Source organism: Streptomyces sp. NPDC033966 (assembly GCF_055575955.1).
Window position 1 is genome coordinate 1 of the sequence record NZ_JBVIRQ010000011.1, and the last position, 113103, is coordinate 113103.

General features: G+C 70.4%; 109 protein-coding genes and 7 pseudogenes (1 of these 116 only partly in view). 56 read left to right on the top strand and 60 right to left on the bottom strand.

Annotated elements, in window-relative coordinates:
* Positions 1 to 604 precede the first annotated feature (604 nt).
* Together ACZ518_RS27890 and ACZ518_RS27895 are read right to left on the bottom strand one after the other, a co-directional pair.
* Positions 605 to 943, bottom strand: coding sequence for a hypothetical protein (locus ACZ518_RS27890; RefSeq protein ID WP_469115761.1), 339 nt, complete (start codon positions 941 to 943; stop codon positions 605 to 607).
* Positions 944 to 990: 47 nt separating this feature from the next.
* The gene (locus ACZ518_RS27895) at positions 991 to 4929 is read right to left on the bottom strand and encodes a polymorphic toxin-type HINT domain-containing protein (protein WP_469115762.1); all 3939 of its coding nucleotides are present in this window, start codon (positions 4927 to 4929) and stop codon (positions 991 to 993) included.
* 354 nt (positions 4930 to 5283) lie between these two features.
* Between ACZ518_RS27895 and ACZ518_RS27900 the strand changes: the two genes are divergently transcribed.
* The 5 genes from ACZ518_RS27900 (at position 5284) to ACZ518_RS27920 (ending at position 10626) form a co-directional block, all read left to right on the top strand.
* Positions 5284 to 5793, top strand: coding sequence for a hypothetical protein (locus ACZ518_RS27900; protein ID WP_469115763.1), 510 nt, complete (start codon positions 5284 to 5286; stop codon positions 5791 to 5793).
* Positions 5794 to 6112: 319 nt separating this feature from the next.
* On the top strand, positions 6113 to 7645 hold the full coding sequence (locus ACZ518_RS27905; RefSeq protein ID WP_469115764.1) for an FG-GAP-like repeat-containing protein: 1533 nt from the start codon (positions 6113 to 6115) through the stop codon (positions 7643 to 7645).
* 203 nt (positions 7646 to 7848) lie between these two features.
* Positions 7849 to 8772 carry a D-alanyl-D-alanine carboxypeptidase family protein gene (locus tag ACZ518_RS27910; protein WP_469115999.1) on the top strand — a complete coding sequence of 308 codons (924 nt, stop codon included), beginning with the start codon at positions 7849 to 7851 and terminating at the stop codon, positions 8770 to 8772.
* Between the two features lie 162 nt (positions 8773 to 8934).
* Positions 8935 to 9543 (top strand): RDD family protein, encoded by a 609-nt coding sequence (locus ACZ518_RS27915; RefSeq protein WP_469115765.1) that lies wholly within the window; start codon positions 8935 to 8937, stop codon positions 9541 to 9543.
* A gap of 393 nt (positions 9544 to 9936) precedes the next feature.
* A complete protein-coding gene (locus ACZ518_RS27920; protein ID WP_469115766.1) occupies positions 9937 to 10626 on the top strand; it encodes a DUF3152 domain-containing protein in 690 nt (229 codons plus the stop codon).
* Here the strand turns inward: ACZ518_RS27920 and ACZ518_RS27925 are convergent.
* The 3 genes from ACZ518_RS27925 to ACZ518_RS27935 all read right to left on the bottom strand — a co-directional run bounded on the left by ACZ518_RS27925 (position 10544) and on the right by ACZ518_RS27935 (position 11810).
* Positions 10544 to 10987, bottom strand: a complete 444-nt coding sequence (locus ACZ518_RS27925) for a hypothetical protein (RefSeq protein WP_469115767.1) — start codon at positions 10985 to 10987, stop codon at positions 10544 to 10546. The two genes, ACZ518_RS27920 and ACZ518_RS27925, sit on opposite strands and share 83 nt — an antisense overlap.
* Complete coding sequence (locus ACZ518_RS27930) at positions 10959 to 11276, bottom strand: hypothetical protein (RefSeq protein ID WP_469115768.1); 318 nt, start codon at positions 11274 to 11276, stop codon at positions 10959 to 10961. The genes ACZ518_RS27925 and ACZ518_RS27930 overlap by 29 nt, the downstream gene beginning before the upstream one ends.
* A 228-nt stretch (positions 11277 to 11504) precedes the next feature.
* On the bottom strand, positions 11505 to 11810 hold the full coding sequence (locus tag ACZ518_RS27935; RefSeq protein WP_469115769.1) for a hypothetical protein: 306 nt from the start codon (positions 11808 to 11810) through the stop codon (positions 11505 to 11507).
* A gap of 90 nt (positions 11811 to 11900) precedes the next feature.
* Between ACZ518_RS27935 and ACZ518_RS27940 the strand changes: the two genes are divergently transcribed.
* Positions 11901 to 12236, top strand: a complete 336-nt coding sequence (locus ACZ518_RS27940) for a DUF6233 domain-containing protein (RefSeq protein ID WP_469115770.1) — start codon at positions 11901 to 11903, stop codon at positions 12234 to 12236.
* A gap of 23 nt (positions 12237 to 12259) precedes the next feature.
* Complete coding sequence (locus tag ACZ518_RS27945; protein ID WP_469116009.1) at positions 12260 to 12409, top strand: hypothetical protein; 150 nt, start codon at positions 12260 to 12262, stop codon at positions 12407 to 12409.
* Here the strand turns inward: ACZ518_RS27945 and ACZ518_RS27950 are convergent.
* The gene (locus ACZ518_RS27950) at positions 12399 to 12752 is read right to left on the bottom strand and encodes a hypothetical protein (protein WP_469115771.1); all 354 of its coding nucleotides are present in this window, start codon (positions 12750 to 12752) and stop codon (positions 12399 to 12401) included. The two genes, ACZ518_RS27945 and ACZ518_RS27950, sit on opposite strands and share 11 nt — an antisense overlap.
* Positions 12753 to 13128: 376 nt before the next feature.
* On the opposite strand from ACZ518_RS27950, the gene ACZ518_RS27955 reads away from it, so the two are divergent.
* Positions 13129 to 13749: a hypothetical protein gene (locus ACZ518_RS27955; protein ID WP_469115772.1), complete on the top strand. Its 621-nt coding sequence runs from the start codon at positions 13129 to 13131 to the stop codon at positions 13747 to 13749.
* Positions 13750 to 13841: 92 nt separating this feature from the next.
* Here the strand turns inward: ACZ518_RS27955 and ACZ518_RS27960 are convergent, their stop codons facing one another.
* Entirely contained in the window at positions 13842 to 14090 is a 249-nt protein-coding gene (locus tag ACZ518_RS27960; protein WP_469115773.1) for a hypothetical protein, read from the bottom strand.
* Complete coding sequence (locus ACZ518_RS27965) at positions 14087 to 14434, bottom strand: DUF6354 family protein (RefSeq protein ID WP_469115774.1); 348 nt, start codon at positions 14432 to 14434, stop codon at positions 14087 to 14089. Before ACZ518_RS27965 ends, ACZ518_RS27960 begins: the two co-directional genes overlap by 4 nt.
* A 449-nt stretch (positions 14435 to 14883) precedes the next feature.
* Here ACZ518_RS27965 and ACZ518_RS27970 point away from each other — a divergent pair, with 449 nt between their 5' ends.
* Entirely contained in the window at positions 14884 to 15015 is a 132-nt protein-coding gene (locus tag ACZ518_RS27970) for a hypothetical protein (protein WP_469115775.1), read from the top strand.
* A gap of 69 nt (positions 15016 to 15084) precedes the next feature.
* Here the strand turns inward: ACZ518_RS27970 and ACZ518_RS27975 are convergent, their stop codons facing one another.
* The 5 genes from ACZ518_RS27975 to ACZ518_RS27995 form a co-directional block, all read right to left on the bottom strand.
* Positions 15085 to 15807 carry a hypothetical protein gene (locus ACZ518_RS27975; protein ID WP_469115776.1) on the bottom strand — a complete coding sequence of 241 codons (723 nt, stop codon included), beginning with the start codon at positions 15805 to 15807 and terminating at the stop codon, positions 15085 to 15087.
* A gap of 11 nt (positions 15808 to 15818) precedes the next feature.
* Positions 15819 to 15974, bottom strand: a complete 156-nt coding sequence (locus ACZ518_RS27980; protein WP_469115777.1) for a hypothetical protein — start codon at positions 15972 to 15974, stop codon at positions 15819 to 15821.
* Positions 15975 to 16239: 265 nt separating this feature from the next.
* The gene (locus ACZ518_RS27985; protein WP_469116000.1) at positions 16240 to 17976 is read right to left on the bottom strand and encodes an immunity 49 family protein; all 1737 of its coding nucleotides are present in this window, start codon (positions 17974 to 17976) and stop codon (positions 16240 to 16242) included.
* Between the two features lie 586 nt (positions 17977 to 18562).
* Positions 18563 to 19366: a hypothetical protein gene (locus tag ACZ518_RS27990; protein ID WP_469115778.1), complete on the bottom strand. Its 804-nt coding sequence runs from the start codon at positions 19364 to 19366 to the stop codon at positions 18563 to 18565.
* Between the two features lie 44 nt (positions 19367 to 19410).
* Positions 19411 to 21006: an ISL3 family transposase gene (locus ACZ518_RS27995; RefSeq protein ID WP_469115779.1), complete on the bottom strand. Its 1596-nt coding sequence runs from the start codon at positions 21004 to 21006 to the stop codon at positions 19411 to 19413.
* A 209-nt stretch (positions 21007 to 21215) separates the two neighbouring features.
* Between ACZ518_RS27995 and ACZ518_RS28000 the strand changes: the two genes are divergently transcribed.
* Positions 21216 to 22598, top strand: a complete 1383-nt coding sequence (locus ACZ518_RS28000; RefSeq protein ID WP_469115780.1) for a tetratricopeptide repeat protein — start codon at positions 21216 to 21218, stop codon at positions 22596 to 22598.
* Between the two features lie 26 nt (positions 22599 to 22624).
* On the opposite strand, the gene ACZ518_RS28005 is transcribed toward ACZ518_RS28000, so the two are convergent.
* The 10 genes and pseudogenes from ACZ518_RS28005 to ACZ518_RS28050 form a co-directional block, all read right to left on the bottom strand.
* Positions 22625 to 22951 (bottom strand): hypothetical protein, encoded by a 327-nt coding sequence (locus ACZ518_RS28005; RefSeq protein ID WP_469115781.1) that lies wholly within the window; start codon positions 22949 to 22951, stop codon positions 22625 to 22627.
* A gap of 45 nt (positions 22952 to 22996) precedes the next feature.
* Positions 22997 to 23812 carry an IS5 family transposase gene (locus tag ACZ518_RS28010; protein WP_469116001.1) on the bottom strand — a complete coding sequence of 272 codons (816 nt, stop codon included), beginning with the start codon at positions 23810 to 23812 and terminating at the stop codon, positions 22997 to 22999.
* Between the two features lie 98 nt (positions 23813 to 23910).
* A pseudogene (locus ACZ518_RS28015) lies at positions 23911 to 24778 on the bottom strand (IS5 family transposase).
* 569 nt (positions 24779 to 25347) lie between these two features.
* Positions 25348 to 26796 (bottom strand): annotated as a pseudogene (locus ACZ518_RS28020) (NF041680 family putative transposase); the annotation flags it as partial.
* Positions 26797 to 26916: 120 nt separating this feature from the next.
* The gene (locus ACZ518_RS28025) at positions 26917 to 28032 is read right to left on the bottom strand and encodes a hypothetical protein (RefSeq protein WP_469115782.1); all 1116 of its coding nucleotides are present in this window, start codon (positions 28030 to 28032) and stop codon (positions 26917 to 26919) included.
* Between the two features lie 331 nt (positions 28033 to 28363).
* Positions 28364 to 29758, bottom strand: coding sequence for an alpha/beta fold hydrolase (locus tag ACZ518_RS28030; protein WP_469115783.1), 1395 nt, complete (start codon positions 29756 to 29758; stop codon positions 28364 to 28366).
* Positions 29759 to 30585: 827 nt separating this feature from the next.
* A pseudogene (locus tag ACZ518_RS28035) lies at positions 30586 to 30981 on the bottom strand (NF041680 family putative transposase); the annotation flags it as partial.
* Positions 30982 to 31248: 267 nt separating this feature from the next.
* Positions 31249 to 32001: an ASCH domain-containing protein gene (locus ACZ518_RS28040; RefSeq protein WP_469115784.1), complete on the bottom strand. Its 753-nt coding sequence runs from the start codon at positions 31999 to 32001 to the stop codon at positions 31249 to 31251.
* Positions 32002 to 32089: 88 nt separating this feature from the next.
* A complete protein-coding gene (locus ACZ518_RS28045; protein WP_469115785.1) occupies positions 32090 to 33007 on the bottom strand; it encodes an ISL3 family transposase in 918 nt (305 codons plus the stop codon).
* 199 nt (positions 33008 to 33206) lie between these two features.
* Complete coding sequence (locus ACZ518_RS28050) at positions 33207 to 33533, bottom strand: TfoX/Sxy family protein (protein WP_469115786.1); 327 nt, start codon at positions 33531 to 33533, stop codon at positions 33207 to 33209.
* Between the two features lie 144 nt (positions 33534 to 33677).
* On the opposite strand from ACZ518_RS28050, the gene ACZ518_RS28055 reads away from it, so the two are divergent.
* On the top strand, positions 33678 to 34076 hold the full coding sequence (locus ACZ518_RS28055; protein WP_469115787.1) for a VOC family protein: 399 nt from the start codon (positions 33678 to 33680) through the stop codon (positions 34074 to 34076).
* 255 nt (positions 34077 to 34331) lie between these two features.
* On the top strand, positions 34332 to 35093 hold the full coding sequence (locus ACZ518_RS28060) for an SMI1/KNR4 family protein (RefSeq protein ID WP_469115788.1): 762 nt from the start codon (positions 34332 to 34334) through the stop codon (positions 35091 to 35093).
* 7 nt (positions 35094 to 35100) lie between these two features.
* Here the strand turns inward: ACZ518_RS28060 and ACZ518_RS28065 are convergent, their stop codons facing one another.
* The 5 genes from ACZ518_RS28065 to ACZ518_RS28085 all read right to left on the bottom strand — a co-directional run bounded on the left by ACZ518_RS28065 (position 35101) and on the right by ACZ518_RS28085 (position 38004).
* Positions 35101 to 35526: a hypothetical protein gene (locus ACZ518_RS28065; RefSeq protein WP_469115789.1), complete on the bottom strand. Its 426-nt coding sequence runs from the start codon at positions 35524 to 35526 to the stop codon at positions 35101 to 35103.
* 94 nt (positions 35527 to 35620) lie between these two features.
* A complete protein-coding gene (locus ACZ518_RS28070) occupies positions 35621 to 35842 on the bottom strand; it encodes a hypothetical protein (protein WP_469115790.1) in 222 nt (73 codons plus the stop codon).
* Positions 35843 to 36080: 238 nt separating this feature from the next.
* The gene (locus ACZ518_RS28075; protein ID WP_469115791.1) at positions 36081 to 36869 is read right to left on the bottom strand and encodes an amidohydrolase family protein; all 789 of its coding nucleotides are present in this window, start codon (positions 36867 to 36869) and stop codon (positions 36081 to 36083) included.
* A 174-nt stretch (positions 36870 to 37043) separates the two neighbouring features.
* Positions 37044 to 37454, bottom strand: coding sequence for a nuclear transport factor 2 family protein (locus tag ACZ518_RS28080; RefSeq protein ID WP_469115792.1), 411 nt, complete (start codon positions 37452 to 37454; stop codon positions 37044 to 37046).
* A 22-nt stretch (positions 37455 to 37476) separates the two neighbouring features.
* A complete protein-coding gene (locus tag ACZ518_RS28085) occupies positions 37477 to 38004 on the bottom strand; it encodes a MarR family winged helix-turn-helix transcriptional regulator (RefSeq protein ID WP_469115793.1) in 528 nt (175 codons plus the stop codon).
* A gap of 343 nt (positions 38005 to 38347) precedes the next feature.
* On the opposite strand from ACZ518_RS28085, the gene ACZ518_RS28090 reads away from it, so the two are divergent.
* On the top strand, positions 38348 to 38830 hold the full coding sequence (locus tag ACZ518_RS28090) for a MerR family transcriptional regulator (protein WP_469115794.1): 483 nt from the start codon (positions 38348 to 38350) through the stop codon (positions 38828 to 38830).
* A gap of 47 nt (positions 38831 to 38877) precedes the next feature.
* On the opposite strand, the pseudogene tpg reads toward ACZ518_RS28090, so the two are convergent.
* Positions 38878 to 39437 (bottom strand): annotated as a pseudogene (tpg, locus tag ACZ518_RS28095) (telomere-protecting terminal protein Tpg).
* Positions 39438 to 39443: 6 nt separating this feature from the next.
* Positions 39444 to 39701, bottom strand: a pseudogene (locus ACZ518_RS28100) (telomere-associated protein Tap); the annotation flags it as partial.
* 127 nt (positions 39702 to 39828) lie between these two features.
* On the opposite strand from ACZ518_RS28100, the gene ACZ518_RS28105 reads away from it, so the two are divergent.
* Positions 39829 to 40377 (top strand): hypothetical protein, encoded by a 549-nt coding sequence (locus ACZ518_RS28105; protein ID WP_469115795.1) that lies wholly within the window; start codon positions 39829 to 39831, stop codon positions 40375 to 40377.
* A 260-nt stretch (positions 40378 to 40637) separates the two neighbouring features.
* Here ACZ518_RS28105 and ACZ518_RS28110 read toward each other — a convergent pair whose 3' ends face one another.
* From ACZ518_RS28110 to ACZ518_RS28125, 4 genes are all read right to left on the bottom strand, one after another.
* Positions 40638 to 41048 (bottom strand): Imm10 family immunity protein, encoded by a 411-nt coding sequence (locus ACZ518_RS28110; protein ID WP_469115796.1) that lies wholly within the window; start codon positions 41046 to 41048, stop codon positions 40638 to 40640.
* A 172-nt stretch (positions 41049 to 41220) separates the two neighbouring features.
* Complete coding sequence (locus ACZ518_RS28115) at positions 41221 to 41793, bottom strand: hypothetical protein (RefSeq protein WP_469115797.1); 573 nt, start codon at positions 41791 to 41793, stop codon at positions 41221 to 41223.
* A 232-nt stretch (positions 41794 to 42025) separates the two neighbouring features.
* Positions 42026 to 43087 (bottom strand): hypothetical protein, encoded by a 1062-nt coding sequence (locus ACZ518_RS28120; RefSeq protein ID WP_469115798.1) that lies wholly within the window; start codon positions 43085 to 43087, stop codon positions 42026 to 42028.
* A 418-nt stretch (positions 43088 to 43505) separates the two neighbouring features.
* Complete coding sequence (locus tag ACZ518_RS28125; RefSeq protein WP_469115799.1) at positions 43506 to 43907, bottom strand: DUF6354 family protein; 402 nt, start codon at positions 43905 to 43907, stop codon at positions 43506 to 43508.
* A 60-nt stretch (positions 43908 to 43967) separates the two neighbouring features.
* On the opposite strand from ACZ518_RS28125, the gene ACZ518_RS28130 reads away from it, so the two are divergent.
* Entirely contained in the window at positions 43968 to 44654 is a 687-nt protein-coding gene (locus ACZ518_RS28130) for a transposase (protein WP_469115800.1), read from the top strand.
* Positions 44655 to 44689: 35 nt separating this feature from the next.
* Positions 44690 to 45085 (top strand): transposase, encoded by a 396-nt coding sequence (locus ACZ518_RS28135; RefSeq protein WP_469116002.1) that lies wholly within the window; start codon positions 44690 to 44692, stop codon positions 45083 to 45085.
* A gap of 206 nt (positions 45086 to 45291) precedes the next feature.
* Here ACZ518_RS28135 and ACZ518_RS28140 read toward each other — a convergent pair whose 3' ends face one another.
* The 4 genes from ACZ518_RS28140 to ACZ518_RS28155 all read right to left on the bottom strand — a co-directional run bounded on the left by ACZ518_RS28140 (position 45292) and on the right by ACZ518_RS28155 (position 49616).
* On the bottom strand, positions 45292 to 45549 hold the full coding sequence (locus ACZ518_RS28140) for a hypothetical protein (protein WP_469115801.1): 258 nt from the start codon (positions 45547 to 45549) through the stop codon (positions 45292 to 45294).
* 180 nt (positions 45550 to 45729) lie between these two features.
* Positions 45730 to 47037 (bottom strand): MFS transporter, encoded by a 1308-nt coding sequence (locus tag ACZ518_RS28145; RefSeq protein WP_469115802.1) that lies wholly within the window; start codon positions 47035 to 47037, stop codon positions 45730 to 45732.
* A 79-nt stretch (positions 47038 to 47116) separates the two neighbouring features.
* The gene (locus ACZ518_RS28150) at positions 47117 to 48511 is read right to left on the bottom strand and encodes a pyridoxal phosphate-dependent aminotransferase (RefSeq protein WP_469115803.1); all 1395 of its coding nucleotides are present in this window, start codon (positions 48509 to 48511) and stop codon (positions 47117 to 47119) included.
* Positions 48512 to 48578: 67 nt separating this feature from the next.
* Positions 48579 to 49616, bottom strand: coding sequence for an NAD(P)/FAD-dependent oxidoreductase (locus ACZ518_RS28155; protein ID WP_469115804.1), 1038 nt, complete (start codon positions 49614 to 49616; stop codon positions 48579 to 48581).
* Between the two features lie 651 nt (positions 49617 to 50267).
* Here ACZ518_RS28155 and ACZ518_RS28160 point away from each other — a divergent pair.
* The 13 genes from ACZ518_RS28160 to ACZ518_RS28220 all read left to right on the top strand — a co-directional run bounded on the left by ACZ518_RS28160 (position 50268) and on the right by ACZ518_RS28220 (position 64746).
* The gene (locus ACZ518_RS28160; RefSeq protein WP_469115805.1) at positions 50268 to 51416 is read left to right on the top strand and encodes a hypothetical protein; all 1149 of its coding nucleotides are present in this window, start codon (positions 50268 to 50270) and stop codon (positions 51414 to 51416) included.
* An 85-nt stretch (positions 51417 to 51501) separates the two neighbouring features.
* Positions 51502 to 52239, top strand: a complete 738-nt coding sequence (locus ACZ518_RS28165; RefSeq protein WP_469115806.1) for a class I SAM-dependent methyltransferase — start codon at positions 51502 to 51504, stop codon at positions 52237 to 52239.
* Positions 52236 to 53525, top strand: coding sequence for a preATP grasp domain-containing protein (locus tag ACZ518_RS28170; protein ID WP_469115807.1), 1290 nt, complete (start codon positions 52236 to 52238; stop codon positions 53523 to 53525). Before ACZ518_RS28165 ends, ACZ518_RS28170 begins: the two co-directional genes overlap by 4 nt.
* Before the next feature lie 4 nt (positions 53526 to 53529).
* Positions 53530 to 54144: an SET domain-containing protein gene (locus ACZ518_RS28175; protein WP_469115808.1), complete on the top strand. Its 615-nt coding sequence runs from the start codon at positions 53530 to 53532 to the stop codon at positions 54142 to 54144.
* Between the two features lie 124 nt (positions 54145 to 54268).
* On the top strand, positions 54269 to 55885 hold the full coding sequence (locus tag ACZ518_RS28180; RefSeq protein WP_469115809.1) for a class I tRNA ligase family protein: 1617 nt from the start codon (positions 54269 to 54271) through the stop codon (positions 55883 to 55885).
* Positions 55886 to 55922: 37 nt separating this feature from the next.
* On the top strand, positions 55923 to 57254 hold the full coding sequence (locus ACZ518_RS28185; RefSeq protein WP_469115810.1) for a lysine N(6)-hydroxylase/L-ornithine N(5)-oxygenase family protein: 1332 nt from the start codon (positions 55923 to 55925) through the stop codon (positions 57252 to 57254).
* On the top strand, positions 57254 to 57598 hold the full coding sequence (locus tag ACZ518_RS28190; protein ID WP_469115811.1) for a cupin domain-containing protein: 345 nt from the start codon (positions 57254 to 57256) through the stop codon (positions 57596 to 57598). Before ACZ518_RS28185 ends, ACZ518_RS28190 begins: the two co-directional genes overlap by 1 nt.
* Before the next feature lie 40 nt (positions 57599 to 57638).
* Positions 57639 to 59021, top strand: coding sequence for a KamA family radical SAM protein (locus tag ACZ518_RS28195; protein WP_469115812.1), 1383 nt, complete (start codon positions 57639 to 57641; stop codon positions 59019 to 59021).
* Positions 59012 to 59935, top strand: coding sequence for a GNAT family N-acetyltransferase (locus ACZ518_RS28200; RefSeq protein WP_469115813.1), 924 nt, complete (start codon positions 59012 to 59014; stop codon positions 59933 to 59935). Before ACZ518_RS28195 ends, ACZ518_RS28200 begins: the two co-directional genes overlap by 10 nt.
* Positions 59932 to 61215, top strand: coding sequence for an ATP-grasp domain-containing protein (locus tag ACZ518_RS28205; protein WP_469115814.1), 1284 nt, complete (start codon positions 59932 to 59934; stop codon positions 61213 to 61215). The genes ACZ518_RS28200 and ACZ518_RS28205 overlap by 4 nt, the downstream gene beginning before the upstream one ends.
* Positions 61216 to 61245: 30 nt before the next feature.
* Positions 61246 to 62916, top strand: a complete 1671-nt coding sequence (locus ACZ518_RS28210) for a serine hydrolase domain-containing protein (protein WP_469115815.1) — start codon at positions 61246 to 61248, stop codon at positions 62914 to 62916.
* Positions 62917 to 63014: 98 nt separating this feature from the next.
* Positions 63015 to 64334, top strand: coding sequence for an aminotransferase-like domain-containing protein (locus ACZ518_RS28215; RefSeq protein WP_469115816.1), 1320 nt, complete (start codon positions 63015 to 63017; stop codon positions 64332 to 64334).
* A gap of 178 nt (positions 64335 to 64512) precedes the next feature.
* Positions 64513 to 64746, top strand: coding sequence for a hypothetical protein (locus tag ACZ518_RS28220; protein ID WP_469115817.1), 234 nt, complete (start codon positions 64513 to 64515; stop codon positions 64744 to 64746).
* 601 nt (positions 64747 to 65347) lie between these two features.
* Here the strand turns inward: ACZ518_RS28220 and ACZ518_RS28225 are convergent.
* Complete coding sequence (locus tag ACZ518_RS28225) at positions 65348 to 66694, bottom strand: hypothetical protein (RefSeq protein WP_469115818.1); 1347 nt, start codon at positions 66692 to 66694, stop codon at positions 65348 to 65350.
* 199 nt (positions 66695 to 66893) lie between these two features.
* Here ACZ518_RS28225 and ACZ518_RS28230 point away from each other — a divergent pair, with 199 nt between their 5' ends.
* Complete coding sequence (locus ACZ518_RS28230) at positions 66894 to 67814, top strand: NlpC/P60 family protein (RefSeq protein WP_469115819.1); 921 nt, start codon at positions 66894 to 66896, stop codon at positions 67812 to 67814.
* Between the two features lie 69 nt (positions 67815 to 67883).
* Complete coding sequence (locus ACZ518_RS28235; RefSeq protein WP_469115820.1) at positions 67884 to 69362, top strand: phospholipase A2; 1479 nt, start codon at positions 67884 to 67886, stop codon at positions 69360 to 69362.
* Between the two features lie 212 nt (positions 69363 to 69574).
* Here the strand turns inward: ACZ518_RS28235 and ACZ518_RS28240 are convergent.
* A pseudogene (locus tag ACZ518_RS28240) lies at positions 69575 to 69799 on the bottom strand (IclR family transcriptional regulator); the annotation flags it as partial.
* 267 nt (positions 69800 to 70066) lie between these two features.
* On the opposite strand from ACZ518_RS28240, the gene ACZ518_RS28245 reads away from it, so the two are divergent.
* From ACZ518_RS28245 to ACZ518_RS28255, 3 genes are all read left to right on the top strand, one after another.
* Positions 70067 to 70591, top strand: coding sequence for a hypothetical protein (locus tag ACZ518_RS28245; RefSeq protein ID WP_469115821.1), 525 nt, complete (start codon positions 70067 to 70069; stop codon positions 70589 to 70591).
* A gap of 171 nt (positions 70592 to 70762) precedes the next feature.
* A complete protein-coding gene (locus ACZ518_RS28250; protein WP_469115822.1) occupies positions 70763 to 71125 on the top strand; it encodes a hypothetical protein in 363 nt (120 codons plus the stop codon).
* A 196-nt stretch (positions 71126 to 71321) separates the two neighbouring features.
* Complete coding sequence (locus ACZ518_RS28255) at positions 71322 to 71957, top strand: VOC family protein (RefSeq protein WP_469115823.1); 636 nt, start codon at positions 71322 to 71324, stop codon at positions 71955 to 71957.
* Positions 71958 to 72350: 393 nt separating this feature from the next.
* Here ACZ518_RS28255 and ACZ518_RS28260 read toward each other — a convergent pair.
* Positions 72351 to 72461, bottom strand: a pseudogene (locus tag ACZ518_RS28260) (dihydrofolate reductase); the annotation flags it as partial.
* Between the two features lie 138 nt (positions 72462 to 72599).
* A complete protein-coding gene (locus ACZ518_RS28265) occupies positions 72600 to 74114 on the bottom strand; it encodes an alpha/beta hydrolase family protein (RefSeq protein WP_469115824.1) in 1515 nt (504 codons plus the stop codon).
* Positions 74115 to 74372: 258 nt separating this feature from the next.
* Here ACZ518_RS28265 and ACZ518_RS28270 point away from each other — a divergent pair, with 258 nt between their 5' ends.
* From ACZ518_RS28270 to ACZ518_RS28285, 4 genes are all read left to right on the top strand, one after another.
* Positions 74373 to 75527, top strand: a complete 1155-nt coding sequence (locus ACZ518_RS28270) for a sensor histidine kinase (protein ID WP_469115825.1) — start codon at positions 74373 to 74375, stop codon at positions 75525 to 75527.
* The gene (locus tag ACZ518_RS28275) at positions 75524 to 76186 is read left to right on the top strand and encodes a response regulator (RefSeq protein ID WP_469115826.1); all 663 of its coding nucleotides are present in this window, start codon (positions 75524 to 75526) and stop codon (positions 76184 to 76186) included. The genes ACZ518_RS28270 and ACZ518_RS28275 overlap by 4 nt, the downstream gene beginning before the upstream one ends.
* Positions 76187 to 76405: 219 nt before the next feature.
* Positions 76406 to 77593: a cytochrome P450 gene (locus ACZ518_RS28280; RefSeq protein WP_469115827.1), complete on the top strand. Its 1188-nt coding sequence runs from the start codon at positions 76406 to 76408 to the stop codon at positions 77591 to 77593.
* A complete protein-coding gene (locus ACZ518_RS28285; RefSeq protein WP_469115828.1) occupies positions 77590 to 77802 on the top strand; it encodes a ferredoxin in 213 nt (70 codons plus the stop codon). Before ACZ518_RS28280 ends, ACZ518_RS28285 begins: the two co-directional genes overlap by 4 nt.
* 165 nt (positions 77803 to 77967) lie before the next feature.
* On the opposite strand, the gene ACZ518_RS28290 is transcribed toward ACZ518_RS28285, so the two are convergent.
* Both ACZ518_RS28290 and ACZ518_RS28295 read right to left on the bottom strand, forming a co-directional pair.
* A complete protein-coding gene (locus ACZ518_RS28290; RefSeq protein WP_469115829.1) occupies positions 77968 to 78426 on the bottom strand; it encodes a hypothetical protein in 459 nt (152 codons plus the stop codon).
* 140 nt (positions 78427 to 78566) lie between these two features.
* On the bottom strand, positions 78567 to 79139 hold the full coding sequence (locus ACZ518_RS28295) for an EF-hand domain-containing protein (RefSeq protein WP_469115830.1): 573 nt from the start codon (positions 79137 to 79139) through the stop codon (positions 78567 to 78569).
* A 488-nt stretch (positions 79140 to 79627) separates the two neighbouring features.
* Between ACZ518_RS28295 and ACZ518_RS28300 the strand changes: the two genes are divergently transcribed.
* Entirely contained in the window at positions 79628 to 80620 is a 993-nt protein-coding gene (locus ACZ518_RS28300; RefSeq protein ID WP_469115831.1) for an SDR family NAD(P)-dependent oxidoreductase, read from the top strand.
* A gap of 20 nt (positions 80621 to 80640) precedes the next feature.
* On the opposite strand, the gene ACZ518_RS28305 is transcribed toward ACZ518_RS28300, so the two are convergent.
* Positions 80641 to 81201, bottom strand: a complete 561-nt coding sequence (locus tag ACZ518_RS28305; protein ID WP_469115832.1) for a TetR/AcrR family transcriptional regulator — start codon at positions 81199 to 81201, stop codon at positions 80641 to 80643.
* A gap of 113 nt (positions 81202 to 81314) precedes the next feature.
* Between ACZ518_RS28305 and ACZ518_RS28310 the strand changes: the two genes are divergently transcribed.
* A complete protein-coding gene (locus tag ACZ518_RS28310; RefSeq protein ID WP_469115833.1) occupies positions 81315 to 81968 on the top strand; it encodes an FMN-dependent NADH-azoreductase in 654 nt (217 codons plus the stop codon).
* On the top strand, positions 81965 to 82288 hold the full coding sequence (locus ACZ518_RS28315; protein ID WP_469115834.1) for a DMT family transporter: 324 nt from the start codon (positions 81965 to 81967) through the stop codon (positions 82286 to 82288). Before ACZ518_RS28310 ends, ACZ518_RS28315 begins: the two co-directional genes overlap by 4 nt.
* Before the next feature lie 124 nt (positions 82289 to 82412).
* Here ACZ518_RS28315 and ACZ518_RS28320 read toward each other — a convergent pair whose 3' ends face one another.
* Positions 82413 to 82820 (bottom strand): hypothetical protein, encoded by a 408-nt coding sequence (locus ACZ518_RS28320; RefSeq protein ID WP_469115835.1) that lies wholly within the window; start codon positions 82818 to 82820, stop codon positions 82413 to 82415.
* Positions 82821 to 82849: 29 nt separating this feature from the next.
* Positions 82850 to 83488, bottom strand: a complete 639-nt coding sequence (locus ACZ518_RS28325) for a hypothetical protein (protein ID WP_469115836.1) — start codon at positions 83486 to 83488, stop codon at positions 82850 to 82852.
* Positions 83489 to 84112: 624 nt separating this feature from the next.
* On the opposite strand from ACZ518_RS28325, the gene ACZ518_RS28330 reads away from it, so the two are divergent.
* Positions 84113 to 85153 carry a beta-propeller fold lactonase family protein gene (locus ACZ518_RS28330; RefSeq protein WP_469115837.1) on the top strand — a complete coding sequence of 347 codons (1041 nt, stop codon included), beginning with the start codon at positions 84113 to 84115 and terminating at the stop codon, positions 85151 to 85153.
* Positions 85154 to 85262: 109 nt separating this feature from the next.
* Here ACZ518_RS28330 and ACZ518_RS28335 read toward each other — a convergent pair whose 3' ends face one another.
* The 4 genes from ACZ518_RS28335 to ACZ518_RS28350 form a co-directional block, all read right to left on the bottom strand.
* The gene (locus ACZ518_RS28335; RefSeq protein WP_469116003.1) at positions 85263 to 85907 is read right to left on the bottom strand and encodes a response regulator; all 645 of its coding nucleotides are present in this window, start codon (positions 85905 to 85907) and stop codon (positions 85263 to 85265) included.
* Between the two features lie 62 nt (positions 85908 to 85969).
* On the bottom strand, positions 85970 to 87157 hold the full coding sequence (locus ACZ518_RS28340) for a sensor histidine kinase (protein ID WP_469116004.1): 1188 nt from the start codon (positions 87155 to 87157) through the stop codon (positions 85970 to 85972).
* A 5-nt stretch (positions 87158 to 87162) separates the two neighbouring features.
* Positions 87163 to 89475, bottom strand: coding sequence for an MMPL family transporter (locus ACZ518_RS28345; RefSeq protein ID WP_469115838.1), 2313 nt, complete (start codon positions 89473 to 89475; stop codon positions 87163 to 87165).
* Between the two features lie 267 nt (positions 89476 to 89742).
* On the bottom strand, positions 89743 to 90861 hold the full coding sequence (locus ACZ518_RS28350; protein ID WP_469115839.1) for an FAD-dependent oxidoreductase: 1119 nt from the start codon (positions 90859 to 90861) through the stop codon (positions 89743 to 89745).
* A 54-nt stretch (positions 90862 to 90915) separates the two neighbouring features.
* On the opposite strand from ACZ518_RS28350, the gene ACZ518_RS28355 reads away from it, so the two are divergent.
* Positions 90916 to 91602 (top strand): TetR/AcrR family transcriptional regulator C-terminal domain-containing protein, encoded by a 687-nt coding sequence (locus ACZ518_RS28355; RefSeq protein WP_469115840.1) that lies wholly within the window; start codon positions 90916 to 90918, stop codon positions 91600 to 91602.
* Positions 91603 to 91727: 125 nt separating this feature from the next.
* Here the strand turns inward: ACZ518_RS28355 and ACZ518_RS28360 are convergent, their stop codons facing one another.
* Positions 91728 to 92234, bottom strand: a complete 507-nt coding sequence (locus tag ACZ518_RS28360; protein ID WP_469115841.1) for a cupin domain-containing protein — start codon at positions 92232 to 92234, stop codon at positions 91728 to 91730.
* Positions 92235 to 92315: 81 nt separating this feature from the next.
* On the opposite strand from ACZ518_RS28360, the gene ACZ518_RS28365 reads away from it, so the two are divergent.
* On the top strand, positions 92316 to 93167 hold the full coding sequence (locus ACZ518_RS28365; RefSeq protein WP_469115842.1) for a LysR family transcriptional regulator: 852 nt from the start codon (positions 92316 to 92318) through the stop codon (positions 93165 to 93167).
* Positions 93168 to 93190: 23 nt separating this feature from the next.
* Here the strand turns inward: ACZ518_RS28365 and yczE are convergent, their stop codons facing one another.
* On the bottom strand, positions 93191 to 93823 hold the full coding sequence (gene yczE / locus ACZ518_RS28370; RefSeq protein ID WP_469115843.1) for a membrane protein YczE: 633 nt from the start codon (positions 93821 to 93823) through the stop codon (positions 93191 to 93193).
* Positions 93824 to 93969: 146 nt separating this feature from the next.
* Here yczE and yczR point away from each other — a divergent pair, with 146 nt between their 5' ends.
* Positions 93970 to 95388 (top strand): MocR-like transcription factor YczR, encoded by a 1419-nt coding sequence (yczR, locus tag ACZ518_RS28375; protein ID WP_469115844.1) that lies wholly within the window; start codon positions 93970 to 93972, stop codon positions 95386 to 95388.
* A 285-nt stretch (positions 95389 to 95673) separates the two neighbouring features.
* Positions 95674 to 95973, top strand: a complete 300-nt coding sequence (locus ACZ518_RS28380) for a DUF6342 family protein (RefSeq protein WP_469115845.1) — start codon at positions 95674 to 95676, stop codon at positions 95971 to 95973.
* A 215-nt stretch (positions 95974 to 96188) separates the two neighbouring features.
* On the opposite strand, the gene ACZ518_RS28385 is transcribed toward ACZ518_RS28380, so the two are convergent.
* On the bottom strand, positions 96189 to 96449 hold the full coding sequence (locus tag ACZ518_RS28385; RefSeq protein ID WP_469115846.1) for a hypothetical protein: 261 nt from the start codon (positions 96447 to 96449) through the stop codon (positions 96189 to 96191).
* A gap of 81 nt (positions 96450 to 96530) precedes the next feature.
* Entirely contained in the window at positions 96531 to 97211 is a 681-nt protein-coding gene (locus ACZ518_RS28390) for an NAD(P)H oxidoreductase (protein WP_469116005.1), read from the bottom strand.
* 114 nt (positions 97212 to 97325) lie between these two features.
* Here ACZ518_RS28390 and ACZ518_RS28395 point away from each other — a divergent pair, with 114 nt between their 5' ends.
* From ACZ518_RS28395 to ACZ518_RS28420, 6 genes are all read left to right on the top strand, one after another.
* On the top strand, positions 97326 to 98255 hold the full coding sequence (locus ACZ518_RS28395) for an AraC family transcriptional regulator (protein WP_469115847.1): 930 nt from the start codon (positions 97326 to 97328) through the stop codon (positions 98253 to 98255).
* 268 nt (positions 98256 to 98523) lie between these two features.
* On the top strand, positions 98524 to 99786 hold the full coding sequence (locus tag ACZ518_RS28400; protein WP_469115848.1) for a phenylacetate--CoA ligase family protein: 1263 nt from the start codon (positions 98524 to 98526) through the stop codon (positions 99784 to 99786).
* On the top strand, positions 99783 to 101075 hold the full coding sequence (locus tag ACZ518_RS28405; RefSeq protein ID WP_469115849.1) for an MFS transporter: 1293 nt from the start codon (positions 99783 to 99785) through the stop codon (positions 101073 to 101075). Before ACZ518_RS28400 ends, ACZ518_RS28405 begins: the two co-directional genes overlap by 4 nt.
* Positions 101072 to 102232: a GNAT family N-acetyltransferase gene (locus tag ACZ518_RS28410; protein ID WP_469115850.1), complete on the top strand. Its 1161-nt coding sequence runs from the start codon at positions 101072 to 101074 to the stop codon at positions 102230 to 102232. Before ACZ518_RS28405 ends, ACZ518_RS28410 begins: the two co-directional genes overlap by 4 nt.
* Positions 102229 to 103377: a LuxE/PaaK family acyltransferase gene (locus tag ACZ518_RS28415; protein ID WP_469115851.1), complete on the top strand. Its 1149-nt coding sequence runs from the start codon at positions 102229 to 102231 to the stop codon at positions 103375 to 103377. Before ACZ518_RS28410 ends, ACZ518_RS28415 begins: the two co-directional genes overlap by 4 nt.
* Entirely contained in the window at positions 103374 to 105968 is a 2595-nt protein-coding gene (locus tag ACZ518_RS28420) for an acyl-CoA reductase (RefSeq protein WP_469115852.1), read from the top strand. Before ACZ518_RS28415 ends, ACZ518_RS28420 begins: the two co-directional genes overlap by 4 nt.
* Positions 105969 to 106059: 91 nt before the next feature.
* On the opposite strand, the gene ACZ518_RS28425 is transcribed toward ACZ518_RS28420, so the two are convergent.
* Positions 106060 to 106773 carry a scabin-related ADP-ribosyltransferase gene (locus tag ACZ518_RS28425; RefSeq protein WP_469115853.1) on the bottom strand — a complete coding sequence of 238 codons (714 nt, stop codon included), beginning with the start codon at positions 106771 to 106773 and terminating at the stop codon, positions 106060 to 106062.
* A 140-nt stretch (positions 106774 to 106913) separates the two neighbouring features.
* Here ACZ518_RS28425 and ACZ518_RS28430 point away from each other — a divergent pair, with 140 nt between their 5' ends.
* Positions 106914 to 107510, top strand: coding sequence for a hypothetical protein (locus ACZ518_RS28430; protein WP_469115854.1), 597 nt, complete (start codon positions 106914 to 106916; stop codon positions 107508 to 107510).
* Between the two features lie 57 nt (positions 107511 to 107567).
* Here the strand turns inward: ACZ518_RS28430 and ACZ518_RS28435 are convergent, their stop codons facing one another.
* Entirely contained in the window at positions 107568 to 108116 is a 549-nt protein-coding gene (locus ACZ518_RS28435; RefSeq protein ID WP_469115855.1) for a hypothetical protein, read from the bottom strand.
* 168 nt (positions 108117 to 108284) lie between these two features.
* Between ACZ518_RS28435 and ACZ518_RS28440 the strand changes: the two genes are divergently transcribed.
* Positions 108285 to 108962, top strand: a complete 678-nt coding sequence (locus tag ACZ518_RS28440; RefSeq protein WP_469115856.1) for a nitroreductase family protein — start codon at positions 108285 to 108287, stop codon at positions 108960 to 108962.
* On the opposite strand, the gene ACZ518_RS28445 is transcribed toward ACZ518_RS28440, so the two are convergent.
* Entirely contained in the window at positions 108855 to 109970 is a 1116-nt protein-coding gene (locus tag ACZ518_RS28445; RefSeq protein ID WP_469115857.1) for a serine hydrolase domain-containing protein, read from the bottom strand. The two genes, ACZ518_RS28440 and ACZ518_RS28445, sit on opposite strands and share 108 nt — an antisense overlap.
* 84 nt (positions 109971 to 110054) lie before the next feature.
* On the opposite strand from ACZ518_RS28445, the gene ACZ518_RS28450 reads away from it, so the two are divergent.
* On the top strand, positions 110055 to 110975 hold the full coding sequence (locus tag ACZ518_RS28450) for an AraC family transcriptional regulator (RefSeq protein ID WP_469115858.1): 921 nt from the start codon (positions 110055 to 110057) through the stop codon (positions 110973 to 110975).
* A 43-nt stretch (positions 110976 to 111018) separates the two neighbouring features.
* On the opposite strand, the gene ACZ518_RS28455 is transcribed toward ACZ518_RS28450, so the two are convergent.
* Positions 111019 to 111618: a CGNR zinc finger domain-containing protein gene (locus ACZ518_RS28455; RefSeq protein WP_469115859.1), complete on the bottom strand. Its 600-nt coding sequence runs from the start codon at positions 111616 to 111618 to the stop codon at positions 111019 to 111021.
* Between the two features lie 84 nt (positions 111619 to 111702).
* On the opposite strand from ACZ518_RS28455, the gene ACZ518_RS28460 reads away from it, so the two are divergent.
* Positions 111703 to 112491: an MBL fold metallo-hydrolase gene (locus ACZ518_RS28460; protein WP_469115860.1), complete on the top strand. Its 789-nt coding sequence runs from the start codon at positions 111703 to 111705 to the stop codon at positions 112489 to 112491.
* Here the strand turns inward: ACZ518_RS28460 and ACZ518_RS28465 are convergent.
* On the bottom strand, positions 112442 to 113103 hold the 3' portion of the coding sequence (locus ACZ518_RS28465; RefSeq protein WP_469115861.1) for an esterase/lipase family protein. 181 nt of this gene lie beyond the right edge of the window; only the last 662 of its 843 coding nucleotides appear in the window; its start codon lies beyond the right edge, outside the window; its stop codon occupies positions 112442 to 112444. The two genes, ACZ518_RS28460 and ACZ518_RS28465, sit on opposite strands and share 50 nt — an antisense overlap.

Sequence of the window (113103 nt, forward strand, 5' to 3'; positions counted from 1 at the left end):
CCGCTACGACAAGCGCGGCCACGTCTACCTCGGCACGGCCACGGCCGCCGCCGTCATCATCTGGCTTCGCACATGATCGGCCGGACAACTCCTAGGGACGGCGCACTGCACCATTGCCTTGCCAACTCGCGAGCCCTGAGCCGCATCCTCAACGGCATCGGCCACCTTCTTGACGAGCTTCAGCTTGCCGACAGAGAGAACACCTACGACGGCCATGGTGCAGTCAACCCAGGCGGGCTCCCTGACGCACCTTTCGATGTCACCTCCGCCCGAAAGCTCCCAAAGCACCTTCCCAGCGAGCTTGGCGGCCAGCTGCGTCTGTTCCCACTCGGGTATGTGGGGAAAGACGATCTCGTCGACGTCGGCGGAGAGGCAGGCATGGTGGCGGAGGTCGGACCGGGTTCGGTACTGGCATCACTGCCAGCCCGTTTCCCGACCCGTCCTCCCAACCCGCCCTGCCCATCACTAGCTAGGAAACGGGCTCCCCACAGACGCATGCCACTGCGGCCGCTTGGGCAGCACCAGCCACTCCGGGAGTGGGGAGCCATCCACGGCGGTACAGACCCAGGCGGACTCACGAAGCTCCATGAACGCAGGGCCCCGGCTAAGCGATTCCGGAAGAATCTTCGACCCCGCCAGACGTCGCCCCGCCGGCATTCATCAGCCCGCCAGCCAGCGCAAGTGCCTGCTCCCGAAAGAAGCCGATTCTCTCATAGAATACTTCCTCAGAGGGCATCAAGACCGGAGCGGAAATCAGTGCCGCAAACAGCACATGAATCTCACTTAGCTGAAATTCCGAATCCGGCCCGCCGACTTTCTCCTTTAGCCGTGCAGCGTTTGCGCGATCGACGCCAAGGCGCACAATCGAAGGGCGGTCCCCTTCGGGACGATCCGCGTGAAACATAAGCGTTTCACAAATTAGCTCTTTCTGCACCTCAGTCAATCTCAAGAGGACTCCAGCGCGAGTCGCTGTGGCTGCGACCTTTATTCTCATGGCGTCACAAACCTCCCACTCTCAAAGGCGCCTTTAGCGTACTTAAATCCGTGGATGTTACGGCCAGTCGTTACGATTAGCACACCCCGATTGGAATCGTACGCCACGCGCGATCCGGTCTTAGTGTCTATATGCGTCATCTTGCCTCGCCACGACGCAAAGTAGGAACCCAGTGCATCAGGGTCATGCCCTATACCGGGAAGGTCGTGATCCGCAGCAGTGGCAGAGCCGTCATGCATCCTCTGCACCTGGTAGTCGACACCGTCGGCTACATCAGGACCGTGTGCACTATCTATTCGGTCATAGGTGTCATCATCGAGCCCACCATTGACAGGGTCCCTTCCGTTGCAATTGTGAACGAGAACTGGCGTGGCGCCTGCCAGCACATAGTACGTGTGGAGGTCGTTGACGGTGAGGTTGTAGGCGGGCTGGAGGCCGGTCCAGTGGCGGACACTGGTGATCTGCGTCGGGTCGCCTGTGGGGGTACGGAGGGTGTCCTGCGGGGTGAGGTCGGCCGCGTTCTTCCACTTCTTGCCGTTTTCGGACCAGAAGGGGTGATGGCCGGTGGTGGTAAGGGAGCCTCCGCCTTGTTTGCTGTCGAGAGTGAGACTGGTGAATTCACGGTCGTCGGGGGTGTAGATGGTCGCGTCCACACGGCGTGCTCTGGTGACCCCGGTCTCAGGGTCGGTGGCAAGGACCTGGTCGCCCACGGCAAGCTGCTCAATCGGGCGAGTCGTGTGGTCGCCCATCAAGACGCGCGTGCCGGCAGGGAAGCTGTGCTTCGGCTCGAGGACGCACTTCGCCGCCTTCTTGCCGGCCCGGGAGCCCTTGGCCGCTTCCTCAATGGCGTCGGCCACCTTCTTGACGATCTTGAGCTTACCGATGGGGGCGACACCTACGACAGCCATGGCGCAGTCGCCCAAGGCGGGTTCCTTGATGCACTTCTCAATGTCGGCGCCGCCGGAAAACTCCCAGGCGACCTTGCCAATCATTACGGCGAGTTCCCAGGAGGGTTTGGCGAACACAATGTCGTCTGCGTCGGCGCCCATCATGCAGGGGGGCAGGCTGTCCCGGTTGAAGGGGACGATGCACTTCGGTCGCTTCTTCTTCGCGGCCTCGGCCTGCTTCTTCCAGTCTTCCTCGGCCTGACGTCGCAGTTCGGCGATCTCCGCCTCACGCTTGGTCTTGACGTCGGCCCAGGCCTGGGAGGCGTAGGCCTCGGCCTCGTCCTTGCTCTTGCCAGCAGCAAGGGCGGAGGCGCGTGCCTCTCCGGCCGCCGCGTCGGCCTCGCGGGCAGACTGGCGCGCGTAGCCGGCAGAGAACTCGGCCTGGGCCGCGGAAGCCTCGGCGGCGTCGGCGTCACGGTCCGCCGCAGTCGCGGCGTTGCGTGCGGTAACGGCCGACTGCCGGGCCTTGGTCGAGCTGGCTTCGGCGGCATCAGCGGACTTCTTGGCGCTGACGGCGTAGCCCGCCGCGGCGTCGGCGGACTTCTTGGCCTCACCGGCGGCCTCGGCAGCCTCGCCGGCGGCCTGCTTGGCCTTGGCGGCGGCTTCTGCTGCGCGCCAGCGGTTGGTCTGGGCCTTGGCCGCGACGATCTCGCCCTCGGTGAGGAGGCGGTCGATCTGTGAGCGGTGGTGGTCGGTGAGGTCGTCCTTGCGTGCGGCCATGTACTGGCCGACGGTGACGAACTCGTGCAGCTTCTCAGGCGGTCCTTCCATGGCGGCCTTGGCTGCCGCCTTGACCTCGGCTCCTCCGCTGTTGACGAGCTTGGAGGCGATGACGTCCTCGTCGGTCCGACGGGCGGAGTACTGGCCGATCTCCAGGAACGTGGCCAGTGCCCTGCCACTGCCGTCGGCCAAGGCTGCCTTGGAGGCCTCCTTGACGCTCGGCCCGCCCGTGTTGTTGATCTTCGAGACGGCGACGTAGAGGTCGTCCTGGCCCGCCTCGTACCGGCCCTTCGCGTAGTAGTCGGCTATCTGCTGCGGGGTGCCCTTCAGCGCCTCAACCGCACCCTGACGCATGGACGGGTACGGGCTTGAGACACTCAGCTGCAGGACCTTGTCCCGCGTCTCCTCCTGGTTGGCCTTCTGCCAACCGGTGCGCAGGTAGTCCAGGACATCCGTGTCCGAGCCGGCCAGAGCTCTGGTGGCGGCCTGCTGGCTCCAGGGGCCACGCAGCTTGAGGGCGTCCAGCGCAAGCTTGCGGCCCTTGGCCGCAGTCGCGGCCACGTCGGCGTCGGGCTTGGCCGCCTCGGTGGCCAGGGCAGCGGCGGTGGCATCGAGGGCGCGTGCTTGGAGGGCGATTTCCGCCGTCTTGGAGACCAGGCGTTCGCTCTGTGCCTTTTCCGACCGGGAGCGCTCGAGTGCGGCCTCAGCTCGGCCGGTCAGTTCCTCGGTCTCGACCTCCAACGCGATCTGGTGGACGTTCTTGGCCGTGTTGACGGCCGTGGTCGCTGCATCGGCCGCTTCCTTGGCCGCGTCGGCGTGCTTGCGGGAGTCTTCTGCCGCGTTGGCAGACTGGCCCGCGTACTTCGCCGCCTGCTCCGCTGCCTGCGCTGCCTTCTCGGCATGATTCGCCGCGGTGTTCGCGGCGTCCCGTGCCGCGAAAGCGGCATCGGCGGACCGGCGGGCAAGCGCACCCGCGTTGTTGGCGGCGCGGTTGGCGGCGTTCGCGTGCCGGCGTGCCTCGGCTGCGGCGTTGCGGGCCTCGGCCGAGTGGACACCTGCGGCGTCGGCGTATCCGTTCGCCGCCTCGGCGGCATCGGCTGCCGCGTTGGCGTTGGCGCTGGCGCTGCGGGAAGCGTCGGCCGCTCGGCCCGCTGCCTGCGACGCCTTGCCGGCCTGCTCAGCCGCCTTGGCCGATTCCCGCGTCAGGAAGGCCATGTTCCGGGCCACGGCCGCGGCTTGCTTGGCTGCTTCGGCCTTGCCTGCGTCGGCGCCGGCGGCGATGGCCGCGTTGTAGGCGTCGTTCGCCGCGTTCGCGGCCTGCGCAGCCGCGTTCGCCGTCTGAGCGGCTGCCAGGGATGCGATGCGGGCCGACCGGCTGGCGGCATTGGCCGAGCCGATGGCCTGCTGAGCAGCCGCAGCCGCGGCCCGTGCCGCCTCCGCAGCCTGCTGGGCCTTCACAGAGGCACGGCCGGCGTCCTTGCGGGCGGCTTCCGTTTCGCGGGCAGCCTTCTGCGCGGCTTCCTTCGCCAGGTTGGAGGCGGCAACCGCGCGTGCGGAGGCCTCTTCCGACTTCTTCGTCGCCTCCTCGGCTTGCTGGCCAGCCTGCTTGGCCTGCTCGGTCAGCTGCTCGATGGTGGCGTGTTCCTGGTCCCGGTTGCGGGCGACGAATTGCCCCACCTCCAGGAACTCGGCGATGTCGTCGGGCGTGCCCTGCAGGGCCGCCTTCCCGGCAGCCTTCATGTTCGGGCCACCGAAGTTGATGAGCTTGGAGACCTCGACGTCGTTGTCGATCTCCCGCTCCTTGTACTGCCCCTCCTCAAGGAACTTCGTGACTGCCGCAGGTCCGGCCTGGAGCGCAGCCTTGCCCGCTTCTTTGACGCCAGGACCGCCGAAGTTGATGACACGGGATGCCTCGACGTCATGGTCCTCCTGCTGCGGCTTCTGCCACCCGCTGTGCAGGAACTCACGCAGCTGCTCCGGAGTGCCCTGAAGTGCCGCCTTCGTCGCCTCACGAACCGCGGGACCACCAACGTTGAAAACCCGGCTCGCCGCGACGTAGTCATCGTCGTACTGGAGCGCCTCGGCCTCATCCAGGAACTTCCGGATGTCATCGGGGCCCCCGAGGAGAGCCCGCTCCGCAGCCTCCCGAACCCCTGCGCCGCCGTTCTGCCATGCGTACACAACCAAGGGGCGGTTTGAGGCGATCTCCTCCTCAGCTGCTGCGGCAGGTGCCCCCAGCAGGCCTACGGTCAACACCGCGGGCAGCACGACACCGCATATCCCGCGGAGTCTTCTTCCCCTCCTTCGGGATGGCGTTGCGGAGCCTAATGCTCCGGAATGGAATGTTCGCCGGTTCATGCGACGGTTCCCCCTTGCTCGATATCGCGCCAATGCACTCGCAATTGGCCATTCGGAATTAATGAATCCACTTAGTCGGCATGCTGAAGTTCACAGACAGACGGTCGACAATCAGCCATTCCCCAAGGAAGGTGCGGCCGAATTCCGTCGATCCCCCGGGATTCAAGACAGCGAGTGGATCATACATGTGGTTTACTTTCGGCAATTCCTGAGGGCTTCCTGCACAGGACCCGCCCTCCTCATTCCTGAACCTGAAGGAAAACCGTGGCGATATCCCGTGCCCGTAAGGCACTGTTCACTGCGTTCGTCGGAGCGACCGCTGCCCTCGGCGCGTTCGCGACTCTTGGTGTGGCCCACGCCGGCCCCCAAGCCCCCTCCAGCGTGGCGGCCGGTGGCGAGATGCCTGACGCCGTCGAGGACTTCGCCTACCCGAACGCCGCGAAGATCCAGGCCGAGCAGCGGATCCTCCTCAAGCGTGGCGACGGTCACATCACCCTCACCGACTGCGCCGCCGGGACGCCGGACATCAAGGTCCGGTCCCGCACCGGCCAGAACTTCTTCTGCTTCGACGTCAACGCTCCCAAGGGCTACGTCACGCTCGAGCTTCCCGCGTCCTACGGCCTGTGGACGGGTGACTACCCGGTCAAGGCCACCATCACCGCCGGCGGCGCCCAGACCGTCATCGACGCGCCAGCCAACGACTACAAGCCGTTCGGCGAAACGGGCAACAGCGGTACCAGCTCCATCCTCGTCGAGCTCCGCGTCACAGGCTGACCAGCGGTGATGCGGCTGCCATTTTTCGCCATAGGAATCAGCCACCATCGTCGGAATATTGAGTTCCTCGGCAGGCTCTGGACGACGCGGCGGAAAACAGCTGTGCCGATAATCTCTGTAGTCGACTAACGCACTCCCCCCTGCGCAGCGTGCGGACATGGGCTGCAGCCTGGCCGAATATCGCGCGCAGCCCGCTCAAATCGCCCCCGGCGAATCTTCGTCGCCAGCTGGTCTTGCGCCACCCGCCGTCCGGACAGATCGTCGCCGACACCCGGCTCTGCGATATCCACGCGCACACTCTCCCGAAAGACATTTACTGATGCCTTCTCACCGTTCCCGTCACCCGCGGGTCGCGGCCGCCGCAGCCGCGGCCACCGCGATCGTGCTCACCGCCACGCCGGCCTCCTCCCTGTCCGGCGTGCCCGTCACCGACGGAAGTCGCGCCTTTACCGCGAAGATCGTCTTCGGTGATCACCTCAAGGGCTGCTCGGGCGTCCTGGTCGACAAGAGCTACGTCCTCACGGCGGCCAACTGCGTTTCGGCCACCAGCGCCAGACCCGTCAGCGGCAAGCTTCAGGACAAGACCACGGTTACCGTCGGCCGTGCGGACCTCAACAACGGCACCACTGGCGCCGTCGTCGAGGCCACCGATGTGATCGTCCACCCGGAGCGCAATGTCGCCCTGCTCAAGCTGGGCGCGCCAGTCGCCAATGTCGCCCCGGCGGTGCTGTCCGGTCAGACGCCCGCCGCTGGGCAAGCCCTTTACAGCGCCGGCTTCGGGCGGACCGCGACCAGCTGGGTTCCGGGGCTGCTCAACAGCGGGCAGTTCAACGTCACCGCCACCACCGCCGACGCCGTCGTCGACCTCGAGCCCGTCGGTGACGCGGCGCTGTGCCAGGGCGACGCGGGCGGGCCGCTCACGCGTGAGAACGCGGGGCAGCAGGAGTTGGTCGCGCTGACCACCGGTTCCTGGCTCGGTTCCTGCCTCGGCGCCCCCGAGGGCGAGACCCGCAGGGGAGCTCGTGCCGTCCGTGTCGACGACCTCGGGCAGTGGATCAAGGCCAGCGTCACCGTGCCCGGGCCCGACACCAGCAACCTGACCGACCACCGTGTCCTGGCCGACTTCAACGGCGACGGCAAGGCCGACCTGGCCGCCGTCGACAAGAACGGCACCCTCCAGGTCTACCGCGGCCGTGCCGAGGGCACTTTCGAGCCGACCTCGACGGCGGTCGGAACCCCCGGGGTGTGGAAGACGGTCCAGCGTGTCTTCGCCGGCGACTTCAACGGCGACGGCAAGCGTGACATCGCCGCCGTCTGGGAGAGCGACCGCATCCTCCTGCACGCCGGCAAGGGCGACGGCACCTTCGCCACCACCGTCACCCTCAGCCCGCAGAACGCCACCTGGGCCCAGCTCAAGCACCTCACCCGCTACAAGCTCGACCCCGCCAGCCCCAAGGACGGCGTCCTGGCGACCCGCCCCAACGGCGAGCTGTACGCCTACAAGGTCGGCAGCAACGGTCAGCTCGACTTCAGCGGCGGCAGGAAGATCTGGCCCGACGCCTCCTTCCAGAACGTCATCATCCTCGGCACCGGTGACTTCAACGGCGACGGCCGTGACGACGTCGTCGGCGTCTGGGACAACGGCGCCCTGGTCCGCTGGACCGGCAACGCCGCCGGAACGCTCGACTCCGGCGGTCTGGCCGCGGCCGGCACCTGGACTGACCTGAAGATCGTCACTGGTGACGTCGACGGCGACGGCAAGCTCGACATCGTCAGCTGGAAGGGCAACAAGATGTCCTTCCACCGTGGCAGGGGCAACGGCACCTTCGAAGGCGTGGGCGTCCAGCTCTGATTCAGGACCGGGCGTCCCGTCGTCCCAGGCAGCCGGTACACCAGCTGCGTGCGGCGACGGGCGCGCCCACCGGATCACGGCGGCTTCGGCTGACAGCAACGCAGTGGTCCGGCGTGCGTTTCCCGGACGGGGCGCCCTTGCGGCACCTCCCGTCCCGTCCGGGTTCTTCAACACGATCAAGGACAGAAGTGATCTCCCACCTGATGCGGCGCGCCAAGGGCGCGCTCGCAGTGACCATCGCCACCGGTGCCCTGCTCACGGCCACGGCACCCGCCCAGGCCGCGCCCGCGCCGACCCTCACCGCGGCCGGCGCGATCGTGATCAACGGCACCAGCGGCAGCACGCTCATGGCCAAGGACGCCGACACCAAACGCCCGATGGCCAGCACCACCAAGATCATGACCGCCGTGGTGGTCACGACCCTGCCGGGTCTCAACCTCGACCAGAAGGTCACCGTCAAGCAGGAGTACCTGGACTACGTCGCCCGCGAGGGGGCGAGTTCGGCGCAGCTCAAGGCCGGGGCCACCCCGACGGTCCGTCAGCTGCTGTACGGGATGATGCTGCCGTCGGGCTGCGACGCCTCGTACGCCCTCGCGGGCGCCCTCGGCACGGGTACGACCATGGCGGCCCGCACGGCGGACTTCATCGCGAAGATGAACGCCAAGGGGCGGGAACTGGGTCTGACCAACACCGTCTTCGACTCCTTCGACGGCATCTCGTCGACCGGCAAGAACGTCTCCACCCCGCGCGACCTCGCCAAGCTCACCCAGTACGCGATGACCGACTCCCTGTTCCAGACGCTGGTGAAGACCACCACGTACAGCACGGGCGGCACGGCCACCGTCGGCAGCTGGAGCAACACCAACCTCCTGATCCAGCCGCGCCCGACCGGCTACGCGGTCCCGGGCGCGCTCGGCGTCAAGACCGGCACCACCACCGCGGCCGGCAAGTGCCTGGTCTTCTCCGTCACCCGCAACGGGAAGACGATCATCGGGGTCCTGCTGAACGACGAGGAGCGGTACATGGACTCCATGGCCCTCTCCGACTGGGCCCTCGGCCCGGCCGCCGGTCCAAAGAACGCCCTCCAGCGCAGCAACACCGACCCGATCCCCGACGTCCTCGACTGACGGTGATGACGTGACCTCCGTGGTGTCGCCGAGGGAACGCTCCTGACGTCGATTCCCACCTCGCCGAGTTCCTGCTGTCGGCCCGGCGAGGTGGGTCTCCGTGCGGTGTGCGTCCCCCTCGGCCCACGTTCTCCCTGAACGCCCAAACGAAGAGATCTCACCATGAGCTTCGGCGACCCGAACAACCCGTACGGCCAGCGGCCCCCACAGGGCCAGTCCGGATACCCGCAGCAGGCCCCGCAGTACGGCTACCCCCAGCAGGGCGTGCCCCCGCAGTACGGATACCTCCAGCAGCACCCGCAGCCCGCTCCGTACCACTCCCCCGCTTCCGGCATGACGGGCGGGATGCCCGAGCAGGCCCACTGGGGGCTGCGCGTCGGGGCTGACCTGCTCGACACCCTGATCATCCTCGGCCCGATGTACGCGCTGGGCCTCATCGACCTCGCCATGGCCGCCGACCCGGACAAGGCCGAACCTGGCGTCTTCTTCGTAGTCGGCCTCGTGTACGCGGTCGCCATGGGCTTCTTCCAGCTCTTCAAGGAGGGCTCTACCGGCCAGACGACCGGCAAGAAGGCGCTCGGCATCAGCCTGCGCCGCGAAGCCGACGGCAGCACCTGCGGATTCGGCCTGGCCTTCGTCCGCAAGCTGGCCCACATCCTCGACAGCCTCCCCTGCCACATCGGCTGGCTGTGGCCGATCTGGGACCCCAAGAAGCAGACCTTCGCCGACAAGGTGTGCAGCACCGTCGTCATCCGAGTCCCCAAGGGCTGAGACCGCTCCTCACCACCGCGCGAGAGCGGCCACGGGCCGGTCCGAGTCGCCGTCCTCGTGGCGGCGGGATCACACGCGACGCACCGAGGCCACGGTCGTGCGAGGTTCCGCAGCTTTCGCACCGCCAGGGGCGCACGCTCAGCAGCTTCGTCGAACAGTGCCGTCTCCTCAGTTCTACGTACCGAGTTTCCAGGGGGAAGGCCGAACGGACACGTTCCGGACGGCAAACGTATGCGCAGGTCGAACAGCACACGCAGCGGGGGACGCAGTTCCGCCCGCATGGCCCGAGCCCGCACCAAGCGCCGCAGACGGCAACGCAGCACACTCCTGGGGCTGGTATGTGCGGCTGGCGGGGCCGGGGTCGCGGTGGTCCTGCTCGGGGTGGACCCGCCTGTGGACGGGTCCGGGGCCCAGGCGGCCCTGCGTCCGGGGCCGTCCTCCCCGGCCCCGCCGCTGCCCTCCACGTCGCCTTCTGCGAAGCCCACGCCCGAACCGAGCCGGACCTCGCACAGCGACGTGCCCCCGTCGGGGGCGGGTACCTTCACCGCCGCCAAGGTCTCGGCCGGCAAGCACGGCAACGGGCCCGTGCGGCGCTATCGGGTGGAAGTCGAGGACGGCTCCGGCCTGGACGCCAACCAGGCCGCGCGGGAGGTGGACACGGTCCTCGCGGACCGGCGGGGGTGGATCCGGGACGAGCGGTACGGCTTCCAGCTGGCCGCGCAGGGCGCGGTGGACTTCACCGTACGGATCGCCACGCCGCAGACCACGAACCGGCTGTGCGAGGTCACCACTCCCGAACTGGTCGGAGAGACCAACTGCAGTACCAACCACACGGTCGTGGTCAACCTCAAGCGGTGGCAGCGGGGTTCGCCCCAGTTCGACGGACCGGTCTCCGAATACCGGGCGCTGATCATCAACCACGAAGTCGGCCACGAGATAGGCCGCGGCCACGAAGCGTGCCCGGCTCCGGGCAAGCCGGCCCCCGCGATGATGCAGCAGCTCAAGGGACTGGCAGGTTGCGAGGCCAATGCATGGCCCCACGACCGCAAGGGCAGGTACCTGTCGGGCCCGGCAGTGCCATAAAGAGCGTTTTCGTCACCGCGGGTCCGGCCGCCGGAACGGCGGCGCCAGGCTGGGCCAGGAGCGCGGCGACCGCCCGGTCGACACCGACACCGTGGCGGTGCGCGGCGGTCAGGAATCCGGCGACATCGACCCCTTGTTGGTCGAGGAGCGCCATGTCCGGCCAGGCCGGGGAGGCCAGCATCGCGTCGCGCACCAGGCCCTCAGGCATCGTCTTCTTGAGCAGCTTCACCCACCGGTCGGTGCCCACCGCGCTGATGCGGGCCCGCTTGGCCTCCACCGCCTGGTGCACGCTCCTGGCCGCCCGCCCGAGCCGGAGCAGAAACGTGCTCAGGTCAACCCAGGCCCTCTGCAGCAGAATCATCTGGCCCCGCCATCGCCCGCCAGTCCGCCCCCGGCACCCGGCTGGCCAGAACAGCAGCGCCACGACCGCGGAGGAGCTTCGCCAGCGGATGGCCCTGCCGGTGGGCATCGTGTGGGTCTGTGGCGCCCGCCAGCAGCAGGGGCACATCGTGCACCCGAGCGTGGACGCGGCCCGCCACGACGCCGGCCGCCACGCCCTCGCCGCCCACGGCGACACCGTCGCCCTCGCGGAAATCGAGCTGCGCCTGGTCGACGCCCACGATGCCGACATCCGCCGGCAGCAGCGCCACCCGGACGCCCGGGTAAGGACCCTCCTCCCGGTCGAGGACCCCTTCACGCCCATGCCGCCGCTGTCGCCGCTCCAGGAGGAACTGCTGTGCGACGCACTCGGGCTGCGACCTCCAAGCCCGACACCGTCGGCGCCGCACAGCCTGACCGGGCCGACAGGACGACGGTGCCGCTCCAGCTGTGGATCACCGCACGTCGCGGCGCACGGCCCGCGCTTCACCCAAGCAGTGCTACTCGTCTTCCGGCCACACCTGAGGGTCTTTCCCGCCCCGCACTTCACTCGTGAGCCGGGCCTCGACATCGATCCGGCGCTGCACACTGTCCTTCGCCCACTTCGCAACAGCCTCCTGGACCACATCCACCGCCTCGGCCCACCGGTTCCGCGCCGCCTCCCACTCCTGATGGGCCTCGGCCGTCCAGCCCTCCCCGGCCGACGGCCAGCCGCGCCGCTCCTGGATCTCACGCAGTCGCGCCCACGCGGTATCCGCACGCTTCCGGTCCCGGATCAGATCGTCATTAAGTGCGATATCAGCCACGAACGGTGCCTAAGACCACCCCGCCCCACGCCACACCGACCCCGGAACCAACCTCGGGCAGGCTCTTCCCTCTGGCCTATAATCGAACTTGTGTCCGAAAGTCATCCGTCGCGTCTCGACCTCCTCCGCTTCCTGGAAAAAGTCCAGGTCAGGGACCTGGAGCGGACACGTGACTGGATCGCCGCCGAGGAGCAGCGCGCAGCATTCGAGGCCGTCCGGCGGCCGGCTCCGCCGCCGCCGGAATGGCTGAACGAGCACGGGATCGGCACCGGCCGGCCCGCCGTCCGCGTCCACGTCGGCAGCTGCTGGGACACCCGGACCCGGTGCAAGCCGGCGTCGGCCGACGCCGCCCGGCGGGCTCTCGCCGAGGGCATTCCCGCCTGCCCGCACTGCCGCCCCGACACCGCCCTCGGAGTGCTGGAATGACCGGGCACCGCCACGGTGGAGGGATGAGCCCTGCCCTGCGCGTCATCGTCTACCCGCCGGACGCCCAGGGCGGGCGCCGCGTACGCGTCGACGGCGAGATCCTCGGCCGCGCCCTCGACCCCGGCCCGGGCATGGGGTGGCGGTCCGCACTGCTGCGCCGGGTCAGACGGTAGGCGAGCCGGTGTAGTCGTGGCGTCCGTAGCCGCGGCCGTCGCCGTGCCAGTCCAGGAACAGCACCGAGTCAGCCAGGGCGCCGGGCCCGGCCCGGTGACGGATGGTCCCGGTCCGGTAGTGACCGTCATAGTTCCCGCCGGACGTGCTGCCCTCCAGCCGGCGCTCGATCTCCGTGAAGTCGTGCTCGATCACCACGGGGTCGGTGCCGTCGCGGGACAGCTTGATCTGCAACCGCAGCTTGGCCCCGTAGAAGATCGTCGGGTCGCCCACCTCGCGGAACCTGGTTCCGTCCCACTTCGCTTCGGCGTAGGCGTAGACCGTGCCCCGGAGCGTGCAGCGCACGTCTTGACCGTGATCTTCCAGTTGTCCGGCCACGGCCCGTCATAACTGCTGTCGTCGATGTCCTGCGCACCGGACACGCACTTGTAGACCGGCCCGGCCGTCGCAGTGGGTGCGCCCGGCGCGGCCACCGCCACGACGGCGAGCACGGTCACGGCCGCGCGCTTGATGATGTTCATGCCCGGTCAATGCCGGTAGCGCCAGGGACGACACGGCCCGGTCCCGAATCCGCCCCCTTCGGGGTCTGCGAGGGCTGTTGCGGGGTGTCCCGGATCCTGACGCCGATCTCTACCGGGATGTCGGGCCCCACGCTGTGCAGGTACAGGTGGTAGCCGTTGTTTCTCGGATTCCGGCGTCAGTCCGGCTTATGCTGGCCGCCATGGGTCTGGATCTCATGCTCTTCATGGCGGACTGGAAGTATTTGAGCGCCATACCCGTCGAGAAGCGGGTTGAGGCGCTGCATGATGCCGTTTGGCCACCGGAGCTTGACGACGAGGACTACCTCAACAGGCCGCGCGGCGGCTGGACATGGCTCCCGGACCGCGAGTCCGCTTGGTGCGCCGAGTACGACTTCTTCACCACCACGGGCGCCTACCGCTACCACGCCCGCGCGGGAAGTGCATGGGCCGACGTACGGCCCCTCCTCGGCACGTACATGCGCGAGACGACGGACATCTTCCTCAGCGGTCTGATCTGGGACGCGGACCCGGCCGACGACCCTGCGCTGACCGGCGGCGGAGGCTTCTTCCCCCCGAACACCGACCGCTGGCACCCATCGCTCCTTCTGGTATGCCCGCCCGAGGCCCTGCCCGCCAAGGCCCGCGCCTGGACGCAGGTGGAATCCCGCCTTGAAGAGCTGCGCGTCCCGTTCGCCGCCGAATGCGAAGGCTGGGCAGGACGCCCGGACACCTTCGAGGACTTCACAGCACTTCTGCGTGAATGGGGCAACGTAATCACCGAGTCTGCGCGCCGCGGTTGGGGACTGGTGGGTCTGCCCTAGCCATCCGCCGCGAAAGGAGCGCGGCCCGCATGTGCAGACGGTCGGCCTTGACCCCCAGAAGTCATCGTGTCCGGTGCGGACCGGCGGGACGGTCAGCCAGCTGTCGCGCGCCGCGCCTGCTGCCGCTCAGTGCAGCGGTGATCCGGCAGCGATTCCAGGTTGCCGCAGCGGACGCGGGTCCCGCAGTCCGAGCACTCCAGCGTCCCGGTCTCAAGCCAGCTCCGGTACCAGGCCTGCTCGCGTTCTGGCAGGTCCTTCGTCGCGGCCATGGGGTCGAGGACCTCCCCGAGGTGGCCGATGCCCGCGGCGAGGGCTTCCTGGACGATCGGTCCTACAGTCACCGGACCTCTCCCGCCGGGACGAGCCGGCGCAGCACGTGGAGGGCCGCGCGCGCGTAGTCGGGCGGGGTGGCCCCGGGGTGGTGGACTTCGGTGAGGGCGGTCAGCAGGGCCAGGTACTGGGGGTCGGCGTCGGCCGGGTCCTCGACGAGCTCGAATGCGGTGGACCGGCGCCGGGCGGAGCTCGCGTGGGTCTTGCGGCCGGCCGGGCCGCCCAGGTCGTGTTCGACAACGAGGTCGGCCCTTCCATTGCGGATCGCGGTGACGCGCAGCCGCCGGTCCCGGTCCTTCATGTCGGGGGCGAGGTCACGGTACAGCTGCCCCTCGACCACAGCACTCCTGCTCACGGGTGACTCCCCTTCTCCGGTACGGGCATTGGGCGAACGTGTCGCGGATGGTACGGGCCGAACGACCGGCCGCGCGCCGTCCGCAGGGTCCTGGTCCGGCGGAAGCGTCCCCAAAGGAGTCACACCTTTGAACCGATCGCGCTGCGCGACGCCGTCCTCGCCGCCCTCCAATCCGTCACCGGGCTGGACGGCCGGGCCACCAAAGGCGGTCCGGGAGACGGCCTGGTCTACGGCCTCGTCACCCGCACCGCCAGCGGCGGAGAGGCCTGGTGGCAGATCTCGGTACGGACCACCCCCGAGTCCCGGCCCACCGTTCCCGAACTCGATCCGACGCCCACTCTGCCGGCCTCCGGACCGGTCCGCGTCGGCGACATCGAGCTGCTCCTCGCCCACGCCGCGATGACGGCCGGCGCCGTCACGCCACCCGCTACAGCACCCGCGAGAACCCGTTGGCGCTCAAGTACGGCGTGCATGCGGAGTTCGAGGACGAGACGGCCGCGTTCCTCCAGCTGCAGTGGGCGCTCCGGCCCGGCGAGGAGCGACGGGACCACACGCAGGGCCAGCACCGCGACGAGGTGTAGGCAGGGGGAGGGCCTCGGTTTCAGCTGGCAGTGTGGATGTCACGGCTCCAAGGGACGCCAAGGCATGCGTCACACCGTGATGGCGATTCCGGTCTGCACCCGCTGTTTCGTGTAGACCTGCTCGGCGACGAGGTACGCCGGGGCTACGACCGACAGGGTCGGCAGATCAGGGTCACACGGGGGCCATGCCTCTTGCCATGCAGGATCGAGAAGATCGCCGGGCACGAGCTCGAAATCCCAGCTGAAGGGCATGCCTGTTCCCTGGGCACGGCGTCGCAGGTCGTTGGCTCGGTCGCACAGCTGCGCAGCAGCGCCGGCCAACGGGTCGATCCGTCCCCGGCCGACGGCTGCAAGCACGGCGCCGGTGGTCGGTGGCTCAACGCCGAAGAGGACGGCGCAGACTCTCCCGATGCTGCGCAGACGGGCGTCGCTGCGTTGGCTGGGTAGTGCTGCTGTGCGGACGAACGTCTGGATGCGTTGCTCCACGCAGACCGAGTACTGACGTGCGATGTCGAGGTGTTCGTTCCGATGACTGCCGTGGGGGGCGCCGCGGGCCGCAAGGAGTGCGTCCAGGCGGTTCTCCATCTGTTCAAGGCGCAGCTGCTGTTCGGCGTACTTTCGGCGGAGGTCGTTGTGATCGCGCTCCAGGATGGTCAGGCGCTGCGCTGTCTCCTGATAAGAGGAAGGCTGTGGCTCCCGCCAGCGCTCGGGCAGAGGGACGTGGCGGGTGGTGCTCTCGGAGTGGCTGAAGGGGACTTCTGTGGGCGAGGAGACCTCGTAGGAGTTGTTCAAGGAGTCCCGGCCTAGTAGTCGGAGGTGAAGCGGATGGTGGTGGAGACCTCTTCGCCGCTCTTCTCCACGACAGCGCGCGCTTTGATCTGGGTTTCGCCGAAGCTCAGGTAGAGGTCTACTCCGCGGTCATCAAGAGCGAAGGCCATGGCCTTGGAATTCCAGGACATCTGGGGCGGCCTCGCGCTGCCACCGGCCCCCTTCTACGAGGGCTGCCCCCGCACCCTGGACGGAGGCGGGGCCACAGAAGCCGTTTGCCGTGTCGACGATGTTGCTTCGCCCCGGGGCGAGATGCAGCCCCGAGGCGCATCCCCTGACCCAGGGGTCCAAGCAGAAGGCGGCGCCTCGGCCTTCCACGACACCAACGCTTTCAGCCTAAGAGTGGAGGCTCAGGGTTCTTCGAAGGCCTCCGGGGCCGGAGAGGCGCGGATCACCCTAGAAGGGTTCGGCAACCCGGAGGATGTGCTCCGGCAGGTAGGGGGACTCGACGCGGATGGCCCAGCCGCGGCGGCGGGCGTGGCAGGCCAGGGCGAGGATGTCGAGGTTGACGGCGGCGTCCGGACCGTCGGCACGGTCGGCGACCTGGTAGTAGTCGCGGTGGGCTTCGAGTGCATCGGCCAGGGCCAGGTTGAAACTTTCCTCGTCGCCCTCCACGAGCTGCGACAGCAGCACGGCCGGCGGCATGGCGAAGCCCCAGTCCTCGGCCTTCTCGGCCTGCTCCAGTGCCCGCTGCGCGGCGGGTTCGGGGTCTGCGCCCTTGAGGTAGGCATGGAGGGCTTCGCGGTACGCGCTGAAGGCGGAGCCGTCCGGGCCGGCGAAGGCGGGGCCGGTGAGGACCAGGGGGGCGAGATCCTCGCGCGCGCCGGAGATGAGGGCGAAGGCGGCGGCGGTCTGCCAGGTGCCGGCTCCGGCATCTCGGCTTCGCTTAGCCGGGTAGCGCAGGGTGCGGCCGTCCACGGTCACCTCGGCCTCGGTGCCCGGCTCGGCGAGGGCGATGCGGAAGAGGGCCGCTCCCGCCTGGGAGGCCAGCCGGAGGCTCGCGAGCTGGGCGTCCGTGAACTCGCCAGGGTCTCCCGCTCGCCACTTGAAGAGGCGCGCCTGGTCGCCCATGACATAGCCGAGCCGCCACACGGCCAGGGGCTCGCCGTCGACCGCGGTGAACGCCTCCTCGACGCGCTTCTCGTACCTGGCCACGGTCTGCGGGTTCACCGTCCGCTCGCAGGCCGGCCGCTCCACCACCAGCGGGCCCGCGGCGAGCGCGGCGACCGCGTCCGGACGCCGGTCCCGGCCGAACCCGCCGACCCGGGGGCCCCGCGTCTCGAAGCCGGTGACCAGCGCCTGCGGAAGGTAGTCGGTGCGCACGGCCGGCGACCAGCCCAGCGTCCGGTACGCGAGAGCGGCGAGGGCGATGGGGACGAGCGGCAGGAGCGAGCGTGCGGAGGCGGAGTAGCCCTGCAGCGTGGAGTGCCCGGCCAGGAGGTCGGCCAGAGCGGCATCGAAGGCGGCCCGGTCCTCAGCGGCCAGCGCGCGCAGCGTACGCAGTGCCGCACTGTCCGGCCGCTCCATGAGCGGTTCGCCGGTCTCCTGGGCCCGGGCACGGACCCGGTCCAGGGCCGCGTCGACGGCGGCGAGCTTCGCCCCGGTGCTCGGCGGGTACTCCTCGTCGTTCCCGGTGTCGTCCAGGACCACGGCGGTCAGGGCCGTGACGAGCTCGCCGGCGGGCGTTCCCTGCGCCTTCTCGGCGAACTTCACCCGGGCGAAGTGGAAGGCCTCGCCGTGCCACTTGGCCTTGTCCCTCAGGAGCGCGAGGCAGAGGGCGTCGATCCACTCCCCGGGCGTGACGCTCTCCTCGGGCTCGTCGTCCCCCGGGTCGTAGCTCATCCCGAAGTTCACGTACTCCAAGAAGATGTTGAAGCTGCAGTGCGGGTGGTAGGCGGCGTAGGCGACGGCGCCGGCCGCGGCTTCCGAGGCGTCCTTCAGGGCGGCCTTGGCCTCCGGCGTGTCGAGGTCGGGTGTCTCGACCGAGAGGGCACCCAGGTAGTCGAGGAACTCGTCCGCGATCGTTTGCCACTCGTAGGTGCTCATCCGGCCGCCCCTCGACATGGAATGCACCTGCCCCCCGATGCGGTTGGTGAATTCCTCGCGTGCCGCCGACACGACGGACCCGCCCACCCGGTGACGCTCTATTCGCACTGCGCTGCTCCTTGATCGATCTCTGCGAGCAGCCTAGGTGCGTGGTCTGACAGGCCGGCCGGGACCGGTCCTGCCGCGAGCCCGCGGTGGCCGCACACACCGCTACCGCCCGTCAGACGAGGTAGGCGTTGAGGCTCTGCCCCCCGGAGTGGCGCCACACGGCTGAAGCCGACGTGATCGCCCGGACGGGCCCCTAGTTGGTACGCATGTTCGTCAGGTGGGCTCCCACATATCCGACTATGACGCTCCCCGTCGCCCCCTTCGTGTCGTCGAGGAAGTGCACACGGGGATACGCACCGCCCCGGCCCAGCCGAAGGTGAGCCAGCATGGTGGCGAGACCACCCGCGTCCGCTGACGAGGGAACGGGCAGCTGGCGCTCTCGGCCCCATGGCTGCATCGTGACGCCGGACTCGGTCATGTCCTCGTCGTCAGGCGGGGACGGCCTCCCGCCCACTGAGGGTTGAGGCAGGTGGCTTTGTTCGCGAGCCACGGCTCTGGTCCACTTCTTGTGGTGCGACCACGCTGGGTGATCAATTGGGTGCTTCAGGGGGGCATGGACCTTGAGTCAGAACGGCGGGTCGTCGCTGTAGCCGCCGCCCGTCCAGTTGCCGTCCCAAGAAGCGCGGCCAGCTCTGAGACGGGCGTAGTGCTCGCGCGCCGCGATGTCAGACGCATTCTCCAGTCCGATGGTGTCGTGGCCCCATGCCTTCAGCGCGTCTAGGACGCGGTCTCGGTGGCGCCGGGGAGCGCTGCTGGCCAGCAGGCGGCGGGCATGGTGGGCCAGATCGGCCTGGTACCGGGTGAGGAGAGGGTGCTCGATGAGGGGGATAGCAGTGACCAGGGCGGTGTGGCGGACGTCGGCGTCGTCATGACCGAGAAGGGGATGAACAGCGGAAAAGATCGCCGGGCGTGCGTCCCGGAACGCACGCATCTCGTCGTACTCATCAAGGAAGCCCCCGTCGAAGAAGCGTTCGCCGGTGGCGACGCACTCGTCGTCGGCGTCGTAGGCGGTGTCGCCGAGCCAGTCGAGCAGCTGCACGAGGGTCCGGGGGGTCTGGGTCTCGCCGTCGCGGTTGCCGTCGCCCGCCGCGACGGCTGGATGGTTGAGGATCGCCGCGACGTAGAGGGCCACGGGGACAGTGGCCTCGTAGATGCTGTTCTGGTGAGTCACGGGCCCCAGCGCATCGTGGAGAGCAGACTCCCTGATGACCGGGTCAGGGTCGGTGAGGAGTGTCAGCGCCGCCAGCAGGGCTTCGCCGGTGCCGCAGGCTGTGGCGAGCGATGCCCAGTCCGTACTGTCCAGCAGTGTCTGAAAGGGAGGGAGCTCGGCGGGGTGAGGTGGCTCGGTCTGTCTGCGGCTCGGGGTCACAGGCTGAGGCTATTGCGTTGACGAGCCAGAGCTGTGCCCGGGTGTCACGTGTAAAGCAGGACTCGCTTGCGGAGGAGGTCGAAGCCTGCACGGCCGAACATCTGGCGTTTAAGGATCTTGATCCGGTTGACGTGGCCTTCGACGACGCCGGAGTTCCACGGCTGCGAGAGTCCCGCTGTGACGGCGTCGAGATCGCGTTCCAGGTGCCGGGCGAATCGCTGGAGGCCAGGGGGGTCGGCGGTGGTCTCAGCCTCGATCCATGCCGGCAGTTGGTGGCCTTGCAGGTGGGTGAGCATGTGGGCAAAGGAGCGGACGTGCTCGGCGAGCGCGTCCAGTTCGGGGCAGCCCGACAGTACGTTCTTGAGCTGGAGCCGGTCGCTCTCGGCCAGGGCGTCGGGGTGCGTGAGGATCCAGCGGGTGACGGCGCGAGCGGATGGCGGCCGAGGGCCGACCGGCTGGGGTTTGCCGCGTAGATTTCGGCTGACGTAAGCGCGAACGTTGCCGTAGCCGTCCGGGTAGCCCTGCTCTTTGATCTCCTCCCATAGCTTCCAGGCGTTTTTGCAGCCCTCCTGCCATCGCTGGTCGAGGTAGGGCTTGAAAGCATCGATCTTGGTGGGGCGGCTTTGCCACTGGCCGGTGAACAACTGCTCCGGCTCCGCAGCATGGGCAAAGCGGAGGACCGTGCTGAACCCCATGCCAAGCTGTCGGGCAATGGACCGCTTGCTGTGGCCGGCGGCCAGGAGCGCGTGGACGGTGGCGTGCTTGGCGCGGGTCCGTTCAGCGAACCGGTGCCCGGTCGGCCACGGCGGAGACACGGGCGGTGCCAACGCATGCTGGGGCTCCTCCGGCGGCGCCGGTGCCGGTCGTAGACAGGCGCGGTGTCTGAACACACATTTCTCGGCGGCTTCGCCGAGGTTGTGCCATAGATGCCAACTATCAGCGACCTGGAGGGCTTGCGGGGCGCCGCGGGAAGCGCCTTCGGCGTAGAAGCGGGGGCGGTCCCGGCAGATGATCTCGATCCCCGGCCGCTCGGCCAGCCAGGCCGCGAGGGTGTCTGCCTCCCGGTCTGGTAGGACGTCCACCGGGCGACGGGTCTCGACGTCGACGAGCACGGTTCCGTAGATCCGGCCCTTGCGCTGAGCGTATTCGTCGACTCCGACCACGCGGGGCGTGGGGGCCAGCGGATCCGGCAGCGAGGTGATCAGCCTCAGCAGAGTGTTTCGGTTGACTCGCACCCCGAAGGCGTCCGACATCCGGGCGCCGGCACGTCCCGCGAGCGCGAGCCCGACAGACACCAGCGTCGATCGCAGCCGCTCCGTCCGCCGGCCGAACCGACGGGTGAGCCCCGGCACCTGTTCGACAAATGTCTTGCGCGGGCATGCCTCCTCGGCACAGAGGAACCGACGCACGCGTAGCGACACCACGACCAGCTTGCCAGCGGTAGGCAGGTCATGGGGAAACCGCAGGTAGGACCCGTGGATTCGCCCTGACCAACATCCGCAGCCCGGGCACGCCGCCCGACTGGCCATGGCCTGGGCCTCCACGCGCACGACAGTGTCGGCTACCTCGACCGACTCCACCGACACGTTCTCCACCGCCCAGAGCAGCAGCTCATCCAGCTGCGGACGTACTTCGCTCACGCGGCAGAACTGTCGACCCCACTCCACCCGGGCGGGACGATTTTCGGGCCACCTCGACAGCCATCTGACGACGAGTGACAGTCATGTTGCGTACGCGACCACAAGAAGTGGCCCAGAGCCACTCGTGACCTACGCAGCCAATCCCTGCGTCTACCGCAGCACCCCGGCTTCGGTACCGCCATGTCAGCGGTGGTCTCTAGGCTGTCCCAGTGAACGTCGAAGATCTCCAGTGGCAGGCAGACGAGTGGGGCGGAGTCTCCCCGCGGGTGGTCGACTGCCTTATGGAATATGGACATCTGGATCTGGTGGTACAAGCCGCCGACGCACGCGGGGACTGGTTCTGCGCTCGAGCGGCGATGCGGGAGCTGTGTGCCACGGAGGAATTCGAACGGGCCTGGGCGGTGATGAAGCCGTTCGCGGAGACCGGTTGGCTGCCGGCCGTTTCGGCGGGTGCCGGAATCCTGGTCCGGTGGGGCCGGGTCGAAGATGCGCTGGCGTTGGCGCGCCCGGATGGAGCGGCGTGGCAGGCAGACGAGGTATGCCGGGCCTACGCCGAGGTCCTGGTGAAAGCCGGGCGCGTGGACGAGGCGATCACGGTCCTCGAACCTCACCTGGTGGACGGGTGGGTACTACCGTCTCTCGTAGAGATGACCGAAGGGCAGGGCAGGGACGAGCGAGTCCTGGAGTTGATTGTCCCGCTCGCGGAGGAAGCCAGACGAGTCCAGACCGAAGGCCGATCGTCCTCTTTGTGGAGAGCCTTGGATTTGCAGGCCGAGGTTCTGGAGAGGTCGGGGCGGGTCGAGGAGGCGATACGGATCCTCAGCGCGGACGTGGCCGATCGCCGGTACGGCCCCCAGAACACGGTCCAGTCCTACGCAGAGCTCCTCGCCCGGCACGGACGGATCGACGAGCTGCACCAGACGGCCACCAGTGGCCAAGCACGCGAGGCGTTGCCGCCCTTGGTGAGGGCGTTGAAAGACGCGGGGCGGGCGCGCGAAGCCGAGACTTTGCTGCGCGAACTCATCGCCGCCACCGACTACCCGGGTAACTACCAGGCCCTCCTCATGGAACTGCTGGCCGGACAGGGGCGGATCGACGAGGCCGTCGAGGTCGTACGGCCCACTTTCGACAACCTCTGGGACGGTCTTCTGCAACCGGCGGTGCTCATGCTTGCAGCCAACGGGCTTCATGAACGGGCATTGCGACTCCTGGACGAGTGCAGCCCGGAATTCCTCGACGAGACGCACTGGGTGCCGGACAACCGATGGTGGCTGATGGGGGAGACTGGGCGCTGCCGCGAGGCCATCGCGGAGGTCGAAGCGATGCCCGACCTGGACGCGGACGAACGGGACATCACGATCGCCTCGCTGCTGGCACAGGACGGCAGACCGGACGAAGCGATCGAGCTGCTCCGATCCCATACCGGACTCACCGCGGCCACAGACCTTGCCGAACTGCTGATCAGGCAGAACCGCGCCACCGAGGCCATCGCTGCCATCCCCAGCGTCACCGCCCAGCGGGAAGACGCTCAACGGCGGTGGGGCACTTGGAACAGCACGGAGGCCGGTTCCACCGACGGGCCGCCGTCTTAGAGCGCCTAACACAATGAGGTTGCTGACTACGTGCAGGCGATGGACCGGGTGAGGTCTTCCGTGAGGAAGACGATGAACCGTCGATGCGAGCCGGTGATCGTCGCCAGGTAGATACGGGCTGATCCGGCGGCATGAAGTCTGTCTACGGCTTCGGCCATTCCGGGGCGAGGGGTGACTCCGGTGTCGAGCATGACCTGATGCCGGTGGGACCAGCTGTCCCAGAGCTCGTGTGCGGAGACGGTCTGAGTCTGGAAGAGCTCGAAGTCGGACCCTGCCCGGAGCTCGGCCAGGGCGGCACGCGCGGAGGTGCTGTCGTCCCGATCGAGTGCGGATTGCAGGTCGTCACGGTTCATGCGATCAGTGTGCCGGTGCCGTCTTCCGGCATGGGCAGTGGCTGGTCAGGTGAGGGACAGCACTTGGCGGTGGGTGATCAGGCAGCAGGCGAGCTTGAGGAAGGCTTCGTGGATGTCTGCTCGGCGTTCCCAGCGGATGCGGAGTCGTTTGAAGCCGTGGAGCCAGGCGAAGGCGCGCTCGACGACCCATCGATAGACCCCCAGGCCGCTGCCGTGGGCGGTGCCGCGCTGGGCGATGACCGGGATGATCCCGCGGGCCCGAACCTGATCGCGGTAGATGTCGTGGTCGTAGCCGCGGTCGGCGAAATCGGCCTGGGGCTTGCGGCGTGGCCGGCCAGCTCTTCCGCGGACGGGCGGGATGGCGTCGAGCAGGGGCATGAGTTGAGTGACATCGTTGCGGTTGCCACCGGTGAGGACGACCGCGAGCGGAGTGCCGTGGCCGTCGGTGATCAGGTGGTGCTTCGAGCCGGCCCGTCCCCGGTCGACCGGCGATGGGCCGGCCGGTCTGGAGCCCCCTTTTAACGCCCTGACGTGGCTGGAGTCGACGACGGCCCTCGACCAGTCGAGCCGAGAACTGGCATTCAGCTCGGCCAGCAGCACCTCGTGCAGCCCCTGCCAGACACCGGCCTCGTTCCAGTCCCGCAGCCGGCGCCAGCAGGTCATGCCCGAGCCGAAGTCGAGTTTTTGCGGCAGGTGTTCCCATTGGATGCCGGTGTGCAAGACGAAGAGGATCCCGCACAGCACCTGCCGGTCCGGTACCGGCCAGCGGCCCGGGTACCTGAACCGTCGCTTCCCCTTCGGCAACAGCGGCTCGATCCGCTCCCACAGGTCATCCGACACGATCCACGGTGAAGCCCCCATGGTCTGGACAACACCCAACCCGCCGAACGGACACGGCCACCAGGGCCGATCTACCTCATTGTGTTAGGCGCTCTTAGAGGTCGTTTTGTTCCGGTGTTTTATCCCGTGACCGGCTGTTTGGTCTGTGGTGTCGGGTCGCGCCAGGAGATCGTGTTCTCGCTGGTGAGGCGGCGGGCCATGAGGTCGGTCATGGCGATGTGGATCACGGCTTCCGAGCGGGCGGGAGGGTCTCGTAGTCGCGGGCCAGGCGGCGGTGGAGCATGAGCCAGCCGTAGGTCCGCTCGACGGCCCACCGTTTCGGGATCGGGGTGAAACCCCTGGTCCCGGGCTTGCGAGCGGTAATCTCCATGTCGATGCCAAGGGTCGCGGCATGCTCAACGAGGTGCTGGCGGTATCCGCCGTCGACCCACACCTTGCGGATGCGGGGGTGTTCGGCGGCGACCTGGTCGAGCAGCGCGGTGCCGGCGACGGAATCCTGCACGCTGGCCGCGGTCACCAGCACGGCGAGGAGAAGGCCATGCGTGTCGGTGACGATGCTCCGTTTCCTGCCGACGATCTTCTTGCCGGCGTCGACGCCCTGGCCGGAGGCGGGGACGCTGGTGGAGGTCTTGACGCTCTGGGCGTCAATCACACACGCGGTGGGCTCTGCATCCCGGCCTTCCTTCGCTCGCAAAAGCTGCCGCAGGAGTCCGTTGAGCTGGGGAACACGCCCTCGTCGGCCCATTTGGCGAAGTAGCCGTAGACAGTGTTCCAGTGCGGGAAGTCGTGCGGGAGATAGCGCCACTGGACTCCCGTGCGGTCCACATACAAGATCGCGTTCATGATGTCGCGCAGGTCGTGTCCGGGCGGCCGACCGAAGCCCAGAGCCCTGCCACGGCGCTCGAAACGCCACGCGGTCAGGACCGGATCGATCAACTCCCAGCGGGCATCTGACAGATCACTCGGATACGGACGTCGCTTCGCCATACTTCCGGCGTAGCGCCGCGGACCGAGTGCGCCCAGGCGCACAGCCGCGGCGCCGGAAGCACGCAGGCAACCAAGGCCGGACATCATGGGATGAAACAGGAACAACGCTCACCCGCCCCACCCGCCACCCCGCCCGACCCACAGACAACAACTACACCCGAGGTCACTACCGCACCGCAATCGAACGCCTTGAGAATCGTTCTAAAGCGAGCAATGCAGATGAAAACGACCTCTGAGCTTGCCGTTTAACCTCGGCACGAGATGAGTCGGGCGAGCGCCTCTGTGGGCCAGCAGAGCCATCCAAGAAGTGGGCTCATGACCACGAACCAGTGGACGCTGATTCGGCCCTGCTCCTTGTCCAGGATCGCTGGGGCCTCATCCCGGTAGACGTAGCGGAGGTATCGGCGGCGAATGGGTGCTCCGGCTACCAGCAGCACTGGTGAGGTGAGGAGGATGGCTGCCTGGACCAGCGCTCTCGCGGCGGCGAGCTTCGCCTTCTCCTCGTATCGCATGCGCTCAGTGTGCTGATCCTCGATGCCGCTTGTCAGCCTGTTCTGCGGGGTTTGGTGCCGACGTTGTGGTGGGCGGGTCGGGCATACGCCTCGCCGGTGGCGAGGACGCGTCCGACGTCGTAGCGGGTAGCGGGTAGCGGGCCGCCGATTCTTTGAGCCGGGCGGCCTGCCGGGGCCGGGGCGGGTGGGTTTTGGTGCACCGGCTGGCGTGCCGGTCTTCGCGCGCAGGTTCCTGAACCCGCGGCGGACCCGGGCAGGGGTGAGTCTGTTCGGTTCCGCCGGCCTCTCCCACGGGCGGCGGAGATCACGCGTGAGGGGGCGGGCGAGGCGGAGCTGAGCGTGCGCGGCCAGGACAAGCCATGTCCAGCGGTCGGCGGCCTGCGAGTCCCGAAGCTTGGGCCGGGTCCAGCCAAGGGTCTGCTTGAGCAGCCGGAACGTGTGCTCCACGTCGAAGCGCCGCAAGAACGACTGCCAACACCGGTCGATTTCCTGCACGGTGGTACCGGTGCCGGACCACCACAGCCAGACGGGCTTGTTCACCCCGCCGCTGGGCAGCTTCTCGACCGACAGGCGGATCACGGTGCCCTCGATGACCGGCAGGGGGCCTTCGTGATCGCCCCAGGCTGCCCTCCGGGTCAGCCGGGGGTGGAGCCGGTCCCAGGCCTGCGCGGTCGCCGCCCCGTACCGGTCGGTGTTGGTGACGGTGACCACGGTGGCCTTGCCCCACGTGGCCGGGTCGCCGAAGACGAACTCGCCTCCGTGCTTGGGCGGCCGGCCACCCTGTGGCGGGCAGATCCACGGCACCGGCACGGGCTTGCGCATCACCCGGTCCGAGCGGAGCCTGCCCAGAACCTCCACGGGCAGGTCGGCCAGGAGGTGGGCGATGCGGGGCGCGTCGTAGCCCGCGTCCAGCACGACCAAGATCTCCGGGTCCCCGTCCCGCCACTGGCCGGCGTCCACAAGACGTTGGACGACATCACGGACTTGGTCGGCGGTGACCGCGGCCAAGTCGGCGCCGGGCTCCAGCCGGATCGCATCCAGCAGCGCGGTCCACGATGTCCGGCCCCTCTCCAGCGCGGCGACGATCGAATACGGCCAGCCGGGCACCATCTGATGCTTGCCCAAACCCCGGCCGAAGGTATGGCAGAAGGAGCGGTCCGAGGAGGTGTCGGCGTCCGGCCGCAACCACGGCGAGACGTCCACCGCCAGCACCAGCCGACCGTCACCGGCTCGGGGAAGCGGGACCCCAGTCAGTGCCCGCCGCAGCCGGGCCACGTCGATCCGACCTTGGTTGATCCCGGAGTACAAGGCCCCGTTCCCGCGCCGATGCTCAGGAGCGAGCGCCAGGTCCACGAAGGTGCGGACCGGACCGTCGGTGCACAGCAACGCATCGCACAACTCGAACAAGGCGTCGCTCCGCGCAGTCAGGCACGCGTACAACTCGGACCTGAACTCCGTCACCACCGACAAGGCGTCTCTTTGAACCTCGTGCTCGACCAGTCCCACGATCCCGGCCTCCGTGCTGCGTCGTCGCTCAGCACAGGATCGGCCCGCGACCCCTCACACATCTGGTGAACTGGGAAAACACCGAACAAGTTCGATGCCCGTTCGATGGTGGACCAGCTATCAGCGGTGCGGGGCCCACGGGTCGTCGTACCCCACCTGATCGGGCTGTTCGGGGTGGAGCATCTTTCGGAAGCAGCGCCGCAGGCCTGTCTCGTCGGATCCGCCGGCGGCGGCCATCCAGGGCAAGGCGTCCATGGCGTGGGCACGCTCGTCGGTGGCGAGGTCGTCGACGGCGGCGCGCAAGTCGTCGGGGGCGGGTTCCGCGGTGAGGCAGAGCCAGCCGATCGTGGCGGCCAGCCGGACCTCGGGCGCCTGTGTCCGGTCCCGCCACCGCTCTCGTATCCACTCGGTGGTCGGCGGGTGGGGGTGAGCGCGGGTGGCTTCAGCGGTGGCGAGGACCAGGGTGGCGCGGACGATCGGATCCTGCTCGACGGCGAGCCGGGTGCGGAAGGCTGCGCGGACCGCGTGCTCGGGGTCGGCGGCGGTGGCCAGGGCGTAGGCGGCGCGGATGCGGATCGCGGGGTCGGGGTCGTCGAGAAAGGATCGCAGGAGGGCGGTGTCGGCAGTGATCGCGGCCCGGGCGGCGGCGATTGACCAGCCCGCCGGGTAGCCGCTCACCTCGACGCCGTAGCCGTCGTAGAGGTCGTCGTAGGTCTCGGCGCGATGGAGCAGCAGTTCGTCGCGGGACGCGACGCCGAAGTAACGGGCGCGAGCCGGGCAGGAGACTTCAGCGAGCGCGTCGGCACGGTGAGGGTGGCCGGTATCGGCGGCAATCCGGATCAGGAACGGCACGGCGAGCACGGCAGCAGCCCGCATGTCGTTGGCGCACAGGCCGCTCACAACGCCCGTTCCGGTGCGACCAGGCGAGTCGCCGGTGTGCAGCAGGTGGACGGCCTCCCTGACACGATTCCCCTGAGGGAAGTGCTCCCAGGGAACTTCGCCGAGCAGAAATCCATCCTTGGCCTCGGGCCGGATGTCGGCCATCACCGCCCGCACGTCGAACGGCCCGCCCGTGAACGAGGACAGCTCGGCCCCGTCCACCAGCGCCTGGCACATCGCGAACGTCGGATCGGTCCGCCACTCGCCCACGTCACGCCACCCCATCGCAAAGTCCGATCGGAGCCAATCATGCCCGAGCGCACCGACATCGGTGTCGACGCGCTGCGGGGTAGACACGAGGCCGGCCTTTCCCGAGGCAGGCCGCGCGGAGGGGTGCACATCTGGCCCGCCTATTTGAAGCCGGACGTTAAACGGCAAGCTGAGTACCTGTTTCCGAACCCCGGCCTGCGGGCCTCTCGCCACCCCTGGAAGCAGGGCCCTTCCAGCCACATTCGATGCCGTCAACGGCATGCGATGGTCAGGTTCACCGGGGTGAACCTGACTTGCCTCTGGAGTCCAGGATCGGACACCAGGGGGTAGTCGCTTGTCACATGTGTGAGGGGCTTCCACGAGGCGGGAGTCCCTCACACATCTTTGGGCGGCACTCGTCAGGAGGGCGTGAGCGGCTCTACGCGCCGGAGCTTGCCACGCCACTCGCGTCGACGGTGAACCGTCCGTTCGCGGCGCCGTTGAAGGTGCCGCTCTTGATCCACTCGATCAGTGCCGCCTTGAGTGTGGCATGGGGGCCGGCCCAGGGTTCGCCGGGGCGCCCGCCGTACGGGGTTCCCGATCCTGGCGTGCAACGCTGGCCGGAGCAGCCCTCGTTCAGGAGTGCGTGGCTCGCACATTGGACCTGCACGAGCACCTTGTTCGTCATCGATGTGGGGAGAGCGTTGTAGATGGCAGGCGCGTTGGCCGGTGGCGCGACGGTGTCCTCGAAGCCGTGGATGACCAGAGAGGGCGTGGTCAGCTGTCCCGCGACGGTGGTGTTCCAGCCGTAGCTGGAGAAGACCGGCGAGCGGGTGAGGCCGGTCGGGTTGTTGGGGTCGGTCCCTCCCCACTCGCGCCCCACGGTTTCCTGCTCCAGCAGCTGCGACCGGTACTGCTCCTGGCTGCCCGGTACGACGTGGCCGGTGCAGGCCGCCTCGCGCGCCGGCGGCATTCGCCAGATGGTCTCGGCGGTCGAGGGGTCGTTTACGCGCAGCGGGAACGTGGCGAAGCCGGTCGGCGGCGGTGTCTCCTCGGTGGGGAAGCCAAAGGCCGACGACAGGAAGACGACGCGGTTGACCTTGGCGATGTAGTTGGAGCTTCCGGGGAGGACCGGATTGGCCGCGTACAGAGTCCGGGCGGCGAGCTGCCCGCCGAACGACCAGCCGAGCAGGGTGACCTTGCCGTCGGTCGGCTTCGCGCGCGCGATGGCGTCGTCGATGACCTGGCGGATGTCTCTCACGAAGGTGTCGACGCGTGCGAATCGGAAGTTGCTCGAGTGAGCGCGCCGCTCTCCGCCCAGCGGATTCGTCAGGAGCAACGTCCCCTGCTGATCGAGGGGGAACGGGATGTGAGTGCGGTCGCACCCCTCGGGGTGGGGACAGGTGCCATCCGCGTTGTAGGGCCTGAGGCTCGCGTTGCCGGGATCGTCCAGACCATTCTCGAAGTGCGTCGAGCGGCCGAAGCCGACCAGGCTGGGAGCGAAGGTGTCGACTCCTGCCCAGGCGAGGGCCTTCTGCAGACTCAGCTCGCCGCCGCCGGTGGCGGGGTGTCGCAGGTCGAACGTGGGCGGTCCGGTTGTGGTGCCGCCGTGGATCAGTACCGCAGCCCTGTTGGTCACCGATCGGCATTTGCCGTTCGCGTACACCGGGCTGACGCGGTGGACCTGGAGCCTGGCCGGGCGCCCGTCGAACTGCGGGTCCGGCATCAGCCCGGGCGGCACCCTGAACCTGAGCCAGTGATCCCGGACTGCGACGCCGGTCGGCCCCTCGTCGCAGTGCTTGGGCGACGATACGAGGCGGCTGGCAGCGGCCATTGATTCGCCAGAGCCGACAGCACCCATGATCAGGCACAGAGACAGGACGAGCCACCGCTTCCGGGCGCCGGCCCCGCGGAGCCTTCCGGAGCGAAGGGTCAGCCATGCCTGTCGTCGGTTCCGCGACCTCGGTCTCTGGTTCGCGTACCCGTCCGGCGGGCGCCCGTGACTCTCTGGTCTGGCGTGCATTGCGTCTCCTGCCTGGGCTGTTGCGCATCGGGCGGGTACAGCCGCCCTCATGCCGTACGGGTGAGCCGTCAGCAGCATCCTTCGGTGGGTCGTGGTGCCCCGCCAGGCGGGCTCGGCCGATCGGACGGGGACACGCAGAGGCAGCAGCCTTCCGCGCTTGCACGGCGGGTTACCTGCTCCCTCGTGTCCAGGCCAGGACTACAGGGCGACACCGGTCGCTCTGCCACCAGACGCCCCAGGAGTTCCGTTCGCGGAAGCGTCACCGTGACCGTTACGCGAACGGGTGGGTCCTGGTGAACGGCTCCGTGCGCTGGGACACGGAATCCAGCTGCTTGGCCTGCGGGTTCGCGGTGGCCGCGTGCGGTGGTGACCTGCCTGCCGAACTGCGGGCCCGAATGCTCTCCGAGCATGGACCAGCGCGTCTGCAGGTAGATCCATCAGCGAGGAACGCGGTGGTCATGCGGGTCTTGCGGTCAGAACTTGGGATGGCTCTGGCGGAGATCAAGTCGCTGCTGAGGGAGGTCCTGGCTGGAGCCCATTCAGGCACGATGCCTGAGATGGAGTTGCTGGCCTGCAAGCTGCGGGCGGCTGGCGTTGATGCCGTTGCCGCTCGGCCATAGAGGCTCTGACCTGGCCATTCAGCTAACTCTCCGGGGTTTGGTGCCGACCTTGTGGTGTGCGGGTCGGGCGTAGGACTCGCCGGTGGCGAGGACCCGTCCGACCTCGTATCGGGTGGCGATCCGCCGATTCTTCGAGCCGCGTGGGCGGCCGGGGCCAGGCCGAGTGGGTTTTGGTGCACCGGCTAGCGTGCCCGTCTTCGCGCGCAGGTTCCTGAACCCCCGACGGACCCGGGCCGGGGTGAGTCTGTTCGGTTCCGCCGGCCTCTCCCATGGGCGGCGTAGATCCTGTGCGAGCGGACGGGCGAGGCGGAGCTGTGCGTGTGCGGCCAGGACGAGCCAGGTCCAGCGGTCTGCCGCTGCCGAGTCCCGTAGCTTCGGCCTGGTCCAGCCGAGGGTCTGCTTGAGGAGCCGGAAGGGCCCCGCCGACCTGACGGTCGGCGGGGCCCACCCATGCTCTTCGCTCCCCACCCTCCTCACACCGTTCAAGCAGCAACGAACTGAGGCGAAGAGCGACATTGGTCGTTTTCAAGGCTGTGGCGGATATTTCGTGACGGTCATGGTGGCTGGGCGAGGACAAGGGTCCGCAAGAGAGCGAAGGAAGCTCGGCCGCATGGTGCGGGCGTCAGAGGAGATCTGCTCGTCGTCACGTTGCCGCCCAGTCGTCGCTGGTGCTTCCGCGGTTTAAGCGGCGCCTGTCTTGTCGTTGATCTGGAAGGTGATTACGTCGACTTCGTCGGTTCCCGCCAGATCTGGGTAGTGGCCCTTGAGGGCTTCCCGGAGTTCGGTTGCGGTCGTCAGCCCCTCGGCTTGGGCGTCCTGGTTGGTGAGGTCGCTGACCAGGCAGTGCCTGACGCCGGTCACCTCTGCCGGCAGGACGACTTCGGGGTCGCTTTCAAACACCAGCCGTGCCGGCCCGAGCTGGGCAGGGTCCCGGAAGCGGGTGGTCTTGGTCTTGGCGCCAGAGCGGACGTCTTCAAGGTAGCGGGGGTTGAACCGGATGATCGGGGGACCGGCCGTCTCGGGGTCTTGGTAGAGCGATGGGTCGAGACTGTTCATGCCTTCCGGGGTCCATCGCTGGGTCAGCGGCATCAGGTCGGCGGCGAGAACGGACCTGGGCCCCGCGGGCGTGGGCACGATGACGCGCATGGTGGGGTAGTAGTCCACGAAGACCTGCCTGTCGCGCCCGCACGGGCCGATGACGCCGCGCCCGTGGTTTCCCACGGCAACGATGCAGCGCATCTGGCGGGCGCCCTGGGCTCGTGCGGCTCCCAGAGCCACGAGTTCGGCGCAGGGTCCGCCGGTGAAGTGGTAGAGGTTCACGCCAGCGAACATCCGGTAGTCGGCGGCCATGACCGCGGCGCCCATCGTGTGGATCCCGTCTTCGTCGGGCCCGGCGTCGGTATGCGCGTCTATGGTGCGGCGTGCCAGCTCCACGAGCTCACGCTCATCATCATCGAGAGCTCGTGCAGATGACGGTACGTACACGTTTCCAGCCTTCCCTTTCGTCAGCAGTCGCCGAAGATCATTCCACGCCATGCAGGTGGGTTCCACGGGATTTCGGCTTGCCTTGACTGGGCCCCTGTGGTGGTCCCGCGGGCAGGGACGGAGCGGCCTGGCTGAGGCTGGTCTTGGTCACGGACGACGATCCCGGGCCGGTCTCGACGTCTTTGTGCAGGCAGACGTGGTGCTGGTGGGCGGTTCGTTCGACGGCACGGGCGAGTGAGTGCAGCAGGTGCCAGCTGTCGGCCACCTGGATCGCGTCGGGTGCCGCGCGGGAGGCGGCCTGGCTGAAGGTGCTGCACCGATCTCGGCAGATGACCTTGATTTCGGGGTGATCGGCGAGCCAGGCAGCAACGGCGTCAGCGGTGCGGTCGGGCAGGAGATCGGTCGGCCGTCGTGTTTCGACGTCGCTAAGGACGGTGCCGTAGGTGGCGCCCCTTCGGAACGCGAACTCGTCGATCCCCAGCACCGTGACGTGCGCGGACGGCAGGTCCGGCAGTCGCCGGAGTTCACCCAGGATCACCTCCCGGCTCGTCCTCACTGGCAGGTAGCCCGCGAGCCGGACGCCGGCCCGGCCGCCGACGGCCAGCCCGATCGCCTGCACCATCCGGGCAAGCGCCGTGGTGCGGCGCCGGTACCGCTTGGTCAGGCTCGACACCTGCTCGGCCATGGTCCGGCGTGAGCACAGGCCGTTGTCGCAGAAGAACCGGCGGACCCGCAGCCGAAGCAGCATGCGCCGCCCGCTCAACGGGCGGTCCGCCAGACGCCGCGTGTACGTGCTGTGTACGCGTGAAGCAGTCACGTCGCACGAGGGGCACGTCACCGTCGGCCGCCGAGCATGCAGGGCGATCAACACCGCATCCCCGACCACGCCCACCGCATCGATGACCAGCCCCTCGACCTCGGGCCACACCAGATCCCAGAACTGTTCGTCCCCCACGAACACCATGCTGGCGAAGGGAGATTGCCGGTCATGACGGATGTTTAGAACTGGCCCTCACGAAATACCCGCCACAGCCGTTTTTCAAGAATCCCCATCAGGTGATGAGAAGCTGTGAAATCAGCCAGTACTGCTCTTCGTTCCCCACTCGGTTGCTGTCGGCAAACGACGGCCAGGGCTCGGGCGGGTGCGGAGGGGGCTACTTCGGCGGATGTGCGGCAGCGGCTTTCTGCCCCAGTTGCAGCCAGTCGTCCAGGACGTGGTCGTCAAGGACTTCTCCTGCCACGATGACCCAGCCCTTCGAGATCCGGCCGCGGACCTCGAAGGGCCGCGCGCCGGGCTGGGCGAGGGCCTGCGGGGTGTCGTCCGGGGCGACTCGTACCAGTAGGTCGTCGCCGACCACGCCGACCGCCGTGTTTCCCGTCACCGTGAAGACGAGTCCGCCGAACATCTTCTTCGCGACGACCGCGTCGCCCTCCTCCAGCAGCTCCCGGACCCGCTCCGCCAGCACCTCGTCATACGCCATGGCCATCACGCTACCCACGCACCACGGCACCCGCCCGCGCGACCCCGCCAATAGCCATATAGGACATCTCTTGTCCTATATGGCTATTACGGTCGATTGCAGAGGACGAAACCGCCCCATCCGACCCCGCAAGAGGAGAAGACCATGGTCGACGCACATGCCGACGACGCCGTGGGCGGCAAGGTCCTGTCGCACGCGATCTGGGCCGAGGACGGAGGCGCGCTCGCCAAGTTCTACGCCGCCGCCCTCGGCGTCCAGGTCTCCGAGCCGTACCGGGACGAGGACGGCAACCCTGCGGCCTTCCCCGTGTGGGTCGGCGACATGATGTACGTCTTCTGGTCCGCCACGTCGTTCAAGGCCCCGACCTGGCCGAGGGACGAACTCCCGTTCCACATCGACATCAGGTTCTACGATGCCCAGGCAGCGGAGAAGCAGCTCCTCGGGCTGGGCGCCACCAAGCCCTCCCACCAGCCGGGCGGGGACCACTGGACCGTCCTGCTCGACCCCTCCGGCCAGCCCTTCTGCATCAGCAGCACCCGCTGACACAGCCGCCAGCCGCCCACGGCTGTTCTCACCAAGACGGCGGCCCCCGGAGTGCACGCCCGCCCTGACCGGCGGAGAAAGGAACCGCGGGGCGCCCGGCGCATGCCGGCCCCTGCGCTCGCACCCTGGTGAAGGCCGCACCCGGGGTGTTCACGAGCACCTCTGACCAGTGGGGCAGCTACCGCCTGCAAGATCGCTTCCCGTAGGCCGTGTGATCGTTTCCCGAGGATCTGCGGAACGGGTACGGTCCACGGCATGGTGGACGACTTCGATGCAGCTGCGGCCATGCACGACGGCATATCGGACCAGTCGGAGGCATGGGACTTCATCCGAGCCTTCGCGACTGGGTGGCACGCGCCCTTGACCGATGGGGACGGCTTCGGCGAGGAAGAGCTCCAGCACGCGGAAGGCCGGCTGGGTCTGTCGCTGCCTACCGCTCTGCGTGAGGCATACCTGCTCTTTGGCCGTCGTTCGGCGTTGTTCGAGCACCATGACCCGATGCTGCCTCCCTCAGAACTCTTCGTACACGAGGACCTCGGTGGTGTGCTGTGCTTCCGCAGCGAGAACCAAGGGTGCGCCTTCTGGGGGGTGCGTGTATGCGATCTGGGCGAGACCGACCCGCCAGTCGTCGTGCAGTCACGGGACGGTTGGCGGCCCTTCATGGACAGGGTCTCGCTGGCGTGTGTGGAGCTGGTCCTGTCGGAGGCGCTGTTCAGCGAGGGGCGGCTCTACAACGCGTGTGAAATGCCGCCTGATGTTGCGGATATGCTTCCGCAGCTCTATGAGCGAGTCGCTCTCCCGGATTACCCCATGTGGACGGGTGACGACGACTCTCCGGTCCGCTGGTACTCCGCTCCCGGGCTTCTTCTGCGGCAGGACGGATTGACGGCTTACAGCTGGCTGCACGTTCGGGGGCGAAGTCTGGCCCACCTCACCGCGGCCTGCTCCTCTGTCCCAGGCCGATGGGCCCAGTGGCAGGGAACGGAGCCCGCCGTGGTCGACGAGCTGCCCTTCTAGTCCTCCTCTATGCGGACCCGGCACGGTAGATCTGCAGGAGTCGGAAGAACTCCTCAATCGGCGTCGAGCCTTCCGGCGTGTTCCGTTCGATGTCGGCTGCCCAGCCGTACGACGCGTTGCTGCCGCCGAGGTGTTCCTTGAGCCACTGAATGAAATTCCAGAAGCTGAAGTTCTCGTCGGCTGAGTGCACGCTGACGGCGACCTGGTAGCCGAGAAGCATGGACTGGAGGTGCTCAAGCGAGCCACCAGACAGCCACATGCCGGGCCTCAGGCGGATCTGCTCCAGGAAGTCGGACGCGTCCGTGCAGTCCCGCCAGTGCTTGGCGGTGCTCTGCGGGCTGTCGTCGGTGGGCTTGGGGTGAGCCCACGGCGCGGACGAGAGTTGTCGCCCGTCGATGCGGCATCCCAGTCGCTGCTTGCGTCGGACAGCCACGGCTCCGGCAACGCCCAGGGCACGGGCAGCGGATCGGGATCCTGCAGCCGACGCAGCCGCCACTCCTCCTGCCATTCGTCCTTGACCGCGTTGGCTAGCCGCCCGGCGAGGCGGTCCAGCCGCTCGGGAGATGCAGCCGCCTCCTCGCGTCGGTAACGTCATGGAGCAGGGTCCGCAGCAATTGACCATCAGCCACAAGGAAGCCCAGCAACGGGATCAGGATTCCGGGCTCGGCGAGACCTTTCCCGTTCCGCGCCGTGACGATGACGAGGGCAGCGGTGATGATCAACGCCGTCACCCAGATACCGAGCCGCATGTATCGCACGTCGATGCCCCCGTGATCACCGCTTTCTCTACAGAGCAATACCTTCTGTAATCACTCCGCATCGGTACACGCCGCGCCGGGCGGCGAGGTACGTCTGGGTGTGCCTGCAGATCAGTCCGAGCGAGCCCTGCTGGAGCGGCCCCAGTGTGACTGAGCGCTTCAGTTGTCGGGGTTCGCCATCTGAAGTGCTCAGCCTGTCGGAGTGGCACCTGGGGACGCCGGGCCTCCCTCAGCCGAGCCCGACCAATTCGGCGATCGTCCCGCCGAGCACCCGGTCGCGTACCTCGCCCGGGCTGGTGACCCGCTCCACCATCGCGCGGGCGAGGACTGGGTCTCCGTACGGGGCGTCCGAGCCGAACAAGGTCCGGTCCGGGATCTCCTTGATGGCCAGCCGGACCGAGAAGACGATGTTGGCAGTGGACAGCTCCAGGTACATGTTCGGGGTGTCCCGGACCAGCTCGACAGTCTCCATCCAGTTCAACCCTCCGAGCTGGCTGACCACCAGCGGAACCGTCGGATACCGGCCGGCGAGCGCTGACAGCGTTCTCAGATCGTCCGCCGTGGTCGGGGCGGATCCGTGCACGACTACGGGCAGCCGACCGTGATCGACCGCCGCCTGGAGCACCGGTTCAATCATCCCTGCCCGTCCGGGCGGCGGCGTCAGCTCGCCAATCCCGTGCAGTCCACGCCCGATGACCTCGCGTTCCACAGTCGCGGCGATTTGTTCCGGCTCCAGGTCCAGCGGTACGGAAAGGAAGCCAATGAACCGCTCCGGCCGTGCGGCGAGTGCGGCATCCAACTCCCCCCACGCGCAGCGATACCCCTCGGCCGTGCCGGCCCGACCCCCGATGGCCTCGTGCAGGATCGCCATCTCCCGACGCAGCGAGGTAAGGTCAGCGGCCCGCTCCGGGTGTGGACGGGTGGCGAATAGCACGGCACGGTCCACCCCGGCCTCGTCCAGTAGCCCCACATGTGCCTCGACGGGGTCGTGGACGTGACTGTGTGCATCGATGATCAATGATTCACTCCCTCCTTGACGATCTGGCTTTGTTGCTGAGATGCGAGAGCGTTTGTCGCTCAGGGCCGAGAGCGCTCTGTTCCGATGAGAAACGATGTCGCTCAGTTCCGAGAGCACTTGGGCACTTGCTTAGGCGGCGAGTCGATGCATTGCGTCGTGCTGGCGCGTGGCATGTCACGCCGTGGGGACGGCCTCGTCGCGGGTTGGGCCGGCCGCGGACATGATGGCCTGCCAGGGGGCAGAGTCGAAGATGAGCGTGATCGAGGTGATCCGGCCGTCGTGGAGGCGGAAGTGCTCGGCCGTGCGTTGGGTGATGCCGACGGCCGGAGTGGTGTGGACGTCGTAGATCAGGGCGGCCTCGGTCTCGCCGTACAGCTCGCTGATCAGTTTCACGTCGGTGACGATGCCCAGGAGCCCGTCCAGGCCGTCGAGGTGGCCGGTCGGGCTGTCGGAGGTGATGAACGGGCTGCGGAAGCTGAAGTTTTCGCCGATCTGGGTGGCGGCCGTGGTGACGTCTCCCCGGAACCGGGCCTCGTGGTACGCCCGGACCGTACGTCGCGCTGTGCTGGCTGAGTGAGTGGTCATGTGGTGCTCCGTCGGTCTCGGTTCAGGGAGCCGGCTGGTCGTGCCGGGTCGCGTTCAGGTACTGCTCGATGCGCTGCTGGTTGTCGACCACGCGCAGGCACAGGTCGCGGAACCGGGCGAGTTCGTCTTCGGTGAATCCCTGGAAGACGGCGGACATGGCGCGCTGTGTCGGCTGCCGGAAGGCGTCGAGCCAGTCGAGGCCGGCTGGTGTGATCCGGGCTCGCACCGACCGGCGGTCGTTCTGGTCCTGGACCCGCTGGGCCAGCCCGTCCCCCTCAAGCGTGTCGACCAGGCCGGTGACGTTGCGGGAACTCACCCCCGCTGCGCGGGCCAGTTCACCGATGCTCAGCCCATCGTCCGCGGCCGTACTCAATCGCGCGAGGACGTCCAGCGCCCCCGCGCTGAGCCCACGTCCGCCCGCACCGTGCGAACGCAGCCGGTCGACGGCCTGCGAGGCCGACCGGACGGCAGCGGCCGTCTCCAGCGCGAGGGTGTCGCCGCCTGCCGCGAACGCCTGCATGGAGTCCCGGACCCCTGGGTCGTAGAGCAACCCATCAGGGTCACGGGCCAGGGGAAAATTATGTACGTGCTTCATAATGAAGCCGCACTCTACTCCGCCTGTGGCGGCACCACCAGTGACTGCCGCCGCACGAGGCCCGAAGACCCCAGCCTCGCAGGGAAGATGAGCAGGCGATGTCACCGTCCTGGCGCTGCACACTGCTGCTGGTTCTGACCAACATTCCTCGTCCCCGGACTCGGCAGCTGCTCTTCAAACCGACCCACAGACGCTCTCCGTTCTCACCTACGCAGCCAACGATCGGCCCGGAATGCGGCCGACCAGTCCACTGTTGCTCCCTGACACGGTGGGAAGGTCAAGTGGGAAGAGCTGGGCGATGCTGATCGGTGAGCTGTCGCGTCGTGTCGGAGTCAGCGAGCGCCTGCTGCGCTACTACGAGCGGATGGAGCTGATCCACTCAGAGCGCCGCACCAACGGCTATCGCGAGTACGACGACCAGACGGTGGAGACGGTGCGGCGCATCCGCGCCTTGCTGGCCGCGGGCCTGCCTACCCGCATAATCCGTCAGGTCCTGCCCTGCACCTTCGGCGAGGCAACGCTGCGCCCCTGTCCCGGCATTCTCACCAGCCTTCGCGACCAGCTGAACGTCCTCGACCAGCGAGCCGCCGATCTGGAGACCGCGCGTAACCTTCTGCGCCAGACGATCGCCGCCACGGAGAACTCAGCAGGCGAGGACCGGACGGCGGGCGCCCAAATCCCGCGCATCGTTGAGTTGTCGCAGGTGAGAACCGTAGTCACCCTCTCGTCCGCCAACCGAAGCGCTCAGGGCCGCCAAGTCGGGCGCTCATCCGCCAAGTGAAGCGCTCAGTCACAAACCGGCTCAGGCCCCGCTGTTGTCCGAGGGATCTACAGGTCGACCTCGATGTGGTCGATGTCGGTGAATTCGACCAGGAGGCTGCCGGCGCGGCGGCCGCGGTCCTTGAAGTAGATCTCCTGCAGGCCCTCGGCTGCGATGTCGCGCAGCTGCTGCTCGCTGGCTCCGGCGTCCTGCGCGTCGAAGAGGCGGCCGGCGAACTCGGGCGGGAGCGCCACGGTGAGGTGGCGCAGCCGGCCGTCGTCGGTGGTGCCGGGTGCGGCGGTGTAGCCGAAGCGGGCGCGGGTGTCGACGACGATCCCGCCGGTGGTGGCCGCAGTCTTCTTGGCCCTGGCGCGGCTCTGCGGCTGCCACCGCTTCGCGACCTCGCGCTCGATGCGGTCGGCCAGCTCGGGGCGCGGCTTCTTGATCTGGTCCTTGACGTAACGCTCGACGGTGCGCTGGGAGATCCCGAGCGCGGCCGCGGCGGCCTTGGTGGACTTGAGCTGCTTACAGTAACCAGGCAGCGCATCTGGGCGCCCGCCGACTTCGGAATCGGGCGGGTGAACGCCTTCTGGACCGCCTTGTTGAGGCCGTCCCCGAGCTGTGCCATCGCGGTCTACTCCCCGTCGTCGGTGAGGGTGATGTTGCCGTCCTTGATGTACCGGGCGAGGTTGAGGTCGTCGCCCTGTTCCTCGCGTACGCCCTCGCCCCACAGCACGGTCTGGGTGCCCTCCCAATTGACCAGCCCGTCGTTCACACCGAGCTTCCAGCCGCCGGGCAGCGCCTTGCCGTCCCGGTAGGGCAGGAAGTCCAGCGGGGACGGGCCGTCGGCCGCGTAGACGGCGCAGTCGGAGAGGATCGCGACCGGGTACTGGCTCTGGCCACCGGTCAGCACCACCCGGCACGCGCTCCACGGAGACTTCGGACTCTCCAGGCTCGCCGGCCTCTTCACCGCCGGATGGGACTTCCGCACGCCCCACCAAAACCTCGAGCGTGCACTGGTGGGCGACGGGTACGAGCGCCCACCGGGCTCCGAGGCGGCCGTTCTCCTGGAAGACACCCACCGGGTACTCGACTCCGGCCTGTCCGACGACGTGATCACCCTGTTGTGGCTGGCGGCAACGGACCGGGGCTACAGCATCGACCGGTTCGGCGTCGACGGCCGGCAGTGGCTGGAGCAGGTCGCCGAAGCGTGCGAGGAGAACCTGACCGAGGTCGCACCCGACTACGTCCCGGCGGACCCGACCCCGGCCAGTGCCGGTGACCAGGTACTACGCGAAATCCGCGACGTCGCACCCCTGGCCGCGGGCATGGTGCTCAGCCCGGCCTTCCACCCCCTGGAAGTCACCCCGGTGATGGAAGGCCTCGAAGAGCTCGTCACCCGGGCCGACCCCGACCTCGGCTTCCGCCTGCTCCTGCGCCTGGTGGCACGACTGCAGCTGCCCCTCACCCAGGAGCAGTACGCCCTCTACGAGGCCCTCGCCAGCCGATTCCACTACGGCGACCAGCACCTCCGCTTCTCGGTGCAACACCTGGTGCAGCGCACCTGAACCATCTGCCCGAACCTGTACGCACGACCAGAGCGCCCCTCCCTTCGGGGGGCGCTCTGCGTCATCCGATGGCTTCCACGCCCCCGCCAACACACCACATCAGGCGGTCAGGTGGCTTTATTCACTGGTCGTGGTTCTGGCTCAGCCTCTGTGGTGCGGCCACGCTGAGTAAGGGGTCCAGGTAGCGGGTGACCAGAGCCGGTGGCGATGTCGACGGTCACGCAATTCCCCACCCCGCCGGACCTGATCCGGTGGTCGGCTCAGACGGCTACACGAGTGGGCCGAGCATCGGCACGTCCGTAGGCGAGCACCTGGGCGAGGACTTCGCGGAAGAGGAGGACGTCCTCGGCCGGTGCTTCGATGACGGCTTCGATCTCGCCGTCGCTCAATCGGAGGTCCGCCAGTGCTTCAGAGCGGAGCGAGACGCGCAGGACGTTGCCTGTCAGGACGGCTTCGTGTACACAGCCGTACGCGGTCCCCTGCCCGGCTGTGACCAGGCAGTGCGTGTCCATGCCCAGGGCGACATCCTGATCATCCGGGTCTTCCTCGCCTGCCATGAACATCAAGATGAAGCCGCTTCCCTCTCCGCCCTCGGCGAGAGCGGCTTCGGTGAAGTAGCCGTCAGGGTCGATCTCGGTCGTGGCGACACGCGCAGTGAATCGGTACGTCATGGCGGGGTTCCATCAACACGTTCAGCCGAGGCAGGACGCAGGGGCGGGGCGTCGACGCTCCCACCTCCAAACGATGGTGCCCATGACGCGGACTCCGGGATCCCCATGGGGTGATCGTGAACTTCTGGCTGGGGAATTGCGTGAGCGTTCACAGGCGAGAATGAACCGGCGGTCAGTTCCCGGCCTCTGCTGCCGACCGCTTGCTCAGGAACTGCTGCGCTGCCTCAACCGCATCCCTGTTGAGTTCCTCGAAAGGGACTCCCCAGCTCTCCTCCCAGCCGTCCAGGTTGTGCGCGCAGTGGACAAGGGGTTCCGGCTCTTCGGGGTAGCCGAGGTCATAGGCGATGCCTGCCCAGATGAGGTGGGTGCCGGCGGCGGGATCCAGGGATCCGTCGGCGATCTGACCGGCGACCCAGTAGGCCATCGCCCACTTCGCGGCCCGAGGGTCAGCGGGCGGGTGGAAGAGCAGTCCCAACTCCTCCAGCACCCGGTCGAAGAGTGCCGGAGCTTCAGGCTCTTCGCTCCGGAGAAGACCGGCCAGCATAGCGAGGGAGGGACTCTCAACCCCGGCAATCAGCGCGTTCAGCCCTGCCTGGATGAGCTGGTCAGACCCGACGTGGCTCCCGAATGCCCTCTGGCGCGCGATGTGGCTGAGCTGTTTGAGAGCGTCGTCGCGGGTCATCACAGTCTTCTCGATCGGCATCTGGGAGAAGGAGGCTCGCATATCCGCAGTCGATGCTGCCATCGAGTTCCTCCTGCTTGGTGCGGTGATCAGGACATGAGAAAGCGTTGGGCGGGCGAACCCTGGCTCCTGCGCGGTGCCCCTTCGAGCCGCCAGATCGACATAGTCCGGGCACGTGCCCGGCGCTCGTCCGCCAGCCGCTGCAGTTGCTCGGCAACGCGGCCAGCCTGGCACGTCGCCGGGCGGGGGTGCACTCTCGCCGCTGTGTCCTTGCGGCAGGCGGCGAGTCGAGGCGTCAGTCGGTGCAGGTTCCGATCGGCGTCGGGGCGCAGTTGGTGAAGATGTTCTCGGTGACGGTGGTGGTGCCGGTGAGGTTGACGGTGCCGCCGTCGTTGAGGATGCCGCCGGGGGCGATGCGGGCGGAGTTGCGGGTCACTGGGCTGTCGCGGACGGTCAGGGTGGCGCCGCGGTTGGCGAGGCCGCCGCCTCCGTCGTTGCCGAAGGAGCGGTTGGCGAAGACGTTGGTGCGCAGCAGGGTGAGGTTGGTGCTGCCCCGGGTCGTGGCGCCGCCGCCGGCGCCGTTGTCCTCGGCGGAGACGTTGCCGCGGATGAGGGAGTCGGTGACGGTTCCGGTGAGGTTGAAGGCGTTGATGCCGCCGGCGTCCAGGCGGGCCGCGTTGTCGGTGATGTTGCTGTTGGTGACGGTCAGGGTTCCGCGGGCGTCGAGGCCGCCGCCGTCCGATCGGGCGGTGTTGCCGGCGATGGTGGAGCCGGAGATGGTGGCTGTGCCGGTGGATGCGATGCCGCCGCCGTTCTCCGTGGAGAAGTTGTAGTTCACAGTGCTGTTGCGGAGGGTGAGTGTGCTCGTGCTGAAGATGCCCCCGCCGTCGACTCCGCTGCCGTTCCTGTTCTTGGTGACGGTGGTGGAGTTGAGGGTGAGGACGGTGCCGCTGGCCGCGTAGATGCCGCCGCCCTCCAGCAGGGCGCGGCCCTCGCTGATCGTGAGGTTGTTCAGGGTGAGGCGGGCTCCGGGACCTGTGACTTCGAGGATGCGGAAGGCGGTGGCGGACTGCCGGCGGATGGTGCTGCCGTTGCCGATGATGTTGATGTCGCTGGTGACCTTGGGGAGGCCGTTGCCGGGGTTGTCGGGGGCCGTGAGGGTGTAGGTGCAGCGCAGGGCGAGGAAGAGGGTGTCCGGGCCGGGGAGCGTGTTGGCCTGGTTGATGGCGGCGCGCAGGGCGCTCGCGCTGCAGGGAACGGGCAGCGGGATGTGAGCGTGGGCGGGGGTGGGCAGGGCGACCAGCGTCGCCAGGGCCCCCGCGGCGCCCGCGAGGGCGGTGAGCTTGACCTTGAGCATAGTTCGCAAAATATGCATATCACTTGGTTAGGGGCCGGGGAGACACCGTCCCGGTCCCCCTCACGGGGCATTCCCACCGCCCGGTCGGCCCCGGCCCAGCCCCTCCGGACGGCTCATGACGGGGCGACCTGCTCGCCCGGCAGATCCCCGGCGCGCGGCTGCTACGGCAGGACTCTCCGTCTCCGTCGGCCCGCTGGCAGATACCGGGGGACCGTTCAGTCGAACCCGCACCCGACCGAAGCCTGCACGCTCATCGGCCCCACTGGGCCGGGTACGGTCTGGGATGCCGGGGCCGACGCCGACCCGTTCGGTGGTCCAGGCCCGGTGGGCCATGTGCGGGTCGGTGCGGCCCACGGGTCGTCCGGGACACGCCGGTCCCCGGTGCCGGCGGTCTCGGTCTGGTGCGTCCCGCGTACGGTCATCGGATCTCTCCAGTCGGGGCCGGGCGGCGCAGTGCGCGCAGGGCCGCGCGGGCGTAGTCGGGCGGGGTGATGCCGGGGTGGTGGACTTCGGTGAGGGCGGTCAGCAGGGCCAGGTACCGGGGGTCGGTGTCGGCCGGGTCCTCGACGAGTTCGAAGGCGGTGGACCGGAGCCGGGCGGTGCTGGCGTGGGTCTTGCGGCCGGCCGGGCCGCGCAGCTCGTGTTCGACGACGAGGTCGGCCCGTCCGCCGCGGACCGCGGTGACGCGCAGGCGCCGGTCCCGGTCCTGCATGTCGGAGGCAAGGTCGCGGTCCTGGTCGCGCTGCGGGATGCGATCCGCCGCCGCGCGAGCCGGAGCCCGCCTGGCCCGACGGATGGGAATGCCGGTGGCGAAGGACACCTGCTACGGCTTCTTCGAGCATCTGACCTCGAGGAACCCGGCGAGGTGCGGGTCCTGGGGGTGGACGAGTTCGCCCTGCTCAAGGGGCACAACTACGCGACTCTGCTGTTCGACCTCGAGGCCCGCCGCCCCATCGACGTCCTGCCCGGGCGGGAAGCCGCAACGGTCGCCCGGTGGCTCGAAGACCATCCGGAAGTCGAGATCATCTGCCGCGACAGGGCCTCCGCCTACGCCGAGGCAGCCAGGGCAGCCGCCCCTCAAGCGGTCCAGATCGCAGACGTATGGCACCTCTGGAACAACCTCGCCAAAGCCGTCGAGAGAACCCTCACCAGTCACTACGCCTGCATCCGCGCCAGCCACGAAGCGGCCAGGCAGTCTGACGAGGAGGCTCCCGTCGCACCACCGGACGGAACACTTGACGTCCGCGGCCGGCCCCGCCGGATCGTCGGGCGGATCCGCGAACGACACCGCCGCGTCCACGAACTCCTCGCCCAAGGCCGATCCCTCCGCGGGATCAGCCGGGACCTCGACCTGGACTACTACGCCGTCCGCCGATACGCCCAAACCCCGGACGTCGACACATTGTTAGTCAAGGTCACCCAGCGCCGCACCCTGCTGGACGACTACAAGCCATACCTCTACGAACGCTTCACCCAAGGCTGCCGCAACGCCAGCCAGCTCTTCCGAGAAGTCCGTGACCAGGGCTTTCGCGGCGAACGCACCGGCGTCAACCGATACGCCAGCTGAAGCAGGGCATCGAGACCGCCCCTCCCACACCTGCCCTGCCCAAACCACGGCGGGCACTTCGCTGGGTGATGACGCACCCCGACCGGCTCCGGCCACCCGAAGTCCCCGGCCTCAAGGCGGTCCGGGCCGCCTGCCCCGAACTCGGTGCAGCCGTCGAGCACGTCCGGACCTTCGCCACCCTCATGCACGACCGCCGCGGGCAAGACGTCTTCGACTGGATCGAGCAGGTCCACAACAGCGACCTGCCATCGCTACAGCAGTTCGCCCGAGGACTCCTCCACGACCAGGACGCCCTCGTCGCCGGCCTCTCCTCAACCTGGAGCTCAGGCCAAGTCGAAGGCCAGGTCACACGCGTCAAGCTGATCAAGCGAGCCGGATGCGGCCGAGCCAAACTCGACCTCCTGCGAACCCGGATCCTCCTCAGAACCTGACCACCAGCCGATCACAAGATCAGCGACAGAGTCCGTTCAGCCGTACCTGGTTGGGCACTTCGACGAGTAGGCCGACAACAGGAGGAGGCACGTTCGTCCAGGGCGTTGCTCTGCTGGACGATTCTCCGCCTCCCGCACCCTTGTGACTCACATGCCTCAGGATCCACGGAAACGCTAAAGTGCCCATGCACCAGCAACGTTGTGTCCTACCCCCGACGAGCGATGCAGATAATGCGGGTGTTGCAGCCGTCATCGGGGAGGTCGCCGGCGTTCCAGTGCTTGAAGGAGGTGGGCTGGTAGCCGGTCCGGTCCTCGACCGCGAACGGGAGCGCGGAGACCGCCACCCCCATCGGGAGGGCCTGCGGCACGGCCGCCGGCTGCTCGGCGGCGTGCGCGGTCGTGGCGGGCAGGGACAAAGCAAAGGCCGCGGCGACCGCGACCGCGGCCCGCATCATGATCATCATGCGGCGGTTGTATCCGCCCCGGCACCGTCAGCAACAGGCCCTGAGCCGCCGGTTCACGCAGCCGGGGCGCCAAGTTCACCCCCGAAACGCCACTGCGCCCCCGGGACGTCGGCGGCCTACCGCCCTCCCCCGGCTGCAACCTCCGCAGCGGTGCGCGACCGCCATGCGCGAGCAGGCCGCTCAGGCCTCCTCTGGCGGGACGGTCGCGGGCATTTCCGGCGTCAGTGTCCCCCGCCACATCGTCACGCTGCCCAGGAAGACCGCGAGCAGACCCACCGCGGCTCCCCAGAGCAGGAAGCGTGGGCCCTGGGAGGCGATCAGGGCACCGCCGATAGCCAGTCCCAGGGGTTCCACGCCGAACGACAGGGTGCGGAAGGCGCTGTTGACGCGGCCTTGGAGGTGGTCCGGTGTGGCCGTCAGCCGGTAGGTCACCAGGGACACCGCGAAGATCGGCCACAGCAGGTTCGTGATCAGGACGCCGACGGCGAGGACGACGATCGACGGTGCGGCAGCCATCATGGCTGCGGCGACGGCCCACAGGGCGACGGAGCCGAGTGCCATGGTGCGCAAGCTGATGCGCTCACGCAGCCATGACGCGGCGAACGCGCTCACCACCGTGCCGAGGCCGACCGCGGCGAGGATGAGGCCAATCAGTCCGGCGTTGATGTCGAGGTCTTCGGTGGCGAGGACGATGGTGGCCAGATTGAGCGGCGCCTGAAGAAAGTTGATCAAGGTGACCATCACCATGAGCAGGCGCAGCAGGCGCTGCCGCCAGAGGAAAGCCATCCCCTCTTTGAGGTCGGCCATCACGGAGCGCTGTTCGTCTGTCGGCCGCTCTTCCTGGAACGACTTCCGTACGAACAGCAGCGAGGCCCCCGAGAGCAGGTAGGTGACGGCGTCGACGGCGTAGCTGTAGACAGCGCCGAGCGTGGAGTTCCTGGCCAGGCCAATCAGAGCGCCGGACAGGGCAGTTCCGCCGACGCCGGCTGCGGAGTCGGCCACCTCGTTGAGGGCGTTGGCGGAGGCCAGATGCTCCTGGGGGACCAGCTTCGACAGGGCGGACAGGTGGGAGACCGCTGAGAAGACGTGCCCGACGCCCTCCAGGAAGGCGACCGCCGCCAGGTGCGCGATCGTCAGGCTGTCGAAGGCGTAGGCGACTGGGATCGTCGCCAGCGCGGCAAAGCGGCCCAGGTCCGCGACGATCATGACGCGGCGACGGTCCCAGCGGTCGATGAACACGCCAGCCAAGAGGTTGAGCAGCAGGTAGGGGGCGAGCCGTGCGGCTCCCACGAGACCGGCCATGGTCGGTGAGCCGGAGAGGCCGAGCGCGAGGATCGGCACGGCCAAGTTGGAGAGCGCCGTGCCCACCGACGAGACCGTGAACCCGCCCCAGACGATCATGAAGTCGCGGTTCGTCAGCAGCCCGCGCCAACGGCGCTGGGGAGTCGTGGCCGGCTCCGCCACCGACGTGGTGTCCTCTGTTGCCATGGTTACGTCCGTCCGTTCCTTTCTTCTTCTGTCGCAGCGCTGTCCGGCCCGCCGCAAGCTCCAGGGGTGCGCGCACGCCTCAGGCGTGGTCCGCCAGGAACGTGCGCAGTGCTTCGATCTGGGCCTCGAAGACGGGCCGGTCGCTGGCACAGGTGATCCGCAGCCAGTGGGCACCTGCGGGGCTCTTGGCCGCGGCAAGCTCGGTGTCGGCGGTGAAGCAGGCCAGGGGGAAGCAGGAGACGCGGCTCTCATCGTAGAGGCGCAGGCCGAACGCGAGGGGATCGGCGTCCGGACCGGGTATGCAGGCGAGGTAGTTGAAGCCGGCGTGAAGCGGTGTCGCGGCGAGCTGCCGGGGCGGGAGCGTCTCCTGTGCGAGCCGCCTGTTGTCCGCGATGGTCTGGTACATGTCCCGCAGTTCTAGCCGGTACTCCTCGACCTCGGAGGTGTCGCTCACGGCCAGCAGCTCGAGGGAGGCGTCGTTGAGGCCCTTGAAGCGCTGCCAGAGGGCTTCCGAGACGCCGCCTCCCTCGAGCTGCTCTCGCCGCAGGTGCGCGGAGTAGGCCAGGTCGCGGGCGATGCCCGACACGGCGACGAGGGGCGGACACCCGCCGAAGCGCTGGTTCTCGATGAATTCGACGAATTCCGGGGAGCCCATGGCGTAGCCGAAGCGGAGACCGCTGACCGCCCGCCGTTTCGCCAGCCCGTCGACCACGAGCGTCCGGTCCCAGTAGTCGTGCCGGTCAAGTGCCGCGCCGTAGTTCAGAACCCGGATGTCCGGATGGGCCGCGAAGTCGGCGCTGACCTTGTCGAGTACGAGGTACGTACCCCGCTGCTTGAGGATTCCGACGATCTCGTCGAATTCCGCTTCCGAATGCTGTTCACCGGAGGGGTTGTTGGGCTCAGTAAGGAACAGCGCAGTGGCGCCGGAGGCGTCGAGTGCCGCCTCGATTTCCGCCGGGCTCGGCAGGAAAACCCCTTCGCGGTCGGTGAACACCTCGCGGAACGTCAGACCCGCCGAGAGGATGGTCTGGTGGACGATGGAGTACTGGGGCCCTGCGACCAGTACCTTTTCCGCTCCGCGGGCACGGCGGAGAAAGTCGAAGGAGAGCCGTACCCCTTCGGCCGCGCCGACGGTCAGTGCGGCGTCGACGGGTGCGTCCAAGGGGCTTCCCTTGAGACTCTCCTCGTAGACCAGGGCGCCGCTGCGGAGGATGGACTCGCCGAGCGGGCCGCAGTAGCAGTTGATGTACTTCCAGTCGCGCGCGTCCTCGGCAATGCTGCGCAGGATCACCGACGGCGGGCGCAAGTAGTTCACACCGGACGAGATCATGTGGACGGTGCCGCCCTGGTAGCTGGAATAGTCCACCGTGTTGTGGTGGATCTCGAGCTGGTGGATGAGCGAATCGTTCCATGAGATCTCGGCGATCTCCTGTCCGATCCGGGCAGACACGGACGCTTGCTGGTTCGTGGTCATGCTCTTCGAAGCCTCTATCCCATGTGTGTACCAATGAAGGATCAGGGGCCGGCACGCCCCCGGCCCGTCAGCGTGAGAACAGGTCCACGACGGCGGCGGCCGTCGCGGGGGCGAAGCGGTAGCCCGAGCCGCTGGATGCGCCTGCGAAGACGAGCCGTCCCTCCGGGTCGAGGGGCTCGACCAGGGGTGCGCCATCCGGGCTGTAGGCGTCACAGAAGACCCGGCCGGACGTCGCGGCCGCCTGCAGGTGCGGTGCGTAGCGGTGGAGCAATTCACGGGCCTCGGCCACGTTTCTGCTCGACAGGCTGGCGAAGACGGTGTCGGGGCTGACGTCCCACTCCTGGCAGGTGTAGCTGAACAGCCAGTACCCGCGCCGCACCATGGGGAGGAGGAAGGCGTCCTCGTCGTCGAAGACGAGCACTGGGTCATCTTCGGTGGGCCGCTGGTCGATGTGGAGCGCGACGATCTTCTTCACCCTCGCGCCGAGCGGAGCCACCAGCTCCTTCCACGGGCCGGTGTGCAGCCAGGGGCCCGGTGCCAGGACCACGCGGCCGGCACGGATCGTCCCGCCCGTACTGAGCCGGAGCGTGCAGCCATCGCCATCGGGCGACAGGCCGACGACGGCCACGCCCTCCCTGAGTTCGACGCGCTCGCACAGTTGTCCGGCTAGGAGGCGGGTGAGCGCCGGGACGTCGGCGTAGTGGCAGCCGGTGCCGCGCCATACGGCGGAGCCCGCCGGAAGGTTGACGAGGGGATGGGTATCGCCGACCTTGACGAGGCGGGAGTGATCCAGGTACTTCTCCGACAACACCGGCGCTCGGGTCTCGCGGGCGACGACGGACACGTCGAGCGGGACGAGGGGCCAGGACGGGTGGTCGGCGAGCAGTCGGGCGTAGTAGTCGTGACTGTACGCGGCGAAGGCGCGGGCCCTCGGTGTGGCGCCGCGGGGGAAGTGGAGCCCTGCGGAGCGCCGGCTGGCACCGCCGGCGAGGTCTCCGGACTCGACCACCACGATCGACCGGGTGGGAGTGCGGGCGGACAGTTCACGGGCCGCCAGGATTCCGGTGATTCCGGCCCCGACAATGGCGACGTCCACTTCCTTCATGAGCGGGCGGAGGTGTCGATCCCTGTACTCAGCTCACGTCTTCTCTTCGCGCTTGACGCATAGGCCACAAAAACGGGACGGCCACTTTTCGGGCGCGTTAAAAAACTCACTTCTTCCCCCGTGAATCCTCAAGCCTGCGAGCTCTGGTCAGCCCGGGACTCGATCTCGGCCGTCACCGCTTTGGCGGGATAGCCGGAAATTGCTCTCGTGTGGTCCCATCGATTCAACTACATGAAATCTGGAGTGTCAACGGAGATCATTTGGAGTCGCCGATTGGCTGGATCGACACGTCTTACCCCAGGTAAATCAGTGCAAAATCGGGCATACCGACTGACGCAAAGCTGGGGTTGACGAAGATTGTTCGTGACGTAGGCTTTGAGCATCCGGTCCTTTGCGATGCGTAAAGGTCGCTCCGGGTAATGATGACTTTCCGAGCAGCGTGACCATGTCGGGCCTCAGTCGCCGCGACTCTCACTCTCGGGTCCACCGACTGGCAGCCATCGGTCGAGAGGTCTTTCTGACACGCAGGACCCGGCTGCGTTCAAGACGTTCAATCGGCATTCGCCCACATTTCCGCCACCCCTGATCTCCAGACCTGACCGCTCTGGAGTGGCCGCGCGGTACGGCGTATGCGACAGGGAGGAAATCGCAGTGCGTGGAACGCTGATCAATCCGACCATCAGTGACCGGAATGTCAACTGGATGGTGTGCGACTGGGACCTGGCGGAACTCGACCAGGACCTCGTCTGGCAGGCCGGCCTGGCGGCCGCCCGGGTGCGCGCCTCGGGCGACTCCACCGACGCCCTCAAGCTCCTCGTCAACGGCTCGTTCGTCGCGGACCCGGCCGCTTGGCCGGGCGGGAGCGGTGCCGCAGAGACCCCTTGGGAGTGGCTCGACCGCACCGTACGCTCCGTGGAGGGCGAGGCGGACGCCGTCCTCTACTACGCACGCGGCCTGCAGGAGTACCACCGCGGGCTCTTCGAGGTGCTCGTCGGCGGGCTCGCGCCGCTGCTCACCACCGTGGGCCTGCCCCGCGGATACATCGAGTCGGAACTGTTCCTCGGCCGCTACTCGGCCACGCCCGGCGGGATCCACCGCGAAGGCTGCACCAACCTGCACATGGTGCTCCAGGGCAAGAAGGTGATGCACCTCTGGCAGACCGGCGACTTCATCCCCGAGGGCACGGACGTACGCGCCGACACCGACCCGCTGGGCGACGTCGAGGAGGAGTACCTGCCCGGGCTCGCCGTGGCCGACGTCGAGCACCTGACCACGACCACCCTCCGCCCGGGCGCCGGCCAGGCCATGTTCTGGCGCAGCGGCATCTGGCACGTCGGCGACACGCCGGAGCCCTCGCTGTCGTTCAACATCGCCATGTACACCGGTAGTTTCAACAACCCCAGGCCGTGGACCGACGTCCCCGTCGGCACGGACGGACAGCTGAGCCGCGCCTGGCTGTCCGAGTACCGCGAGTTCGCCGGCCTCGCCGCGACCGATGCCGAGGCGCTGGCCCTCGTCTCCGCGATCGGCATGCTCGGCATCGCCCCGCAGGACCCGGAGCCGCGGCAGACCCCGGCGGCGGTCCGGCGCCGGACGCCCGCCCCGCTGCTGTGGACGCACGACGAAGACGGCGCCCTGCTGGTCGCCACCCACGGAGCGGTGCGCCGGTTCCCCGCCGAGACCCTCGACTGGCTCGTCGGCCTGGTCGGCTGCCCCGTAGACGAGGTCAGGGAGGTGCCCGCCGAAGCCGGGGACCTCGCGCGCTGGCTGACCTGGCAGTCGTTCGCCGACGCGGTCTGACCGCCGCGGTCTCGACGCCGTCCCCCCGCCCCGTCCGGCACGACGGCCGGACCGGGCCCACCCCTCAGGACCGAAAGGACTCGGTGTGACGACCTCGGAAGAGGATTGGAACGAGCAGGATTCGCAGGACTTCATCAGGTACGGGGAGTACTTCGTACCCGAGCGCGCGGCGCAGGCGGACGTGATCGCCTCCGTGATCCCGGCCCCGCCGGCCGGCGCCCGGATCCTGGACCTGTGCTGCGGCCAGGGGCGGCTCAGCGCCGCTCTGCTGGAAGCCTTCCCCGAGGCCGAGGTCGTCGGCCTCGACATCAGCACCACCATGCTGGACACCGCGAGCCGCGAGCTCGCCCGGTTCGGCAACCGCTTCCACACCGAGCGGTTCGACCTGGCCTCCGGCGACTGGCGCCAGCGCGACGAGGCCCCCTGGGCCGTGGTGTCCTCCCTCGCCGTCCACCACCTGGACGGCGAGGGCAAGCAGCGGCTGTTCGCCGACATGCACGCCCTCCTCCGTCCCGGCGGCGCCTTCGTCCTCGCCGACCTCGTGGAGGCGACCGGCCCGCTCGGACACGAGCTGGCCCGCCGGATGTGGGACGACGCGGTGCGCGAGCAGAGCGCCGCGGCCGGCACCGGCGAGGCGTACGAGAAGTTCCACGAGCTGGAGTGGAGCCACTACCAGTACCCGGACCCCCTGGACCGGCCGTCGCCGCTCGGCGACCAGCTGAACTGGCTGCGGGACGCCGGATTCACCCACGTCGACGCCTACTGGATGAAGGCCGGCCACGCCATCTTCGGCGGCGTCAAGCAGGAAGGACCCACCGTATGACCACGCGCGAACACCCGCGGCTGATCTTCGGCAACTTCGTCAACGAGCTGATGGTCTCCACCCCCACGGCGCGGCACGCCAAGGCCCTCGTCGCGGTCTCCCCGCGCAAGGTCTGGCTTACGCAGCCAGGTGACGTGGTGGTCCTCCCCACCGCCGCCTCCGAGCCGCTCTGGGAGTACGCCTGCGGCCTGCTGGGGTTCGACCGCTCGGAGGTCACGTGCGTGGCCGCCCCGTCCGAGGACCTGATCACCCTCACCAACGCCGTCCGCAACGCCGACCTCACCGGGCACCTGCGCTCCCTGGCCGAAGCCACCCCCGGCCTGCGGTTCCAGCCGTTCGCCCTGGACCGCCCCGCGCTGGACATGGCGGCCGAACTCGGCCTCCCCGTCGATGGATACGACGACGGCACGCCCTCCGAGACGGCCCTCGAAGCCGTGTACCGCATCAACACCAAGCCCGGCTTCCGCGACGTCGCGACCCAGCTCGGCATCCAGGTCGCGGCGGGCCGCGTGGCCGTCGACCGCGACGAACTCGTCACGGCCGCCCGGGAGACCGTCACCTCCTACGGCGGCGCGGTGGTCAAGCCGATCCGCGGCTCCAACGGCTACGGCGTGCGGTTCCTGTCCGCCGAGGATCTGCCGGGCCTGGAGGCCCTCGTCGACTCGTACCTCTCCGAGGTGTCCGACCAACCCCTCGGCTGGGTCGTCGAGCAGCGCCTGGACCTCGCCCGCGTGGTGACTGTGGAGATGGAGGTCACCGAGGCCGGACCGCAGGTCCTGCACGTGGGTGAGATGCGCACCCCCAACGGCAGCTTCAGCGGCCAGGTCACCCCGCTGGAGGAGAACTCCCCCGCCGTGGACCAGCTGACCGCCGACGGCATCACCCTCGGCCACCACCTGGACCAGCTCGGCTACCGAGGCCCCTTCGACATCGACGGCGGCATCACCACCGACGGCCAGCTGTACGCCACGGAGAGCAACCTGCGCCGCACCGGCGCGACCTACCTCGACCTGCTGGTGCGGCGGTTCCTCGGAACCGAGGGCGCCGCCCGCGCGGTCTGGCTCGCGGACTCCCGCCCGGGCGGCGTCACCCCCGACTTCGCCACCGGCCTCGGCCTGGTCCGCGAAGCCGGCCTGGCCTTCGAGCCGGGTGGGACGGAGGGCGTGGTGCTCACCGCCGACACGCTCGCCTTCGACGGCAAGTGGCGCTACCTCGTCATGGGCACCAGCCACCGGCGCGTCGAGGAGATTGAGAAGCGCCTGTCCGACGTCCTCCGGCTCGCGTGACCCGGTGCTGACCTCGGGAATCGACATCCGGCCCAGCACGACGGACAACGTGGGCCTGTTCGCCACCGAGCCGATCCCGGCCGGCACCGTCGTCTGGCTGCCCTGCGCCAAATGCCCCACCTGGTCCGCCGACGAGCTCGGCGCCATACCGGCCGAACGCTTCGGCCTCCTGGACAAGTACGGCCACCTCTTGGAGGACGGGAGCCTCCTGCTCCCCTGCATGGGAGCGTTCCTGATGAACCACTCCTGCGCGGCAAACGTCCTGGACACCGGCCTCGACTTCGGCGTGGCGGTGCGCGACATCGCCCCCGGCGAAGAAGTCACCTGCGACTACGCCACGTTCACCGCGGACGTCGGCTGGTCCATGGACTGCAAGTGCCGCACCCCCGAGTGCCGCGGCACCATCACCACCGAGCAGGGCCACGCCCCGGTCCTGCGCGCACGGCTGACGGACCGGATCGACCGCATCCTGCCGCGCGTCGCGGTGGTGGACCAGCCGCTGCACGACGTGGCCTCCGCCGTCAGCCCCGCCTACGCACGTCTGCGCCGCGGCGCCGGCAGCGTGGCGGCGGCCGGCACCGGGACGACGGTCTGCGCGCCGTCCTTCATGTCCCGCTGAGGACACCCCTCGCAGTCCCGCCGCGCCGCCCCGGCAGCGCGGCGGGACGCCCCACCACCCCACGCGACGGAACGCATCCGGCATCCGGCCGCCACACCCACCCGATGGACCGAAAGGACCGCCCGTGACGGGGAACATGCTGGTCACCGCCACTCCGCCGACCCCCAACGGGGAACTCCACCTGGGACACCTCTCCGGCCCCTACCTCGCCGCGGACGTGTTCGCCCGCCACCAGCGCCGGTCGGGCACCACCGTGGCCCACCTCTCCGGAATCGACGACCACCAGAGCTACACCGAGGCGCGCGCCGTCCGCGACGGCGCCACCGCCGCGCACGTGGCCGACCACTACGGCGAGCGCATCGAGCGCGCCTGGTCGGACAGCGGGATCCGGCTCGACGTCGTCGGCCGCCCGCGCACCATGCCGCTGCACCGCGAGCTGACCCGGCGGATCTTCGCCGAACTGTACGAACGCGGCGACATCGTCGCGCGCACGCGCCCGCTGCCGTACTGCGTGCCCTGCGACCGATGGACGTACGAGGCATACGTGTCAGGCGGCTGCCCCTACTGCGGCAGCCAGTCCGGCGGGAACTCCTGCGAGTCGTGCGGCCGGTCGAACGACTGCGCCGACCTGGTCGAACCCCGCTGCACGATCTGCGGGACGGAGTGCGAGCCCCGCTCCTGCGAGCGCCTGTACATGCCCCTGGAACGGCACCGCAAGGCCCTGGAGGCGTTCTGGGACGACACCGCCATGAACGGCCACCTCACCGCCCTGTGCCGGTCCCTCTCGGACGGCGAACTGCCCGAGATAGCCGTCACCCACCCCGCGGACTGGGGCATCGAGGCCCCGGTCGAGGGCTTCACCGACCAGCGGATCTACGTCTGGTTCGAGATGGCGGCCGGCTACCTGGCCGCCGCCGGCGAACTCGGGGACTGGCGCGCCTGGTGGACGGGCGACGCGCGGGTGGTGCAGTTCTTCGGCTACGACAACGGCTTCTTCCACGCCGTGCTGTTCCCCGCGATCTTCTCGGCCTGGGACCCGGCGATTACCCTGCCGAAGGCGCTGGTGTCCAACGAGTTCTACCGCCTCGACGGTCTAAAGTTCTCCACCAGCCGGCGGCACGCGATCTGGCTGCTGGACGCCCTGGACCGGACGCCCGCCGACCACCTCCGCCTCTTCCTCTGCTGGGACCGGCCCGCCGCCGCTCAGACCAGCTTCACGCAGGAGGCGTTCGACTTCTTCCTCCACGGCGACCTGCTGCCGCGCTGGTACGGCTGGCTGACGGAGCTGGACGGCCGGGTCCGGGCCGCGGGCGGCACGCCGACGGACCTCGCGCCCGAGCCGGCCTCGGCGGAGCACCTGCGCACGCGCACCCGGCGGCTGCTGGAGCTGGTCGGGGAGGCTTACTCGCTGCCGGGATTCGCGCCCCGCTCCGCCGTCGTGCTGCTCGACCTGCTGGTCCGCGAGGCCGCGGAGGCCGGCCAGGACGGCGACCACTTCGCCGGCGTGCCCGGGCTCGCCGGCGCCCACGCCCTGGGGGTCTCGGCCCAGCTGTCGGCGGCCGCCGCCCTGGCCGTGGGGCTCTGCCCGATCGCGCCGGTCATGGCACAGCAGCTGTGGGCCGCCCTGCGACTGCCGGGCGACGTCACCGACGTGCCCTGGGACCGGGCCCTCGACGGGATCGAAGTGCCCGCCGGGACCGGTGGCCTGAGCACCGCCTGTGCTCTGTTCGCACCGCGCTGACGGTGCTCACGACGTACGAACACCTACAGGGGGCCGCATGAAAGACGACCTGGAACAGTACGACCTCGTGGGGATAGGAACCGGTCCCACGAATCTGAGCCTGGCCGCGCTGGCCGAGCCGGTGCCGAATCTCTCCGCCCGCTTCCTCGACGCCAGACCGGAGTTCAGCTGGCATCCGGGGCTGATGGTGCCGGACGCCGAACTCCAGGTGTCCTACCTCAAGGACCTGGTGACGACCGTCGACCCGACGAGTCGCTTCTCCTTCCTCAACTACCTCGCCGAGAACGGGCGCCTGTTCCGGTCGCTGATCGCCAACCGGGACCGCTGCACGCGGCAGGAGTTCGAGCAGTACTACCGCTGGGTCGCCCGCCAGCTGCCCAGCCTGCGGTGGAACCGGCGCGTGGACGAGGTCCGACTGCACCGGAACCGGCTCGAGGCGGTGTCCGGCGACACCCGCTACTCCACCGGCTCACTGGTCCTGGGCACCGGGCGCACCCCCGCACTGCCCGGCTTCGCCGAGCCGCTGCGGGGGCCCTCCGTACTGCACGGCGCCGACCTCCTCCACGTGGCTCCGAAGGTGCGCGGCAAGGACGTCCTCGTCGTCGGAGGCGGCCAGAGCGGCGCGGAGGTGGTCAACCACTTCCTCGGGCGGGACGCGGAACTCCCCGGCCGGCTCACCTGGATCTCCAGCAGGGCCGGGTTCCAGCCCCTGGACGACTCGCCGTTCACCAACGAGTGGTTCGCGCCGGACTACGTGGACCACTTCCACCGGCTGCCCGCCGAGCGCCGGGCGGAGCTGCTGCGCCGTCAGCGGCTGGCCAGCGACGGCATCACCGAGTCCCTCCTCGAAGCCATCTACCGGCGCCTCTACCAGCTGGACTTCCTGGCCGGCGCGCCCGTGCGGCACCGGCTGCTGACCGGCCGGCGGGTCATCGGGCTGGAGCGCGACGGGGACCGGCTCGTGGCAGCCGTGCACGACCAGGACTTCGACCGCAAGGAGGTCCACACCGCCGACGTGGTCGTCTTCTGCACGGGCTACCGCAGTGCTGTGCCCGCCTGCATGGCCCCGCTCGCGGACCGCCTGCTCAACGCGCGGGGCGAGCTGGAGGTCAACCGGGACTACTCGCTGGAGTGGGACGGCCCGGCCGGGGTGCGCCTCTACGTCCAGAACATGGCCGAGCCCACCCACGGCGTGGCCGACCCCAACCTCAGCCTCGCCGCTTGGCGCAGCGCGCAGATCCTCAACGCGGTCACGGGCCGGAAGGTGTACCGCGTCGACCACGAGACGTCCACCACGGCCTGGGCCGGCGGCTTCCCACCGCCCGGCGCCGCGCCGGCCGAACCCCTGCCGACCGTGAGGAGCAGCTGATGTCCGGCCCCGTGAAGATCGAGTTCGGCCCCGCCGAGAGCATGCCCGGGATGCTCGTGGAATACATGTCGCTCGGCCCGGGCGGGTCGGAGGCGCCCCCGCCGTTCCAAGGCTCCCGGTTCCGCGTGCCGCCCGGCGAGACCAGCGAGCCCGACGAGCACGCCGTCGCCGAGATCTGGCTGGTCCGCTCCGGCACGGGGACGGTCCGGTCCGCGGACGGGCAGACCGAGATCGGCCCCGGGGACGCCCTCTACTACCCGCCTTGGGTGCCACACCAGGTCACCACCACCGGCGACGAACCGCTCGAGGTCTTCAGCCTCTGGTGGACCCCGCAGCCGCAGTGACGGCCGGCCTGAGCCGCCGTCGGAGAAAGGAGCACGCCGCATGAGTCCCACCGCGGCCCAGCCGTACACCTATCGCAGGAAGGAACTGACGGAACCCGACTGGAAGCGCTTCCCGGGCTGGCGCGACACCACCCGCGCCGACTGGGAGTCGCCGCAGTGGCAGCGCCTGAACTGCGTGCGCAACGCGAAGCAGTTGCGTTCCGTGCTGGGCGACCTCGTCGGTGACTCCTTCTACGCCGACCTGGAGCGCGACCGGGCCGAGCGGGCCACCATGTCCGTCCTGCTGCCGCCCCAGATGCTGAACACGATGGCGAGTGGGGTGCCGGTCGCGGGGGCCGGCAGCCTGACCGACGCCTTCTACGCGGACCCGGTGCGCCGGTACATGCTGCCCGTCTTCTCCGACCGGCGCGCCGACTGGCCGTCGCACCCGCGAGCGTCACGGGACGCCCTGCACGAGCAGGAGATGTGGGCGGTGGAGGGCCTGACCCACCGTTATCCCACGAAGGTCCTCGCCGAGATCGTCGCGACCTGCCCGCAGTACTGCGGGCACTGCACCCGCATGGATCTGGTCGGGCAGTCCACCCCGATGGTGAGCAAGACCCGGTTCGCCGCGAAGCCGCAGGACCGTCTGGCCGCCATGGCCGACTACCTGCGGGCCCATCCCGAGGTGCGGGACGTCGTCGTCTCCGGCGGGGACGTGGCCAACGTCCCGTGGCCCCGGCTGGAGGCCTTCGTGTCGGAGCTGCTGGACATCGACAGCGTCCGGGACATCCGGCTGGCCTCCAAGGCGCTGGTGACCCTGCCCCAGCACTGGCTGTCGGGAGAGGTCCTCACCGGCCTGGAACGCCTGGCGAAGGTCGCCCGCGACCGGGACGTCCAGATCGCCGTCCACACCCACGCCAACTCCGCCGCCTCGGTCACCCCGCTGGCCGCCCACGCCGCCCGCGCGGTCCTGGAAACCGGCATCCGCGACGTACGCAACCAGGGCGTCCTGATGCACGGCGTCAACGACACCCCCGAGCAGCTGCTCGACCTCTGCTTCGCCCTGCTCGACGGCGCGGGCATCGTGCCGTACTACTTCTACCTCTGCGACATGATCCCCTTCAGCGAGCACTGGCGGATACCGCTGTCCCGGGCCCAGGCCCTGCAGGACGACATCATGGGCTACCTCCCCGGGTTCGCCACGCCCAGGCTCGTGTGCGACGTGCCCTACATCGGCAAGCGGTGGGTGCACCAGGTCGCCGAATACGACCGAACGCTCGGCATCTCGTACTGGACGAAGAACTACCGCCTCCCCGGCGAAGCGCAGGACCTGCAGACGCTCACCCGCCGGCACGAATACCTGGACCCGATCCACACCCTGCCGCAGGAAGGCCGCGACTGGTGGCGCGCGGCCGTCGACGAAGGCCGAGCATGGAACTGACGACACACCACGACTTCCGCATCGCCGTACTCGACGACGCCGACGTGGCGAGCGGCGCGGCGCTCGCAAACACCGGCGACGCCGACCTCCTGCGCCTCGTCGACCCCACCCCGGAGCAGTACGAGGAGCTGACCCCCCAGGGGTTTCTCTTCAAGCCGCAGTGGCTGTTCTGGACCCGTCCCGTATACCCCACCCTCGACACGTACCTGGACACCCTCCAGCCGCGGATGCGCAGGTCCACCCGGCACGCGATACGGCGGACCGAGTCCGGCTACCGGCTGGAGGTGGAGGAGACGATCGACACCGCCCGACTGGACACCTGGTTCTCGCTGTACGAGCGGCACATCGCCTCCCTGCCCCGGGGAACCCTGTACGCCGCCGAGGACATGGAGTGGTTTCGGACCCACCCCGAGCAGGTCGTCGGCGTCTACCTGTACAGCGGCGAGCGCATGGTCGCCGGACTCATCTGCATGAAGGTGCCCCGGCACAACATGCTGCGCATGACCTACTACGCCTATGAACCGGACCACCGCGATCACGGCATCGCCCGCTTCATGTACGTCCAGGTCGGAGTGGTTGCGGCCGAGCTCGGCTACGAAGTCCTGTCTGCCGGCGCGGACCCGAACTTCTACGGCCACGACGTCGCCACCGGCCTGTATCTGTTCAAGCGGCGCCTGGGGTTCCGGGCGGACCCGCTGTGGCGCTACGAGCCGGACGACCCGCCCGTGCTGGAGAAGGTCCTGTCCCTGGACCGGTGCGAGGACCCGTCCTTCTGCGTGGGCTACGGGGACTACGACGTCCAGCGGGCCCCGCTCACCGGGTACGTCATGTCCCGCGTCCCGGGCCCCGCAACGGAACCCTTCCACGCGCCCATGCTCGCCTCCGTGGTGCCGCACCACCTTACCGACCGATGAAGGGACAACCAACCGTGCCCGGACTGCTGATCCTGGACTGGGACCCGCACTACCGCTCCTACGTCCTGGAGTCGTGCCTCGCCCTCGGCATCGAGGCACACCTGGTCATGCGCGAAGCGCCGGCCGCACTCCCCACCGGGGCCGAGCGGGTCCACGTACTGCCGGGCCTGTACGACGACCCGCTGCAGTGGGTCGATGAACTCGCCGAGTACGTAAGGCTGCACAGGCTCTCGGGCGTCTTCACGCACGAGGACGAGCTCGTCGAGCTGAGCGCCGCCCTGTGCGACGAACTCGGCTTTCCCGGGGCCTCCCTGCCGGCGGTGCGCCTGTGCATGGACAAGTCCGCCACCCGCGACCGGTTCGCCGCGGCAGGGGTCCCGGGGCCCCGCTACCGCGTGGCCTCCTCGCTCGACGAGGCGAGGCATGCGCTCGACGAGCTGACCCTTCCGGTCGTGCTGAAGCCCGTGGCCGCCTCGGGCGGCCAGGGGGTGACCCGCCTGACGGACGCGAGCGCCCTGCCCCAGGCCTGGGACTGGGCCATCGAACCGTACAGATACCTGCCGGCCGTCTACCACCGGGTCATCATCGAGGAGTTCCTCGAAGGACCCCTGGTGAGCGTCGAAGCTGCGGTCGTCGACGGCGAGGTGCACGTCATCACTGCCACGGACGGGCTCCAGACCATCGAGCCGGTAGGCCCGACCCAGTCGCGGTTCGTCTACGACGCCCTGCTCGTCCCGACCCGGCTGCCCGCCGAGGACTACGAGGCGATGGCCCACTGGACCCGCGAGGCCGTCCGGGCCCTGGGCATCCGCACCGGCATCGTCCACACCGAGTTCAAGCGGACCCCGCACGGGGTGCGCATCGTGGAGGTCAACCCGCGGCTGCCCGGTGTCTACATCCCCGAACTGGTCCACCAGGCGCTCGGCATCGACCTCGCCGGCGCGGCACTGCAACTGGCCCTCGGCCAAAACCCCGACCTGACCGAGAAGCACCACGGAGCCGCGTGTGCACGGCTCCTGTTGGCCCGCACGTCCGGACAGGTGCACGCAGTGGAGGGCGTCGATGAGGCGGCCGCCGCACCGCACGTCATCAGGGCGTGCCTCTTCGTGGCACCCGGCGACGCGGTTGCGCCGCCCCACGAGGGGAACATCGAGGTACGGCTCGGCTACGTGCTCACCGAGCACACCGATCCGCACGGCGCACTGCGGGCGGCCGACGAGGCACTCGCCCGGATGAACGTGCGGATAGAAGACCCCGAGACCGTACAGGCGGCCCCTTAGATGCCCGCCCGCGAAGGCGGGGGCGCGGACATGCGGAGGGAAGCCGATGCCCTGTTCCGGATCGTGGAGGCCGAGCGGAGCCGGCACGGGATACCGGGCCTCGCCCTGGCCGTCGTGGACGGGACGGGCGTAGTGCAAGCGCAGGGCTTCGGCCGCACCAGCGCGCAGGACGAAGCGGAGGACGTCTCGGCCACGACCCTGTTCCGGCTCGGCTCCGTCACCAAACCGCTGACGGCGACCGCGGTGCTCAGGCTGCACGACCGCGGGGTGATGGACGTCGACCGGCCCATCGTCGACGTCCTTCCCACCCTCGCCGACTGCGGCTACCCGGCGGTCGAGCGGATCACTGCGCGCATGCTCCTGGGCCACACGGCCGGGCTCCCGCACGACTTCTTCCCCACCGGCGGCGGCGCCCCGGCCGACCTTCCCGACATGGTGCTCCGGCTACTGCGGACGTACGGGCCGGTGGCCCCGCCCGGCACCGCGTACTCGTACAGCAACCCGGGCTACGATCTGGCCGGGGCCGTAGCGGCAACCGCAGCAGGGACGCCCTTCCCGCAGCTCGTCGACGAACTGGTGCTGCGCCCGCTCGGCATGGCGTCGACGACGTTCGATCCAGCCGTGGCCCTGACGCACCCGCTCGCACTCGGCCACTGGTACGGCGCCGACGGGACCCCCGTCGTGGAGCGGCAGATCGCCGACAACGTCGCGCACTACCCGTCCGGGTTCGCGCTCTCCAACGCCCTCGACATGGGCCGCTTCGCGGCGGCACACCTGGGCGCCGCCACCGGACGTCCGGACCCGCTGCTCACCGAGGAGTCGCAGCGGCTGATGCGCACCCCGCATGCCCGCCTCTTCCTCCCGGACGACACCGAGAGCACCCTCGGCTTCCACCGGTGGCGGTGGCAGGGACACCCGGTCCTCGGCCATGTGGGCGACATCTGCGGGTACGGGGCGTGGCTGGCCATGCTTCCCGACCACCGTATCGGAGCCGTGCTGCTGGCCAACGCGATACCGCCCGGCTTCGACGGAATGTCGCTGGTGCACCGGATCCTGGCAGCGTACGCCCCCGGTCCCGGCCGGTCGGGTCCCCGCCGGCCGGGTCCCGACCCCGCCGCGCGGGCGGGCGGCGCAGAACAGCGGACCGACGCGTACCCCCGCGGCGGTGCCGGCGTGTTCGTCGGCCAGGCCACTGGCCTGGTACGCCTCGCCGAGGAGGCAGGCGGCCTGACCGCGGAGATCAACGGGCGGCACCTCAGGCTCCGCCCCGCGGGGAACGGCCGCTTCGAGGGCGCCGGAGCCGGCGACGGGCCCCTCGTATCGCTGGGCTTCCCGGGAACGCGGCCGGACCGCCCTGCATACGTGATGGTCGACGGGGAACTGTGCCAGCGATTCGACGAGAGCCTGCTCGCCACACCGGAACCATCCGACCTCGCACGCTACACCGGCACGTACGCCCGCCTCGACGAGGTCACGGTCTTCGTCCGGGACGGGCAGCTCTACCTGTACTCCCAAGAGGACCTGGGCGAGTTCAGGTGCCTGCCGCTGACACGCACGATGTTCGCCTTCGAAGGAGGGATGATCGAGTTCATGGTCGATGAAACCGGTGAGGCCCGTGCCATCCGGGCCCGCAACGCCGTCACCCTCCACAGGACCGGCGCCCAGCCGGGCCCCGGCGCGACCGCAGAGGTCGGCCGGTGACCGCCTCGCTCACGACCCCGGGCACGGTGTGCGCGCCGCGGCCCGGCGATCCCCACCCCGCCGCGTTCCGACTCGATACCGCGGGCCTCCACGCCTCGGTGACAGACCCCGCCCTCACCTCCATGACGCTCCTCAACGACATCGCCGGGCGGTATCCGCAGGCCGTCTCCTTCGCGGCCGGCCGCCCCTACGAGGGCTTCTACGACACCGGCTCGCTGCCCCGCCAGTTGCGCACCTTCGAGGAGCACCTGGAGAAGGAGGCGGGTCTCGGCCCGGACGACATCCGCCGCACCTTCTTCCAGTACGGCCGCACCAAGGGGGTCATCCAGGAGCTGATTGCCCGGCATCTGGAGCTTGATGAGGCGCTGACCGTCGACACCGAGTCCATCGTGGTCACCACAGGCGCCCAGGAGGCGATGGTCCTGGTCCTCCGCGCGCTCCGCCGCGACGCGCAGGACGTCGTCCTTGCCGCCGCGCCGGCCTACGTGGGGTTCCTCGGCGCAGCGCGGCTGGTCGACATGGGCGTGAGGCCCGTGCTCGAGGGCCCGGGCGGCATCGACCTGGCCGACCTGGCCGAGCAGATCCGCCGGGCCCGGCAGGAGGGGCTGCGGCCCCGCGCCTGTTACGTCGTAACGGACTTCGCCAACCCGAGCGGCGCCAGCATGTCCCTGGAGGACCGGCAGCGGCTGGTAGACCTCGCTGATCGGGAGGACATCCTGCTCCTGGAGGACAACCCGTACGCATTCTTCCACGCCGGGATCCCCAGGCTCCCCACGCTCAAAGCCCTGGACCGAACACGGCGGGTCGTCTACTTCGGGTCGTTCTCCAAGACCGCCTACGCCGGTGCCCGCATCGGCTATGTGGTCGCCGACCAGCCTGTGACCGGGGACGGCTCGGGGGCGGTCCTCTTCGCCGACCAGCTGGCCCGTCTGAAGAGCATGCTGACGCTGAACACATCCACCGTTGCCCAGGCCGCGATCGGAGGCTTTCTCGTCGAGAACGGGTGCAGTATGGAACGCGCAACCCGGCGCGTCGCAGCCGTCTACCGGCGAAACCTGCAAGCCGTGCTCGACGGCCTCGAAGAGCGCTTCGGCAGCCGCTCCGCCTTCCGCCCGGCTGGCGCGGTCTCGTGGAACACCCCGAGCGGCGGCATGTTCGTGGTCGTCACCCTTCCTTTCGTCGCGGACGACTCGGCGCTGGAACGCTCCGCAGCGGAGTTCGGCGTGTTGTGGACCCCGATGCACCACTTCTACGGCGGCGCAGCCGGGTTCCATCAGATCCGCCTTTCCTTCAGCGTCCTCACCCTGGAGCAGATCAACGAGGGCCTCGATCGCCTCGTGTCCTTCGCCGCCGCCGGACCCCGGCTCGACTGCCGGACCATGACAGAACGAACCCCGTCACCCCCCGACCGGCCCTGACGCTGCCACCTCTCATTGAATTCCCACGGCAAGCAGGCTGACACGACCACGTGCTCGTCGCACACCGAGATCGACTCCTGCCGGGTGGGTGAGAGCATGGTGGCCGCATCGCAGCAACACCGCAGGGGAGGCCACGACCTGGGGCCCGGCAACGTGGGAGGTGATGTACCGTGGGCCCGTGCCCCTCGTGCCCCTCGTGGTCCGCATGGAGAGCAACGGCGGGGGCCGCACGGGTTGGCTGAGCCGCGACATCTACGGCCCCGAGCACGACGTGTATCCCGGGACCCGCTCCTTCCGCCTCCTCACCGACGGCGGCGTCCCCGCCCTCAACGAGGCCCAGGACCGCCCAGGCCAGGGCCTCCCTGCGAGTCGAGGCCCTCCGCGCCCTCATCCCGAGCAGGCCGCCGCGTGACGGACATGTCCCCCAGAATCAGCGCCCAAACCGCTGCTGACCTTGGAGAATCAGCAGCTGCGCGAGCGGCTTGACCAAACCTCCTCAAACGTCGTCCCGCTGACCGGCAGGCGGACCTGAAGCTCTGGTCGTGAGCTGCGGCCCATGGAGTCCCGAAACGGCCTCTTCGCCCAGCGCTCTCGGGGTGGAGCCGGCTCACCTGATGCGTACCAGGAACCGCAAGGACTGGGCGGTCGCTGACCTGCGGAGTGCCGCCGCGCTGACAGCAGCGGATGTGCACGGAAAACTCGGAGTCTCGGCCAAGGCTTACCGACGGTTCGAGCAGCAGGGGATCGTACCCGCCCAGCATCCCCTCTTCCTCGATGACCTGGCCGAGGTACTCCGCGTCCCTTACAGCGCCCTGGACCAGGCGATGGACAAGATCCCCGCCGTCTCGGACCGTCGTTCGCGCAGCGAGGAGCTGATGCGCGAGCTGGTCCAGCAGTACGTGGACGAAGACACGCGGTGGAAAGAACCACGTAGTCATGCCGGGCCCGGAGGCCAGTGGCCCCGTTGCGGAGCCGCCGAAAACATAACGGGGGGCATCCGCGCGCGTTCGGGGTCAGTCGATGAGATCCGTACGCCATTGGGCGCGGGCGGTGGACAGGAGCTGGGGAAGGGCTGTGGTCCGCTCGTCGTACTCCTGGTCGTTGACGAGGAGCTGGTAGACCTGGCCGCCGTCGCCGGCGACGAAGAGTTCGGTGCGGTGGCAGGGGGTCTCCCGCGCCGGCCAGTGGTAGTCCATCTCCACGCGCACGGCCTCCTTCCCGCCTTGTACGTCGGCGTGGGTCGCGGATTTCAGGGCCACCATTTTCGACTCTGCCGGCTTGCCGTACCAGGCGAGTTGTCCGGTGGCGGCCGACGGGGCGGTGTGACCGTTGCTGTCGTCCCGCTTCACCCCGATCACGTATCGGTCGTCAGGGGAGACCCAGGTGGACTGGAGCGCGTTGTCGACGTCCGGTTTCCATCCGTCGGGTACGGCGACGGCGAGGCGGAGCGCTTTCGCCCGGACGATGTGCCAGCCGGACGGAACCGGCGGGGGCGCCGGTTCTCCGGAGCCCGCCGGCGGCGGGGATGCCGGGGCCGAGCCTTCCGCTGGTGCGGGGTCGCCGGCAGTCGGGTCCGGCACGGCGGGTGCTGAGATCGGCTGTTCCTGCGCGGTGTCCCCTGGTGAGGAGGGACTGCCGGACGTCTCCTGCGCATCGCCGTAGTGGTTGGCGATGACGAGGACCGCGACCAGGGCCGCGAGTGCCGCCCACTGGGCGGGGGCCCGCCAGCGGCCCCGCCGTCTGGCGCGCGGGTGGGATTCCTTCGGGGTGTTCGCAGGTGCCGGGCCTGCGGCGGACGTGCCCGGCGGAGTGGGGGTCCCTGCAGTGTCATCACGCGGTCCGGCCGGAGGCGGCGTCGGGCTCGTGGAGGCGCCCGGTGTGGGGGCCTCTTGCCGCTGGGCGTGCTCGTGCGCAGTGCCGGGGGCGGGCGGTGCGGCCGGAGCGGCCGAGGGCTCATCGGAGCCCGGATCCGGTGGAGGGGCGGTCGACGGCGCGGTGGGGGCCGGGCCGGCGGTGCGGCCGGCTGTTGGTGTCGGGGCAGCGCCTGCCGCAGGTGTCTGGGGGGTGGTCGCCGCTGCGGCCGTCGCGGCCAGATGCAGGCGGCGTGCCTCCCTCAGCCGGTCGTCCCTGGTACGGCCGTCGCGGGCATAACGGTCTTCGATGATCTTGCTGAGGCGCGGTAACGGAATGATCTTCACGCCGGAGCGGTACTCGCTCCACACGCTCGGGCTCAGGCTGTAGCGCTCCGCCAGCTGCGTCCCCGTCCAGTCCGCGGTCAGCTCCCGCAGGAACCGCGCGAGCGCGTTCGCCTCGGCGGTGCGCCCTTTCAGCGGGCCCGGCTGACGCCCAGATCGGTTCACTTCTCCCCCTCCACAGCCCGGCAACCCTGCCGGAAGTTCGCGGAACTTCGCCGATGTTCGCCGTTCTTCGCCGCCTGCACCCGAGCTGACCTGCGCGAATACAAGTACGGGCCAACGAACAATCAGATCAGGTTCCAGCGTGGTGTTCCACCGCTTCCGCCAACGAGACCGGCGGAACCACCACGGCGAAGGGACCACCGTGCACCGACCGCTCGTACGCCGGCCCAAGGCGCTCGCGGCCCTGGCGGGACTGGCGATGGCCATCGGCCTGGCCGTTATCCCCGCACAGGCCCAAAGCAGTCCTGACTACCAGCGCCCCTCGACAACCGGAACCATCGGCCGCGGCGCGGCGCCCGGCGGGCCCGTCACCCGGGAGCAGGTCATCGCCCGCGCCGAGGACTGGGTCAAGGAGCGTGTCCCCTACAGCCAGGAGCACTGGTGGAAGGACGGCGCGACCGGTGGCTCCTACCGGCAGGACTGTTCCGGCTTCGTGTCCATGGCCTGGCAGCTGGGGGACAGCCACACCACCCAGTCCCTGCCTTCCGTCGCGATCCGGCTCCCCGGCTTCGGCCAGCTGGAGCCCGGCGACGCCCTGGACAACCCGGCGTCCCACGCCGTGCTGTTCGGCGGCTGGACCGACAGGGCCAAGGGCGACTTCTTCTACTACAGCGAGAGCGGCGAGAGCCTGCCCGCCCACAAGACGCACGCGAACATCCACGACAGCAAGATCGCCGACTACCCCCGCAGCTCCTACATCCCCCTGCGCTACAAGAAACTCACCACCACACCCTCCGCGCCGGCCCGGACCACGCCGACCGCCGAACCCTCGCGGCCTGCCCCACCGCGGCCCGCCACACCGCAGCCGGCCCAGCCGCTCAAGGCGAGGCCGAAGCCCGGCAGCACCGCCGAGGCGCCGAAGCCGGCCACCGCGGCACCGGGCCCCAAGGCGACCGCCGAGGCGCCGAAGCCGGCCACCGCCACGCCTGCGGCAGGCCGGGACAGCGGCCCGACGGCCGCACCCACCCTTCCTTCCACCGCCTCAGCCCCGGGCTCCAGTCCCGGCAGCGGCTGCGCGCCCGCCGGCAGGCCCTCCTTCTGGGCCTGGATCTTCAGCTTCTGACCGGTCGCCCCACAGCGGCCCCGTCACCCCGCCCCATTCATCCCGTCCACATCCCGGAAAGGGATCACCATGCACCCCGACACGCCCCGAAACGGCCGACAGGCCGCACAGCGGGCCGCCGCCCTCTGGAGCAGGCTCCACAGCGGCATCCGAATGCTGTGCCTGCTCATGATCGGCGTCATCGCCTTCGGCGTCACCGCCAGCGCCTCCCCCGCCAAACGCCAGGTCGGACGGCCCTCCGGTCCGGCACCGATCGCACTGGAGCAGATCGTCGCGGTCGGGACGTCGGTGTTCGCTCTGTCCGCCGACCATCAAGGCGTCTACGAATGGTCCGAGCACCAGGAGAACTGGCGGCGGGTGAGGGGCGCCGCGCAGAAGCTCTACGCGGGCGGCGGCAACGTCTACGCGATCGAAGCCGGCCACAGCGGAGCGGGCGACATCTCCAGGTACAACCCGAAGACCGGTGGGTGGCAGCGCATCGGTGGCCCCGGATACACCTTCGCCGCCACCTCCAAGCACCTCTACGGAGTCAGCCCCAACCAGTCCGGGCTCTGGAAGTACAGCGGCCGCGGTGACAAGTGGGACAAGGTGGGCGAGCGCTCCGAGAACCTCTACGCCGGTCCGGACGACGCCGTCTACGTGACCAACCCCGACGACAAGAAGATCTTCCGCTACGACGGAAAGTGGACTCCCGTGGGCGGCGAGGGCGCCACGTTCGCCGTCACCGACAAGAACCTCTTCGGCCTGACCCCCGACCGCGGCGCTGTCGTCGAGTACGACGCGAAGAAGAAGAGGTGGGACCCCATCAGCGGGCCTGCCGAGAGCATTTTCGCCGCCAACACCCTGTACAAGGTCATGCGTGGCACGGGCGACCTCCACAAGTACAACGGTCACCCCAACAGCTGGAACCGCATCGGCGGCCCTGCGGCCGGCTTCGCCGCCAGCGGCCACTACCTCTACCGGATCGCCGCCGACCACCGCTCCGTCCAGAGGTACAACGGCAACGGCGCGAACGACGTGTGGCGCAACCTCGGCTCCCCCGCGGTTCCGGTCACCTACACGGAGAAGACCACCCGCCTGGCCGCTCTCACGCAGCTCGGCCCGCAAGCCACCGCCGACTGGCTCCAGACCGCCGATGCACACCGCAGGGGCGAGCCGGACCCGTACGAGTTCCGCTGGACGAACAACGAATGCAACTTCCCCGCCCGGAACCGCGTCGCCGGCTACGACTTCACCACCGCCTGCGTCCGGCACGACTTCGGCTACCGCAACTACCGCGACCTGCACGGTGAGAAAGACTTCCGCTCCAACCCGAACGGCAAGGCACGCATCGACGAGATCTTCCTCCAGGACATGAACCACGTCTGCGACCAGCAGACGCGCCAGCACACCCCTGTCACCATCGCCACCTGCAAGGCAACCGCCAAAACCTTCTACGAGGGGGTCAAGTACGGGGAACCGGCCATCGCCGCGATCACCGGCGACCACGTCCCCGGACCCAAGAAATGGGTCAAGGGATTCATGGACTGGCCCGGCACAGGCCGATGAGCTGATCCGCCCCCACCGGCAGAGTGCACCCACTCTGCCGGGGGGGGGGGGCGGGCTGTCTGCCCTGCCCAGGCCCTGCCGCTCCCCCACCGGCAGCACCTGCGGCAGAGGGGCGTGGTCAGTCGTGGCGGGGAGGGGACAAGGCAGAGGCCACCGCGACGCGACCGCGGTCCCATACATGATCACCAGATGGCGGTTGCACCGGTCCCGCCCCGGCGGCTGAAGCGGGCGGTTCTGTAGCGGGCAACATGATCCATGCGCAGGTCGGGGTCGAGCTGGGTCATTAGGTACTTGCCGACGGCGCTGGCGTGGGCGGCGAAGCGGAAGTCGACCCACTCGTGGACGGCCAGGGTGATGGGCCCGTCGGCCATCTGGGTGATGTTGACCTCGCCGTAGACGTAGCGGCTGAAGTAAACGGCGGCGCCCCCGCTGTCACGCGCGAGCTGAGGGTGTGCTGAATCTCGAGGCGGGTGCCGCCGGGCAGCCTTCCACGCAACCGACATCGCTCACACCGCCCTCTACCACGCACAGGCCCTGCTCACCCCCGCAATCTTCAATCACAGCCTGCGTACCTACCGACCTGCTCACCGTGATCGCAGTGGCGGAGTCAAACTTGTGGACCGCACACTCCTCGTCCTTCCGGGGGAGGTGGATCGTCCGCGGAGTCGATGCAGGTCCGTGGGCTGCCCAGACATATTGAGGGCATGACAACCCACACAGCGCGCAGAGATACGACAGCGACGGAACGGCCGGTTCCCCGGTGGGCAGCCGTTGCGGCCCATGCGATGCCTTTGGTCGCGCTGCCTGTCTGTCTGTGGCGTCTGCCCATCGCCTTCGGCTACGGCATGGGCGGGGAGGTCCTGCCACCCTCACCCTGGAACATTCCCTACGTCGTCGGACTCAGCGTCCTGTCCGAGGTATTCGCACTGCTCAGCTTCGGCTTGGTCCGTCGGTGGGGAGAGGTTGTGCCCACCTGGATTCCCAAGCTGGGCGGCAGACGAGTACCGCCCTTCGCAGCGATCGTCCCCGCGACAATCAGTGGCCTCTTCTTCACCTCCCTGATGGTCCATTGGGCGTTCGGGGCCTTCCGCCTGGGCGGTGCTGAGGGCTTCCCGTACGCCGAGGGTTGGGACGTGCTGGCGATGACGGTCAGCGGTCTGTTCACTCTGTGGGGCCCCCTGCTGCTGGCCCTGACATTCGCGTACCACCGCCGACGTCGCTCTCGCTGAGCAGGTACGGGACTTCACGGAACTCCGGCCAGAGCCCATTGATGAGTACGCCGACACCGCTACCAGCAAGTCACCCACAGGGATGGACCGCGTCATCCCTTGGTGGTAACGGTGATCATCCACCCCCCGGAGCCTCCTACCGTCGGCACAAGCCCAACGGAAGGAAGACTCATGCGCCTGGCCTCCACCCTCCGAGCCCTCCTGGCCACCGCCGTCCTGGTCGGCGGGACCGTCATGGCCACCGCCACCCCCGCCGGCGCGGTCACCTGCCCCACCCGCGACTCCCCCAAGACCGACGCCGGAGAGGCCAGCTGGACCCTGACCTGCCGCCAGGTCGAAGGGCAGACCGCGCTCCACATCGACGGGTGGGTGGAGGACACCCGTCGCGACGCCCTGTGCGCGGTCGTCCGGATCACCCCGGAAGGACGGAAATACGCGGACGAGGTACGGGCCTGCGGCTACGGCACCCGCGTCCAGATCCACAAGTTCTACCAGGGCCGCAGCGCCATCGTGAGGCTCGCCACCAGCAGGTGACGCCCAGCACGGCGGCCGGCGAGGTGAGGTCAGGTGAGCGAAGCGGGAAAGATGCGAGGCAGCGCTGCTGCCTGGCTCTGACCGGGCCTCCCCGACCGGGATGACGGTGATCGATCCGCTCCACGGCTGAATCCACGGCGGACGCGGCGTGGCGTGGCGTCGGGATTTGTGCGGGTTGTCGGGCGATGATGGCGCGGTGCGACTTGATCACGTGTCCTATGCGGTGGCCCGCGACAGCTTCGTCTCGACCGTCCAGTGGATCGGATCGGCCCTGGGCGCCGGGTTCGTCGACGGGGGCGTGCACCCGCGATTCGGCACCCGCAATTTCATTCTCCCGCTGAGCGGCGGCACCTATGTCGAGGTCGTCACCACACTCGACCACCCCGCGGCCGACCGTGCACCCTTCGGCCAGGCGGTCGCGCGCCGCGCCGCCGAGGGCGGCGGCTGGCTCGGCTGGGTGGTCTCCGTCGACGACATCGCCCCGGTCGAGGCTCGCCTCGGCCGCACCTCGGCCGAGGGCCACCGTGTCCGCCCCGACGGGTTCGACCTGAGGTGGAAGCAGATCGGTCTGCTCGAGCTGCTGGACGACCCGCAACTTCCGTACTTCCTCCAGTGGTTGGTCCCCATCGAGGAGCGCCCGAGCGCCGACCCGCGCACCTCCACCACCATCCACGGGGTCTCCATCGCCGGCGACGCCGCCTCCATCGCCGAATTCCTGGGCGAACCGGCCGACCACCCCCTCGACAAGATCGAGGTCACCTGGGTCGAGGATGAGGAACCGGGCCTGGTCTCGATCGAGTTCGCCACCGCCCACGGCCTGGTCACGATCTGACCACCGCCCACTGGTGTCTCCTGGTCAGCGTGTGTCTCCTTGACGGGTTGGTCGGTTGGTCGGACGTGCCTGCCCGATCGGTGATCACTGATGCGATGTGGGGCCGGGGCCGGATCGGGCCATCGCGTGGAAGTACCGCACCAACTCGTCGTCCTGGCGGGAGCTGCCCGACGAGATCGGCCCGCAGACCGCCCGCAAACGCCTGAGCGGCGTGACACGGCCTCCGCCGGCGCTGCGGTCCGGCTGTCATGGGGCCCTGCGGAGCGGAACGACATCGGGAAGGCCGGTCGGCATCGACGGCCGCGCGGCTTCCGGTGCCGCCGGGAGAGCGACGACGGTACGGGCCGCGGGACCTTGCGCCCGGCGGCCGACCGCCCAGGCCGCTCGGGTCGGTCAGCGGCGTACCCGATAGCGCAGGTGGAGCACCCGGTTGCCCTGGATCACCACGGCAGGATCCTCCAACAGGTGCTGCGCCCGGACCGACCCGATGTAGCGCTTGCCGGACATCGGCCGGGGGCCGGGGCGGTGGGCCGGACGCCGGCCCTGAGCGCCTGGGCCGGCCCCGCACCGGCCCGCCCGAACCGCTCAGGCGGATCGCGCCGGTGCACCCCGGTCCGGACCCGGTGACGCGCGTGAGGCCGATCACGGGGTTGGCGTCGCAGTTCCCCGAGCCCCTGATGACGAGACCGTGCCATAGGCCCGGAGGGTGTCGGCCGGGTCGCCGGGGCGGCCCCGCAGGGCGACGTCCAGGAAGGCGAGGGTGGCCGCGGCGACGACGCGCGGACCCTCGGTGCGGCCCAGGGTGCCGACGATCGAGGGAACCGGCGGCAGGTAGAGCGGGCCGTCCATGAAGGTGAGGTGCCCGGCGCCGGGGACGGTGAGCTGGTAGCTCGTCGCGGTGCTGTGCTCGAGGGCCTCGGTGAGCCGGGGCAGGTAGCGCGGATCGGTGCCGGCGGTGATCTCCTGGGTGAGCGCGAGCGCCGGCTGTTCCAGGGCGGGCGCGGTGGGGCCGTGGGGGTAGCCGTCCAGGTCGACGACGGCGTCGAACCGGCGGTCCTGCCGGGCCGCCTGCAGGGCGGCGGCTCCGCCCAGGGAGTGGCCGGCCGCCGCGGCGCGGCCGGTGTCCAGGCGTCCGGTCAGCGGGTCGGCGGTCTCACCTCGGTCCAGTCGCTCCAGCTGGGTGAGGACGAAGCCGAGGTCGGCGGCCCGGACGGCGGTCCAGCCGGCGGCCAGATCCTCGTCCCTGTCGCGGTCCCCGGAGGAGGCGGTCGTGGTGCGGATCGTGCGGCCGTCGGCGAGGACGACGACGGTGGAGTCGTACGGGTGGTCGAGGGCGGCGACCAGGTAGCCGTGGCTGGCCAGCTCCTCCGCCCAGGCGGTGTTCTGGGAGCGCACCCCGCCCGACCCCGGGGAGAAGAGGACGACCGGGAACCGCTCTGCCCCGCCGGCCACCGGGGCGTCGACGACCGCGTGGCTGCGGGCCCTCGGGACGCCGTCGACCAGGAAACCGGGCAGGCCGACCCCGTCGGCGAGGGCCCGGGAGACGGTCCGCGCCTCGTCCTGCGTGCGTCCCAGGTACTGGGCCCGGGGGACGTCCGCAGGGCTCTTCTGCGCCGGGTACCAGAGCTGGACCACGACCGTGCGCCGGTCGTCCGGATCGGCGGTGAAGCCCTCGGGGCGGAGCGGGTCGGTCCACTGCACCACCCGGGTGCCGACCGCGAAGTCGCCCGTCGGCTCGGGGAAGACGGGTACGGGGAAGGCCCAGGCGGCCACCGGGCCGGTGGCGATCAGGCCGGCGCAGGCCAGCGTTCCGGGCAGGGCCAGCCACCAGCGGGCCCGCCGCGCCGGCCGGCCGGTACGGCGCCGCAGCAGGGGCGGGAGGGCGAACGCCGAGGCGACGGCGGCAGCGGCCAGGACCGGAAGCATCTGCCAGCGGATCCCCACGATGCCCAGCACGATCGCCGACGGTACGAGGACCGACGCGGCCGCGACGGTGCCGGGCCGGCGGGCGGCCGGGGGGAGCCAGCGCGCCAGCAGCAGCGCGACGGCGCCCAGTAGGACGAGGACTTCCGGAAGGGACAGGGACAGGGACACGGACGGCCCCGGGATGGTTTCGGTCACCCGGCCATGCTCGGCGCCGGGCCCGCGCCGCCGCATCGGCCCCGGGTCGCCGCCGATTGCGACCGGGGTGGCAACCGGGGCGGGCCGCGGTGCGACCGGCGTGGCAACCGGGCACCCCGGACCGGCGGCCGGCCTGCGACCGTGGGAGGTGGTGGGTGTCCTCCTGTGGTCGTACCCCGGCACATTGCACTCCGACGCCGGGCTCATGCGCGGCGCGGACACGCGTCCTAGGCTGCGGCTGTACGCGGTGGCGGCCCCGGCCGGGCCGCCACGACGACCGATCGGCGGAGAGGTGTGACGGTGCGCCACTGGGACCGGGTACCGCCCCTGGTGTGGGACTCGGTGCTGCCGGCGCTGCTCCTGCTCAACGTCGTGACCACGTACCCGGCCCGGGAGCTGCGGGTGGCGGCGGCGCTCACCGCCGCCCTGGCGCTGCCCCTGGTGTGGCGGCGCCGGGCCCCGCTCGCGGTGTTCGCCGCCGTGGTGGCCGCGGCCTTCGTCCAGTGGCTGGTGGACGTCCAACTGCCCGCGGACATCGCCCTGCTGGTGGCCCTGTACACGGCGGCCGCGCACACGGGCCGGCGCGGCACGCTGCTCGCCGCCGCCGTCGTGGAGGGCGGGGCCGTACTGGCCTGCCTGCGCTGGGCATCGAACGGCGCGTTCCTGACCCCGTTCGTCGCGCTGTCCGCGATGGTGGTCGCCGCCGCCGTCCTCGGGGTGAACGTGCGGACCGGCCGGGCCTACCTCGCGGCCGTGCAGGAGCGGGCCGAGCGGCTGGCGCTTCACCAGGAGCAGCAGGCGCTGCTGGCCGTCGCCGAGGAGCGGGCCCGGATCACCCGCGAGATGCACGACGTCGTCACCCACAACCTGTCCGTCATGGTCGCGCTCACCGACGCCGCCGTGTACGCGCAGCACAGGTCCCCGGACCGGGCCACCGCCGCGATGCTGCAGATCTCCGAGACGGGCCGGCAGGCCCTCACCGACATGCGGCGCTCGTTGGGCGTCCTGCGGGCCGACGAACCGGACGCCGAGCGCCACCCGCTGCCCGGCATCGCCCAGCTGGCGGCGCTCGCCGGCCAGATGGCCGCCGCCGGGCTGCCGACCGGCCTGGAGGTCCGCGGCGGCCACGCCCATGTGCCGGCCACCGCACAACTCACCGTCTACCGCCTGGTGCAGGAAGCGTTGACCAACACCCTCAAGCACACCCCCGCCGGCACCCGCGCGACGGTCCTGGTCGAGTGCACGGCCGGGAGCATCGGCGTGGAGGTCACCGACAGCGGCCCCCGCCCGGCGCTTCCCGCCCCCGCACCGTCCGGCCACGGCATCCCCGGCATGCGCGAGCGCGCGGCCGCCTACGGGGGGACGCTGCGGGCCGGACCGCTTCCGGGCGGCGGCTGGGGCGTACGGACCCGGCTCCTGCTCAACAGCGGTGGGGCGGGCGCCGTATGACGATCCGCATCGTGATCGCCGACGACGAGGCGCTGCTCCGGATGGCCTTCGGCACGATCCTGGAGGCCCAGCCCGACATGTCGCCGGTCGGCGAGGCCGCGGACGGCGCCGAGGCCGTCCGTCTCGCCCGGGAGCTGCGGCCCGACGTCGTACTGATGGACGTCCGGATGCCCGGGACGGACGGGATCGAGGCGACCCGGCAGGTCGTCGAGGTCTCGCCGGGGAGCAGGGTGCTGATCCTGACCACCTTCGACCTGGACGCGTACGCCTTCGCCGCGCTCGGCGCCGGGGCCTCGGGCTTCCTGCTGAAGAACACCCGGCCCGAGGAACTGCTCACCGCGATCCGCAACGTCGCGGCGGGCGACGCGGTGCTCTCCCCGCGGATCACCCGGCGCCTGCTGGAGGACTTCCGTCCGCACCTGGCCGACGGGGGCACCACCGTCCGCGACGAGCGGCTGGACCGGCTCAGCTCCCGGGAGCGGGAGGTGCTCGTCGAGGTCGGTCGCGGCCTCTCCAACGCCGAGATCGCGGCCGCCCTGTCCCTCGCGGAGGCGACCGTGAAGTCCCATCTGGGGCGGATCCTGCTCAAGCTGGAACTCCGCGACCGGATCCAGGCCGTGGTCTTCGCCCACGAGAACCGCCTGGTCCCCCCGGCCTGACGCCGGCCGGGGGCTCAAGCGACGAACGGCGGCACTGCGGTCGACGTCATCCGGGTCCCGCGCGACCGCGGCCTCGTCCCGGTCCCCGGCCCGCCGCGTCGTCGGTGCCGCGGCCCAGGGGGTGTCTGGTGTGCCCCGCTTCAGCGCCACGCAGCCGGTGCCGGTCACGCTGCGGGCGGCGGGTGTGCCGCCCGCCGCCCGTCTGCGTGAGGATGCCTGATGACCGAGCCCGTCGCGTTCCCCAAGGACCGCACGTGCCCCTACCACCCGCCGGCCGCCTACGACCCGCTCCGGGGCGGCGCCCCGCTCAAGCGGGTGACGTTCTTCGACGGCCGCTCGGTGTGGGCGGTGACCGGACACGCCGCCGCGAGGGCGCTGCTGGGGGACGCGCGGCTGTCCAGCGACAGCGAGAACGAGGCGTTCCCCGTGCCCTCCGAGCGCTACGTCGGGCTGCTGCGCCGACGCACGCCGCTGCTGGGCGTCGACGACCCCGAGCACAACCGCCAGCGCCGGCTCCTGATCCCGAGCTTCACGCTCAAGCGCACCCACGCGATGCGTCCGCGGATCCAGGAGATCGTCGACCAGCTGATCGACGACATGATCGCCAAGGGCCCGAAGGCGGAACTGGTGGGCGACTTCGCCCTGCCGATGCCGTCGAAGGTCATCTGCTCGATGCTCGGCGTGCCGTACGCGGACCACTCCTTCTTCGAGGAGCAGTCGCGCCGGCTGCTGCGCGGCCCCGAGCTGTCCGATGTGGAGGACGCGAGGGACCGGCTGGAGGACTACCTGCGGGCGCTGATCGAGGCCAAGCAGGCGGAGCCGGGCGAGGGCATGCTCGACGACATCATCCGCGAGCAGACGGCCGTGGGCGAGTTCGACGCCGAGGAACTGGCGGGGCTGGCGTTCATCCTGCTCATCGCCGGCCACGAGACCACGGCCAACATGGTCTCGCTGGGCGCCTACACCCTGCTGGAGCACCCCGAGCGGCTGGCCGAGCTGCGGGCGGACCCCTCGCTCGTACCGACGGCCGTCGAGGAGCTGATGAGGTACCTGTCCATCGTCGAAGGAATGCTGCGCGTCGCCCTCGACGACATCGAGATCGCGGGGGAGACGATCCGCAAGGACGACGGCGTGGTCTTCTCCCTCTCCCTCGTCAACCGCGACGAGAGCGTCTACGCCCACCCCGACGTGCTCGACTGGCAGCGCTCGGCACGCCACCACGTCGGCTTCGGCTTCGGCATCCACCAGTGCCTCGGGCAGAACCTGGCCCGCGCGGAGATGGAGATCGCCCTGGGCACCCTGATCACCCGGCTTCCCGGGCTCCGGCTGGACGCACCCGCGCAGGAGATCCCGTTCAAGCCGGGCGACACCATCCAGGGCATCGTCCAGCTCCCCGTGGCCTGGTGAGCGCCGTGCGTCCCGTCCACATCGCGATCGACACCGGCCGCTGCATCGGAGCGGGCCAGTGCGCCCTGACGGCCCCGGACGTGTTCGCCCAGGGCGACAGCGGGTTCAGCGAGGTGCTGCCCGGCCGGGAGGATGGCAACGGCAACCCCCTGGTGCGCGAAGCCGCGCGGGCCTGCCCGGTCGCGGCCATCGCGGTCCGCCTCCGCTGAGACGGCCGCCCCGCATTTGATCCGGAAGAGACGGCCTGGCTGGTGTGCGGGTGTTGCGGTCCGCGGGTGTTCCGGTCCGCGGGTGTTCCGGTCCGTCGACGCCGCTCGGGCAGAGGAATCGTCAGGGCCCGTGGATCAGATCGGCCGGGGGCGTTGATGCGGTCGTCAGGTTCGGCGGCTCGCCGCGTTGCGGACACGGCGGGTGCGTCCGTGCTCGGCCAGCAGGCCGAGGGCGGCAGGCGAGGTGACGAGCTGGGCGGCGGCGGCCGTGCGCTGGAACCAGTCGGACGCGGTCAGCAGTTCCTCGTCGGTCCAGGGCTCGTCCAGCGCGATGGACCTGAGCAGAGTCCACTCGCGCAGGCGGCGGGCGAGGAAGGCACGATCGCCGATGACCGTGGCCATCATCGTGGCCCAGGCGGGAAACCGGGGGCTGGTCAGCTGCTGGGCCGCCCGGCGTTCGAGGTGATGGTTCACGGCGCTCTCGGCCATGGCCGCGTCTTCGTCGCGAAGGACGGTGGCCAGCAGGTCGGCCTCCTCCGCCTCCGTGACGCTGTCCAAGGCCCGCAGGTATCGGGCATAGCGCCGGTGCTCGGGGGGTTCGTCGTCCTCGTGGGAGCCGGTCATGCGGCAATCACATCATTCCGCTCGACCCGCTGACCACGTTTCGGAGCAGACTCCGGCCAGGACGAGGGGGACGGGACGGGCGCCGTTCACCGAGCACCAGCGGTTCTGGGCGTCTGGGCCGGGCCGGCCGGCACAGGCCGTCAGTGGTCCGTGGGCCCGGTCCGCGCGTCGGGGCGCCCCATCCACCAGTTGCCCGGCACGGCGGGGTCGGCACTGGACCAGTACTCGACGACGGCGGACTCGAACTCGGCGGGGCTCAGGGAGCCGTCGCCGTCGCGGTCGAGGTGGCCGAAGGCCTCGTCCAGGTCGGCCTGGACGATCGCCGGGAAGTGGCTGCGCTGGAAGGCGTCGAACTCGGCCTTGCTGACGGCACCGTCGGCATCGGTGTCGGCGATGGCGAAGAACGCCCGGGCCAGCGCGCCGACGGTGGCGGCGGCGGCCTCGGGGTCGGCGGCCAGGGTGAGGGTGCTGGCGACGAACTCCCGCTTGGTCATGCGGCCGTCGGGCCCGCCGACGTGCGGGGCGTGCAGATCGCGCCAGATGGCGACGTACGCGTCGACCATGCGGGTGTGCTCGGCCGAGCCGCGGGCGTACCCGAGCTGGTCGGCGGCACGGTCGCCCATGATGACGTGGTCGGCCTCGGTCAGGGCCCCGTCGCCGTCGGTGTCCAGCAGGTCGAAGCCGTGGCTGATCTTCTCGCGCAGGATGTCCATGGCTGTCAACGTAGCGCAGCCGCCGCACGCCGAACGCCGCAGCGGCGGAGGAGCTGCGGGTATGGTGCCCGCCTTCCTGCGGTTCCGGATCGGGCGGCAGGGCCGGCACCCGCCATCACTGCGGTCCAGCAGCGTCCGGATGGGAGTGGGGCACGCGCCCTTCGGCGGCGAGCCGGCCGACCGACTGGGTGTCGGCCGCGGAGATCCACCGTCGGCTCCGGGCGCCGAGGACGCGGCCGACCTCCGACCTCCGGCTTCCGGCTTCCGGCTTCCGGCTTCCGGCTTCGGCTTCGGCTTCGGCTTCGGCTTCCGGATCGGACACGACTGCCGCGAGCCGGAGACCGGCTGTCGGTCGCCTGTCGGCGGGGAGAGCGGTTTGTCGGCCCCCTGTGAGCGGCCTCCGAGAGTGTGGGAACCGGGCACGGCCCCCGTGGATGTGCGGGTCCGCCCGCCCCTTCCACACCACTGCGAACCTCCGGGAGCCCATCATGCCGTCCTCGCCCTCCGTACCTCAGGCCCCGCGGTGGGACGTCCACCGGCTGCCTCGCGCCGACGGGAAGACCTTCCTGGTCACCGGTGGCAACGCGGGCATCGGGTACTTCATCGCCGAGCAGCTCGCCGGCACGGGGGCCACGGTCGTCCTCGGTAGCCGGGACAGAGCGAAGGCCGGAGCCGCGATGGCCTCCATCGGCTCGCGCGTCCCCGGCGCCGAGGTGAAGCACGTGCCCCTGGATCTGGCCGACCCCGCTTCGCTCGGGGCATCGGTGGACGCACTCGGGCTGGACCGCCTCGACGCCGTCGTCCACAACGCCGGCGTGGCGCTCGACCACCCACCGCGCCGCGAAACCGAGGATGGCCACGAGCTGATGTTCGCGACCAACCACCTGGGGCACTTCGCGCTGACCCATCACCTGGCTCCCCTGCTCGCGGCAACCCCGGGAAGCCGGATCGTCACCACCGGCAGCTTCGCCGCCAAGTCCGAACGTCTGGACCTCGACGATCTCCAAAGCACACACGACTACCAGCCCAAACGGGCCTATGCGCGCTCCAAGCTGGCCCAGATGCTCTTCGCCCTCGAACTCGACCGCCGTCTGCGGACCGTCGGCAGCACGACGCTGAGCGTGCTCGTCCACCCCGGCGGCGCGCTCGACTCCCTCACCCCTTCACGTCCGCCGTTCCACGTCCGCACCGCCCGTACGCGGCTGGGGCACCTACCGCTCCGCCTCGTCGTGCAGGGCAAGGACGCCGCTGCATGGCCCGCTGTCCGGGCCGTACTCGACCCGGGCGTGCACGGTGGCCAGATGCTGGGTCCCCGAGCGTTCGGGCTGCGCGGTACGCCCAGGACCGAGCCCCTCTGGAACCACTTGGCCGACACCACGACGGCGGCGAGCCTGTGGGCGGCCAGCCGCGACCTCACCGGCACCGACCCGGTCTTCACCGCACACACGAAGCCCTGGACCGGGGTGAGCGCCCCGCCGTGACGGCGTCGTCGCCGGCCTGGTCAGTCGGCTCGCAGCAGGTGCGCCAGCCGCGCCAGCGCCGCCTTGATCCGGTCCGGTGTCACTCCTTGTGCGCGCTGCTGGAGGAACACCTCCGGTGCCAGCGGCGCGAGCAGGCTGTCCGCCAGGGCCTCCGGGTCCGGGGCGCCGGACTCGCGCAGCAGGACGAGGACGTGGACGCGCCAGAAGCCGTACGCCCCGACGGTGAAGCGCTTCTCGCCGGTTTCGGCGCCCAGCACCAGGTGGCCGTGGGTGTCCAGCAGGTCGACCATGGCGGCGTAGAAGGCGGTGAGCCGCTCGTGCGGCGGCGCGCCGGGGCCCAGAGGGGGAGCGCCGCGCAGCAGTTCTTCCTGGAGGCGGCGTTCGTGCTCGTCGAGGAGGGCGGCCGCGATGGACGTGACGTCCGGGTAGCGGCGGTAGAGCGTGCCGCGCCCGATGCCGGCCGCCCGGGCGATGTCCTCCATCGTGACCGACCGCGGATCACCGGCGGCGAACAGCTCGGCGGCCGCGGTGAGCACCTTGGCCCGGTTGCGGGCGGCGTCCGCGCGTTCCCTCGTCTCCATGAGACCGCAGCCTACCGGAATAACTGGACGACCTGTCCGGTTGAGCCTCTCGTCCGGTATAACTGGACACCGCGTCCGGTTACCGTTCCGGCCGATACCGAGGGGGCCCCGCCATGACCACGTTGCTGCACCTCGACGCCAGCGCCCGCCGCCAGTCCTTCAGCCGAGAGGCCGGCGACGCCGTCGCCGCGGCCTGGCGCGCATCCCACCCGGGTGGCACCCACCTCCACCGCGACCTGGCCCAGACCCCCGTCCCGCAGATCGGCGAGGCGTGGACCGAACTGTGCGACTACGTCCTGGAACACGAGATCACCGACCCCGCCCGCTACCGGGAAGCCGTGCGTACTCCCGCGCAGCGGGCGGCCTGGGCCGTCGTCGAGCCGCTGCTGTCCGAACTCGTGGCCGCCGACGTCGTGCTGATCGCCACGCCGATGTACAACTACTCGGTCCCGGCGTCCCTGAAAGCCTGGATCGACCAGGTCACCTTCCCGCGCATGTCCCTGGCCGGACGGAGGTTCGTCGTGGCGTACGCCCGCGGCGGGGCCTACGGCCCGGGCACCCCGCGCCACCCGTACGACCACCAGGAGCGCTACCTGCGCGACTTCCTCGCCGGACACTTCGCCGTCCCGGAGGAGGCCATGACCTTCCTCGGCACCGAACTGGTCAACTCCCTCACCGATCCCGCCCTCGCCGGCCGGCGCGGAGCCCACGACGCGTCCCGCGCGGCCGCGCTGGAGGCCGCCCGCACGACAGGAGCCTCGCTGTGAACTGGCTCCTGCTCATCGCGGCCGGGCTGGTGGAGGTCGCCTGGTCGCAGAGCATCAAACCGACGGCCGGGTTCACGCGCCCGCTGCCCACGCTGCTCTGCTTCGCCCTCGCCGCCGTCGCCGTCTATCTGCTGTCCCTGGCGATGAAGGGCCTGCCGGTCGGCACGGCCTACGCCGTCTTCACCGGAATCGGCGCGGCCGGCGCCATCACCCTGGGCGTCGTGGTCCACAAGGACCCGGTGACCCCGGGCCGCCTCCTCGCCCTCGCCCTGATCATCGGCGGCGTGGCGCTGTCCCACGCGACCGCCCCGGCCGAGTGAAGAGCCCCGGCGCCGGCGCGGACCGCGCCGGCGCAGTACCCGGCCGTCAGCTCCTGACGAACCCGGATGGTTCCTGCCCACCCGCTGTTTCCGCGGGTGGGCAGGAACCAAGGAGGCATCCGTGTCAGGAGGTAACGGCGGTGATCTGCCAGGCGACCATTCCCGTGGCTCCGGAAGCCGCGGTGATCTCGATCGGCAGTTCTTCCGGGGGGTCCTGGACGGGCCGGCTCGCCGTCGCTCCGTCACACGGGACGGGTTGCGGCCGCCCCTTCTCGCCGATCGTCAGCTCCACTGTTCCTGTGCCGACACAGGCTACGGAGACCTTGTACGCCCTGCCCTTGGTGAGGGTGGAGCGGGCGTGCACGCCCTCCGGAACCCTCTCCAGACCGGATTCCACGAACTCCGGGGAATCGGGCGGGACCTTCTCCAGCAGGCCCTTGGCACGGATGCCCTGGGCTTCCTCGCTCGCCGATGCGGACGCGGTCTCGCCGCTGCAGCCGGCCGCCAGGAAGGATGAGAGAGCGAGGGCCACGACCGCGGTCAGTGGCCCACGCCGAGCTCTCAAGAGCTCGTCTCCCAGTAGTTCCACCCGACCTCCGAGGTGGGCAGCTTCGCGGTGCCGCTCTTGAGGAGCTTCTTGCCGCACCCGTCCGCGCTGGTCTCGTACTTGGCCCACTTCACGGAGTACCCCCAGGAGCCGTACTGCAGATGACCGTACTTGCCGTTGGTCACGTTCCTGCGGAACTCGTGGCCCACGGTGATCCCCGTCTCGGTTCCGATCTTCGCGCTGATCGAGACCTTGGCCTTGGCGACGATGCCGCTGACCTCGACCTCACCGCCCGCGCTGACCTCCCGCAGGACCTTCCCCGACCGCTCCACCCTGACCACCATGGTGCCTCCCGGGCCGTCCTTGAAGGACGTCCCGCCGAACTTGGCCGGCATGTGGATCCCGGTCTTCGAGGGGATCTCGAACCAGGTGCGGCGAGGGTTGTCGCACCGCTGCGCGCCCGCCTCCGAGTTGGTGGACGTCTCCGGCAGCTGCGCCAGCGAGTCGTCTTCGGGGGCGGCCGCCTCCACGGCCTCCACCGTCGGCGGCACGGACGCCGGGTCGTCGCCTGCCGCCTGCGCCGGGGACGCCAGCCCGCCGAGCAGGGCCAAGGCAAAGACCGGACCGACGGTACCGCGCACCGTGAAACGCATAATTCCCCCATGGAATAGTATTTATGAGCCACCGTCAGGTCAACGAGGTGGCCCCCTGCGACCAAGACCGTAACCGCGTTCGCGGAGGAGCGGGGGAACCGGGACGTTGTTCTGAGGAAGAATTGAGGATCATCAACTCCGCACCGCACCTGGCCACTTGGGGACCCGTGAAGAAGGCACCGCCGACCGCCCACGACCCCCGTCCCGTACGTGGTGGGCCCCCACGTCGTACGGCAGGTCCGGGCCGGGGCACCGGATCGGGGGCGGCCGGGAGGGGTGCTGCCGGGCCGTTCCGCCGACCGGCCGGGGTGGACGTGGCGCCGGAACGGATCCTCGTTGGAGCACCGGACCGGCGGCCACCTCTACCCGGCCGGCGTCCGCGGCGTCACAGCGCCCGCCCCTTCCTGCGGCCCGCCTGCGCCCAGGGCCGATCCGGCGGACCTGCCGGCCCGTCCGGCCACGTCTCCCAGGGCAGGGCCTGCCCCGCGCCGAGGATGCTGCCCATGCCCGGCCGCCCGACGCGGGCCGGGCCGCACCCCACACGACAGCCCCTCAGGAGGAACGGTGCCCGTAACCCCGGAATGCCATAAGAACGAGCCGGCCCCGAGCTCGGAATCCAGGCCGGTGCAGTCCCGGCCCAGGCACCGCGCGTGGCTGGTGGGCCTCCTGGCGGCGTGCACCGCGCTGGTGCCGGCCGTCATGCCCCAGACGGCGGAGGCCAACCCCAAGCCCAAGACGGTCAGCCGGCTCTACGTGACCAACTTCGACACCGACACGGTGACGGTGCTCAACGCCCTCACCAACGCCGTCATCACCACCGTCCCCGTGGGCGAGACGCCGACGGACGTGGCCGTGGACGCGGTCCGGGCCCGCGCCTACGTCACCAACCGCGAGAGCGACACGGTGTCGGTGATCAACACCAACAACAACTCCGTGCTCACCACCATCCCCGTCGGTGAGGCCCCGCAGCAGGTCGCCGTGGACCCGGACCGGGCCCGCGCCTACGTCACCAACGCGGCCGACAACACGGTGTCGGTCATCAACACCAACGACAACACGGTCGTCACCACCATCTCCGTCGGCACCTCCCCGTTCGGGGTGGCGGTGGACCCGGGGCGGGCCCGCGCCTACGTGGCCAACCGGGAAGACGACAACCTGTCGGTGATCAACACCGACTCGAACACGGTGGTCACCACCGTCCCCACCGGTGACGGACCGTTCGACGTGGCGGTGGACCCGGGCCGAGCCCGCGCCTACGTGGCCAACCAGAACAGCAACGACCTCTCGGTGATCAACACCGCCACGAACACCGTGGTCACCACCGTCCCCGTCGGCACCGGCCCCACCGGGGTGGCGGTGGACCCGGCCCGTGCCCGCGCCTACGTGGTGAACTTCGAGGCCGACTCGGTGACGGTCGTCAACACGGACACCAACACCGTGGTCACCACCCTCGCCGTCGGCGACGAGCCGGCCCGGGTGGCAGTCGACACCGTGCGTGCCCGCGCCTACGTCACCAACTCCGCGTCCGACACGGTCTCGGTCATCAACACCCAGACCGACCAGGTGATCGACACCTTCGCCGCCGGCGACGGCCCGGTCGGAGTGGCCGTCCTGACCGTGACCGGCAACGGCAAGGGCAAGGACAAGGACACGAAGCGTCCCTGATCAAGGGGAGGCAGGGGACCGCCGCACCGCGAGGGGTGGCGGTCCTTCCCGTTCCGGCGTGCTGACCAGGGGCTCCGGCCGTCGACGCGGTACGCGTGGCGCAGCGCGGTCAGGTGCCTTCCCCCGGGGCTGTGGGAGCAGCCGGGACCCGCGTCAGCAGCCCGTTCTCCATCGCCACGACCACCGCGCGCGTGCGGTCGCCGACGTCGAGCTTGGCGAAGATCCGGAGCAGGTGCGTCTTGACCGTGGCCTCTCCGATGAACAGCCGTCTGCCGATCTCGGCGTTGGACAGCCCGTCCGCGACCGCGCGCAGCACATCGCTCTCGCGGGCGGTGAGGGACACCCGGACCGGCCGCCGCATCCGGGCGACCAGCTGCTGCGCCACGCGCGGGGCGAGGACGGTCTCGCCGCGGGACGCGGCGTGTATGGCGTCCACGAGCTGGTCACGGGTGGCGTCCTTGAGCAGGTAGCCGGTGGCGCCGGCCTCGACGGCCCGTTCGATCTCGGTGTCGGTGTCGTACGTGGTGAGGATCAGCACCCGGGTCCGCGGGTGCGCGGCCGTGATCGCGGCGGTGGCGCCCACCCCGTCCAGTACGGGCATGCGCAGGTCGAGCAGAGCCACGTCGGGCTCCAGCCGGGAGACGAGTTCGACGGCGGCGGCGCCGTCCTCCGCCTCGCCCACGATCTCCAGGCTCGGCTCGGCGGACAGCAGGGCCACCAGTCCGGCGCGCATGACGGTGTGGTCGTCCGCCATGACAACGCGGAGGCGGCCCGCGCCGCCGTCCCGGCCGTCCGGGGTGCCCAGGGGTGTGGTGCTCACGTCGTCTCCTCGCTGTACGCCGGTATGAGGACCAGGACGCGGGTGCCGTCCCCGACCGAGCTGGTGACGGTCAGCTCCCCGCCGAACTCCGCCAGCCGGCGCCGCATCCCGTTCAGCCCGAACCCGCGGGACGCGCCGACGGCGAACCCGCGGCCGTCGTCGGTGACCTCCAGCTCGATGGCTCCCGGCTGCCGGGCCAGGACCACGCAGACCGTGGAGGCCGCCGCGTGCTTGCGGACGTTGGCCAGCGACTCCTGCGTACAGCGCAGCAGCGCGATGCGGGTCGGCTGGTCGCAGTCGACCTCGGCCAGCTCCGCCTCCACCGTCAGCCCGGTGTCCTCGGCGAACCGGTCCAGCGTGCGGCGCAGGGTCGCAGCCACCGACCCGGCGGCGGTCCCGACGGCCGGGGCGGCCCCGACCAGCACGCGGGCCTCGGCCAGGTTCTCCCGGGCCGTCTGCTCGATGGACCTCAGCTGCCGGCCGCTGCGCTCCGGGTCGGCGACGAGCCCGGAACGGGCCGCCTCCGCCAGGACGATGATCGAGGCGAAGCCCTGGGCGAGCGTGTCGTGGATCTCCCGGGCCAGCCGCTCGCGCTCCTCCGCCGCGCCCTGCCGCTTCTGGGCCTCGGCCAGTTCGGTCCGGGCCCTGGCCAGCTGGGCCCGCAGCCGGGCCCGCTCGTCGCGCAGCTCCAGCGCCCTGGGCGTGACCAGCACGGCCACGGCGCTGACCGCGTAGACGCCGATGGAGGAGACGGAGTTGCCGCCCAGGCCGGCCAGGCTCCACCCTTCCCGCAGCGTGCCGCCGACGCTGACCGCGACCGCCCCGAGACCGCTGGAGACGAGGGCGGAGCGCGCACCGTTCGCGTAGACCACGAACTGCGGGAGGACCACCAGGTAGAGGGCCCCGAAGCCGTCGCGCATCCAGGACAGCGCGCAGAGGCAGACGACCAGCAGCCCCAGGTACGCGTACCCCGTCCGCACCGGATCACCCCCGGACCGCAGACGCACCAGGACGTTCGCGGCGCCGAGCCCGGCCATCAGCGCGAGCGACCCGTAGGCCTGCGGGGCGGGTGCGTCTCCGAAGACCGTGATCACGCAGAGCAAGGCCGTGATCGCCCAGCCGAGGAGTTCCCAGCCGTGCAGCAGCCAGATCCAGTACGGGTCGCCACGCTGCGGTCGTTGCATCACGATCACCAGCGTACGGGGGCGGGCAACTCTCCTGCCGTGCACGCCCCTTCGGGGCCGGCCGCGCCTGCCGTCGGGTGGGTTGCGGCCGGCCGCCGGGGCCACCAGGAGCGCTCGCCGAGGAGCAGGAGCGCGGCGGGGAGGCTCAGCAGCCGGATGACGACCGTGTCGAGGAGGACCGCGAGGGCCAGGCAGAAGCCCATCTGCTTCATCTCGGTGAGGTGCAGTGCGACGAAGGCGCCGAAGACGGTGACCATCACGACGGCGGCGCTGGTGACCACCCTGGCGGAGGTGCCGACGCCGTGGAGGACGGCTTCGCGGTGGGGCAGGCCCGCTTCCCGTGCCTCCTTGATCCGGCTGACCACGAACATCTGGTAGTCCGTGGACAGGCCGAAGAGGATCACGAGGAGGAAGAGGGGGACGCGGGAGGCGATGGCGCCGAGCGAGTCGAAGCGGAGCAGGCCCTCGGCCCAGGTGCCCTGGAAGACCAGGACGAGCGCGCCGAGAGCGGCCGCGGCGGACAGCAGGTTGAGCAGGACGCCGAGGAGCGCGACGACCGCCGAGCGGAACGCGATCGCCATGGTGAGGAAGGACATCAGGAGCAGGGCGCCGACGACCAGGGGGAGCTTGGCGCGCTCGTCGGCAACGTAGTCCTGGCCGCGGGCGACGTCGCCGGTGACGGCGGCCTCGACTCCCGGCAGGGCGCCGACGGTGGCCGGCAGGAGGTCGGAGCGGATCCTGCCGAGGGATGCGATCGCCTCGGGGGCGGGCGCGGGATGCGCAACGGCCAGTCCGAGGACGTGGACGCGCTCGTCCCGGGAGGTGCGCAGCCGGGGCGCGGCGTTCGCGGCGAACAGCGGGTCGGCCTGGGCCCGCCGGCCGAGTTCGGTCAGGGCCCGGCGGACGTCCTCGGCCCGGGCCGGGTCGGCGCGTACCACCACCTCGTGTTCGACGAGGAGTTCGGGGAACGCGTCGGTGAGCCGGTCGTACGCCTGCATGGCGGGGATAGCCCGGGAGAAGGTGTCCTTGCCCGGGTCGACCAGCTTCATGCCGAGGGCGGGCGCGGCGAGTGCGACCAGGAACAGCACGGAGGTGGCGAGGGTGGCGACGGGGTGCTCACGGGCGGTGGTGAGGAGGGCCGTGAGGATCCGGCCGTTGCCGGGGACGTCGTCCCGGCTGCGGACGTCCTGCCGGCCGGGGACGTTCCGCTTCCTGGCCTTCAGGACGGACGCGCGCCGGCGTCCGGCGGGTGCGGGCTCGGCCGCCGGCTCGCCACGCCCGGCCCGGGCCCGCCTCTCCGCCTTGCGGGCGGCCCGCTGTCCGGTCTTCACCAGCAGGGCGGGCAGCACGGTGATCGAGCTGGCCATGGCCACGGCGACGACCAGGATGGTGCCGGTGGCGAGCGAGGAGAAGATGACGTCCGTGGCCAGGTAGAGGGTCGCGGTGGACGCGATCACGGCGAGGCCGGAGGTGACGATGGTCCGGCCGGCGGTGGCCGCGGCCAACTCCACCAGGTCCTCGGAGGTGAGGCGCCCGGCGCTGCGGGCTCGTTCCTCGCGTTCCCGCTTGAGGTAGAAGAGGGCGTAGTCGACGCCGACCGCGAGTCCGATGAGCAGGATCAGATTGGTGCCGACGCCGGCGTCGGGCAGAAGGTGTGAGACGGCCATCGACAGGCCGAGCGCGGCGGCGATCGAGGTGAGTGCCAGCAACAGCGGCACCGCGGCCATCACCACGGAGCCGAAGACGAGCAGGAGGGTGACGACGGTGATCGGGAGGGTGATGCGCTCGGAGAGCGCCAGGTCCTTGCCGCGCTGGTCGTTGACGCCCTTGCTGATCGCGGGCGATCCGGTCTCCTCCACCATCACACCGGGGTGCGCGGCGGCGGCCCGCTCGGTCTGCTCCAGCAGCGGGGCGACGCGCTTCCTGCCCTCCAGCTCGGGTCCGTGCAGGACGACACGGATCCGCAGGGCGGTGCCGTCCGCGGAGAGGAGGGGCTGCCCCACCTCGGCCACTTCGGGCAGCTTCGCCATCCGGGCCTGGACGTCACGGGCCGCGGCGTCGGCCGCCGCGCGGTCGAGCGGCCCGGATGCGGAGCGGATCAGGACGTGTTCGGTGGGTCGGCGCTGCAGGCCGCCGTCGGCGGCGATGGCCTCAGCCCGCCCCGCCTCGCCGACGCGGAAGTCCTCGGCGGTCGCGTTGCTGTTGCCGAGCGCGATGCCGGTGCCCAGGCAGAGGGCGACGAATAGGAACCAGGCGGCGATCGCACGCCACGGATGCCGGGCGCTCCAGCGCGCGGTGCGTACGGGAAGGTTTCTCATACCCGGAATGCTGGCCGCCGGGACCTTGCGGCCGGCAGCCCCGGCCGGTGGAACCGGTTGTCCACCGGCCGGTGGACAAGGCTCCGGGCGGAGACCCGAAGTGCGCAGGAGTCCCGGGCGATCGAGTTGACCTCCCCCCATGGGGGGAGCGGGGTCGTCGGGCGGGCGAACCGGTGGAGAGCCGCAGCAGGAGCGAGAGACGGCTCGCCGCCGATCACGCCGCGTCGTGGCGGGCCGGCGGGCCGTGGGGTTCGAGCTCTTCGGCAGTCAGGACGGCTGGACTTCGTCGAAGAGCGCGAGGGCTTCGGCGGGGTCCTCGCTCACGAGGCGTTCCAGACCGGCCGTCGTGATCTTCGCCCACCTGCCGGCCCGCGCCCACATCTGTTCCTCGAAGACGCGGACGGCCTCGTCCGGATCTCCGGGGGCGGTGGCGATGGACTCGGCGAGTTCGGCACCTTCCAGCATCGCCAGGTTCGCGCCCGCCCCCAAGGGGGGCATCAGGTGGGCGGCGTCGCCCAGCAGCGTCACCCCGGGGACGTGGGTCCAGGTGTGGGACACGGGCAGGACGTAGAGGGGGCGGTGGACGAAGGCGGTGCCGTGGCGGAGGAGGTCGAGGACGGGAGCGGCCCAGCCGTCGAACAGCGCCAGCAGGCTCGACCGCACGGCCTCGGCGTCGGCCGGGTCCAGGTTCGTGTGCCAGTCCAGCGGGGCGCGGAACTGGGCGTACACCTTGACGTGGCCACCGCTGTTGCGCTGGGCGACCAGGGCCCGGTTCACGCCGTACACGGCCATGGAGCCGTCGCCGGTCAACCGGGCGAGGCCGGGGTGGCGGGTGTCGACGTCGTCGAGGGAGGTCTCGACGTAGGTGACGCCGGTGTAGTGCGGTGTCACCGACGAGACCGCCGGGCGTGTCCGGGACCAGGCGCCGTCCGCGCCGACCACGAGGTCGAACGCCTCCTGTCGCCCGTCCGCGAAATGGACGAGTACGCCCTCCCTCGTCCCCGGCACCACCTGCGTCACACCCCGGCCCCACTGAACGTCGAGAGGGCCGAGCAGCAGGTCACGGAGTTGCCCGCGGTCGATCTCGGGATTGGCCCGGTCGTCCGGACGGGGTCGCCAGTCGCGCAGGACGGTGCCGTCCGTGTCCAGGATGCGCATGGCCTGCCCCTCGGGGCGGGACAGGGCCTGGAACTCCGTCAGCAGCCCTGCCTTGTGCAGCGCGAGCTGGCCCAGCCCCTCGTGCAGGTCCAGCGTGCCGCCCGGGGGGCGGGCGTCGGGGGCGGGATCGCGTTCGAGGACGGTGACGGGGCAGCCGTGGCGATGCAGGACACGGGCGAAGGTGAGGCCGGCGGGGCCGCTCCCGATCACGGCGATACGATGTCTCATGGCAATACACTGTATTTCCCCAATACGATGCATCGCAGCAGAACGGTGTGAACCATGAGTGTGTGGGACCGGCCGGAGCCGCCGACTCGCCCCGTGCCGCTCGACCGGGAGCGGGTCGTCGCCGCCGCCGTCGCGCTGGCCGACGAGGGCGGGCTGGACGGGGTGTCGTTGCGCAAGGTCGCCGCCCGGCTGAACGCCGGCCCGATGCGGCTGTACGGATACATCTCCACCAAGCAGGAGCTGTTCGACCTCATGGTGGACGAGGTCTACGCCGAGATCCTCCCCCAGGAGCAGCCCGGTGACTGGCGGGAGGCGCTGGGCACCCTCGCCCACCGCACCAGGCAGGCGGCTCTCCGGCACGAATGGCTGGCCGACCTGCTCGGCGGCCGCCCCGCCCTGGGCCCGAACGCCCTCGCCGTGGGCGAGGCCACGCTGGCCGCCCTGGACGGCCTCGCCGACATCGACACCGCCATGCGGGCGGTGGAGACCGTCAGCGCCTACTTCACCGGCGCGATCAGACGCGAGATCGCGAACCTGCGGGCCGAGCGCGCCACGGGCCTGTCGAAGCACGACTGGCAGCGCGCCTCCGGCCCGTATCTGACGGGGATGTTGGCCACCGGCCGCTTCCCGGCGCTGACCAAGGCCGTGTACGACGGCACGGACGTGGACGCCGAGACGTCCTTCGGGACCGGCCTGGACTGGGTCCTCGATGCCGTGGCGGCCAAACTCAGCGCGCCTTGATCGTTTCGAAGCGACTTCGTCGAAGGCGTGGAAAACGAGAGCGCCATCACCGCCGAGGTCCGCACCGTCCTCGAACACGCCGTCGTACGCCGCCAGGCCGTCTGTGCCACGCCGAGCCGTCGGTGTCAGGCGGGGCCGGTGGCGGGTTCGGTCGCGTAGCGGCTCATCGCCTCGATGTTGGCCCGGCGCGTCAGCGGGCGGCCGGCGGCGAGCACGTCCTGGAGGTCCCGGAAGTACTGCACGTACAGGTCGGGGGTGAAGGTGCTGAGCATGACGGCGGGCTGGTCGGCCGGGTTGGCGAAGGTGTGGGGGGTGCCGGGCGGGACCATCACGAACGTGCCCGTGGTGGCGTCGTAGTCCTCGTCCCCGACGGTGAACCGGACGGTGCCGGAGAGGACGTAGAAACCCTCGTCGTGCAGGCCGTGGAGGTGCTGCGGCGGTCCCTGGGTGTGCGGGGCGAGGACGGACTCGGCGATCGCGAGGCGGTGGCCGGTGTGGCTGCCGTCCTCCAGTACGCGCATGCGCGTGGGGCCCAGGACGATCGTCTCGCCGTCCGCGGGGCCCACCACCGACACGGTGGGGGTGGAGGCGGGGGTGTGCTGCGGGTCGCTGGTCTTCGCTTCTCGGGTCATGCTCACGAGTGCACCGCCAAGGCCCTGCCGGTGTCCAAGACCGGTCCTGCGGCGCCGATACCGCGTGGGTATCGTTGCAGCGTGGAGCTTCGCACCTTGCGCTACTTCGTGGCGGTCGCCGAGGAACTCCACTTCGGCCGGGCCGCCACCCGACTGCACATGAGCCAGCCGCCGCTGAGCCGTGCGATCAAGCAGTTGGAGGCCGAGGTCGGGGCCCTGCTCCTCGACCGCTCACCCACCGGCGTCACGCTCACTTCGGTGGGCACCGTGCTGCTCGACGAGGCACGCTCGCTGCTCGGACATGCCGACCGCGCCCGTGTACGCGTGAGCGCGGCCGCCGGCGTCGCGACGATCACCATCGGCATCCTGGGCGACGGCACCGACCCCGGAGCGTCCAGGCTGGCCGCCGCCTACCGCCGGAGGCATCCCGGCATCGACATCCGGATCCGCGACACGGACCTGACCGACCCGACGTGCGGGCTGCGCGCCGGGCTGGTCGACGTCGCCCTGACGCGGGCGCCGTTCGACGAGGCCGCCCTGACGGTGCGTACGCTGCGCACGGATCCGGTCGGCGTGGTCCTGCGCGCCGACGATCCGCTGGCCCGCCGCGTCAGCCTGCGGCTGGCCGAGCTGAGCGACCGCCGCTGGTTCCAGTTCCCCCAGGGCACCGACCCCGTCTGGCAGTCGTACTGGAACGGCGGAAGTCCCCGCGAGGGGCCGGAGGTCCGTACCGTCCACGAATGCCTGCAAGCCGTGCTGTGGAGCGGCACCGTGGGCGTGGCCCCGCTCGGACACGTCCTGCCCGCGGAGTTCACGGTGGTACCGCTGACCGACATGGCTCCGAGCCGGGTCGTCGCGGCGTGGAACCCGGGTGACACCAATCCGTTGGTCCGGTCCTTCGTCGAGATCGCGACACCCGCGTACCGCCACTGAGCACGGGCGGCGCACCCCGGGTACTACGGCACATCCGCCGCCGCTTCGGGGAGGACGACGGTGACGCGGGGGAGGAAGTAGCCGATCAGGGGGCCGAGGGTCAGGGCGATCAGGACCGTTCCGAGGCCGATCGTTCCGCCCAGGAGCCAGCCGACGGCTGCGACGGTGACCTCTATGGCGGTGCGCACCGCGGCGATCGGCAGGCCCGTCAGGCGCACGAGGCCGGTCATGATGCCGTCACGCGGCCCCGACCCGAACCGCGCGCCCAGGTAGAGCGCGTCGAAGAAGGCGAGGGCGACGAGGCCGAGGGCGAGGTAGCCGGCCTGGGCGGGCAGTCCGTGCGGGGTGGGCAGCACCGCGGCGGTGGCGTCCGCCGCGAAGCCGACGATGGCGACGTTGAGGAGCGTGCCGAGGCCGGGCAGTTCCCTCATGGGGATCCAGGCGAGGAGCACGAGGAGCGAGATCAGGTTCGTCGCCCAGCCGAAGGAGATGCCGAGCGTCCGGGCCGCGCCCTCCGTGAGGACGTTCCAGCTGGCCGCCCCGAGTCCGCTGTGGACGAGCAGCATGACGGAGGCCCCGTAGCCGGCCAGGCCGACCAGGAGCTGCGGGATGCGACGGGCCTTCCGGCCCGCCCGGATCTGCGCCGCGAAACCCATGCGGGAGGGGGCGGCGACAGAGCGAAGAGGAAGAGGAAGAGGAAGAGGAAGAGGAAGAGAAGGAGGAGGAGGTGGAAGTGTCATGTGGGACACCCTCCGTGGGATCTGGCCATCGATTCCATAGCCAGATTGGCTACGCTGGCCCGGTGAAGATCAGTTCGTACGCGACGGCCCGGATGCTGGGGACTTGGCAGGAGGGGGCCGGCCCCGCGCACCAGCGCCTCTCCGACCGGCTCCGGCTGCTCGTCCTGGACGGTCGGCTCTCCCTCGGCGCAGCCCTGCCGAGCGAACGCGACCTGGCTGCCGCCCTCGGCGTCAGCCGGACCACCGTGGGCGCCGCTTACGGCACGCTGGTCGAAGACGGGTACCTCGTCACGCGGGCCCGTGCCAGGGCCACCGTTCGGCTGCCCGACGACACCCCGGCCGAGCACGGCACCCGTACGCTCGCCGGCACCGATCCGGCGGTCATCGACCTGTCCATCGCCGCCCCGCCCGCACCCGTCGAGATCCTCCACGCCGCCTTCGCGGCCGCGCTGCAACAACTGCCGCGGCACCTGGAGAAGCACGGGTACGACCGGTACGGGACGGGGGAGCTGCGCGAGGCGGTCGCACGCTGGTACGAGCGGCGCGGCCTGCCCACCGCGCCGGATCAGATCCTGATCACCAACGGGGCGCAGCACGCGGTCGCCCTGCTGGCCCGCACCCTTCTCTCGCCCCGGGACAAGGTCCTGATCGAGCACCCCACCTACCCGCACGCGATCAAGGCCTTCACCGAAGCGCGCGCCCGCCTGGTGCCCGTGCCGGTCGTGCCGTCCGGCTGGGACGTCGAGCAGCTCCGGACGGCGGGCCGCGCCGCGGATCTCGCCTACCTGATTCCCGACTTCCACAATCCGACCGGCCTGTGCATGCCGACGGCGGTGCGCCGCAGCCTCAGGCTGACCTGCCCCACCGTCATCGACGAGACCCTGACCGATCTCGTCCTGGACGGCGGGCCGGGCCCGGAACCCTTCGCGATGCACTGCCCCGTGCCCGGGCCCGTGGTCATCAGCGTCGGCTCCCTCTCCAAGAGCGTCTGGGGCGGCTTGCGCATCGGCTGGATCCGCGCGGTCCCCTCCCTCCTGAAACGCGTCGAGCAGATCCGGCCGACGACGGACCTCGGTACCCCGGTGGTGGAGCAACTCGCCGCTGCCGTACTCCTCAACGGTGGGCAGACCCGACGGCCCGGCGCGCTCGCGCAACTGGCCGCTCAGCGGGACGCGTTGCTCCGAGCCCTCGCCGAGCACCTGCCCGATGTCCACGCGCCCCGCACCGCCGGCGGCGTGACGCTCTGGGCGACCTTCCCCGAGCCCGTGAGCTCCCGGCTGGCGGCCGTCGCGCCCGACCACGGAGTGGTCATCGCGGCCGGCCCGCGGTTCGGGATCGGCGGCGGGTTCGAACGCAACGTCCGACTGCCGTACACGCTCCCTCCCGGCCAGCTGGCCGAGGGAGTGCGCAGGCTCGCACGGGCCGGACGAGCCCTCGGCCGCGGCGGCGCAGGCACGCACACCCCCGCGCCGGTCGCCTGAGCACGAAGCCGTCGGGTGCCGGGCAGCCCCGGGGGGGCCGCTGAAGCACGTGGGCGGCAGCGCACCGATAGCTGGTGTCTGAGGTTCTGTCACGGTGCTTTTTCGGGCATTCCTGCCCTCTGCGGCTTTACGCGCGAATCCGGACTGACTGGATGGAAATCCAGCCATGCTCGCAACGCTGGGCGACACCTGACGAACGGTCTGTATAGGTTCTGGGGCGGTTCGGGACGTCCTGCGGCGGCCCGGACCGGAAGCTCTTTCACCGGATCTGGAGGGGGAAGTCACATGGCTGACATCGATCTCGGGCTGGCAACGGACTGGACGGAGGGCGAGACTCACGGCCGCATTCAGCTGCGGCAGAACCAGGTCTACCCGACCTCGCCGAAGAAGGACGTGCTCATCAGCTCCCCGGTGAGCATCGAGCTGTCCGTGAACACGAACCACTCCTCCTCGCAGGAGGCGGACAAGATCTACTTCACGACCTACCACGGCTCCACGAAGAAGATCATCGCGGTGCTCGACTCCGACGGCAACCTGCACATAGCCGGCCGCCTGATCACCGAACAGAAGGACCTCCGCTACTAGGCCGTCCCTTCTGGGCCGATCCGCCCCAGCGGGTGGCGAGGCCGCTTCGTCGCGTGAGCCCGTTCGCCTCCCACCCGGCCGCGGCACACAGGCAGGCACACAGGCAGCTGGCGCCACGGCCGAAGGCGGCCAGGTGCGGCATCTCCACGAGATGCCGCACCCGGCTCCCGCTCGCCGTCAGCCGCGGAACCCTTCCGACAGCTCGGGCGCGGGGCTCAGGGGAGGCTGGTGAGCGGCCAGAAGCTCCGGGCGTTCCGGCGGGCGGCGGCGCGTATGTGGGTCATGGCCAGGACGGCGCTCAGGTGGGTCTTGCCCTCGGTGTACCGGACGTGGTCCTCGCAGAACCAGAGGGCGTTCTCGGGATGCCCCGCGTGTTCGAGCGGAGGCTCCATCGCGCGGAAGTACACGAGCGTGAAGGTCTCGTAGTCGCGGTCCCTCGGGGACGCGCGGCAGATCGCGCAACACGGGGGCATCACCGCTGTTCAACTCCACTCCGCCGGGAGGATCGTGGCCGTCAGCCTACGCTCGTCCCGGGGTCAGCGGCCGGACGGGGGTGGTCAGGCCGTCACGCGTTCCCCGGCCACGAACCGGTCCACGAACTCCCGGGCACGCCGGTCGAGATCGGCGTACTGCGCCTCCCGCTCGGCGCCCGCGGCCGCTTCGCCGATCAGGAGGTTCCCTTCGGCGTCGATGCGCTGCGGGCGCTCCTCCGCGTCGGTGAGGAGGCCGACGGCGGAGTGGGAGAAGCCGCAGTAGTAGGCGATGCCTTCGCTCAGGTTGGTTTCGAGGACGGTCCGCATCCCCTCCGCGACGGGGTCGTCGGCGGTGGCGCCGGCCAGGCCCAGCCACAGCATGCGCTTGCCGGCGAGGCGGGGCTTGCTGCGGCCGTAGGCGAAGCCGTAGTTCCAGACGCGGTCGATCCAGCCCTTGAGGATCGCGGGCACGCTCTGCCAGTACACCGGGAAGACGGCGACGACGACGTCGGCGTCGAGGATGCGCCGCATGTGGGCGTGCGTCTCGTCCGAGTACGGCTTCTCCCGGTTGCCCCAGTCCGGCTGGTCCGACACGTTCATGCGGGGGTCGAAGCCCTCGGCGTGAAGGTCGAGCACGTCGACGCGGTACCCGGCGGCTTCGAGCCGGGCGGCGGCACGGCGGGCCGTGTGCGCGGTGAGGGAGTCGGTGCGGTGGTGTGCGACGACCACGAGGGCCGCCCTGGCGTCGCTGCCGTGCTGCGTCACTCCCTGGCTGGGTTCGGTCCGGTTCGGTTCGATGAGTCCAGTACAGCTGCGGTGATGTGGATGATCCATGGGAGAAACGCTCCGGAACATAGGAGATCGTCTACGCTGCCCTGCGTGGACCCTTTGAGTTCCTTGCTGAGCGGTATCCGGGCCGAGGGCTCGGTCGTCAGCCACGCCGTACTGACGGCGCCCTGGACCATCCGCTTCGCCGGCGGCGCACCCCTCACCATGATCAGCGTGCTGCGCGGCGGGGGCACGCTGGTGCTGCCCGACGGCACCGAGCGGGCGGTCGGCATGGGTGATACGGCCATCGTGAGCGGTTCCGCCCCGTTCCGTCTCGTGGACGGTCCTGGCACCGTCCACGGCTCCCATACCGCGTACGAGATCGCCTGCTTCACGCCGCATGCCGAGTGCACCGGCCAGGAACTCGGCGGTATCCGCTGGGGCGCCGACTCGGAGGAGGCGACCGCTCTGATCGTGGGCGCCTACCGCGCCTCGGGCCACCGCCACGAGCGGCTGCTGCGGGCCCTGCCGCCCGTCCTGGTGGTCAAGGAGGAGGCAGAGGTCTGCGCCTGGCTGGAGACCGCCGCCGCCGACGCCGCCCAGCTCTCGGCCGGTTCGCAGGCGCTGATGGACCGGCTCCTCGACTGGGCCCTGGTGTGCACGTTGCGCAGCTGGTTCGACCAGGCCGGCGCCGACGCACCCAGCTGGTACCGGGGCCTCGCCGACCCGGTGCTCGCCCCCGCCCTGCAGGCCTTCCACGACCGGCCCGCCGAGGCCTGGACCGTGGCGTCGCTGGCCGCCCGGGCCGGCGTCTCCCGGGCGCTGTTCGCCAAGCGCTTCACCCAGCTGATGGGCCGTCCGCCCCTGGCCTACCTCACCGAATGCCGCATGGACGAGGCCGAGGCGCTCCTGACCGACACCGACCTCAGCATCGCCCAGATCGGGAGGGCCGTCGGCTACGCCGACGCCTTCGGCTTCAGTGCCGCGTTCAAGCGTCACAGGGGTCTGAGCCCCCGTACGTTCCGCGCCGCGGCGGCCTGAGGCCCAGCGGCCGCCCCGGCCCGGTGGCCGCCCGTAGCCGCCCGTAGCCGCCCACCCGGTAGTTGCTTGAAATTTTGATGGATATTGCCGTGCTGGCCGGAAATCCTTCCCCGATTTGGTGAGCAGCGCACTGATGTTTCATCATTGTGACTGAGCGTCACGTTCTGGCGCGCGTTGAGGAGACGGGGCTCCGGGGGGTCCCTCGTTCTCGCTCTCACCGCGCCCCGCCGTGGCCCCCGTCCCGTTTCCGTCACCCAGGCAAAGGCACATGTCCGCCCAGCTGCTCTCGGACCTCATACGTTTCGCCCGCCACAACTCGCCCTTCTACCAGGACCTTTACGCGTCCCTGCCGCCGCACGCCGACCGCCTCACCGACCTGCCGGTGGTCGACCAGCAGGCGTTCTGGGCGGCCAACACCCTTGACGACAACCGCGTGCTGACCGGCCCGCTCAGCGAGGCCACGGTCTACAAGACCGGCGGCACCACCGGGTCCCCCAAGTTCTCCGTCTACACGCGTGACGAGTGGCGCACGTTCGTCACCGCCTTCGGCCAGGGACTCGTGGACACGGGTCTGCGCCCGGGCCACCGCGTCGCCGACCTCTTCTACGCCGGGGAGCTGTACGCCAGCTTCCTCTTCGTCCTCGACTCGCTCGCCCACGCGCCCGTGGACAACGTCCGCCTGCCCATCGGCGGCGGCGCTCCGCTGGAGTCGACGATCCCCACGCTGCGCGATCTCGCCGCCCAGGTACTGGCCGGCACACCGACCACCCTGTGCCGGCTCGCCGAGCAGGCCGTGTCGTCCGGTGTCCGGCTCGACTCGGTGGAGTTGCTCCTCTTCGGCGGCGAGGCCCTCTTCGACGACCAGCGGCGCCTGCTGGCCACCGCGTTCCCCCGCGCCGAGGCCCGTTCCGTCGGATACGCCAGCGTCGACGCGGGCCTGCTCGGCCGGCCCGTACCCGGCTCCGACGCACGGGTGCACCGCGCCTTCACGCCCTACTCGGTCGTCGAGATCCTCGACGACTCGACCGACGAGCCCATCACCGAACCCGGCAGGCCCGGCCGGGTCGTCGTCACCAGCCTCTTCCGCCGCCTCATGCCGATCATCCGCTACCCCGCGGGCGACCGGGCCGAATGGACCGGCGACGGGCCCGGGCACTTCCGGATACTCGGCCGCGCCGAGGAAGGCGTACGGGTGGGCCCCGTCTCCCTCTACACCCAGGACGCGCAGGACGCCGTGGCCACCGCGGACACCGCGGGTGACGTGGTCGGCATGCAGCTCGTCGTCCGCCGCTGGGACGGCCGCGACGGGCTGGTGCTGCGGCTGGCGGCGGCCCCCGGTGACGACGGCCGCAAGGAACTGGCCGCGGCCGTCGTCGCGGAGCTGGAGGAGGTCCGGCCGCTGTATCCGGACAGCGTGCGCGCCGGGTTCGTGCACCCGCTGTCCGTGGAGTGGGTGCGCCACCGCGACCTCGCCGTCAACCCGCGCTCGGGCAAGCTCGTCCGGGTCCTCGACGAGAGGCCGACCGCATGACCGCCGCCCCACCCCTGGCAGAGACCACGACGGAGACCGGGACCGACCGGCGGCGCGCTCCGCTGGTCCTGCGCAACCGCGCCTTCGGCGCCGTGTGGCTCGGCCAGATCCTCACCCAGGCCGCCGTACGGATGTTCCAGGTCGGCGTGTCCTGGTGGATCGTCGCCTACGCCGTGCACGACACCCGGGGGCTCGCCTCCGGGCTGTTCATGGCCGCCTGCACACTGCCCGCCGTGGTGCTGGCGCCCGTGGTGGCCCGCGCGGTCGCCCGGTTCGCGCACCGTTCGGTGCTGCGGACCGCCGCCGCCCTGGCCGGGAGCACCTCGGGTGCCCTCGCGCTGTGGGCGTACGGCGGTGGCCCGCCGCTCGCCACCGTGTACGCCGCCGGTCTCGCCCTGGCGGCCTGCCAGGCGTTCTTCGACCCCTGCCTGACCACGTCGGTGCCCGAACTCGTCGACGACGCCGACATCGAGACCGCCACCGGCTTCGAGCTGTCCACCCAGTCCCTGGCCGGACTCGGCGGGGCGCTGCTCGGCGCCCTGACCGTCGACCGGGCCGGGGTGGCCGGGCTGGCCGCCGGCTGTGCGGCCGCCTACGCGGGCGCCGCCCTCCTCGTCGCGGGCGCCCGCTTCCGTACCGCCGGGCCGGGCGCCGGAGCCGACGCGCCGGCCCCGGCGCAGGGGCGCACGCTGCGCGGCATCCTCGGGGAACTCCCCTACGTACGGCGGATCCTGATCTGCTTCACCGCGGCGAACCTCTTCACCACCGCCGTGTTCGTCGTCATCCCCCTCTACACCCGCTCGGTCCTCGGGGGCGGTGGCGGCACCGTGGCGCTGCTGGAGGCCTCCCTGGGCACCGGCGCGCTCGTCGGCGCCTTCACCGGCGCCCGCGTGCCGGGGCGCCCCACGGTCGCCGGTGCCTACTGCCTGGGCCTGATGGCCCTCGCCCTCGCGCTGCCGGGGCTGGTCGCGCACCGTCCGGTGATCGCGGGCTGCCTGGCCGTGGCCGGCTGGTGTGCCGGGGCCGTCAGCGTCCGGTTCGTGGCCCTCTTCCAGCGGCTGGTGCCGCCGGCCGACAAGCCCGGTTTCTTCGCCGTGATGCAGGCCGTGCTGGGCGCCTCCCTGCCGGTGGCGTCCTTGGCGTTCGGCTTCGCGGGCGATTTCCTCTCCCCCAGGACGCTGTGCCTGGTGCAGGGCGTCGGACTGCTCCCCGCCGCCTGCGCGCTGGCCCTGCTGAGGTCACCCGCGTCCGCGCCGGCCGCGGCGGAACCCGCCGGAGGCGAGCGGTGAGCCCTGTCGTCACCCCCGTCATCACGCCCGCCGTCCGCTCGGACATCGCCGAGCTGCGCCAGCTCTACTACGCCGTCTACGGACCGCACTACCCGGTGGCCCTCGGCACCGACCCGGCCGAGATGGCCCGGCTCATCGAGGACCCGTACTCCCTGTGGCTCGTCGGCCGCTGCGCCGGCACCGGGGCCCTGACGGCGTCCGCCGCCATCCACGGTGAGGCGGGCAGCCGCATCGGCCGCCTGGAGGGCATCGCCGTGCACCCCGAGCACCGCTCGGCGGGCCTGGCCGCCACCCTGACCGAGGCCCTGTGCGCGGGCATGCTGGACACGGGGCGGCTGGACTCGGTGTACGCGACCGTGCGCACCGTCAGCGCCGGCCCGCAGCGCGTCGTCGCACGCAACGGCTTCCGCCCGCTGGGCATCCTGCCCAACGCGGTGGATCTCCGCAGCCGTGAGAGCCTCGCACTCTACGCGCGTCACTCCGCCGGGGTGCTGGACCGCCGGATCCCCGTCACCGAAGTGCCCGCCCCCATGCTGCCGTTGCTGCGCACCGCCGAGGCCGCGCTCGGCATCGGCTACCCCGGGGTGCGGGCCGCCACCGGCCCGCACCCGGCGCCGCCCGTGCCGCAGGGCGTCGGCGACCGGCTGGAGATGATCGAGGCGCCGGCCTTCGTACGCCGCCGCTTCCGCGAGCGTTTCCCGAGCGCCGAGGGCTGGTTCTACCCGCTGCACACCCCGAACGTGCTGCTCACTCCCGAGGACGGCCGGTTCGAGGTGTACGCCTACCTCAACCGCGCCGGCGGCTACTGCTCCCTGCTCACCGCCCACCCCGACCCGGCCGCCGCGGCCGCCTGCCTCGAACCCGTCACCCGGGCCCTGGCCCGCGCGGGCGCGGGCTACGTCGAGGCGCTGGTGCCACTCGCGCACCAGGAGGTCCTCTCGGCGTTCCTGTCCGAGGGGTTCGTCGCCGGGGCCGTCTACCCGGCGATGCGCGCGGACGGCGACGGCTTCCACGACTACGCCGTCCTGTCCCGTTCCAGCGAGCGCATCGACTTCCGCGGCGTCGCCGTCGAGCCGCCCCTCCAGCCCTATCTGGACTGCTACGTGTCGGCCTGGGCGTCGACGCACCTGCCCACACCATCCGAGGTCGCCCCATGAACCCCCATCTCGCGCCGGTCGCCGTCCCCGACCCGGCCCTCCTCCCGCACGTGCAGCAACTGTGCGACCTGACCGACCCGTACGCCTGCGGACCCGCGGAGGACGAGCTGTTCGCCGCCGCCATGGCGGAGACCAACGCCTGGCACGTCGAACGCTCCGCGTTCTTCCGCTCCCTGTACGAGGCCACTCCCCCGGCCCGGCCGTACCGGACGCCGCTCGTCCACGCGAACTTCTTCAAGCGGCACGAGGTGCTCTCCATCCCGCGCGAGGACGTCGAGCTGCACCTGACCTCCTCCGGCACCACCGGGCAGAAGTCGCAGATGTTCTTCGACCACTGGACCATCCGCTCCGCGCAGCGGATGGTCGCCCGGATCTTCGAGCGCAACGGCTGGATCACCCCCGACCAGGAGGTCAACTACCTCCTCTACAGCTACGAACCGGCCCCCTCCCTCAACCTCGGGACCGCGTTCACCGACAACTACCTGTGCGATTTCGCCCCGGCGCGCAGCGTCGCGTACGCACTGCGCAACACCGGCGGCGACCACGAGTTCGACCCCTTCGGCTGCATCGCCGCGCTGCGCCGCTTCGAGCGGGAGGACGCGCCGGTCCGCATCCTCGGCTTCCCGGCCTTCCTCTTCTTCACCCTGGAGCGGATGCGGGCCATGGGGCTCCCCCCGCTGCGCCTGCCCGAGGGCTCCCTCGTCGTCCTCGGCGGCGGCTGGAAGGGCCACGCCGACCGGCGCATCGAGAAGGAGGAGCTGTACGCCCGCGTCACCGAGCAGCTCGGCATCCCGGGCGAGCGGATCCGGGACACCTTCGGGTCGGTGGAGCACTGCATCCCGTACATCGAGTGCGACCACCACCGGCTGCACGCCCCCGTGTGGTCCCGGGTGACGATCCGCTCCACGCGCACGCTCGAACCCCTGCCGTACGGGGAGCGGGGCTATCTGCACCTCGTGTCGCCGTACATCACCTCGGTGCCGGCGCAGAGCGTGGTCATGGGCGACCTCGCCTCCCTCCAGCCGGGCGACGCCTGCGGGTGCGAGCTCCAGACCCCCTGGTTCACCGTCCACGGCCGTGCCGGGGTGAGCCGCAACCGCAGCTGCGCGGTGGCCGCAGCGGAACTGATGAAGGGCATGGCGTGACCGTGACGGAGACCATGACCACGGCCTCGGCCTCGGCCGAGACCTCGGCCGAGACCTCGACGTCGTACGAGCAGCACGGCGACGGCGGCGCGCACCACTACTGGCAGGGTGCCTTCATCGGCGACGAGGAGGCCGGGCGGCGCCTCGCCGGCCTGCCGGCCGCCGTCGAGGCCGCGCTGGCCACGGTGCTGGAGACCGAGACCGTGCTGGCCGCCTGCGACGCCCTCGCCACCGCCCTGTGCGACGCGGCCCACCCGGTACGCGCCCGGCTCGCCGCGCACCTGCCCGCCGGAGAGGACCCGGCCCTCCTGGCCGAGCTCGGCGGCCTGCTGGGCCGGCGGGAGCTGACCCGCAAGCTGCGCCGCGAACTCGGCGGCGCGGCTCCCGGCCGGCTGGACCGGGCCGATCCGCGCGAGACGGTCTACGAGGCGTGGGCGCCGGTCGGCCTGGTGGCCCACATCGCCCCCGGCAACGCGGCGACGGTCGCGCCGCTGAGCATCGTCGAGGGGCTGCTCGCCGGGAACGTCAACGTCCTCAAGACCAGCAGCGCCGACACCCTCTTCACCCAGCACCTGATGGCCGAGCTCGCGGCCCTCGATCCCAGCGGCGCGCTGGCCGCACGGGTCGTCGTCCTGCGCTTCCCGTCCTCCCGGCAGGAGTGGCTGCGCCTGATGTGCGCGCCCGCGGACGCCGTCGCCGTGTGGGGCGGGGAAGGCGCCGTCGAAGGGGTGGCGGCCCATGTGCCGGCCGGATGCCGGCTGGTGGAGTGGGGACACCGGATCTCCTTCGCCTACCTGACGGCCGACGCCTGGTCGGACGCCGGCACGCTCGACGCCCTCGCGGACGACGTGTGCCTGCACGAGCAGCAGGCCTGTTCCAGCCCCCAGGTGGTCTACCTCGACACCGAGGACGAGAACGAGGTGTTCGCCTTCGCCGAGCGTTTCGCCTCGGTCCTCGCGACCCGCCCGCCGGCCGCCGGCGCCGCTTCGGCGGGCGAACCGGACCCCGCCGAGGCCGCCGAGCTGACCACCACCGAGCTGATGGCCCGGCTGGAGGAACACCTCAACCTGACCCGTGTGTTCGCCGCGCCCGACGGCTCGTGGCGGGTCATGGCCGACACCCGGTCGCCGCTGACGGCCTCGCCGCTGCACCGCAGCGTGTGGGTCAAGCCGCTGCCCCGCGGGCGGATGATCGCCACCCTGCGCCCGATGCGCCGCTACCTGCAGACGGCGGGCCTCGCGGCCAGCCGGTCCGACATCGCCGAGCTCTCCCGCACCGCCCTGGCCGCGGGCGTCACCCGTGTCACGCCGGTCGGCGCCATGCTGGAGAGCTACGCGGGCGAGCCGCACGACGGCGTCTACGCCCTCCAGCGCTACAGCCGCCGCGTCGCGGTCCAGGCCGACCCGGACCGGTTCGCCACCACCGCCTGCCTCGACGACCTGGTCCGGCCCGTCGTCCTGCCGCCGCCGACCGGCCCGCTGCTGGGCAAGGAGGACGTGCAGGAACCGGCCCGGGAACTGTCCCGGGCCGATGCGGAACTCTTCTTCCGCAGCGGCGGCAGCACGGGCGCTCCCGCCCTGTCGGTGTTCAGCTACGACGACTACGACACCCAGATGCACGCCGCCGCCCGCGGCCTGCTCGCGGCCGGCTACGACCCGGTCGGTGACCGCACCGCCAACCTCTTCTACTGCGGCGGCATGTACGGCAGCTTCATCAGCTTCTTCTCCGTATTGGAACGGCTCGGCGGGGTGCAGCTGCCGCTGTCGGCCGGACCCGACCACCGGGCGACGGCTCGGGCGCTGATCGACCACGGGGCCGACACCCTCTTCGGGATGCCCTCCTACCTGTGGCAGCTGCTGCACGCGGAGGCGGACGCGCTGCGCGCGTACGGGGGCCTGCGCAAGGTCTTCTACGGCGGCGAGCACTTCACGCGGGAGCAGCAGCGCACGCTGCGGGAGGAGTTCGGCATCGAGACCGTCCGCTCGATCACCTACGGCAGCACCGACCTCGGCCCGCTGGGCTACCAGTGCACGGACAGCTCCGGTGGCGTCCACCACCTGCACGCCGACCTCCACACGATGGAGATCGTGGACCTGGCCGAGGACCGGCCGGTGGCCCCGGGCGAGACGGGCCGGCTGGTCTTCACCACGCACGCCCGGCGCGGCCAGCAGCTGGGCCGGTACCTGATAGGCGACCTCGGCCGGGAGGTCCCGGGCCGCTGCCCCTGTGGCCGGCAGGCGCCCCGCTTCGAGCTGATGGGGCGCACCGGCGACGTGATGCGGGTGGCGACGTACTTCCTCAATCACCGCCGCTTCCTGGCCATGGCCGAGGAACAGGGCGGCCACCGGGGTGAGCTGCAGATCAGGCTCGACCGTACGGACGCGCGCGAGCGGCTGACCGTACGGGTGGAGCAGGGGCCGGCGACGGACCCGGAGGGGATGCGGGAGGTCTTCCTGTCCGGCTACCCGGAGCTCCGCTCGGCGGTGTCGGAGCAGCTGCTGGACCTGGTGGTCGAGGCGGTCGACGGCGCCTCGCTGGACCGCAGCCCGGCCAGCGGCAAGCTCCTCGCGGTGGTGGACGCTCGCCGCTAGGGCGTGGCCTCACGGGCGGCGCGGGTGTGCTCCGGCCCTGGTCCGACGACCGGGGCCGGAGGACACCACGCCACCGCCAGGGGCCCGGTCGTCAGCCCGCCAGCTTGTACGCGCCCGGCGCGGACTTGTAGGGGGCGAAGTCCGTGTTGTCCTTGCAGCCGAGCTGCTGCCAGGTCTTCTCGTTGGTGACCGGGTCCGTGGCCGTCAGGCGGTACTTGCACGCGCCCTTGATGAAGTTGCCCCGCACGCCGCCGGGAAAGTCGATCTCCTTGTTCCACAGGTAGGGCGACTGGTAGTTGTTCACCCGCGCCGTGGCGTTGACGTCGATACCGCCCGGCGCGTAGATCTCGTAGACCCAGCCCGTCTTCTCCGCCCCGTACGTCGCGAACCGCTTGGCCACGCTCTCGTCGCAGCTGGTGCTGAGGTGGGCGCTGAGCTGGCCGCCGCCCTTGACGATGTACTCGGCCAGCGGAACGAGCTGGTCCCCGCGCGGGGTGAAGCCGGTCTTGAAGATCTCCTCGACGTTCTCCCGCGTGTCGCCGCGCCACAGGGCGTTCACGTCCTCGCGCCACTGCCAGCGCTCACTGGAGGCGGTGGCCGCCACGGGCCGGGCGATCTGCGTGTTCGTCGTGGTGCGCCACCAGTCCCAGGCGCGGTACTCCACGACCGGGCCGCACGGCGCGGTCGTGTCCTCGTCCGCCGCAGGCGCGGCTGCGGCCGCGGTGGACGGTGTGACGACGACGGACAGGAGGAAGGTGGCGGCGGCGAGGCGCAGCACGGCGTTCGGCATTGGATGACGACCCATCAGTCAAGTGGTCAGAGGGCGGAACCACCTCTTTATAGACGCGGGGAACGCCGGCCGGACCGCCGCAGAATGGTGATCACCCGGGCGGGTGGATCAGTCGTACCGGGAAAAGGCTTCTGCGGTCGCAATAGCCTGCGGGCATGACGATGACGAGCAAGCGGCGGGTCCTGTACCGGCAGGGCACCGGTTTCTGGCGGATGACGGCGAAGTGGGTCGTGGCCTTCGGGGCCCTGTACGCGTTGGACGGCGGGCTGCTCCGGTCGTGGGGCGACGCCCTGGTGTGGCCGATGATCGGGATCCTGCTGTGGGTTCCGTTCGGGATCGGCGTCGTCTGGTATCCGAAGAAGGACCAGCGGGTCACCCTGACGACGCGTGAACTGCGTGTACGGCGCAAGCGGCTGCCGATGGAGGAGGTGAACCTGCTGCACGTGGCGCGGCTGTGGCTGGAGGGGCGGTCGACCGCGGACGACCAGCCGGTCGTGGAGTGGATACGGCACGAGCGGGTGGTGTGGGTACCGCTGCGGGAGGGCCGGGCGTTCGGCGTGGAGTTCCGCGACCCGGCTTCGTTCGCCGAGGTCTTCGGCGCCTTCGCGGTCGCGGCGTGCGGCGGGCCGGAGACCGTCCGCGCGAGGGCGGCGGCGGAAACCTACCCGGAGCCGCGCCCGGTGTGGGGCCGCCCCGCCCGCGAAGGCGCCGCCGACGGCTCCTGGACGGACCTCCTGGACATCTTCGACTGAGGGCCGGAAGGGGGCCGACCGCGGGCGCGTTCCCCCGGTCCGTTGAGCCCGCCGGGTTCAGGTGCGTTCGTAGGCGATCTTCGCGAGCCGAACGGCCTGGCCGCGGGTCTCCTCGTCCACGATCCGAACACTGATGCGGTACTGCTCGTTGCCGCCTTCGAGCCGGTACGCGTCGGGAGCGACGCTGCCGAGCAGCTCGTCGTCCGTGTCGTAGGGGAGCCGCAGGTTGACCACGCCGTTGTGCGCGTACACGTACGCGAACGCGCCCTTCGGCGAGCCCTGGCGGCGCACCCTCAGGTAGTCCCCGTAGTCCAAGGCCGATTCGGCCTCGGCGCGCTGGCGCTTGACGCCGTGCACCTTGACGTCGGGCCAGGCGGTGGCCTCGGTGAGGAAGCCGACGAAGTGCTCGGCGGCCGGGTTGCCGCGCAGGAGTGCGCGCACCGCGGGCTGCCCCTCGTCCGCGACGCCCGGGATCTCGCCGGCGGAGGCCCCGCCCACGACGACGCCCGCGGACGGTCCGCCCCCCTGGGCGATCAGCTGCTGGATGACCTGGGATGCGTCGAGCTCCGCGGCCGTCCCCTCGAACTGAAACACAGTCAGTTTCATGACTCCCCCTCTACTTGCTGAACTATGAGCGACTCTACTCGTATTTCTCCTGAGTCAGGAAGAGTTCCGTCATCTATGCGAGAACTGGACTCGGTTATGGCCTCGCCTCGTCGGCGCGCTCGACGCTCGACTCGACGTCGGCCGGAAATGAATCACGAGGACGGGCTGTTGTCAGCGCATGTGTCCGATGACCTCATAAGACCCGGTCGGGTCCACCCCCTGCTGGCCGGCCGGTTCAGCCCGTACGAGTTCGACCCGTCGGTCAAGATCGACGACTCCACCCTCGATCTGCTGCTCGAAGCGGCCAGGTGGGCGCCTTCCGCCGGGAACTCCCAGCCCTGGGGGTTCCTCGCGACCAGACCCGGTGAGCCGGAGTACGACCGGGTGGTGGCCCATCTCGCGCCCAGTTCCGCCCGATGGGCCATGGACGCGGGGCTGTTGGTCGTCACGCTCACCCGTCGCTACGCCGAGGACTCGCAGACCCTCTACTCCGAGTTCGCCGACCACGACCTCGGTCAGGCAGTGGCCCACCTGACCATCCAGGCCCAGGCGATGGGACTGGCGTCCCATCAGTTCCGCGCCTTCGACCTCGACGCCCTCACCGAGGTACTCCGCCCGAACCCCGGCTGGGCGGTCGTCTCCATGATCGCGGTGGGCGGGGCGGCCGACGAGCCCCCGGTCGTACGGGAGCGGCGCAGCACGGCCGACCTGCGCTCCGCCCCCTGGTCCACTCCGCCGTCAGTACAGTCCGCCGAAGGCGGCCGTGATGATCTCCATGCCGCGGGCGTCCTCCTGCCGGTCCCGGTCGATCATCTGGTTCATGACGTAGGCCACCGTCATACGTGAGCCGGGGTCGCTCACGACGAGCGAACCGCCCCAGCCGCCCCAGCCGAAGGCGTCGCCGAACTTGCCGAAGCCCGCCGTCCAGCACATCGGCGTCCCCAGGACGCGGTCCTCACCGCGGAACAGCTCCTGCCACGCGGGTCGGCACCCCTCGGGGGACAGCAGCCGCACGCCGCCGGCCGTTCCCCCGTTCGCCAGCACCGAGTGCACGAGGGCGACGGAGCGGGCGTTGCCGAAGCCGTTCACCGCGGGGATCTGCGCACGGCGCCAGGGCACCGAGTTGGCGTCCTTGACCCGGACCACCGGACCGGTGACCTCCCGGGGTACGCCGTCCGGTCCGGGTGGTGCGGTGGCCGCGTACTCGTCGGTCAGGGAGGGCGGCGGGATGAGCGGTGCGAGGCGGTGGTCATGCCGGGCGGAGAGCCCGATGTGGAAGTCCGCGCCCAGCGGCCCGGCCACTTCCTGCGCGAAGAACTCGCCGAGGCTGCGGCCGGTGACGCGGCGGACGACCTCCCCGATGAGGAACCCGAAGGTGAGCGCGTGATAGCCGGCGGCCGTCCCGGGTTCCCATTCCGGGGCCCGCGCGGCCAGCCCCGCCGTCACGTACTCCCAGTCGTAGAGGTCCTCGACCGCGGTCGGCCCGGGCAGGGCCGGCAGCCCCGCGGTGTGGGAGAGCACGTGCCGTACCAGCACGTCCTCCTTGCCGGCCGCGGCGAACTCGGGCCAGTAGGCGGCGACCGGCGCGGCCAGGTCCAGATGTCCCCGGTCGGCCAGGACGAGGGCGCACAGGGCGGTCATGTTCTTGGTCGCCGAGTTCACGCCGGTGAGCGTGTCCCGCTCCCAGCGGACGGAGCGGTCCGCGTCGGCGTACCCGCCCCACAGGTCGACCACCGGCTCGCCATCGAGGTAGACGGCGACCGAGGCGCCCACGTCGGGTCCGCCGAGCGAAGCGGCGAGGGCGGCACGTACCGCGGCGAACCGCGGCTCACAGAGTCCCCTAACATCAGTCATGGCTGAAAGCCTCGGGCAACGCCGGGGTCTCCCACCCGACAGTTCCCGCACCGGTTCTGTCGGGCGAAGGAAGGGCGCGGGCGCGTGCTGGAGCGGCTGAACCAGGCGCTGGACCACCTCGAGGCCTGCCTCGAAGGGGAGGTCGACGTGGCCGAGGCCGCCCGGATCGCCGCGGTGTCGGAGTACCACTTCCGGCGGCTGTTCTCCGCGCTCGCCGGGATGCCGCTCCCGGTCTACGTGCGGCGCCGCCGGATGACGCTCGCCGGGGCCGAGGTGATGGCCGGGGAGCTGACGCTGCTCGATGTCGCGGTGCGGTACGGGTACGGCTCGGCCGAGGCGTTCTCCCGGGCGTTCCGGTCGGTGCACGGCATCGGGCCCGGCGGGGCCCGGCGCACGGGTGCGGTGCTCACGGCACAGCCGCGCATGTCCTTCCGTGTCGTCGTCGAAGGCAGTACGGCCATGCGGTACCGGATCGTGGAGAAGGGGCCGTTCCGGTTCATCGGCAGGAAGGCCCGGGTCCCGCTCGTCCACGAGGGTGTCAACGCGGCCGCCGCCGCGCATCTGGAGGGCCTGGACGAGCAGGCGGTCGTACGGATGAAGGAGCTGTCCGGCCGCCGGGAGCCGCGGGGGATCCTGTCGGCGGCGGTGTACCTGACCGACAGCCGGGAGGAGGGCGCCCTCGCGGACTACTGGATCGGCGTGGTGACCGGCCCCGAGGCGACCGCCGGGGAACCCGGCGCGCCTGGCCTCCCCGACGTCCCCGACGTTCTCGACGTCCTCGACGTACCGGCCGGGACCTGGGCGGTCTTCGACAGCCGAGGGCCCTATCCGAGCGCGCTCCAGGAACTGTGGCGGGACGTGTTCACGCAGTGGTTCCCCTCGAACCCGTACACGAGCCGGCCGGGTCCGGAGCTCCTGCGGACACAGCCGGTGGAGATCGGCGCGGAGACCCGCTCGCAGCTGTGGATCCCGGTCGAGCGGGGCAGTTGGAGCATGGGCGCCTGACGCGCGAGGACGGCGGGGCCCTCCCCCGTACGGGTCCGGTCCGTCATTCCGCCTGCGGCCGGGTGCGTCGGGCGTAGGCGCGGGCGGCGCGGGCACGGTCGCCGCAGCGGGTGGAGCACCAGTGGCGGCGGCCGTGGCGCAGCAGGTAGCGGTTGCAGGGGTGGGAGGCGCAGGCCGTGAGCCGGTCGGCGTCGGGGCTCGTGAGGAGGTCCGCCGCACTGGCCGCGAGGGTGGCGAGAGCGCGGTCGAGGATCTCGCTGGTGGGGCACGGCGTCGAGCGGTAGGGACCGTTCTTCTCGTCCCAGAGCAGCAGGGCGGCCGTGGGGGCCTTGCTCAGCGCGTCGTTGACGGCGGCCAGGGCGGCGGGCAGAGCGGGCAGACCGGCTGCGCGGGCGGCGAAAAGCGCCCTGATGTGCTCGCGCATCGAGCGCAACTGCGCCGCGCACATCTCCCGCACCCCGGCGTCGGCCGGCGCGAGGGAGTGCTCGGCGAGCCACCGGTTCACGCTCTCGGGAGTGCCGAGGAGGTCGGTGAACTGCCCTCCGGGCAGCGCGACGGCGCTGTTGACGAAGTCGAGGGCGAGGTGGTCCAGCGCCCCCGGCGCGGGCGTCGGCATGGATTCGCCAGCCGGGATCTCACTCATGGGTCTCATGGTACGCCTTGCTTCCATCCGTGAGTCACCCCTATGATCATCACGGATAACCCACAACTCATCCGTGAGGTTCTGATGGTTGACACCAGCACGCCCGCCGAGCAGATCCCCGTCCGCGTCTTCGGTGGTCCGACCGCCCTCTTCGAATACGGCGGTCTGCGGTTCCTGACCGATCCCACCTTCGACGCGCCGCGCGAGTACCCCGTGCCGGGCGGCCTGCTGACCAAGACGGCCCCCGCCTCCGCCGCGCCGGCCGACCTCGGCCGCATAGACGTGGTCCTGCTCTCCCACGACGAACACCCCGACAACCTGGACGAGTCCGGCCGCGCCCTGCTCGCCGGCGTCCCCCTGACCCTGACCACACCCGGGGGCGCGAAGCGCCTGGGGGCGGGGGCCAGGGGGCTCGCCGACTGGGAGTCGGTCGACCTCGACCGTCCCGGCGGCGGCACCGTCACGGTCACCGGCGTGCCCGCCCTCCACGGACCGGGCACGCGCGAGGAGGTCGAACCGTTCACCGGCCAGGTCGTCGGGTTCGTCCTCACCGGGCAGGACCTGCCCACGGTCTACGTCAGCGGCGACAACGCCTCCCTCGAACTGGTCGGGGAGATCGCCGAACGGTTCGGTCCGGTGGACACCGCCGTCCTGTTCGCAGGGGCCCCTCGGTTCACCCGGCTCTTCGACGGGGCGCTGATCGTCCTCGACAGCGCCCAGGCCGCCGAGGCGGCCGTGCTCCTCGGCGCCCGCCGTGTGGTGCCGGTCCACTACGACAGCTGGGGCCACTTCACCGAAGGACGAGCCGAACTGGTCGCCGCCTTCACCGACTCCGGGCTCCTCGACCGCCTGGACCTGGGCGAACGGGGCTGACGCTGCGGCCGGCTCGGTCATGCGGTGCCGCGGGCGTCGAGCCTCTTGCGTGCGGCGTCGCGCAGCACGCCCCGGCGCCGGCCCGGGCGTTCGTCCTCAGCCGGCCCAGCAGGATCCGCAGTACCTCCTCCCCCGGCTCCGGCGCCGGCTCGGCCACCGGTTCACTCGACCAGGCGGCGGGCGGGAGGCCGGTGCCGGCCGCCACCCGTTCCCGCGCGTGCTGTGGCAGGCGTACGGTCACGCGCAGGGTGGTGCCGACGGCGTGGGCGTCGGGCAGGTCCAGGCCCAGGGCGTCGGGCCGTTCGTCGCCGCGGATCTCGTCCGTGCGCCCGTACCGTTCGTACGCCTCGACCAGGTCGGTGATGAACTCCGCGGGGGCGCCGCCGAGCGGGCCGAGCCAGTGGCGGGCCACCAGGCCGCCCATGGAGTGCCCGACCACGGCGAACCGGCCGGCCCGCTCGGAGGCGCTCAGCCCGTGCAGCCGGGCGTCGACCTCGTCGCGCAGGCGCAGGGCGGCGGCGTGGGCGACACCGCGCCGGAAGTCGTAGGGGAACAGCAGCACGTTGGCGCCCGGTGTGCGGGGCCGGTCCGGGCGGCAGACGTCCACCACGG

What these genes read in the sequence shown, in the direction of transcription:
- ACZ518_RS27905 (WP_469115764.1), top strand. Translation starts at nt 6,113, where the DNA reads ATGCCTTCTCACCGTTCCCGTCACCCGCGGGTCGCGGCCGCCGCAGCC.
- ACZ518_RS27910 (WP_469115999.1), top strand. Translation starts at nt 7,849, where the DNA reads ATGCGGCGCGCCAAGGGCGCGCTCGCAGTGACCATCGCCACCGGTGCC.
- ACZ518_RS27915 (WP_469115765.1), top strand. Translation starts at nt 8,935, where the DNA reads ATGAGCTTCGGCGACCCGAACAACCCGTACGGCCAGCGGCCCCCACAG.
- ACZ518_RS27925 (WP_469115767.1), bottom strand. Translation starts at nt 10,987, where the DNA reads ATGATTCTGCTGCAGAGGGCCTGGGTTGACCTGAGCACGTTTCTGCTC.
- ACZ518_RS27945 (WP_469116009.1), top strand. Translation starts at nt 12,260, where the DNA reads ATGAGCCCTGCCCTGCGCGTCATCGTCTACCCGCCGGACGCCCAGGGC.
- ACZ518_RS27955 (WP_469115772.1), top strand. Translation starts at nt 13,129, where the DNA reads ATGGGTCTGGATCTCATGCTCTTCATGGCGGACTGGAAGTATTTGAGC.
- ACZ518_RS27980 (WP_469115777.1), bottom strand. Translation starts at nt 15,974, where the DNA reads ATGTCCTGGAATTCCAAGGCCATGGCCTTCGCTCTTGATGACCGCGGA.
- ACZ518_RS28005 (WP_469115781.1), bottom strand. Translation starts at nt 22,951, where the DNA reads ATGAACCGTGACGACCTGCAATCCGCACTCGATCGGGACGACAGCACC.
- ACZ518_RS28010 (WP_469116001.1), bottom strand. Translation starts at nt 23,812, where the DNA reads ATGGGGGCTTCACCGTGGATCGTGTCGGATGACCTGTGGGAGCGGATC.
- ACZ518_RS28030 (WP_469115783.1), bottom strand. Translation starts at nt 29,758, where the DNA reads ATGGCCGCTGCCAGCCGCCTCGTATCGTCGCCCAAGCACTGCGACGAG.
- ACZ518_RS28050 (WP_469115786.1), bottom strand. Translation starts at nt 33,533, where the DNA reads ATGGCGTATGACGAGGTGCTGGCGGAGCGGGTCCGGGAGCTGCTGGAG.
- ACZ518_RS28055 (WP_469115787.1), top strand. Translation starts at nt 33,678, where the DNA reads ATGGTCGACGCACATGCCGACGACGCCGTGGGCGGCAAGGTCCTGTCG.
- ACZ518_RS28060 (WP_469115788.1), top strand. Translation starts at nt 34,332, where the DNA reads ATGGTGGACGACTTCGATGCAGCTGCGGCCATGCACGACGGCATATCG.
- ACZ518_RS28070 (WP_469115790.1), bottom strand. Translation starts at nt 35,842, where the DNA reads ATGCGGCTCGGTATCTGGGTGACGGCGTTGATCATCACCGCTGCCCTC.
- ACZ518_RS28080 (WP_469115792.1), bottom strand. Translation starts at nt 37,454, where the DNA reads ATGACCACTCACTCAGCCAGCACAGCGCGACGTACGGTCCGGGCGTAC.
- ACZ518_RS28090 (WP_469115794.1), top strand. Translation starts at nt 38,348, where the DNA reads ATGCTGATCGGTGAGCTGTCGCGTCGTGTCGGAGTCAGCGAGCGCCTG.
- ACZ518_RS28110 (WP_469115796.1), bottom strand. Translation starts at nt 41,048, where the DNA reads ATGACGTACCGATTCACTGCGCGTGTCGCCACGACCGAGATCGACCCT.
- ACZ518_RS28115 (WP_469115797.1), bottom strand. Translation starts at nt 41,793, where the DNA reads ATGGCAGCATCGACTGCGGATATGCGAGCCTCCTTCTCCCAGATGCCG.
- ACZ518_RS28120 (WP_469115798.1), bottom strand. Translation starts at nt 43,087, where the DNA reads ATGCTCAAGGTCAAGCTCACCGCCCTCGCGGGCGCCGCGGGGGCCCTG.
- ACZ518_RS28140 (WP_469115801.1), bottom strand. Translation starts at nt 45,549, where the DNA reads ATGATGATCATGATGCGGGCCGCGGTCGCGGTCGCCGCGGCCTTTGCT.
- ACZ518_RS28145 (WP_469115802.1), bottom strand. Translation starts at nt 47,037, where the DNA reads ATGGCAACAGAGGACACCACGTCGGTGGCGGAGCCGGCCACGACTCCC.
- ACZ518_RS28150 (WP_469115803.1), bottom strand. Translation starts at nt 48,511, where the DNA reads ATGACCACGAACCAGCAAGCGTCCGTGTCTGCCCGGATCGGACAGGAG.
- ACZ518_RS28155 (WP_469115804.1), bottom strand. Translation starts at nt 49,616, where the DNA reads ATGAAGGAAGTGGACGTCGCCATTGTCGGGGCCGGAATCACCGGAATC.
- ACZ518_RS28170 (WP_469115807.1), top strand. Translation starts at nt 52,236, where the DNA reads ATGACCACGCGCGAACACCCGCGGCTGATCTTCGGCAACTTCGTCAAC.
- ACZ518_RS28185 (WP_469115810.1), top strand. Translation starts at nt 55,923, where the DNA reads ATGAAAGACGACCTGGAACAGTACGACCTCGTGGGGATAGGAACCGGT.
- ACZ518_RS28190 (WP_469115811.1), top strand. Translation starts at nt 57,254, where the DNA reads ATGTCCGGCCCCGTGAAGATCGAGTTCGGCCCCGCCGAGAGCATGCCC.
- ACZ518_RS28195 (WP_469115812.1), top strand. Translation starts at nt 57,639, where the DNA reads ATGAGTCCCACCGCGGCCCAGCCGTACACCTATCGCAGGAAGGAACTG.
- ACZ518_RS28200 (WP_469115813.1), top strand. Translation starts at nt 59,012, where the DNA reads ATGGAACTGACGACACACCACGACTTCCGCATCGCCGTACTCGACGAC.
- ACZ518_RS28205 (WP_469115814.1), top strand. Translation starts at nt 59,932, where the DNA reads ATGAAGGGACAACCAACCGTGCCCGGACTGCTGATCCTGGACTGGGAC.
- ACZ518_RS28210 (WP_469115815.1), top strand. Translation starts at nt 61,246, where the DNA reads ATGCGGAGGGAAGCCGATGCCCTGTTCCGGATCGTGGAGGCCGAGCGG.
- ACZ518_RS28235 (WP_469115820.1), top strand. Translation starts at nt 67,884, where the DNA reads ATGCACCCCGACACGCCCCGAAACGGCCGACAGGCCGCACAGCGGGCC.
- ACZ518_RS28245 (WP_469115821.1), top strand. Translation starts at nt 70,067, where the DNA reads ATGACAACCCACACAGCGCGCAGAGATACGACAGCGACGGAACGGCCG.
- ACZ518_RS28250 (WP_469115822.1), top strand. Translation starts at nt 70,763, where the DNA reads ATGCGCCTGGCCTCCACCCTCCGAGCCCTCCTGGCCACCGCCGTCCTG.
- ACZ518_RS28265 (WP_469115824.1), bottom strand. Translation starts at nt 74,114, where the DNA reads ATGCGGCGGCGCGGGCCCGGCGCCGAGCATGGCCGGGTGACCGAAACC.
- ACZ518_RS28275 (WP_469115826.1), top strand. Translation starts at nt 75,524, where the DNA reads ATGACGATCCGCATCGTGATCGCCGACGACGAGGCGCTGCTCCGGATG.
- ACZ518_RS28280 (WP_469115827.1), top strand. Translation starts at nt 76,406, where the DNA reads ATGACCGAGCCCGTCGCGTTCCCCAAGGACCGCACGTGCCCCTACCAC.
- ACZ518_RS28290 (WP_469115829.1), bottom strand. Translation starts at nt 78,426, where the DNA reads ATGACCGGCTCCCACGAGGACGACGAACCCCCCGAGCACCGGCGCTAT.
- ACZ518_RS28295 (WP_469115830.1), bottom strand. Translation starts at nt 79,139, where the DNA reads ATGGACATCCTGCGCGAGAAGATCAGCCACGGCTTCGACCTGCTGGAC.
- ACZ518_RS28300 (WP_469115831.1), top strand. Translation starts at nt 79,628, where the DNA reads ATGCCGTCCTCGCCCTCCGTACCTCAGGCCCCGCGGTGGGACGTCCAC.
- ACZ518_RS28305 (WP_469115832.1), bottom strand. Translation starts at nt 81,201, where the DNA reads ATGGAGACGAGGGAACGCGCGGACGCCGCCCGCAACCGGGCCAAGGTG.
- ACZ518_RS28310 (WP_469115833.1), top strand. Translation starts at nt 81,315, where the DNA reads ATGACCACGTTGCTGCACCTCGACGCCAGCGCCCGCCGCCAGTCCTTC.
- ACZ518_RS28325 (WP_469115836.1), bottom strand. Translation starts at nt 83,488, where the DNA reads ATGCGTTTCACGGTGCGCGGTACCGTCGGTCCGGTCTTTGCCTTGGCC.
- ACZ518_RS28335 (WP_469116003.1), bottom strand. Translation starts at nt 85,907, where the DNA reads ATGGCGGACGACCACACCGTCATGCGCGCCGGACTGGTGGCCCTGCTG.
- ACZ518_RS28340 (WP_469116004.1), bottom strand. Translation starts at nt 87,157, where the DNA reads ATGCAACGACCGCAGCGTGGCGACCCGTACTGGATCTGGCTGCTGCAC.
- ACZ518_RS28345 (WP_469115838.1), bottom strand. Translation starts at nt 89,475, where the DNA reads ATGAGAAACCTTCCCGTACGCACCGCGCGCTGGAGCGCCCGGCATCCG.
- ACZ518_RS28350 (WP_469115839.1), bottom strand. Translation starts at nt 90,861, where the DNA reads ATGAGACATCGTATCGCCGTGATCGGGAGCGGCCCCGCCGGCCTCACC.
- ACZ518_RS28355 (WP_469115840.1), top strand. Translation starts at nt 90,916, where the DNA reads ATGAGTGTGTGGGACCGGCCGGAGCCGCCGACTCGCCCCGTGCCGCTC.
- ACZ518_RS28360 (WP_469115841.1), bottom strand. Translation starts at nt 92,234, where the DNA reads ATGACCCGAGAAGCGAAGACCAGCGACCCGCAGCACACCCCCGCCTCC.
- yczE (WP_469115843.1), bottom strand. Translation starts at nt 93,823, where the DNA reads ATGGGTTTCGCGGCGCAGATCCGGGCGGGCCGGAAGGCCCGTCGCATC.
- ACZ518_RS28380 (WP_469115845.1), top strand. Translation starts at nt 95,674, where the DNA reads ATGGCTGACATCGATCTCGGGCTGGCAACGGACTGGACGGAGGGCGAG.
- ACZ518_RS28400 (WP_469115848.1), top strand. Translation starts at nt 98,524, where the DNA reads ATGTCCGCCCAGCTGCTCTCGGACCTCATACGTTTCGCCCGCCACAAC.
- ACZ518_RS28405 (WP_469115849.1), top strand. Translation starts at nt 99,783, where the DNA reads ATGACCGCCGCCCCACCCCTGGCAGAGACCACGACGGAGACCGGGACC.
- ACZ518_RS28415 (WP_469115851.1), top strand. Translation starts at nt 102,229, where the DNA reads ATGAACCCCCATCTCGCGCCGGTCGCCGTCCCCGACCCGGCCCTCCTC.
- ACZ518_RS28425 (WP_469115853.1), bottom strand. Translation starts at nt 106,773, where the DNA reads ATGGGTCGTCATCCAATGCCGAACGCCGTGCTGCGCCTCGCCGCCGCC.
- ACZ518_RS28430 (WP_469115854.1), top strand. Translation starts at nt 106,914, where the DNA reads ATGACGATGACGAGCAAGCGGCGGGTCCTGTACCGGCAGGGCACCGGT.
- ACZ518_RS28435 (WP_469115855.1), bottom strand. Translation starts at nt 108,116, where the DNA reads ATGAAACTGACTGTGTTTCAGTTCGAGGGGACGGCCGCGGAGCTCGAC.
- ACZ518_RS28445 (WP_469115857.1), bottom strand. Translation starts at nt 109,970, where the DNA reads ATGACTGATGTTAGGGGACTCTGTGAGCCGCGGTTCGCCGCGGTACGT.
- ACZ518_RS28455 (WP_469115859.1), bottom strand. Translation starts at nt 111,618, where the DNA reads ATGAGTGAGATCCCGGCTGGCGAATCCATGCCGACGCCCGCGCCGGGG.
- ACZ518_RS28460 (WP_469115860.1), top strand. Translation starts at nt 111,703, where the DNA reads ATGGTTGACACCAGCACGCCCGCCGAGCAGATCCCCGTCCGCGTCTTC.